110 protein-coding genes, 1 tRNA gene and 1 other RNA gene (2 of these 112 only partly in view) are annotated in these 114,251 nt (G+C 51.4%); 46 read left to right on the top strand and 66 right to left on the bottom strand.

The window, feature by feature from the left end; genetic code table 11:
- The 6 genes from rpsO to mtr form a co-directional block, all read left to right on the top strand.
- Positions 1-252 carry the 3' portion of a 30S ribosomal protein S15 gene (gene rpsO / locus ACJHYW_RS05610; protein WP_000059466.1) on the top strand. Its footprint begins 18 nt before the window's first position, so 252 of the gene's 270 nt are visible here — the last part of the coding sequence; the start codon falls outside the window, past its left edge; it ends in the stop codon at positions 250-252.
- Between the two features lie 246 nt (positions 253-498).
- A complete protein-coding gene (gene pnp, locus ACJHYW_RS05605) occupies positions 499-2,634 on the top strand; it encodes a polyribonucleotide nucleotidyltransferase (protein ID WP_001298330.1) in 2,136 nt (711 codons plus the stop codon).
- Between the two features lie 108 nt (positions 2,635-2,742).
- The gene (gene nlpI, locus ACJHYW_RS05600; protein WP_000802080.1) at positions 2,743-3,627 is read left to right on the top strand and encodes a lipoprotein NlpI; all 885 of its coding nucleotides are present in this window, start codon (positions 2,743-2,745) and stop codon (positions 3,625-3,627) included.
- Positions 3,628-3,733: 106 nt separating this feature from the next.
- Positions 3,734-3,814 (top strand): protein YrbN, encoded by an 81-nt coding sequence (yrbN, locus tag ACJHYW_RS05595; RefSeq protein ID WP_010723222.1) that lies wholly within the window; start codon positions 3,734-3,736, stop codon positions 3,812-3,814.
- On the top strand, positions 3,807-5,696 hold the full coding sequence (gene deaD / locus ACJHYW_RS05590; protein WP_001295553.1) for an ATP-dependent RNA helicase DeaD: 1,890 nt from the start codon (positions 3,807-3,809) through the stop codon (positions 5,694-5,696). Before yrbN ends, deaD begins: the two co-directional genes overlap by 8 nt.
- 153 nt (positions 5,697-5,849) lie before the next feature.
- On the top strand, positions 5,850-7,094 hold the full coding sequence (gene mtr, locus ACJHYW_RS05585; protein WP_061092738.1) for a tryptophan permease: 1,245 nt from the start codon (positions 5,850-5,852) through the stop codon (positions 7,092-7,094).
- Positions 7,095-7,212: 118 nt separating this feature from the next.
- Here mtr and ACJHYW_RS05580 read toward each other — a convergent pair whose 3' ends face one another.
- From ACJHYW_RS05580 to ACJHYW_RS05570, 3 genes are all read right to left on the bottom strand, one after another.
- A complete protein-coding gene (locus ACJHYW_RS05580) occupies positions 7,213-8,220 on the bottom strand; it encodes a luciferase-like monooxygenase (protein ID WP_000130368.1) in 1,008 nt (335 codons plus the stop codon).
- Positions 8,221-8,300: 80 nt separating this feature from the next.
- Positions 8,301-9,179 (bottom strand): U32 family peptidase, encoded by an 879-nt coding sequence (locus ACJHYW_RS05575; protein ID WP_001361201.1) that lies wholly within the window; start codon positions 9,177-9,179, stop codon positions 8,301-8,303.
- Positions 9,180-9,187: 8 nt separating this feature from the next.
- Positions 9,188-10,183 carry a peptidase U32 family protein gene (locus ACJHYW_RS05570; protein ID WP_001298771.1) on the bottom strand — a complete coding sequence of 332 codons (996 nt, stop codon included), beginning with the start codon at positions 10,181-10,183 and terminating at the stop codon, positions 9,188-9,190.
- Positions 10,184-10,391: 208 nt separating this feature from the next.
- Between ACJHYW_RS05570 and ACJHYW_RS05565 the strand changes: the two genes are divergently transcribed.
- Together ACJHYW_RS05565 and ACJHYW_RS05560 are read left to right on the top strand one after the other, a co-directional pair.
- Entirely contained in the window at positions 10,392-10,916 is a 525-nt protein-coding gene (locus ACJHYW_RS05565) for an SCP2 domain-containing protein (protein WP_001361202.1), read from the top strand.
- Positions 10,910-11,413: a GNAT family N-acetyltransferase gene (locus tag ACJHYW_RS05560; RefSeq protein ID WP_000908554.1), complete on the top strand. Its 504-nt coding sequence runs from the start codon at positions 10,910-10,912 to the stop codon at positions 11,411-11,413. Before ACJHYW_RS05565 ends, ACJHYW_RS05560 begins: the two co-directional genes overlap by 7 nt.
- Here ACJHYW_RS05560 and yhbQ read toward each other — a convergent pair.
- A complete protein-coding gene (gene yhbQ / locus ACJHYW_RS05555; RefSeq protein ID WP_000189307.1) occupies positions 11,400-11,702 on the bottom strand; it encodes a DNA damage response exodeoxyribonuclease YhbQ in 303 nt (100 codons plus the stop codon). The two genes, ACJHYW_RS05560 and yhbQ, sit on opposite strands and share 14 nt — an antisense overlap.
- 50 nt (positions 11,703-11,752) lie before the next feature.
- Here yhbQ and ACJHYW_RS05550 point away from each other — a divergent pair, with 50 nt between their 5' ends.
- A complete protein-coding gene (locus tag ACJHYW_RS05550) occupies positions 11,753-12,196 on the top strand; it encodes a YhbP family protein (protein ID WP_000449455.1) in 444 nt (147 codons plus the stop codon).
- On the opposite strand, the gene yhbO is transcribed toward ACJHYW_RS05550, so the two are convergent.
- Positions 12,176-12,694 (bottom strand): protein/nucleic acid deglycase, encoded by a 519-nt coding sequence (gene yhbO / locus ACJHYW_RS05545; protein ID WP_000037593.1) that lies wholly within the window; start codon positions 12,692-12,694, stop codon positions 12,176-12,178. The genes ACJHYW_RS05550 and yhbO overlap by 21 nt on opposite strands.
- A gap of 127 nt (positions 12,695-12,821) precedes the next feature.
- Between yhbO and ACJHYW_RS05540 the strand changes: the two genes are divergently transcribed.
- Positions 12,822-13,457 carry an NAD(P)H-binding protein gene (locus ACJHYW_RS05540; RefSeq protein WP_001361205.1) on the top strand — a complete coding sequence of 212 codons (636 nt, stop codon included), beginning with the start codon at positions 12,822-12,824 and terminating at the stop codon, positions 13,455-13,457.
- A gap of 72 nt (positions 13,458-13,529) precedes the next feature.
- Positions 13,530-14,570: a permease gene (locus tag ACJHYW_RS05535; RefSeq protein WP_000147632.1), complete on the top strand. Its 1,041-nt coding sequence runs from the start codon at positions 13,530-13,532 to the stop codon at positions 14,568-14,570.
- 112 nt (positions 14,571-14,682) lie between these two features.
- On the opposite strand, the gene dolP is transcribed toward ACJHYW_RS05535, so the two are convergent.
- The 4 genes from dolP to lpoA are packed head-to-tail and all read right to left on the bottom strand — an operon-like array spanning position 14,683 to position 18,267.
- Entirely contained in the window at positions 14,683-15,258 is a 576-nt protein-coding gene (gene dolP / locus ACJHYW_RS05530) for a division/outer membrane stress-associated lipid-binding lipoprotein (protein ID WP_000646049.1), read from the bottom strand.
- Between the two features lie 9 nt (positions 15,259-15,267).
- On the bottom strand, positions 15,268-15,858 hold the full coding sequence (gene diaA / locus ACJHYW_RS05525; RefSeq protein WP_001158035.1) for a DnaA initiator-associating protein DiaA: 591 nt from the start codon (positions 15,856-15,858) through the stop codon (positions 15,268-15,270).
- A 19-nt stretch (positions 15,859-15,877) separates the two neighbouring features.
- Positions 15,878-16,273 (bottom strand): YraN family protein, encoded by a 396-nt coding sequence (locus ACJHYW_RS05520; protein ID WP_000246837.1) that lies wholly within the window; start codon positions 16,271-16,273, stop codon positions 15,878-15,880.
- The gene (lpoA, locus tag ACJHYW_RS05515; protein ID WP_000249118.1) at positions 16,231-18,267 is read right to left on the bottom strand and encodes a penicillin-binding protein activator LpoA; all 2,037 of its coding nucleotides are present in this window, start codon (positions 18,265-18,267) and stop codon (positions 16,231-16,233) included. Before lpoA ends, ACJHYW_RS05520 begins: the two co-directional genes overlap by 43 nt.
- Positions 18,268-18,331: 64 nt before the next feature.
- On the opposite strand from lpoA, the gene rsmI reads away from it, so the two are divergent.
- Entirely contained in the window at positions 18,332-19,195 is an 864-nt protein-coding gene (gene rsmI / locus ACJHYW_RS05510) for a 16S rRNA (cytidine(1402)-2'-O)-methyltransferase (protein ID WP_000809263.1), read from the top strand.
- Positions 19,196-19,244: 49 nt separating this feature from the next.
- On the opposite strand, the gene ACJHYW_RS05505 is transcribed toward rsmI, so the two are convergent.
- The 12 genes from ACJHYW_RS05505 to kbaZ all read right to left on the bottom strand — a co-directional run bounded on the left by ACJHYW_RS05505 (position 19,245) and on the right by kbaZ (position 29,672).
- A complete protein-coding gene (locus ACJHYW_RS05505; protein ID WP_012311721.1) occupies positions 19,245-20,012 on the bottom strand; it encodes a galactosamine-6-phosphate isomerase in 768 nt (255 codons plus the stop codon).
- Entirely contained in the window at positions 20,013-20,804 is a 792-nt protein-coding gene (gene agaD, locus ACJHYW_RS05500) for a PTS galactosamine transporter subunit IID (RefSeq protein ID WP_000534354.1), read from the bottom strand.
- Positions 20,794-21,597 carry a PTS galactosamine transporter subunit IIC gene (agaC, locus tag ACJHYW_RS05495; RefSeq protein ID WP_000544474.1) on the bottom strand — a complete coding sequence of 268 codons (804 nt, stop codon included), beginning with the start codon at positions 21,595-21,597 and terminating at the stop codon, positions 20,794-20,796. The genes agaD and agaC overlap by 11 nt, the downstream gene beginning before the upstream one ends.
- Positions 21,598-21,635: 38 nt before the next feature.
- Entirely contained in the window at positions 21,636-22,112 is a 477-nt protein-coding gene (gene agaB / locus ACJHYW_RS05490) for a PTS galactosamine transporter subunit IIB (RefSeq protein WP_000098022.1), read from the bottom strand.
- A 166-nt stretch (positions 22,113-22,278) separates the two neighbouring features.
- The gene (gene kbaY, locus ACJHYW_RS05485; RefSeq protein ID WP_000022766.1) at positions 22,279-23,139 is read right to left on the bottom strand and encodes a tagatose-bisphosphate aldolase subunit KbaY; all 861 of its coding nucleotides are present in this window, start codon (positions 23,137-23,139) and stop codon (positions 22,279-22,281) included.
- 12 nt (positions 23,140-23,151) lie between these two features.
- On the bottom strand, positions 23,152-24,306 hold the full coding sequence (locus ACJHYW_RS05480) for an AgaS family sugar isomerase (protein ID WP_001114878.1): 1,155 nt from the start codon (positions 24,304-24,306) through the stop codon (positions 23,152-23,154).
- A gap of 349 nt (positions 24,307-24,655) precedes the next feature.
- Positions 24,656-25,789 carry an N-acetylglucosamine-6-phosphate deacetylase gene (gene nagA, locus ACJHYW_RS05475; protein ID WP_001361208.1) on the bottom strand — a complete coding sequence of 378 codons (1,134 nt, stop codon included), beginning with the start codon at positions 25,787-25,789 and terminating at the stop codon, positions 24,656-24,658.
- Positions 25,786-26,220: a PTS galactosamine/N-acetylgalactosamine transporter subunit IIA gene (agaF, locus tag ACJHYW_RS05470; protein ID WP_000948834.1), complete on the bottom strand. Its 435-nt coding sequence runs from the start codon at positions 26,218-26,220 to the stop codon at positions 25,786-25,788. The genes nagA and agaF overlap by 4 nt, the downstream gene beginning before the upstream one ends.
- Before the next feature lie 17 nt (positions 26,221-26,237).
- Entirely contained in the window at positions 26,238-27,116 is an 879-nt protein-coding gene (gene agaE / locus ACJHYW_RS05465; protein ID WP_001298314.1) for a PTS N-acetylgalactosamine transporter subunit IID, read from the bottom strand.
- Positions 27,106-27,885 carry a PTS N-acetylgalactosamine transporter subunit IIC gene (gene agaW, locus ACJHYW_RS05460; protein WP_000406214.1) on the bottom strand — a complete coding sequence of 260 codons (780 nt, stop codon included), beginning with the start codon at positions 27,883-27,885 and terminating at the stop codon, positions 27,106-27,108. Before agaW ends, agaE begins: the two co-directional genes overlap by 11 nt.
- Positions 27,886-27,895: 10 nt before the next feature.
- Entirely contained in the window at positions 27,896-28,369 is a 474-nt protein-coding gene (gene agaV / locus ACJHYW_RS05455) for a PTS N-acetylgalactosamine transporter subunit IIB (RefSeq protein ID WP_001295547.1), read from the bottom strand.
- Positions 28,370-28,391: 22 nt separating this feature from the next.
- Positions 28,392-29,672, bottom strand: a complete 1,281-nt coding sequence (kbaZ, locus tag ACJHYW_RS05450; protein ID WP_000681961.1) for a tagatose-bisphosphate aldolase subunit KbaZ — start codon at positions 29,670-29,672, stop codon at positions 28,392-28,394.
- A 248-nt stretch (positions 29,673-29,920) separates the two neighbouring features.
- Between kbaZ and agaR the strand changes: the two genes are divergently transcribed.
- Complete coding sequence (gene agaR / locus ACJHYW_RS05445; RefSeq protein ID WP_000072187.1) at positions 29,921-30,730, top strand: aga operon transcriptional regulator AgaR; 810 nt, start codon at positions 29,921-29,923, stop codon at positions 30,728-30,730.
- 54 nt (positions 30,731-30,784) lie between these two features.
- Here agaR and yhaV read toward each other — a convergent pair whose 3' ends face one another.
- From yhaV to garD, 3 genes are all read right to left on the bottom strand, one after another.
- Positions 30,785-31,249: a type II toxin-antitoxin system ribonuclease toxin YhaV gene (gene yhaV / locus ACJHYW_RS05440; protein ID WP_000347273.1), complete on the bottom strand. Its 465-nt coding sequence runs from the start codon at positions 31,247-31,249 to the stop codon at positions 30,785-30,787.
- Positions 31,249-31,584, bottom strand: a complete 336-nt coding sequence (gene prlF / locus ACJHYW_RS05435; protein ID WP_001308975.1) for a type II toxin-antitoxin system antitoxin PrlF — start codon at positions 31,582-31,584, stop codon at positions 31,249-31,251. Before prlF ends, yhaV begins: the two co-directional genes overlap by 1 nt.
- Positions 31,585-31,732: 148 nt before the next feature.
- Positions 31,733-33,304, bottom strand: a complete 1,572-nt coding sequence (gene garD, locus ACJHYW_RS05430; RefSeq protein ID WP_001273756.1) for a galactarate dehydratase — start codon at positions 33,302-33,304, stop codon at positions 31,733-31,735.
- Positions 33,305-33,678: 374 nt separating this feature from the next.
- Between garD and garP the strand changes: the two genes are divergently transcribed.
- The 5 genes from garP (at position 33,679) to rnpB (ending at position 38,370) form a co-directional block, all read left to right on the top strand.
- Positions 33,679-35,013 (top strand): galactarate/glucarate/glycerate transporter GarP, encoded by a 1,335-nt coding sequence (gene garP, locus ACJHYW_RS05425; protein ID WP_000599651.1) that lies wholly within the window; start codon positions 33,679-33,681, stop codon positions 35,011-35,013.
- A gap of 15 nt (positions 35,014-35,028) precedes the next feature.
- The gene (gene garL / locus ACJHYW_RS05420) at positions 35,029-35,799 is read left to right on the top strand and encodes a 2-dehydro-3-deoxyglucarate aldolase (protein WP_001058227.1); all 771 of its coding nucleotides are present in this window, start codon (positions 35,029-35,031) and stop codon (positions 35,797-35,799) included.
- A gap of 29 nt (positions 35,800-35,828) precedes the next feature.
- The gene (garR, locus tag ACJHYW_RS05415; RefSeq protein WP_001361209.1) at positions 35,829-36,719 is read left to right on the top strand and encodes a 2-hydroxy-3-oxopropionate reductase; all 891 of its coding nucleotides are present in this window, start codon (positions 35,829-35,831) and stop codon (positions 36,717-36,719) included.
- A gap of 96 nt (positions 36,720-36,815) precedes the next feature.
- Positions 36,816-37,961 carry a glycerate 2-kinase gene (garK, locus tag ACJHYW_RS05410; protein ID WP_001361210.1) on the top strand — a complete coding sequence of 382 codons (1,146 nt, stop codon included), beginning with the start codon at positions 36,816-36,818 and terminating at the stop codon, positions 37,959-37,961.
- A 32-nt stretch (positions 37,962-37,993) separates the two neighbouring features.
- Positions 37,994-38,370, top strand: an RNA gene (rnpB, locus tag ACJHYW_RS05405) — RNase P RNA component class A.
- 219 nt (positions 38,371-38,589) lie between these two features.
- Here the strand turns inward: rnpB and ACJHYW_RS05400 are convergent.
- The 3 genes from ACJHYW_RS05400 to tdcR all read right to left on the bottom strand — a co-directional run bounded on the left by ACJHYW_RS05400 (position 38,590) and on the right by tdcR (position 40,812).
- Positions 38,590-39,777 carry a YhaC family protein gene (locus tag ACJHYW_RS05400; RefSeq protein WP_061092737.1) on the bottom strand — a complete coding sequence of 396 codons (1,188 nt, stop codon included), beginning with the start codon at positions 39,775-39,777 and terminating at the stop codon, positions 38,590-38,592.
- Positions 39,778-39,798: 21 nt separating this feature from the next.
- Positions 39,799-40,338 (bottom strand): protein YhaB, encoded by a 540-nt coding sequence (yhaB, locus tag ACJHYW_RS05395; RefSeq protein WP_000675736.1) that lies wholly within the window; start codon positions 40,336-40,338, stop codon positions 39,799-39,801.
- Positions 40,339-40,593: 255 nt separating this feature from the next.
- Positions 40,594-40,812, bottom strand: a complete 219-nt coding sequence (tdcR, locus tag ACJHYW_RS05390; protein ID WP_000033206.1) for a transcriptional activator TdcR — start codon at positions 40,810-40,812, stop codon at positions 40,594-40,596.
- A 314-nt stretch (positions 40,813-41,126) separates the two neighbouring features.
- On the opposite strand from tdcR, the gene tdcA reads away from it, so the two are divergent.
- The 9 genes from tdcA (at position 41,127) to cyuA (ending at position 52,851) form a co-directional block, all read left to right on the top strand.
- Complete coding sequence (tdcA, locus tag ACJHYW_RS05385; protein ID WP_000104211.1) at positions 41,127-42,065, top strand: transcriptional regulator TdcA; 939 nt, start codon at positions 41,127-41,129, stop codon at positions 42,063-42,065.
- A 98-nt stretch (positions 42,066-42,163) separates the two neighbouring features.
- The gene (tdcB, locus tag ACJHYW_RS05380; RefSeq protein ID WP_000548347.1) at positions 42,164-43,153 is read left to right on the top strand and encodes a bifunctional threonine ammonia-lyase/L-serine ammonia-lyase TdcB; all 990 of its coding nucleotides are present in this window, start codon (positions 42,164-42,166) and stop codon (positions 43,151-43,153) included.
- 21 nt (positions 43,154-43,174) lie between these two features.
- A complete protein-coding gene (gene tdcC, locus ACJHYW_RS05375) occupies positions 43,175-44,506 on the top strand; it encodes a threonine/serine transporter TdcC (protein ID WP_000107721.1) in 1,332 nt (443 codons plus the stop codon).
- Between the two features lie 25 nt (positions 44,507-44,531).
- Entirely contained in the window at positions 44,532-45,740 is a 1,209-nt protein-coding gene (tdcD, locus tag ACJHYW_RS05370) for a propionate kinase (RefSeq protein ID WP_001361211.1), read from the top strand.
- A gap of 33 nt (positions 45,741-45,773) precedes the next feature.
- The gene (gene tdcE / locus ACJHYW_RS05365) at positions 45,774-48,068 is read left to right on the top strand and encodes a 2-ketobutyrate formate-lyase/pyruvate formate-lyase (RefSeq protein WP_000861747.1); all 2,295 of its coding nucleotides are present in this window, start codon (positions 45,774-45,776) and stop codon (positions 48,066-48,068) included.
- Positions 48,069-48,081: 13 nt separating this feature from the next.
- The gene (locus ACJHYW_RS05360; protein WP_000719990.1) at positions 48,082-48,471 is read left to right on the top strand and encodes an enamine/imine deaminase; all 390 of its coding nucleotides are present in this window, start codon (positions 48,082-48,084) and stop codon (positions 48,469-48,471) included.
- Between the two features lie 71 nt (positions 48,472-48,542).
- On the top strand, positions 48,543-49,907 hold the full coding sequence (gene tdcG, locus ACJHYW_RS05355; protein ID WP_061092736.1) for an L-serine ammonia-lyase: 1,365 nt from the start codon (positions 48,543-48,545) through the stop codon (positions 49,905-49,907).
- A 274-nt stretch (positions 49,908-50,181) separates the two neighbouring features.
- Positions 50,182-51,513 carry an amino acid permease gene (locus tag ACJHYW_RS05350; RefSeq protein ID WP_000401598.1) on the top strand — a complete coding sequence of 444 codons (1,332 nt, stop codon included), beginning with the start codon at positions 50,182-50,184 and terminating at the stop codon, positions 51,511-51,513.
- A 27-nt stretch (positions 51,514-51,540) separates the two neighbouring features.
- A complete protein-coding gene (cyuA, locus tag ACJHYW_RS05345) occupies positions 51,541-52,851 on the top strand; it encodes a cysteine desulfidase (protein WP_000460500.1) in 1,311 nt (436 codons plus the stop codon).
- 133 nt (positions 52,852-52,984) lie between these two features.
- Here cyuA and yhaL read toward each other — a convergent pair whose 3' ends face one another.
- Entirely contained in the window at positions 52,985-53,149 is a 165-nt protein-coding gene (gene yhaL / locus ACJHYW_RS05340; protein ID WP_001306007.1) for a protein YhaL, read from the bottom strand.
- A gap of 22 nt (positions 53,150-53,171) precedes the next feature.
- The gene (locus tag ACJHYW_RS05335) at positions 53,172-53,873 is read right to left on the bottom strand and encodes a pirin family protein (protein WP_061092735.1); all 702 of its coding nucleotides are present in this window, start codon (positions 53,871-53,873) and stop codon (positions 53,172-53,174) included.
- Between the two features lie 104 nt (positions 53,874-53,977).
- On the opposite strand from ACJHYW_RS05335, the gene yhaJ reads away from it, so the two are divergent.
- Entirely contained in the window at positions 53,978-54,874 is an 897-nt protein-coding gene (gene yhaJ / locus ACJHYW_RS05330) for a DNA-binding transcriptional regulator YhaJ (RefSeq protein WP_001041010.1), read from the top strand.
- 50 nt (positions 54,875-54,924) lie between these two features.
- Here yhaJ and ACJHYW_RS05325 read toward each other — a convergent pair whose 3' ends face one another.
- From ACJHYW_RS05325 to exuR, 12 genes are all read right to left on the bottom strand, one after another.
- Positions 54,925-55,281 (bottom strand): DUF805 domain-containing protein, encoded by a 357-nt coding sequence (locus ACJHYW_RS05325; RefSeq protein ID WP_001198783.1) that lies wholly within the window; start codon positions 55,279-55,281, stop codon positions 54,925-54,927.
- A 241-nt stretch (positions 55,282-55,522) separates the two neighbouring features.
- Positions 55,523-55,888 (bottom strand): DUF805 domain-containing protein, encoded by a 366-nt coding sequence (locus ACJHYW_RS05320; protein WP_000384145.1) that lies wholly within the window; start codon positions 55,886-55,888, stop codon positions 55,523-55,525.
- A gap of 282 nt (positions 55,889-56,170) precedes the next feature.
- Positions 56,171-57,157: a glutathionyl-hydroquinone reductase YqjG gene (yqjG, locus tag ACJHYW_RS05315; protein ID WP_000531189.1), complete on the bottom strand. Its 987-nt coding sequence runs from the start codon at positions 57,155-57,157 to the stop codon at positions 56,171-56,173.
- Positions 57,158-57,404: 247 nt separating this feature from the next.
- A complete protein-coding gene (locus ACJHYW_RS05310) occupies positions 57,405-57,797 on the bottom strand; it encodes a DoxX family protein (RefSeq protein ID WP_000732240.1) in 393 nt (130 codons plus the stop codon).
- A gap of 186 nt (positions 57,798-57,983) precedes the next feature.
- A complete protein-coding gene (locus ACJHYW_RS05305; protein ID WP_000096093.1) occupies positions 57,984-58,283 on the bottom strand; it encodes a YqjK-like family protein in 300 nt (99 codons plus the stop codon).
- Complete coding sequence (locus ACJHYW_RS05300; protein WP_000785722.1) at positions 58,273-58,677, bottom strand: phage holin family protein; 405 nt, start codon at positions 58,675-58,677, stop codon at positions 58,273-58,275. Before ACJHYW_RS05300 ends, ACJHYW_RS05305 begins: the two co-directional genes overlap by 11 nt.
- 2 nt (positions 58,678-58,679) lie before the next feature.
- Positions 58,680-58,985: a YqjD family protein gene (locus ACJHYW_RS05295; protein ID WP_000031415.1), complete on the bottom strand. Its 306-nt coding sequence runs from the start codon at positions 58,983-58,985 to the stop codon at positions 58,680-58,682.
- Between the two features lie 37 nt (positions 58,986-59,022).
- Complete coding sequence (gene yqjC, locus ACJHYW_RS05290; protein ID WP_001295543.1) at positions 59,023-59,391, bottom strand: DUF1090 family protein YqjC; 369 nt, start codon at positions 59,389-59,391, stop codon at positions 59,023-59,025.
- 146 nt (positions 59,392-59,537) lie between these two features.
- On the bottom strand, positions 59,538-59,921 hold the full coding sequence (mzrA, locus tag ACJHYW_RS05285) for an EnvZ/OmpR regulon moderator MzrA (RefSeq protein WP_001166760.1): 384 nt from the start codon (positions 59,919-59,921) through the stop codon (positions 59,538-59,540).
- Between the two features lie 3 nt (positions 59,922-59,924).
- Complete coding sequence (yqjA, locus tag ACJHYW_RS05280; protein ID WP_000422149.1) at positions 59,925-60,587, bottom strand: DedA family general envelope maintenance protein YqjA; 663 nt, start codon at positions 60,585-60,587, stop codon at positions 59,925-59,927.
- 21 nt (positions 60,588-60,608) lie between these two features.
- Positions 60,609-60,692 (bottom strand): hypothetical protein, encoded by an 84-nt coding sequence (locus ACJHYW_RS05275; protein WP_212734101.1) that lies wholly within the window; start codon positions 60,690-60,692, stop codon positions 60,609-60,611.
- Positions 60,693-60,931: 239 nt separating this feature from the next.
- Complete coding sequence (exuR, locus tag ACJHYW_RS05270) at positions 60,932-61,708, bottom strand: transcriptional regulator ExuR (protein ID WP_000406495.1); 777 nt, start codon at positions 61,706-61,708, stop codon at positions 60,932-60,934.
- Positions 61,709-61,999: 291 nt separating this feature from the next.
- Here exuR and ACJHYW_RS05265 point away from each other — a divergent pair, with 291 nt between their 5' ends.
- The 4 genes from ACJHYW_RS05265 to ACJHYW_RS05250 all read left to right on the top strand — a co-directional run bounded on the left by ACJHYW_RS05265 (position 62,000) and on the right by ACJHYW_RS05250 (position 67,097).
- Positions 62,000-62,716 carry a fimbria/pilus periplasmic chaperone gene (locus ACJHYW_RS05265; RefSeq protein WP_001361213.1) on the top strand — a complete coding sequence of 239 codons (717 nt, stop codon included), beginning with the start codon at positions 62,000-62,002 and terminating at the stop codon, positions 62,714-62,716.
- A 29-nt stretch (positions 62,717-62,745) separates the two neighbouring features.
- Positions 62,746-63,246 (top strand): CS1 type fimbrial major subunit, encoded by a 501-nt coding sequence (locus ACJHYW_RS05260; protein WP_000755089.1) that lies wholly within the window; start codon positions 62,746-62,748, stop codon positions 63,244-63,246.
- Between the two features lie 90 nt (positions 63,247-63,336).
- Positions 63,337-66,021 (top strand): TcfC E-set like domain-containing protein, encoded by a 2,685-nt coding sequence (locus ACJHYW_RS05255; protein ID WP_000358693.1) that lies wholly within the window; start codon positions 63,337-63,339, stop codon positions 66,019-66,021.
- Entirely contained in the window at positions 66,018-67,097 is a 1,080-nt protein-coding gene (locus ACJHYW_RS05250; protein ID WP_061092734.1) for a CfaE/CblD family pilus tip adhesin, read from the top strand. Before ACJHYW_RS05255 ends, ACJHYW_RS05250 begins: the two co-directional genes overlap by 4 nt.
- Before the next feature lie 75 nt (positions 67,098-67,172).
- Here ACJHYW_RS05250 and exuT read toward each other — a convergent pair whose 3' ends face one another.
- A complete protein-coding gene (gene exuT, locus ACJHYW_RS05245; RefSeq protein ID WP_001298326.1) occupies positions 67,173-68,471 on the bottom strand; it encodes a hexuronate transporter ExuT in 1,299 nt (432 codons plus the stop codon).
- A gap of 482 nt (positions 68,472-68,953) precedes the next feature.
- Here exuT and uxaC point away from each other — a divergent pair, with 482 nt between their 5' ends.
- From uxaC to ACJHYW_RS05230, 3 genes are all read left to right on the top strand, one after another.
- Complete coding sequence (uxaC, locus tag ACJHYW_RS05240; protein WP_061092733.1) at positions 68,954-70,366, top strand: glucuronate isomerase; 1,413 nt, start codon at positions 68,954-68,956, stop codon at positions 70,364-70,366.
- A 14-nt stretch (positions 70,367-70,380) separates the two neighbouring features.
- Complete coding sequence (gene uxaA, locus ACJHYW_RS05235; RefSeq protein WP_001199369.1) at positions 70,381-71,868, top strand: altronate dehydratase; 1,488 nt, start codon at positions 70,381-70,383, stop codon at positions 71,866-71,868.
- An 82-nt stretch (positions 71,869-71,950) separates the two neighbouring features.
- Complete coding sequence (locus tag ACJHYW_RS05230) at positions 71,951-72,502, top strand: YgjV family protein (RefSeq protein ID WP_000128143.1); 552 nt, start codon at positions 71,951-71,953, stop codon at positions 72,500-72,502.
- Positions 72,503-72,505: 3 nt separating this feature from the next.
- Here ACJHYW_RS05230 and sstT read toward each other — a convergent pair whose 3' ends face one another.
- The 5 genes from sstT to ACJHYW_RS05205 form a co-directional block, all read right to left on the bottom strand.
- Positions 72,506-73,750: a serine/threonine transporter SstT gene (sstT, locus tag ACJHYW_RS05225; RefSeq protein ID WP_000211642.1), complete on the bottom strand. Its 1,245-nt coding sequence runs from the start codon at positions 73,748-73,750 to the stop codon at positions 72,506-72,508.
- A 323-nt stretch (positions 73,751-74,073) separates the two neighbouring features.
- Positions 74,074-75,039 carry a TerC family membrane protein Alx gene (gene alx / locus ACJHYW_RS05220; protein ID WP_001098827.1) on the bottom strand — a complete coding sequence of 322 codons (966 nt, stop codon included), beginning with the start codon at positions 75,037-75,039 and terminating at the stop codon, positions 74,074-74,076.
- Positions 75,040-75,321: 282 nt separating this feature from the next.
- The gene (locus ACJHYW_RS05215) at positions 75,322-76,308 is read right to left on the bottom strand and encodes a Gfo/Idh/MocA family protein (RefSeq protein WP_061092740.1); all 987 of its coding nucleotides are present in this window, start codon (positions 76,306-76,308) and stop codon (positions 75,322-75,324) included.
- 78 nt (positions 76,309-76,386) lie between these two features.
- Complete coding sequence (locus ACJHYW_RS05210; protein WP_061092732.1) at positions 76,387-77,079, bottom strand: vancomycin high temperature exclusion protein; 693 nt, start codon at positions 77,077-77,079, stop codon at positions 76,387-76,389.
- A 76-nt stretch (positions 77,080-77,155) separates the two neighbouring features.
- The gene (locus ACJHYW_RS05205; RefSeq protein WP_001305117.1) at positions 77,156-77,659 is read right to left on the bottom strand and encodes a M48 family metallopeptidase; all 504 of its coding nucleotides are present in this window, start codon (positions 77,657-77,659) and stop codon (positions 77,156-77,158) included.
- 84 nt (positions 77,660-77,743) lie between these two features.
- Between ACJHYW_RS05205 and rlmG the strand changes: the two genes are divergently transcribed.
- Positions 77,744-78,880: a 23S rRNA (guanine(1835)-N(2))-methyltransferase RlmG gene (gene rlmG / locus ACJHYW_RS05200; protein ID WP_000018671.1), complete on the top strand. Its 1,137-nt coding sequence runs from the start codon at positions 77,744-77,746 to the stop codon at positions 78,878-78,880.
- Between the two features lie 117 nt (positions 78,881-78,997).
- Here the strand turns inward: rlmG and fadH are convergent, their stop codons facing one another.
- From fadH to ebgR, 7 genes are all read right to left on the bottom strand, one after another.
- Complete coding sequence (fadH, locus tag ACJHYW_RS05195; protein ID WP_061092731.1) at positions 78,998-81,016, bottom strand: NADPH-dependent 2,4-dienoyl-CoA reductase; 2,019 nt, start codon at positions 81,014-81,016, stop codon at positions 78,998-79,000.
- A 170-nt stretch (positions 81,017-81,186) separates the two neighbouring features.
- Positions 81,187-83,538 (bottom strand): alpha-glucosidase, encoded by a 2,352-nt coding sequence (gene ygjK / locus ACJHYW_RS05190; RefSeq protein ID WP_061092730.1) that lies wholly within the window; start codon positions 83,536-83,538, stop codon positions 81,187-81,189.
- Between the two features lie 16 nt (positions 83,539-83,554).
- Positions 83,555-84,625 (bottom strand): protein YgjJ, encoded by a 1,071-nt coding sequence (gene ygjJ, locus ACJHYW_RS05185; protein ID WP_000767636.1) that lies wholly within the window; start codon positions 84,623-84,625, stop codon positions 83,555-83,557.
- A gap of 133 nt (positions 84,626-84,758) precedes the next feature.
- On the bottom strand, positions 84,759-86,192 hold the full coding sequence (locus ACJHYW_RS05180; protein WP_001285446.1) for an amino acid permease: 1,434 nt from the start codon (positions 86,190-86,192) through the stop codon (positions 84,759-84,761).
- A gap of 62 nt (positions 86,193-86,254) precedes the next feature.
- Positions 86,255-86,704 (bottom strand): beta-galactosidase subunit beta, encoded by a 450-nt coding sequence (locus tag ACJHYW_RS05175; protein WP_001219954.1) that lies wholly within the window; start codon positions 86,702-86,704, stop codon positions 86,255-86,257.
- Positions 86,701-89,793 carry a beta-galactosidase subunit alpha gene (ebgA, locus tag ACJHYW_RS05170; RefSeq protein WP_061092729.1) on the bottom strand — a complete coding sequence of 1,031 codons (3,093 nt, stop codon included), beginning with the start codon at positions 89,791-89,793 and terminating at the stop codon, positions 86,701-86,703. Before ebgA ends, ACJHYW_RS05175 begins: the two co-directional genes overlap by 4 nt.
- Before the next feature lie 183 nt (positions 89,794-89,976).
- The gene (ebgR, locus tag ACJHYW_RS05165) at positions 89,977-90,960 is read right to left on the bottom strand and encodes a transcriptional regulator EbgR (RefSeq protein WP_000212454.1); all 984 of its coding nucleotides are present in this window, start codon (positions 90,958-90,960) and stop codon (positions 89,977-89,979) included.
- 218 nt (positions 90,961-91,178) lie between these two features.
- Here ebgR and ACJHYW_RS05160 point away from each other — a divergent pair, with 218 nt between their 5' ends.
- Positions 91,179-91,511 carry a tRNA-binding protein gene (locus tag ACJHYW_RS05160; RefSeq protein ID WP_000450588.1) on the top strand — a complete coding sequence of 111 codons (333 nt, stop codon included), beginning with the start codon at positions 91,179-91,181 and terminating at the stop codon, positions 91,509-91,511.
- A 41-nt stretch (positions 91,512-91,552) separates the two neighbouring features.
- On the opposite strand, the gene ygjG is transcribed toward ACJHYW_RS05160, so the two are convergent.
- Positions 91,553-92,932, bottom strand: coding sequence for a putrescine aminotransferase (ygjG, locus tag ACJHYW_RS05155; protein ID WP_001297164.1), 1,380 nt, complete (start codon positions 92,930-92,932; stop codon positions 91,553-91,555).
- Positions 92,933-93,349: 417 nt separating this feature from the next.
- On the opposite strand from ygjG, the gene aer reads away from it, so the two are divergent.
- A complete protein-coding gene (gene aer / locus ACJHYW_RS05150) occupies positions 93,350-94,870 on the top strand; it encodes an aerotaxis sensor receptor Aer (RefSeq protein ID WP_000094730.1) in 1,521 nt (506 codons plus the stop codon).
- 105 nt (positions 94,871-94,975) lie between these two features.
- Here aer and nfeR read toward each other — a convergent pair whose 3' ends face one another.
- Entirely contained in the window at positions 94,976-95,599 is a 624-nt protein-coding gene (gene nfeR / locus ACJHYW_RS05145) for a DNA-binding transcriptional regulator NfeR (protein WP_000018006.1), read from the bottom strand.
- Between the two features lie 287 nt (positions 95,600-95,886).
- Between nfeR and nfeF the strand changes: the two genes are divergently transcribed.
- The gene (gene nfeF, locus ACJHYW_RS05140; protein ID WP_001065890.1) at positions 95,887-96,651 is read left to right on the top strand and encodes an NADPH-dependent ferric chelate reductase NfeF; all 765 of its coding nucleotides are present in this window, start codon (positions 95,887-95,889) and stop codon (positions 96,649-96,651) included.
- 53 nt (positions 96,652-96,704) lie between these two features.
- Here nfeF and ACJHYW_RS05135 read toward each other — a convergent pair.
- Positions 96,705-96,780, bottom strand: a tRNA-Ile gene (locus ACJHYW_RS05135).
- 124 nt (positions 96,781-96,904) lie between these two features.
- On the opposite strand from ACJHYW_RS05135, the gene mug reads away from it, so the two are divergent.
- Complete coding sequence (gene mug / locus ACJHYW_RS05130) at positions 96,905-97,411, top strand: G/U mismatch-specific DNA glycosylase (protein WP_000228937.1); 507 nt, start codon at positions 96,905-96,907, stop codon at positions 97,409-97,411.
- Between the two features lie 78 nt (positions 97,412-97,489).
- Here mug and rpoD read toward each other — a convergent pair whose 3' ends face one another.
- The 3 genes from rpoD to rpsU all read right to left on the bottom strand — a co-directional run bounded on the left by rpoD (position 97,490) and on the right by rpsU (position 101,597).
- Positions 97,490-99,331: an RNA polymerase sigma factor RpoD gene (gene rpoD / locus ACJHYW_RS05125; protein ID WP_000437371.1), complete on the bottom strand. Its 1,842-nt coding sequence runs from the start codon at positions 99,329-99,331 to the stop codon at positions 97,490-97,492.
- Between the two features lie 194 nt (positions 99,332-99,525).
- The gene (gene dnaG, locus ACJHYW_RS05120; RefSeq protein ID WP_000918827.1) at positions 99,526-101,271 is read right to left on the bottom strand and encodes a DNA primase; all 1,746 of its coding nucleotides are present in this window, start codon (positions 101,269-101,271) and stop codon (positions 99,526-99,528) included.
- Between the two features lie 110 nt (positions 101,272-101,381).
- Positions 101,382-101,597 (bottom strand): 30S ribosomal protein S21, encoded by a 216-nt coding sequence (rpsU, locus tag ACJHYW_RS05115; RefSeq protein WP_001144069.1) that lies wholly within the window; start codon positions 101,595-101,597, stop codon positions 101,382-101,384.
- A gap of 237 nt (positions 101,598-101,834) precedes the next feature.
- On the opposite strand from rpsU, the gene tsaD reads away from it, so the two are divergent.
- Entirely contained in the window at positions 101,835-102,848 is a 1,014-nt protein-coding gene (gene tsaD, locus ACJHYW_RS05110; RefSeq protein WP_001264356.1) for a tRNA (adenosine(37)-N6)-threonylcarbamoyltransferase complex transferase subunit TsaD, read from the top strand.
- Between the two features lie 42 nt (positions 102,849-102,890).
- Here tsaD and ttdT read toward each other — a convergent pair whose 3' ends face one another.
- The 3 genes from ttdT to ttdA are packed head-to-tail and all read right to left on the bottom strand — an operon-like array spanning position 102,891 to position 105,916.
- Positions 102,891-104,354 (bottom strand): L-tartrate/succinate antiporter, encoded by a 1,464-nt coding sequence (ttdT, locus tag ACJHYW_RS05105; RefSeq protein WP_032329923.1) that lies wholly within the window; start codon positions 104,352-104,354, stop codon positions 102,891-102,893.
- A 48-nt stretch (positions 104,355-104,402) separates the two neighbouring features.
- The gene (gene ttdB, locus ACJHYW_RS05100; protein ID WP_000722957.1) at positions 104,403-105,008 is read right to left on the bottom strand and encodes a L(+)-tartrate dehydratase subunit beta; all 606 of its coding nucleotides are present in this window, start codon (positions 105,006-105,008) and stop codon (positions 104,403-104,405) included.
- Positions 105,005-105,916: a L(+)-tartrate dehydratase subunit alpha gene (gene ttdA / locus ACJHYW_RS05095; protein ID WP_000986797.1), complete on the bottom strand. Its 912-nt coding sequence runs from the start codon at positions 105,914-105,916 to the stop codon at positions 105,005-105,007. Before ttdA ends, ttdB begins: the two co-directional genes overlap by 4 nt.
- Positions 105,917-106,122: 206 nt before the next feature.
- On the opposite strand from ttdA, the gene ttdR reads away from it, so the two are divergent.
- Positions 106,123-107,055 (top strand): L-tartrate utilization transcriptional activator TtdR, encoded by a 933-nt coding sequence (ttdR, locus tag ACJHYW_RS05090; RefSeq protein ID WP_000935209.1) that lies wholly within the window; start codon positions 106,123-106,125, stop codon positions 107,053-107,055.
- Between the two features lie 12 nt (positions 107,056-107,067).
- Here ttdR and plsY read toward each other — a convergent pair whose 3' ends face one another.
- Entirely contained in the window at positions 107,068-107,685 is a 618-nt protein-coding gene (plsY, locus tag ACJHYW_RS05085; protein ID WP_001272796.1) for a glycerol-3-phosphate 1-O-acyltransferase PlsY, read from the bottom strand.
- 104 nt (positions 107,686-107,789) lie between these two features.
- Between plsY and folB the strand changes: the two genes are divergently transcribed.
- Together folB and bacA are read left to right on the top strand one after the other, a co-directional pair.
- Positions 107,790-108,158 carry a bifunctional dihydroneopterin aldolase/7,8-dihydroneopterin epimerase gene (folB, locus tag ACJHYW_RS05080; RefSeq protein WP_001361220.1) on the top strand — a complete coding sequence of 123 codons (369 nt, stop codon included), beginning with the start codon at positions 107,790-107,792 and terminating at the stop codon, positions 108,156-108,158.
- A 90-nt stretch (positions 108,159-108,248) separates the two neighbouring features.
- Positions 108,249-109,070: an undecaprenyl-diphosphate phosphatase gene (gene bacA, locus ACJHYW_RS05075; protein WP_001305111.1), complete on the top strand. Its 822-nt coding sequence runs from the start codon at positions 108,249-108,251 to the stop codon at positions 109,068-109,070.
- Positions 109,071-109,150: 80 nt separating this feature from the next.
- Here the strand turns inward: bacA and cca are convergent, their stop codons facing one another.
- Both cca and ACJHYW_RS05065 read right to left on the bottom strand, forming a co-directional pair.
- Positions 109,151-110,389: a fused tRNA nucleotidyltransferase/2',3'-cyclic phosphodiesterase/2' nucleotidase/phosphatase Cca gene (cca, locus tag ACJHYW_RS05070; RefSeq protein ID WP_000708491.1), complete on the bottom strand. Its 1,239-nt coding sequence runs from the start codon at positions 110,387-110,389 to the stop codon at positions 109,151-109,153.
- A gap of 63 nt (positions 110,390-110,452) precedes the next feature.
- Positions 110,453-111,073, bottom strand: coding sequence for a TIGR04211 family SH3 domain-containing protein (locus ACJHYW_RS05065; RefSeq protein WP_001125331.1), 621 nt, complete (start codon positions 111,071-111,073; stop codon positions 110,453-110,455).
- Between the two features lie 241 nt (positions 111,074-111,314).
- Here ACJHYW_RS05065 and ygiF point away from each other — a divergent pair, with 241 nt between their 5' ends.
- Both ygiF and glnE read left to right on the top strand, forming a co-directional pair.
- Positions 111,315-112,628, top strand: coding sequence for an inorganic triphosphatase (ygiF, locus tag ACJHYW_RS05060; protein WP_000046247.1), 1,314 nt, complete (start codon positions 111,315-111,317; stop codon positions 112,626-112,628).
- Positions 112,629-112,650: 22 nt separating this feature from the next.
- Positions 112,651-114,251: the 5' portion of a bifunctional [glutamate--ammonia ligase]-adenylyl-L-tyrosine phosphorylase/[glutamate--ammonia-ligase] adenylyltransferase gene (gene glnE / locus ACJHYW_RS05055; protein WP_061092728.1), read on the top strand. The gene runs 1,240 nt beyond the window's last position; only the first 1,601 of its 2,841 coding nucleotides appear in the window; its start codon is at positions 112,651-112,653; the stop codon falls past the right edge of the window.

The raw sequence follows: 114,251 nt of genomic DNA, 5'->3' as shown, positions 1-114,251 counted from the left end.
GCAACAGCTAAAATCGTTTCTGAGTTTGGTCGTGACGCAAACGACACCGGTTCTACCGAAGTTCAGGTAGCACTGCTGACTGCACAGATCAACCACCTGCAGGGCCACTTTGCAGAGCACAAAAAAGATCACCACAGCCGTCGTGGTCTGCTGCGCATGGTTTCTCAGCGTCGTAAACTGCTCGACTACCTGAAACGTAAAGACGTAGCACGTTACACCCAGCTCATCGAGCGCCTGGGTCTGCGTCGCTAATTCTTGCGAGTTTCAGAAAAGGGGGCCTGAGTGGCCCCTTTTTTCAAGCTGACGGCAGCAATTCACTGGAAACTAATGTATTGTTGCTATGAATGATCTTCCGTTGCAGAGGTTCGCGCGGCTAATGAGAGGCTTTACCCACATTGGGCTGGGTTAGGGTTGTCATTAGTCGCGAGGATGCGCAGAAGATCGGGTATTAACACCAGTGCCGTAAGGTACTGTCTAAGAAAGAGAAAGGATATTACATTGCTTAATCCGATCGTTCGTAAATTCCAGTACGGCCAACACACCGTGACTCTGGAAACCGGCATGATGGCTCGTCAGGCTACTGCCGCTGTTATGGTTAGCATGGATGACACCGCGGTATTCGTTACCGTTGTTGGCCAGAAAAAAGCCAAACCAGGTCAGGACTTCTTCCCACTGACCGTTAACTATCAGGAGCGTACCTACGCTGCTGGTCGTATCCCGGGTAGCTTCTTCCGTCGTGAAGGCCGCCCAAGCGAAGGCGAAACCCTGATCGCGCGTCTGATTGACCGCCCGATTCGCCCGCTGTTCCCGGAAGGCTTCGTCAACGAAGTTCAGGTTATCGCCACCGTGGTTTCTGTTAACCCGCAAGTTAACCCGGATATCGTCGCGATGATTGGTGCTTCCGCAGCACTGTCTCTGTCTGGTATTCCGTTCAATGGTCCGATTGGTGCTGCCCGCGTAGGTTACATCAATGACCAGTACGTACTGAACCCGACTCAGGACGAGCTGAAAGAGAGCAAACTGGATCTGGTTGTTGCGGGTACTGAAGCCGCTGTACTGATGGTTGAATCTGAAGCTGAACTGCTGAGCGAAGATCAGATGCTGGGCGCAGTAGTGTTCGGTCATGAACAACAGCAGGTTGTCATTCAGAACATCAATGAACTGGTGAAAGAAGCCGGTAAACCGCGTTGGGACTGGCAGCCGGAGCCGGTAAACGAAGCGCTGAACGCGCGCGTTGCTGCACTGGCTGAAGCTCGTCTGAGCGATGCTTACCGCATCACCGACAAACAAGAGCGTTATGCGCAGGTTGATGTCATCAAATCTGAAACCATCGCGACGCTGCTTGCTGAAGATGAAACCCTGGACGAAAACGAACTGGGTGAAATTCTGCACGCTATCGAGAAAAACGTTGTTCGTAGCCGCGTACTGGCAGGCGAACCGCGTATCGACGGTCGTGAAAAAGATATGATTCGTGGTCTGGATGTGCGTACTGGCGTGCTGCCGCGTACTCACGGTTCTGCGCTGTTCACCCGTGGTGAAACTCAGGCGCTGGTTACCGCAACGCTGGGTACTGCACGTGACGCGCAGGTTCTTGATGAACTGATGGGCGAACGTACTGACACCTTCCTGTTCCACTACAACTTCCCTCCGTACTCCGTAGGCGAAACCGGCATGGTCGGTTCTCCGAAGCGTCGTGAAATTGGTCACGGTCGTCTGGCGAAGCGCGGCGTGCTGGCAGTCATGCCGGATATGGACAAATTCCCGTACACCGTACGTGTAGTGTCTGAAATCACCGAATCCAACGGTTCTTCTTCTATGGCTTCCGTGTGCGGCGCGTCTCTGGCGCTGATGGACGCAGGTGTGCCAATCAAAGCTGCCGTTGCGGGTATCGCAATGGGTCTGGTGAAAGAAGGCGACAACTACGTTGTACTGTCTGACATTTTGGGCGACGAAGATCACCTGGGCGATATGGACTTCAAAGTTGCGGGTTCCCGCGACGGTATCTCTGCATTGCAGATGGATATCAAAATTGAAGGTATCACCAAAGAGATCATGCAGGTTGCACTGAACCAGGCTAAAGGTGCGCGTCTGCATATCCTGGGCGTAATGGAACAGGCGATCAACGCGCCGCGCGGCGATATCTCTGAGTTCGCTCCGCGTATCCATACCATCAAGATCAACCCGGACAAGATCAAAGACGTTATCGGTAAAGGCGGTTCTGTTATCCGTGCTCTGACCGAAGAAACTGGCACCACCATCGAAATCGAAGATGACGGTACTGTGAAAATCGCAGCGACCGACGGCGAGAAAGCGAAACATGCTATTCGTCGTATCGAAGAGATCACTGCAGAAATCGAAGTGGGCCGCGTCTACAATGGTAAAGTGACCCGTATCGTTGACTTTGGCGCATTTGTTGCCATCGGCGGCGGTAAAGAAGGTCTGGTACACATCTCTCAGATCGCTGACAAACGCGTTGAGAAAGTGACCGATTACCTGCAGATGGGTCAGGAAGTACCGGTGAAAGTTCTGGAAGTTGATCGCCAGGGCCGTATCCGTCTGAGCATTAAAGAAGCGACTGAGCAGTCTCAACCTGCTGCAGCACCGGAAGCTCCGGCTGCTGAACAGGGCGAGTAAGGTTGCCATTTGCCCTCCGCTGCGGCGGGGGGCTTTTAACCGGGCAGGACGCCTTGTTAGCAACCGGGAACAGGACGTTCATTCAACCGTGGTCTTCGGGAGTGGGAAATGAAGCCTTTTTTGCGCTGGTGTTTCGTTGCGACAGCACTTACGCTTGCAGGATGCAGTAATACTTCCTGGCGTAAAAGTGAAGTCCTCGCGGTACCATTGCAACCGACTTTACAGCAGGAAGTGATTCTGGCACGTATGGAACAAATCCTTGCCAGTCGGGCTTTAACCGATGACGAACGCGCACAGCTTTTATATGAGCGCGGAGTGTTGTATGATAGTCTCGGTCTGAGGGCATTAGCGCGTAACGATTTTTCGCAAGCGCTGGCAATCCGACCGGATATGCCTGAAGTATTCAATTACTTAGGCATATATTTAACGCAGGCAGGCAATTTTGATGCTGCCTATGAAGCGTTTGATTCTGTACTTGAGCTTGATCCAACTTACAACTACGCGCACTTGAATCGCGGGATCGCATTATATTACGGCGGTCGTGACAAGTTAGCGCAAGATGATCTGCTGGCGTTTTATCAAGACGATCCCAATGATCCTTTCCGTAGTCTGTGGCTTTATCTCGCCGAGCAGAAGCTCGATGAGAAGCAGGCTAAAGAAGTGTTGAAACAGCACTTCGAAAAATCGGATAAGGAACAGTGGGGATGGAACATTGTCGAGTTCTACCTGGGCAACATTAGCGAACAAACGTTAATGGAAAGGCTCAAGGCGGACGCAACGGATAACACCTCGCTCGCTGAGCATCTCAGTGAAACCAACTTCTATTTAGGTAAGTACTACCTAAGTCTGGGGGATTTGGACAGCGCCACGGCACTGTTCAAACTGGCGGTTGCCAACAACGTTCATAACTTTGTTGAGCACCGATACGCATTGTTGGAATTATCGCTCCTGGGCCAGGACCAAGATGACCTGGCAGAATCGGACCAGCAATAGCTGACGTACACATCAGCCCGTAATCTTTTTTGATTGCCATCACCTTAACGGGTGAGGGCGTTGTTGTTCGTTAATACACCTACTTTGAGCCGGTTCACACTTTTCAATGAAAATTGCTGATCAATTTCATGATGAGTTATGTAGACTGGCCGCCATTAATTTTGAGGCACACGTACTACATGGCTGAATTCGAAACCACTTTTGCAGATCTGGGCCTGAAGGCTCCTATCCTTGAAGCCCTTAACGATCTGGGTTACGAAAAACCATCTCCAATTCAGGCAGAGTGTATTCCACATCTGCTGAATGGCCGCGACGTTCTGGGTATGGCCCAGACGGGGAGCGGAAAAACTGCAGCATTCTCTTTACCTCTGCTGCAGAATCTTGATCCTGAGCTGAAAGCACCACAGATCCTGGTGCTGGCACCGACCCGCGAACTGGCGGTACAGGTTGCTGAGGCAATGACGGATTTCTCTAAACACATGCGCGGCGTAAATGTGGTTGCCCTGTACGGCGGCCAGCGTTATGACGTGCAATTACGCGCCCTGCGTCAGGGGCCGCAGATCGTTGTCGGTACTCCGGGCCGTCTGCTGGATCACCTGAAACGTGGCACTCTGGACCTTTCTAAACTGAGCGGTCTGGTTCTGGATGAAGCTGACGAAATGCTGCGCATGGGCTTCATCGAAGACGTTGAAACTATTATGGCGCAGATCCCGGAAGGTCATCAGACCGCTCTGTTCTCTGCAACCATGCCGGAAGCGATTCGTCGCATTACCCGCCGCTTTATGAAAGAGCCGCAGGAAGTGCGCATTCAGTCCAGCGTGACGACCCGTCCTGACATCAGCCAGAGCTACTGGACTGTCTGGGGTATGCGTAAAAACGAAGCACTGGTACGTTTCCTGGAAGCGGAAGATTTTGATGCGGCGATTATCTTCGTTCGTACCAAAAACGCGACTCTGGAAGTGGCAGAAGCCCTTGAGCGTAACGGCTACAACAGCGCCGCGCTGAACGGTGACATGAACCAGGCGCTGCGTGAGCAGACACTGGAACGACTGAAAGATGGTCGTCTGGACATCCTGATTGCGACCGACGTTGCGGCCCGTGGCCTGGACGTTGAGCGTATCAGCCTGGTAGTTAACTACGATATCCCGATGGATTCTGAGTCTTACGTTCACCGTATCGGTCGTACTGGTCGTGCGGGCCGTGCTGGCCGCGCGCTGCTGTTCGTTGAGAACCGTGAGCGTCGTCTGCTGCGTAACATTGAACGCACCATGAAGCTGACCATTCCGGAAGTTGAACTGCCGAACGCAGAACTGCTGGGCAAACGTCGTCTGGAAAAATTCGCCGCTAAAGTACAGCAGCAGCTGGAAAGCAGCGATCTGGATCAATACCGTGCACTGCTGAGCAAAATTCAGCCGACGGCAGAAGGTGAAGAGCTGGATCTCGAAACTCTGGCCGCCGCACTGCTGAAAATGGCACAGGGTGAACGTACTCTGATTGTTCCGCCAGATGCGCCGATGCGTCCGAAACGTGAATTCCGTGACCGTGATGACCGTGGTCCGCGCGATCGTAACGACCGTGGCCCGCGTGGTGACCGTGAAGATCGTCCGCGTCGTGAACGTCGTGATGTTGGCGATATGCAGCTGTACCGCATTGAAGTGGGCCGCGATGATGGTGTTGAAGTTCGTCATATCGTTGGTGCGATTGCTAACGAAGGCGACATCAGCAGCCGTTACATCGGTAACATCAAGCTGTTTGCTTCTCACTCCACCATCGAACTGCCGAAAGGTATGCCGGGTGAAGTGCTGCAACACTTTACGCGTACTCGCATTCTCAACAAGCCGATGAATATGCAGTTACTGGGCGATGCACAGCCGCATACTGGCGGTGAGCGTCGTGGCGGTGGTCGTGGTTTCGGTGGCGAACGTCGTGAAGGCGGTCGTAACTTCAGCGGTGAACGCCGTGAAGGTGGCCGTGGTGATGGTCGTCGTTTTAGCGGCGAACGTCGTGAAGGCCGCGCACCGCGTCGTGATGACTCTACCGGTCGTCGTCGTTTCGGTGGCGATGCGTAATCATCGCTGAACAGCGAATACAGTCTGTAAAATAATATATACAGCCCCGATTTTAACAATCGGGGCTTTTTTTCTGTTTTTTGTACTCATGTACTGGTACAGTGCAATGCATAACAACGCAGTCGCACTATTTTTCACTGGAGAGAAGCCCTCATGGCAACACTAATCACCACCCAAACGTCACCGTCGCTGCTTGGCGGCGTGGTGATTATCGGCGGCACCATTATTGGCGCAGGGATGTTTTCTCTGCCTGTGGTCATGTCCGGGGCGTGGTTCTTCTGGTCAATGGCGGCGCTGATCTTTACCTGGTTCTGTATGCTGCATTCCGGCTTGATGATTCTGGAAGCTAACCTGAATTACCGAATCGGTTCTAGCTTTGACACCATCACCAAAGATTTGCTGGGCAAAGGCTGGAACGTGGTCAACGGCATTTCCATTGCCTTTGTGCTCTATATCCTGACCTATGCCTATATTTCTGCCAGCGGTTCGATTCTGCATCATACCTTCGCAGAGATGTCATTGAACGTCCCGGCACGGGCAGCGGGTTTTGGTTTTGCACTGCTGGTGGCGTTTGTGGTGTGGTTGAGCACCAAAGCGGTCAGCCGCATGACGGCGATTGTGCTGGGTGCGAAAGTCATTACCTTCTTCCTCACCTTCGGTAGCCTACTGGGGCATGTACAGCCTGCGACATTGTTCAACGTCGCCGAAAGCAATGCGTCTTATGCACCGTATCTGTTGATGACGCTGCCGTTCTGTCTGGCATCGTTTGGTTATCACGGTAACGTACCGAGCCTGATGAAGTATTACGGCAAAGATCCGAAAACCATCGTGAAATGCCTGGTGTACGGTACGCTGATGGCGCTGGCGCTGTATACCATCTGGTTGCTGGCGACGATGGGTAACATCCCGCGTCCGGAGTTTATCGGCATCGCCGAGAAGGGCGGTAATATTGATGTGCTGGTACAGGCGTTAAGCGGCGTACTGAACAGCCGTAGTCTGGACCTTCTACTGGTCGTGTTCTCAAACTTTGCGGTAGCGAGTTCGTTCCTTGGCGTAACGCTGGGTTTGTTTGACTATCTGGCAGATCTGTTTGGTTTTGACGACTCGGCTATGGGCCGTTTGAAAACAGCGTTGCTGACCTTTGCCCCGCCTGTTGTGGGTGGCCTGCTGTTTCCTAACGGATTCCTGTACGCCATTGGTTATGCTGGCTTAGCAGCTACTATCTGGGCGGCAATTGTACCGGCGCTGTTGGCCCGCGCATCGCGTAAACGCTTTGGCAGCCCGAAATTCCGCGTCTGGGGCGGCAAGCCGATGATTGCGCTGATTCTGGTGTTTGGCGTTGGCAACGCACTGGTGCATATTTTATCGAGCTTTAATTTGCTGCCGGTGTATCAGTAATCAGCGGTGCCTTATCCGACATTTCTGCTGCCTACACAATGCCTGATGCGCTTCGCTTATCAGGCATTGTGTAGGGCAGCGTTGCCATCTCGGATAAGGCTTCCTACGTTAAAACACACTACCCCAATAATTCTTCCTTCACATCCATCGCCAGTTCAAACGAATGCAGGCGCGCCTGGTGGTCGAAAATCTGCCCGTTAACCATAATCTCATCGGCGTCGGTTTCGCGCAGGATCGACTGCAAACCATGACGCACTTTCGCTTTATCACCCACCAGCGACATACTCAGCGCCTGCTGCACGCCATACTGCTCGGACGGTGACCAGAACTGATCCATATTTTGAATCGGCGGCGGCAGTTGCCCGGTTTCGCCACGGCGCAGCTTCACAAAGGCTTGCTGCATCGAGGTAAACAGAAATTCAGCGTCGCGGTTGCTGTCGGCGGCGACAATATTGATGCACACCATCGCGTATGGTTTTTCCAGTCGTGCCGACGGCTTGAAGTTGCTGCGATAAAGATGCAGCGCCTGGAACAACATATCCGGCGCGAAGTGTGAGGCAAACGCAAACGGCAGACCAAGCTGCGCCGCCAGTTGCGCGCTGTAAAGGCTGGAGCCTAACAACCACACGGGGATTTTCTCGCCATAGCCTGGTACCGGGCGCACATGCGGATTGGGATCGCGGGCGTCAAACCAGTCCACCAGCTCCGCGACATCGCGGGGAAAATTATCAATATCGCCGCTCATATGACGACGTAGAGCCATCATGGTTCGCTGGTCACTACCCGGAGCACGACCCAGCCCCAAATCGATTCGCCCCGGATAGAGCGTATTGAGCGTGCCGAATTGTTCGGCGATCACCAACGGTGAGTGGTTAGGCAACATCACGCCGCCAGACCCCAGATGCAGTGTGGTGGTATTCGCTGCCAGATAGCCAATCAAAACTGATGTTGCAGCACTGGCAATACCGGTCATATTGTGGTGTTCTGCCAGCCAGTAGCGATGATAGCCGTGCTTTTCAGCCAGACGGGCGAGATCGAGAGAGTGGGAGAACGCTTCTCGCGCTGAAGAGCCTTCGGGGATGGGGGCCAGATCGAGTAGCGAAAACGCAATGGTTTTATCAGTCATAACAGCTCACTTTGTTACCGATTAATCTTTAATACTGCATTAAAGAGTAGTTAAAGTTGTTAACAAAGTGAGCTATATACTTACGCTTGCAGCTCCAGCCCGGCCAGCCGCCGCCAGTAGCCGTTACAATCGCTGTTTGCCGTCAACGGCAGTGGTGCAGCGCCATTTTCATTGGCGCGGAAGGCGTCGAGCATTGCGAAAGTGTCAGTACCCTGCGGTGACAGGCGGACCACATCGACCAGCCCCTGCATGGATGTCAGCTCGTTACCGAGGTTGTAAACGTAGCCGCTCATGGTCTGAATGCCATTGAGTACAAACACTTGTTGGTTTTCCTGCGATAGCACGTTGCGCCCGTTCGGATACTTAATGCAGCAGGTTTCACACTCATCTTTCGGGCGGTCTTCCGAACGCGCGGTAAAGCAGCGGGCGGAGTAGGCCAGCGGCAGATGACCGTAGCTCAGGACTTCCACTTCAAACTGGTTGCGAATGCCCAGCTCATCGCACTGATTAAGCAGATTCACCAACCAGTCGCGGGAAAGCTCCACCGGCATACACCAGCGCATCATGCCCTGTTTGAGCAATATTTTCAGCGTCACCGCGTTGTAGCAGTTCAGCGCGTGCCCGGCGACGAACGGCAGTTTGCGTTCAGCGCACATATTCACCACGCCGAGATCGCTGGCTTCAATCAGAAACTCACCGTTCTCAACATAGCGTTTCAGTTCGCCCAGTTCGGAGGATGCCTGCACCAGTGCCAGCGTGGAGAGCACAATCTGCTTGCCACTTCCGGCGAGCGATTTTGCCATCTCCAGCCAGTCGCCAACTTTGGTTGCCCGGCGTTTGCTACAGACCGCTTCACCAAGATAAATCACGTCGGCGCTGCTGGCGGCGGCCTGCTGATAAAATTCTTCCAGCGTCTCTTTTGGCCAGTACCACAGCACTGGCCCTAAGGAATATTTCATTGCTTTTCTCACTGCCATTTACGGTGATACGCGCCAAGGGTGGTCTGCGTGCCTTCGGACATCGACCCGAGCGTCTCCATCCACGCGCTTTGCGGTATGAAGTTTTGCGGATCGGCCTTACAACGGTCGATAGCCTGACGCCAGACTTTCGCCACCTGGCTGACATACGCCGGGCTACGCTGGCGGCCTTCAATTTTCACCGAAGCAATATTCGCTGCCATTAACTCCGGCAGCAGTTCCAGGGTATTGAGACTGGTGGGTTCTTCCAGCGCGTGATAGCGCTCGCCGTCCACCAGATAACGCCCTTTACACAGCGTCGGATAACCTGCGTTTTCGCCGTCCTGATAACGGTCGATCAGCACTTCGTTCAGGCGGGATTCCAGCCCCTGCGGCGTTTGTTGCCAGCGCACGAAACGGGCCGGAGAACACGCACCCACAGTGTTGGGCGACTCACCCGTCAGATACGACGACAGATAGCAACGGCCTTCCGACATAATGCACAGGCTGCCGAAAGCAAACACTTCCAGCGGGACAGGTGTGACCCGTGCCAGTTGTTTCACCTGATGAATCGACAACACGCGCGGCAGCACCACGCGGGCAACGTCAAAATGGCGATGATAAAAGTTAATCGCCTCTTCATTGGTCGCCGAAGCCTGCACTGACACATGACGCTCAATATGCGGGTAACGCTCGGCGGCGTACTCCAGCATGGCGAGGTCGGCGAGGATCAGCGCGTCGGCACCCAGCTGCGCCGCCATATCCACGGCGCGCTGCCAGCGGGCGTAACCGTCCGGATGCGCAAAAGTGTTAATCGCGATGTGAAGTTTGCGGCGATGTTGATGGACAAAACTCACCGCTTCCTGCAATTTTTTCTCGGTAAAGTTAAGGCCGGCGAAGTGACGGGCATTGGTATCATCTTTTAGCCCGATATAAACAGCATCTGCGCCGTTTTCGATGGCCGCCTTAAGCGCCGGGAGATTTCCGGCAGGGCAGAGCAGCTCCATAATTTTTCCTGAAGGTTGCGCTATCAAAGCGCAAAAATGTTAACGAACTGGGATTTTAGTTAACCTTGCTGCGACAATTTTTGATTTAAGGCAGTTAAAGTTGTATTGGTGGTAGCAGCAATTTCATATGGAATTGTTGATTTATACCGCTATGTTATTTTTCTGATATGGCAAAATAGGATGATTGTTGAAACAGGGAGTAAAACTCGTGTTGGATAAACTGCGTTCCCGTATTGTGCATTTGGGGCCATCTCTGTTGAGTGTACCGGTAAAACTGACGCCATTTGCGCTAAAACGCCAGGTTCTTGAGCAGGTCTTAAGCTGGCAATTCCGTCAGGCGCTGGATGATGGCGAGCTGGAGTTTCTTGAAGGCCGCTGGTTAAGTATTCATGTGCGTGATATTGACCTGCAATGGTTTACCTCGGTGGTGAATGGCAAACTGGTCGTTAGCCAGAACGCGCAAGCTGATGTGAGTTTTAGTGCCGACGCCAGCGATCTGCTGATGATTGCGGCGCGTAAACAAGATCCGGATACGCTCTTCTTCCAGCGTCGGCTGGTAATTGAAGGCGATACGGAGCTGGGGCTGTATGTGAAAAACCTGATGGACGCCATTGAACTGGAGCAAATGCCGAAAGCCTTACGCGTGATGCTGCTGCAACTGGCGGATTTTGTTGAGGCGGGAATGAAAACCGCGCCTGAAACCAAACAGACATCGGTAGGTGAACCATGCTAATTCGAGTAGAAATTCCCATTGATGCGCCGGGTATTGATGCCCTGCTGCGTCGTTCATTCGAAAGTGATGCGGAAGCGAAGCTGGTTCACGATCTGCGTGAAGATGGCTTTCTGACGCTGGGGCTGGTGGCGACAGATGACGAAGGTCAGGTCATTGGCTATGTGGCATTTAGTCCGGTTGATGTGCAGGGCGAAGACCTGCAATGGGTCGGCATGGCACCGCTGGCGGTAGATGAAAAATACCGTGGACAGGGGCTGGCACGCCAACTGGTCTATGAAGGACTCGATTCGCTTAATGAGTTCGGCTATGCCGCAGTGGTGACGCTGGGCGATCCGGCGCTGTACAGCCGTTTCGGCTTTGAACTGGCGGCACATCACGATCTGCGTTGCCGCTGGCCGGGCACTGAAAGCGCCTTCCAGGTACATCGTTTAGCGGATGACGCGCTGAACGGCGTAACTGGTCTGGTTGAGTATCACGAGCATTTCAATCGCTTTTAATCTTTGGGGTTTGCAGGCTGCTCAACAGTTCTGCAAACCCTGCGCCTTCCGCTACCAGACGCTCTTTTTGCCGTTTGGTCAGTTGTTTAACGCGATATTCCGCCCGTAGTGCCAGCGAACGGTCGCCCACTGGCGCGAAAAATGCCAGCGTCAGTTCACCTTTCCCACGCAGTGCTTTTGCGCCTTTGCCGCTTTGATGTTGCTGATAGCGGCGTTCGACATCCGTGGTGATCCCGGTATAAAGCTTATTGTCGGCGGTACGGATCAAGTAAAGAAACCAGGGTGTCATCGTCTGCGTCGCATGTTAAGGTCAGGCCCACAGTATAAAAGAGAACAGCAATGGAAACACTCACCGCCATCAGCCGTTGGCTGGCAAAACAACATGTTGTCACCTGGTGTGTGCAGCAGGAAGGGGAACTCTGGTGCGCCAATGCCTTTTATCTTTTTGATGCACAGAAAGTCGCCTTCTACATTTTGACGGAAGAAAAAACACGCCACGCGCAGATGAGTGGGCCGCAGGCTGCGGTTGCCGGAACGGTAAACGGTCAGCCGAAAACAGTAGCGTTAATTCGCGGTGTGCAGTTTAAAGGTGAGATCCGCAGGCTGGAAGGTGAGGAAAGCGACCTCGCACGCAAGGCGTACAACCGTCGCTTTCCGGTTGCCAGAATGCTGTGGGCCCCGGTGTGGGAAATCCGGCTTGATGAAATCAAATTCACCGACAACACGCTGGGCTTTGGTAAAAAAATGATCTGGCTACGTAACTCAGGCACCGAGCAGGCGTAATGCCTCGCGGTTAAACGCTGGCAGATCGTCCGGTGTACGGCTGGTAACCAGCTGATCTTTATCGACCACCACTTCCTGATCGTAAAATTCCGCGCCCGCGTTTTTAACATCAATAATGATCGGTTTAACGGCAGTCAGTTTGCGCCCCCGAATCACATCGGCGCTGATCAGCAGCTGCGGACCGTGACAGATGGCGAAAACAGGTTTGCCGCTATTCACAAAATCACGGGTGAAAGTGACAAAACGGTTGTCGCCACGCAGATAATCCGGTGAATGGCCGCCCGGTAGCAGCAGGGCATCAAACTCCGCTGGCGTCACTTCATCGATGGATTTATCGATGGTCACACTGGCTTCTCCTTTTTTGCCTTTTACCGTTTTACCCGCTTGCTTTTCAATGGTAATCACTTCGTGTCCGGCTTTACGGAACTCGTCTGCGGGTGAAGTAAATTCTGAATCCTCAAATTCATCACTGATTAAAACGGCAATTTTCTTACTCATGCTTCCTCCGCGTTGTTGCATTGGATGAGGCGAATTTCCCACAATCGGGGATAATTACCTCATGGTCTATTAAGCCTGGTGCATGAGCCGTGGAGCGCAAGGCAGACAATTCTGTAAAGGAGCGAAGATGAGTCAGGTACTGATTACAGGCGCAACGGGGCTGGTGGGCGGTCACCTGCTGCGGATGTTGATTAACGAACCGAAAGTTAACGCCATAGCCGCGCCGACGCGACGTCCGTTGGGCGATATGCCAGGGGTGTTTAATCCCCATGATCCGCAACTGACCGACGCGCTGGCGCAGGTCACCGATCCCATCGACATTGTGTTTTGTTGTCTCGGCACCACGCGGCGAGAAGCGGGGAGTAAAGAGGCGTTTATTCATGCCGATTACACGCTGGTAGTGGACACCGCCTTAACCGGGCGGCGGCTTGGTGCGCAGCATATGTTGGTAGTCAGTGCGATGGGTGCCAATGCCCACTCGCCGTTTTTCTATAACCGCGTCAAAGGGGAGATGGAAGAAGCATTAATCGCCCAGAACTGGCCGAAATTGACCATTGCTCGCCCGTCGATGTTACTGGGCGATCGTAGCAAACGGCGGATGAATGAAACGCTTTTTGCGCCGCTGTTCCGTTTGTTACCAGGTAACTGGAAATCCATTGATGCGAGAGACGTGGCGCGGGTCATGTTGGCAGAGGCGATGCGGCCTGAGCATGAAGGCGTGACGATTTTAAGCTCTTCAGAATTACGCAAAAGAGCTGAATAATTATTCCCAAGAAATGATAGTGAGCGTAATATTCACGCGCTCAATTATCATATCTTATTCCTGGGGAATGCTATGACTGGTCAGTCTTCATCTCAGGCGGCAACGCCCATTCAGTGGTGGAAACCCGCGCTTTTCTTTCTCGTTGTCATTGCTGGTCTCTGGTATGTGAAATGGCAACCTTACTACGGCAAAGCGTTTACTGCTGCCGAAACCCACAGTATCGGTAAATCTATCCTTGCGCAGGCGGATGCTAATCCGTGGCAGGCGGCGTTGGATTACGCGATGATCTATTTCCTCGCGGTATGGAAAGCGGCGGTGCTGGGCGTACTGCTCGGGTCGTTGATTCAGGTGCTGATCCCGCGTGACTGGTTATTGCGTACGCTTGGGCAATCGCGCTTTCGCGGCACGCTGCTGGGAACGCTGTTTTCGCTGCCGGGCATGATGTGTACCTGCTGTGCGGCTCCGGTCGCGGCGGGAATGCGTCGCCAACAGGTGTCGATGGGCGGTGCGCTGGCATTCTGGATGGGGAATCCGTTGTTAAACCCGGCGACGCTGGTGTTTATGGGGTTCGTCCTCGGCTGGGGTTTTGCGGCGATTCGTCTGGTGGCGGGGCTGGTGATGGTGTTGCTGATTGCGACGCTGGTGCAAAAATGGGTGCGTGAAACACCGCAAACGCAGGCACCGGTCGAAATTGACATACCGGAAGCACAGGGAGGATTTTTTAGCCGCTGGGGCAGGGCGCTATGGACGCTTTTCTGGAGTACAATCCCGGTTTACATCCTTGCAGTACTGGTGTTGGGTGCCGCTCGCGTCTGGCTATTCCCCCATGCCGATGGTGCTGTCGATAACAGCCTGATGTGGGTGGTGGCGATGGCGGTGGCAGGATGCTTGTTTGTCATTCCCACGGCAGCAGAAATTCCGATTGTGCAAACGATGATGCTGGCAGGCATGGGAACCGCTCCGGCGCTGGCATTGTTGATGACGCTCCCGGCGGTGAGTTTGCCGTCACTGATTATGCTGCGCAAAGCGTTCCCGGCGAAAGCCCTATGGCTGACGGGGGCGATGGTGGCAGTGTCTGGTGTGATTGTCGGCGGGTTGGCGCTGTTGGCTTGATTTGAGGGAAAACATGTCGGATGCGGCGTAAACGCCTTATCCGACCTACGGTTTGCATCGTTGTAGGCCTGATAAGACGCTGCAAGCGTCGCATCAGGCATTACAAGGGCTGCTATTTAATAAACGTAAACGCCGTAGTTACCCGCTTCACGCCGCTTACCCGGCTGGCAATATCTGCCGCCGCTTTCGCTTCACGTTCAGTCACCAGCCCCATCAGGAACACTTCACCGTTTTCGGTGGTCACTTTCACGTTAGACGATTTCACCAGGTCGCTGGTTAAGAGCTGCGAACGCACTTTGGTGGTGATCCACGTATCGTTAGACGCTTCGCCCAGACCAATCGGCTGGCCCTGACGAATCTCGTTATACACTTCGTTGGCACCGTCTACGCCCATCGCAATTTGTTTAGCGCGAGCCGAAAGTTCAGCGTTTGGTGACTGCCCAACCAGCAGCACTTTGCCCTGATACGCCGTGACATTAATACGGGTTTCTTTCTTAATCTGTTCGTCTTTCGACAATGCGCTGTTTACGCGCACTTCCAGGGTACCATCGTCCACCTGGGTGCCGACACTGCGTGGGTCAGTTGCGGCTTTGGTACCCACAGCAGCGGTACCCACTACGGCAGCGGCAACACAACCTTGCAACAGCAGCGCGGAAAGAAGGACTGCGATTGGCGATAATGCCTTCATGTATTCTCCTTAAACATCCTGGTGAGGGAAAAGCGTGTTATCGATCAGATCGCACAGGCAATTTACCGTCAGCATATGCATCTCCTGAATGCGAGCACTACGATGCGAAGGAATGCGGATCTCCACATCCTGTGGCCCTAACAAACCTGCAAGTTCACCGCCGTCATAGCCGGTTAATGCCACAATGGTCATATCACGCGTAACGGCAGCTTCTACCGCTTTTACAATATCGCGGCTGTTGCCACGGGTGGAAATGGCTAACAATACATCTCCCGCATGACCCAGCGCCCGCACCTGTTTTGCATACACTTCATCATGTAAGCGATCGTTGGCAATTGCCGTTAAGACAACATTATCAGTATTTAGTGCAATGGCAGGTAAGCTGGGCCGCTCCGTTTCGAAACGGTTGATCATGCTGGCAGCAAAATGCTGTGCATTGGCAGCGGAAGTTCCATTACCACAACAGAGGATTTTGTTGCCATTGAGCAGAGACTGAACCAGCGTCATAGCTGCACGCGAGATGGCATCCGGAAGCGCCTCTGCCGCCGCAATTTGAGTTTGAATGCTTTCAGTGAAGCAAGCTTTAATTCTTTCTTGCACGCTAATCCTTAAACCTTAATTATGAGTGGTCATTAAAGGCATCCTTAATCCACTCAACCTCATTCCCGGTGAAGGCTACCACATCGAACCGGCAATCCACAGTATCAAAACTCCCATTATGACGCGCGAGCCACAAGCGGGCAGTCTGTAATAATTTGTGTTGTTTGCTGCGGGTCACACTGGCTGCCGCGCCGCCATAAAGCGCAGAGCGGCGGTAACGCACCTCGACAAAAACGGTGGTCCGGCCTTCACGCATTATCAGATCGATCTCGCCGCCACGCTCGTTCACGTTAGCGGCGATAAACCGCAGTCCTTTGCCTTCCAGCCAGCGACGCGCTTGTGCTTCCCACGCATCGCCGGTCTGTTTGGTGGTTAACTGGCGGGGACTACCTGACCTTGTTGGTACTGTAGCCATGATAACTTCCTGTTAATCACGCAATCCGGGTTAGCCGTCAGACTTCCGGTATTACCGTTGATTTCAAAACCCTGAACCTGGCGCATTTGTGAGAAATGATTTGCCAACGACCAGGCATCGACGCCCATCGCATACATGCGAGCCAGCGAATAATCGTTGTTCACCGCGCTGAGCGCCTGCTGCATTAATGGCAGATTACCGCCCGCCAGCATCGGGATTTCGCTATATTGCAAACCTTCCATTTCCAGACGGAAATCCGGACCCGCGGTGCCTTGTGCGCTTCGGGAGCTTGCGTACAGCGTTGCACCGCTCTGGCTACCGTTACGCATGGCGATCATCGGTTTGATAAAAGCGATTTCGCCCGGCGTTGCCACAATGTACACCGCATCGACACGGCCGCCATTATTGGTGAACTGGTCATCGGTTGGCGTGGTTTGCAGCGTTGGATTGTTGGTCGTCATGTCGGAGTCGGTTGTCGCTCTGGGAGTAATCGGGCTACCCGTTAAAGCAATACCCGAACCGCCGTTAACACCCGCGCGTAATTCGCTGGTGGAACCAAATTTTTGTTGCAGAACGGTGCCGCCACCCAGTTTCTGCCACTCTTGCGCAAACGCATTGGCTACGCGATCGCCCAATGAACTGCGTGGGATCAGCACCAGCGGCGCTTGTTTACCCTGGTCACGAATATGACGCGCTGCATCGCGCGCTTCGTCTTCCGGTGAAAGCGCGAAGTAACAAATATTGACGCGGTTTTCGATATTCTCCGGCTGGTTCAGTGCCAGCACGTTCAGCGGGGTGTTGCTCTTCAGCAACTCTTCAACGTTATTTTTCAGCAACGGACCGACCACAATACTCGCGCCATCCTGTTGAACCTGGTTGAGGATCTGGCTAAGTGGTTGTGATGATGTATCGTAGATTTTCAGCTCTGCGGATGGATTCGCGGGTGCGCTTACCGCTGCGGTGGTTGCCGCCGGGGCGCTTACAGGCACCGGCTGGGCCGCAGGTTGTTCACCGGTCAGATCGCTAACCGAGGCTTGTGCCGGGCTGGCAACGCCATCCACGGTTTGCGGCTGAGGTTGTTCTGCTACGTCTGCGGCAGGTGCGGCAGCTACCTGGGCCGCCACTGGCTGAGTGCCGATATTTTTCGCCGCTTCAAAGCCTTGCTGAATAGTGCGACCAAATACCGCTGCCTGGCCATTCAGTGGCAACAGCAGGGCGATTTTGTTGGTCGATGCTGGTTTAAACGCTTTTACGTTAACCAACTGCGTTGGCAGCATTTTCGCGCCCGGGTTGTTCGGATAACGTTTCTGCCAGTCGGCGATCCCGGCTTTCATCATGTCGGGATCGTTACGGTTATCAAACCAGATGCGCTGCAGATCCAACCAGCCTTGCAGAATATTTTCGTCGGCATTGATCACCAGCGTATTCGCCTGTTCCTGAGTCATGGAGGAGAGCGCCTGCCAGGTGGCGTCAATATTCTGCTGCTTTTCTTTCGCGCCGAGCAGCGGTTCCTGAGCAATTAACGCGCGCAGTAAATCAATGGAAGGACGCCCCTGGCTGGCATCGATTTTTGCCTGCCAGTAACGCGCTTGCTGGTTTTGTTCTAAATCTGCAGGTGTGATTTTCGCCAGCAAGTTTTGCGCGCCAGCAAAATCTTTCTGCGCCAGTTTAATCTCTGCCGCCAGCAGTGTTTTCTCGCGACGCTGAGAATCGTTCAGTTCTTGCGGTAGTTGGTTAAACAACTCCACCGCCTGTCCGGTTTTACCTTCTTTCACCAGTGCACGAATGGCGAGTAATTGCCAGTTGATCCTGGTATCATCAGAACTTTGCTGCATCTGTTGCAGGTAAAAGGCAGAATCAGCCTGCGCCGTGCCCTGCATATAAGCAGTGGACTGATCGGGAGTATGGGTGCCACAACCGGCGAAAATCAGGGCTGCCAGAACAACAGGCAGACAACGCGCGGCTTTCAAACGAGAAAATGTTGAGGGTACCATAATGTATCCAGTGATATTTTTTTTACGCAATGCTCAATATTAAATCGGCAATACGGACGACACAATGAAACAACACCAATCGGCGGATAATTCTCAGGGCCAGCTTTACATTGTACCGACGCCAATCGGCAATCTGGCGGATATCACCCAGCGTGCGTTGGAGGTATTACAGGCCGTTGATCTGATTGCCGCCGAGGATACGCGTCACACCGGTTTATTGCTGCAACATTTTGGGATTAATGCTCGGTTGTTTGCGCTGCACGACCATAACGAACAACAAAAAGCCGAAACGCTGCTGGCGAAGCTGCAAGAGGGGCAAAACATTGCGCTGGTTTCCGATGCCGGAACGCCGCTAATTAACGATCCTGGCTACCATCTGGTGCGTACCTGCCGTGAAGCGGGGATTCGCGTGGTGCCGCTACCCGGGCCGTGTGCTGCTATCACTGCGTTAAGCGCCGCGGGTTTACCATCCGATCGTTTTTGTTATGAAGGCTTTTTACCTGCCAAATCAAAAGGCCGCCGTGATGCGCTAAAAGCCATTGAAGCGGAGCCGCGCACGCTGATTTTTTATGAATCTACCCACCGTCTGTTAGATAGCCTGGAAGATATCGTTGCGGTATTAGGCGAATCCCGCTACGTCGTTCTGGCGCGTGAGCTGACCAAAACCTGGGAAACCATTCACGGCGCGCCCGTTGGCGAGCTGCTGGCGTGGGTCAAAGAAGATGAAAACCGTCGCAAAGGCGAAATGGTACTGATTGTCGAAGGCCATAAAGCACAGGAAGAAGACTTACCCGCCGATGCCCTGCGCACGCTGGCGCTGTTGCAGGCAGAACTGCCACTGAAAAAAGCGGCGGCGCTGGCAGCAGAAATTCACGGCGTGAAGAAAAATGCGCTGTATAAGTATGCACTGGAGCAGCAGGGAGAGTGATTACAGGCGTTGCAGCAGGAATAGCGCTACAACGCCTTTACCAGGCGAGTTAACGACGACACATTTCATCAATCACGCATGTGAAATGGTTATGCAGCCATAAAAACGAAGCCGGGATAGCGGTAGAGACTTTAGCCGTGAGAAAACGTTCTGTCGCATCCTGCTTTCCTTCGCCAGTCACCAGTAGCAAAACTTCGCGGGTATTGAGAATATCCTTCAGGCCTAAGGTGATCCCACGAGTCACGGGACGGCCCGCGGTTTTTAACATCTCATGTTGCTGTGTTCTGGCATCAAGTTGACTGATATGGCAGGCCGGTTGCAGGCTTTCTCCCGGTTCGTTCAGCCCAAGATGACCGTTTTTCCCCAATCCGAGAACGCATAAATCCAGACCGCCTTTGCGCGCAATCAGGTTCGTTACCCGTTCGCACTCTGTCTCATTTATCTCTTCAGAGCGAAAGCTGATGAGCTGGTCTTCACGCAGCCCCAGCGGCTGCACGATATGCTGTTGTAGGAAAGTTTCGCAGGTGCCAGGCATTGTTAATGGCAGATCCACCCATTCGTCGAGCTTCACGAAGGTGAGCTGGCTGACATCAACCTGCTGCTGGTGGATTTTTTCTACCAGATAATGATACGTCAGTAATGGCGTGGCTCCGGTCGCCAGGCAAATCACGGCATCCGGTTTACTACGGATCACGGCCAATAAATATTCGCTGGCACGTTCACTTAACGCCGTATAGTTTTCAACTTGTTGAAGGGTTTGCACAGGATGAAATTCCTTAAGTAAAGAGGCACCGCCAGACGCAGTGCCTCGTTCCATTTACAAAATGCCGAATGCGGAACAAACAATAGAGAGCACAAAAGTCACGCCGATTAACAGCACCGGATGCGCTTTTTTCACCCGCAGGAAGTAATACATCAGCAGGGTGTAGGCCATCGGTAAAATGTTCGGGAAGACTTTATCGAAGAAATCCTGCTGCAGTGCGACGCTGTGGGTACTGTCGATGGCAAACGATGTCACCACGTTAATATGCACATACGAAGCGATCAGCCCGCCGATTACCGTGATCCCGAGGATGGTTGCCGAACGAGCAATCATCTGCGAGTTCTTTCGCACTTTATCGATCGCCTTCACGCCGACTGAATAACCGACGTGGGTCCAGCCGACGCGCAGGAAGAAGATAAGCAGGTAAACGGCGAAAAACAAAATCGGCCCCAACAGGTTTCCCTGGCTGGCAAATGATGAGCAAATTCCCGCCATAATCGGCAATAAGGTAAACCAGAAAATCGCATCGCCAATCCCGGCGATTGGGCCAAACAGTGCCACTTTGAGGCCTTTAATGGTGTCGCGGTTTTCTCCTTTTTCTTCCATCGAAATTAATAACCCCATCAGGAATCCGACCAGATTCGGGTGGGTATTAATAAATTCGAGGTTATCTTTCATCGCCGCGCTTAGGCCCGGTTTGTCGTCCTTATAAATCTTTTTCAGGATCGGCAACATCGCCCAGGTAAAACCGCCCGCCTGCATCCTTTCGTAGTTAAAGCTCGCTTGCAGCAGTGACGAACGAAAGCCCAGACGGGTGATATCTTTTTTACTGATTTCAGATCCCATTGCTGTAGTCCTCTTCTTCATTTTTACTGGCAACGGGCTGCGGTTGCGCTTGCTGCCGGGATTTCGCATTGAAAAACTCATACACCGCAAAGCCTGCGCCCAGCACGGCAACCGGCAACAGGTTGCTGACCTGGATGTAGCAAACGAACAGGAAACCGGCGATCAGGTAAGGGATATATTGCGCTTTGAACATCACGCGCAGCAGCAAGCCAAAACCAACGGCAGGCAGAATACCGCCAGCCACTTCAAAGCCGTGGGTCAGCCAGGCGGGCATCGCTTTCACCAGCGCCTGCATCGCCCCTTGTGCCAGGTAAGTACAGAGGAAAGCAATCACCGCATACGCTGAAGCGACGATGAGCATCGTTGTCCAGTTAAGTCGGGAAAATGCTGCCGTATCCGCCTCTTTTGCGCATTTATCGGCTTTGGTCATAAATAATGAGAAAGCGGAATAGAAGAACAGAATGACGTACTGCATTAACAAACTAAACGGCAGGCCAAGACCAATTGCCGTTTTGGCATCAACGCCCGTAGACCATGCAATGACAGTGGTCATCAGACCCGCCATAATAGGGTTGGGCGGCTGAACACCACCTGCAGGGGTTAATCCGGCGAAAGCCAACTCTGTCAGGCCACCGGTAATTAAGCCAGTCTGAATATCACCGAGAATAGCACCTGTAAGGGTACAAACGATTATCGGGCGGAATAAAAATAAGGCTTCCAGCCAAAAATCAATCCCCAGAAAGAAAACTAACGCCGCCAGGGATAATCCCTGGAGTAGGGTTATTTCATGCATTTTTATTACCTCAAACCAATATTAAGGCGATTTTAGATTTAGTCAGGGATTTGTTCTTTTTGATCGCCAGGGACGTCCTGAATGAAAACATTCACGCCACGTTGTTTAATAAAACGTAAGTCCGCGAGATCCTGGTCATCGACATAAACTTTACTGCTGATTTGCTTTTTCCCTTCCGAGAAATGCATATTGCCGACGTTGACATCTTTCAGGTCAATACCACCTTCTACCAATTTACGTACCGTTTGTGGCGTACGGCAAATCAGGAAGATCTTCTGATGCGGTGCAGCTTTGCCGATGACGTTAATGGTTTTTTCGATAGTAAAGAAACGAATGCCAAAGCCGTAGGTTTCTGCGGTAATACCCATTAATTTCTGTTGAATATCATCGTTAGCGACAACATCATCCACGACTACCAACAGATTCGCACCGATGGTGGATGTCCAGGTCACGCCAACCTGACCGTGAACCAGACGGTTATCAATACGGGTTAAGAGAATATTTGGACTGCTCATTGTGTAATCCTCACCATAAAGTTGAATAATATAATTTTTTTAAATATATTATTGTTGCGATATTGTACTGATGTATTTATTAAGGTTTAGTCATCTCCTTTTCCATTAAGGCACTCCCCGATATTAATCGGGAAGTACATTGGGATAAATCATAAAAAACTAATGATTATGCTGAAATTCGATTCGCTGAACCACAGACATTAATTTTATTTCTGACAACTTCTTTCATCGCATCCATTCCGACGCGCATATAATAACGAGGATCATTACCCTGCGGATTTTCCGCAAACCAGGCTTTAACCGCGCCAGCGAAGGCTATTTTTAATTCTGTGGCAACGTTCACTTTTGTGACGCCAAGTTCAATAGTGCGACGGACAAATTCATCCGGGACATCGCTGGCACCATGCAGCACCAGAGGAACATCCACCACTTCACGAATTTCCGCCAGCCGCTGGAAATCAATCTTCGGCGTTTTGCTGTATAAGCCGTGCGCCGTACCAATCGCTACCGCCAGGCTGTCGACGCCAGTCAGTTCGACAAAGCGTTTAGCTTCTTGTGGATCGGTCAGGAATGCACTTTCGGCGTCAACGCTCATGTCATCTTCAACACCGCCCAGGCGGCCCAGTTCTGCTTCCACGCTGCAATCCTGTGAGTGGCAGAAGTCGACAACCGATTTCACCAGCTTCACGTTCTCGGCAAACGGGAAGTGGCTGCCGTCGATCATCGCACTGCGCACGCCTGCGTGGACTTTACGGCGAATATCATCCAGCGATTCGTGGTGATCAAGATGCAGTGCCAGCGGCATGTTATAGGTCGTGGAATAGGCGCTACACAGGGCGTAGATCTCTTCCAGCGCGATATGCTTAAAGGTCCCCGGCGTCCCGGCGAGGATCACCGGCGATCGCATTTCACTGCACACTTCGAGGATCGCCTGGATCGTCTCGGCGTTATGAATGTTAAAGGCAGGCACCGCGTAGCCATTGGCCTGGGCGTCCTGTAACAGATATTTGGTGGAGATAATGCTCATAATGCGATCCTCTTATGCCTGCCACGGATGAATGATTACGCCTTGCACCACGCGGTTAACGGTGCCACTGGCTGATGGGGTATCCGGCGTATTACCCATGTGCAGCGACTGCATCAGTGCAAATGTCTGGGCGTACATCAGGAAGCAAAATGCCTGCTCAACGTCGATAAAGTGACGGGACGGCGGCAGGATGATATGTGGACCGGCGGTAATAACGTCGTTGCTTTCCGCGGCGATGGCGATTACGCGCAATGCCTGGTTATCGCGGCGGAGTTCTGCCAGCAGATCAAGATCATACTGACGGGTGTAAGGGTGGCTGGAGACAAACACCACCACCAGCGTTTCGTTATCGACCAGCGATTTCGGGCCATGACGGAATCCGGTCGGGGAATCATAAAAGGCCGCCAGTTTACCCGCCGTCAGTTCCAGTACTTTCAGCGCCGACTCGCGTGCTGCGCCCTGTAAGCCACCGCTGCCGAGATAAACGATCCGTTTCCACGGTGCGTAACCAAACACACCTGCGCTGAAATCGCCCAGTGAGGTCAGGATCGCCTGGCAACGATCCGCCACGTCGCGGAAGCTCTGGCTGTTGATCGTCTCAGGTGCGAAAACCGCGAGGCAGCTGGCCATCATGGTGGTAATGCTGCTGGTCATCGCAAAGCCGCGATCGTGCGTTTCTGCGGGCATCAGCAGGGCAAACGCGTTGTCGCTGTTGATCGCGTTTTGGTAAAGAGCGCCCGCTTCGTTGCAGGTGATCGGCAGGTGATAGCATTCTGGTACAAATTGATTTGCAAGTTCCACGGCGGCGACGCTTTCCGGGCTGTTGCCGGATCGACCGAAGGAGATCAACAGTAGCGGATGAGCTGGATTCAGGTAGTCCATCGGATTAGTGACCAGATCGGTGGTCGGTACGGCGCTGAAGTTTTTACCGGTATGGCTGGCGAGCCACGGCGCGATGATGTCACCGATAAATGCCGAGGTTCCGGCTCCGGTCAGGATTACCCGCAGATTCTCTTTGCGCAGTAACGGTTCAAGGAAGTTATTGAGCGCGGAACGTAGCGCGTCGATGTTGGTGAGTGAACGGATCCATGCGCGAGGCTGATGGCGGATCTCTTCTTCAGTCCATGTACCGGTTGCGGCAGCAGCAGGGGTGTAATTTTCTGGCATAACTCAATCCTTAGTCTGATGAACTTGACGTCGGGCGTTGTCGCTTTCGCTTACCTTTCGTTTCATTTCACTTGGTGATGTCTTTCGTTGATTAAAATCTATAGAAAAGAAACTGAAAGTTCAATGGAGAAAAAAGAAATAAAACGAAATTTGTGATCATTGAAAGAAAAGACAAGGGAAGATTAAAGGATTGCGTGATAACGTCGCTATGTTCACCGATTGCCGGATGCGGCGTACCGTAGGTCGAAGAAGACGCGTCAGCGTCGCATCCGACACCCTGCACAGAGCACAACGAAAGAAAAAGAAAGGCCTTACGGGGGAAGTGAAGGCCCAATAAAGGAGCAAACCATCAAAACGAAGCTAATTGACCCTGAATCCAGATTTGTTGCACATGCAGCCCGCTATCCAGCGCAACGACGCTGGCGCGTTTGCCCGGTTTAAGCGATCCCAGAACACCATCAACACCCAGCATACGCGCCGGATGCAGCGATGCCATATGGATGGCTTCCGCAGGCGTTACGCCCGTCAACTCGACCATGTTGCGCACTGCCGCATCGACAGACAGCGTACTGCCCGCCAGCCCACCGGACGCGGTACGGACAACGCCATCGTGCATCTGCACTTCTTCACCACATAACGTATAGCGACCATCCGGCATCCCGGCTGCCTGCATCGCGTCGGTGATCAGCACGATTCTCTCTTTCGCACAGCAACAACACAGCGACATCGCCGCCGGATGTACATGATGACCATCGGCTATCAGTTCCAGCCAGGCGCGCTTGTCCGTTAATCCCGCGCCAACCATTCCCGGTTCGCGGTGATGTAAACCTGTCATCCCGTTATAGCAATGCACCAGGCCGTCGGCACCAGCGTCAAACGCGGCACGGGTTTGTTGCCAGGTCGCCGCGCTATGCCCCAGCATCACCCGTACGTTTTGCTGTTTAAGATGGCGGATGGCCTGCAATGCCCCTTCTTTTTCTGGTGCCAGCGCTACCACGCGCAAGGTGTGCTGAGAAACGGCAATCAATTGATCCAGCTCGGCAATTTCCAGCTCGCGAAACAGCTCCGGCGGATGCGCGCCTTTATTCTGCGGCGTGAAGTACGGTCCTTCGAGATAACTCCCCAGCACTTGCGCACCAGGTCCGCCACGCTGGCAGCGTAGAGCAATACGTTTCAGCGCCGCATGAATGGTATTAAGCGGCGCGGTTACGGTGGTCGGTAACCAACTGCCGACACCTTCGCGTGCCTTGTGCATTGCCAGCTTGTCGAGCGCATCCGGCGCGTCATCCATTACATCAACGCCCGCACCACCGTGTACATGGGTGTCGATGTAAGCGGGGCAGAGCAGTTCCGCATCGCGTTCAGTCACGCCCACTGGAATCGGTTCGATTGCTGCGATTACACCGTCAGCAATACGCAACTGATGGTCATCGAGCCATCCCTCTTCAGTCAGCAGCCTTCTGGCGCGCAGAACGTGTGTCATATTCCTTCCTCGACCGGACATTCTTCATGGCAGCGGCCTAACTCGTCCACCAGACTGGTCAGCCCACGGTGTCCACACTCCAGCGCCTGCACACGGAACTCTTCACCGCTTAACCCTTCGCGCTCCAGCACCATCTCCAGTAGCAGTTGCAAATTGGTGCCGGTGATCACTTCACAGCCCGGTTTTTGCATCGCCAGCGTTGAAGCTACGCGAAACGGCGTGCCGCCCAGCAAATCCGTCAGAAAAACAATGCCGTCTTCACAATCCAGTTGGACGATGGCCTCTTCAAGCTGCGATGTAAGCAGCGCGGTGCTTGAGGTTTCCGGAAAATCGATGGCGATAAACTGCGATTGCTCACCGAGAATTTGCTTCATTGCTTTTTCCATGCCGCTGGCAAATCCGCCATGCCCTGTCAAAATAATACTTAACATCTAATACCTCATTGTATTTAAAGGAAATGGCAGAATTTACCGACGATGCCGAGAACCACGGTAATCGCAATCAGGCGCAGCGGACTCCAGCCGCGGCGTACCAGCCAGAACATGGTCAGGGTGTAGACCAGTGGTAAGAAGGCAGGCATCAGTTTGTCGATAACATCAGCCTGTAACTTAACCACTGCGTCGCCCGCTGTGATTTCCAGCGTGGTGCTTAAACGAACATAGGTTGCCACCAGCGCGCCGATTACCGTCATCCCAACGATAGATGCCGCATGGCCGACTTTTTTGGTATTTGCTTTAATGAGTGGAATCGCCGCCACGCCCATGCGGTAAGCATAATGTGCAAGACCAAAACGCAAACCGAGATGCACCACGTTGAACAGCACAATAAAGACGACTGCGCCAAGAATAGAGCCTTGTAGCGCGAGGCTTGCGCCTATCCCGCCACAAATCGGCAGTAGCGTTAGCCAGAACATCGCATCGCCAATCCCGCCGAGCGGCGCACCGACGGCAATTTTGGTGCTCTGAATACTGTTAACGTCCTGCTTAGAACGCTCCATCGCAAGGATAATGCCGATAACAAACGTCACCAGAAACGGATGGGTATTGAAGAAACCCATATGCCCCTTCATGGCGCGCGCCAGGTCGCGTTTATTAGTGTGGATCTTTTTCAGAGCAGGCAGCAGACCGTACAACCAGCCGGAAGCCTGCATACGTTCGTAGTTAAAAGACGCTTGTAACAGCATGGAACGCCAGGCGACGCGGTTGATATCTTTTTTCGTCAGCTCCGCGCCAATACTCTGATCTTCATACACGTTTTCATTGACGCCAGTCAGCAGTGTTTCTTCGTTTTCACTGACGTTCGGCAGGGTAGTTTGATTAGATGCCATCTTCAAATTCCTCTTTCTGTGCCGCAGGTTGAGTCGGTTCAGGAGATTTACGCAGCAAGTCGATCAGCGCCATCGCCAGCGCAGCGGCAGCAATAGCCAACACCGGTAACTTGAGCCAGGCTGCGGCAACAAAGCCCAGGATGAAGTAGGGGATGTAGACGTTTTTCATCATGATTTTCAGCAACACGGCAAAACCGATTGCTGGCATGATGCCGCCCGCGACGCCGAGGCCGTCGATTAATCGTTGCGGCAGGACATCAATGATGGTTTTGGCATGTTCTGCGCCGAAGTAGATAGGCAGGAAAGCGCAGAGAAAATAGAAAGTGCCGAGTGCCAGCAGTGCCAGATAGTTCACGCGTTCAATGCCGCGTGTATCGGCGTTCTCCGCCATCCGGTCGCAGCGGGACATTACGCCAGACATCACCGAGAACAGGAAGGTAATCCCCATCTGTACTGCGACAGCGAAAGGTACGGCGACACCGACCGCGACATCGGGTTTCACGCCGGTGGTTATGGCAAACGCCGTGCCGACGATAGTACCGATAATCACGTTAGGCGGCTGTGCGCCCGCCAGCGGAGCCAGCCCCATCCACACCAGTTCCAGCGTACCCCCGGTTAAAATACCGGTATGCAGATCGCCAAGTACCAGCCCGACCAACGGGCCGAGGACCACCGGGCGGTGCATATGGGTTAGGCCGTTAAACATATCCAGGCCGGCGATAAAGGCGATAATGCCCAACGCGAATGCCTGCAACAGACTGATTTCCATGATGAATCCCTCAAAGTAATTTAAAGAGGTCCACTGCAGGCTCTGTCGGGACGCCCTGAACGAAGCATTCCACCCCAGCGGCTTTCAGGTCGTTAAATGCTGCGATATCACCCGCATCCACAGAAACCGTTTTGGCGATTTGTTGCTTGCCATTGGCGTAGTGCATATTGCCAACGTTAATGCGATTCACCGGAACGCCACCTTTTACCAGCGTCAGGAAATCGGCAGGTGTTTTACAAACCAGCAGGATTTTCTGTCGATCGGCGGCGCGATGAATGTTGTCGATGACTTTTTGCAGCGTCCAGAAACGTACGGCGATCCCTTCTGCCAGTACCATTTCCATCAGGTTTTGTTGTACCGGATCTTCGGCAACCTCATCGTTGGCTACCAGCACCAGATTTGCCCCCGCAAATCCGACCCACTGAACGCCGACCTGACCGTGAATCAAACGCTCATCAATCCGGCTTAAAACAATATTTGGCATAGCGTGTTCCTCTTTGTTTTGCTTATTGGCCTTCACAGGCTGTGTGGTACTGCGCCAGGATGTCCTGAATATGGTTGATAATGAGTTCCCGTGGTGTTGGCTGCAGCTCGCCGGAGCGAACTTTCACGTATTGCAGCGGCAAATACTGGCTGATGAGCGGTAGCGGAATTGGTGAATCCGCCAGATTACGAACCAGATGAGCGAAAGCGTCATCAATCTGGCTGTCCGGCCAGTAATAGCGCACGCGATCCGAGTAGCTATAACCACGCGCCAGACGACGCGCGTTGCCGTCACCGTGGTAGTGGCTTTGCCAGTATTCCGGGCGATCGAGCATCACGTTTTCCAGCACCTGACGCAGACCAGAACAGGCATTTGCTGGTACCAGTTCTTCTTCAATCGCCGCCAGAGAGAACAGAGCTTCACGCAGGGCGAAGGTCAGCGCCGGGCCAACTTTCAGAATGGCAAAGTGGTCAATCACCAGCTGGCGCAGCGATTGCGGCGTTTGGTAATCGGTAGAGTGCGCTTCGAAAATCAGCGTTTCGTAGTTTTCGACCATCTGGCTTAAGGCGGTCGCTTTGACGGGCTGATAATCAATAACGTTGGTGTGATCGAATTCGACGCCGGGTTGTACCACCAGAGCAATGATGCGTGGCCAGATGGCACTCAGACCTTGCTTTTCAAAGGCGTGACGATGGGCTTCCAGCGTGGCGCGGGCGGCATCCGGCGTGGTGACCGCCAGCTCGCTTAAGGTTTCATGCGCGCCGCCAGGTACCGGTACTTCGGTACCAATGACATACACCAGATCGGCTTCGCCAAAGTGTTCACGACAGGTTTCTTCCGCCACTTTCGCCAGACGAGCGGCGCGTTCGGCCACGATGTCATCAGTTAAGGGAACCGGATCGTCCTGACAGGACATGCTGCAATCAAGGTGAATTTTTTTGAATCCTGCCGCCACGTAGCTTTTAATCAAATCATCGGCATTGGCCATTGCCTGAGCGGCAGGCAGGTTTTGCCAGCGGTTTGGCCCCAGATGGTCGCCACCCAGAATCAACGCATCCTGTGGGAAATTCAACGAGTCGGCGAGCTGACAAACAAAGCCGCGAAAATCGGCGGGCGTCATTCCGGTATAACCGCCGAACTGGTCCACCTGATTGGAGGTTGCTTCAATCAGTAACGGCGTTTGGTTTGCACTGGCGTAGCGGATTGCAGCTTCCAGCACCAGCGGATGTGCGGAACAAACGGCATAAATCCCATTTGTTTTGCCCTCTTTGTGCTGTCTCACCATTTCTGTCAGATGTTTCACTTTCCTCTCCAGTTCAGATTACTGCGATATTAATCTTTCGTTTTGTTTCAGTTGATACTGCGCTATGGTGAGATAAAAATAAAACGAAAGATAATAGTTTTCTGATCTGATTCACAAAAGAAACATAATGAAAGCCACTGAAACGAGAGTAGCTTGCGCCAATGGGTAAGGTGGGCTTGCATTTGCTTAATAGAAAGGCGTTAATAGGCAAAACGAAATGAAACGAAAGTTTTACGAAAGGACTTACTATGAGTAATACCGACGCTTCAGGCGAGAAGCGAGTGACAGGCACCAGTGAGCGACGAGAGCAGATCATTCAACGCCTGCGCCAGCAAGGAAGTGTGCAAGTTAATGATCTATCGGCGTTGTATGGTGTATCTACTGTGACGATCCGCAACGATCTGGCGTTTCTGGAAAAGCAGGGGATCGCTGTGCGTGCCTATGGTGGCGCGTTGATCTGCGATAGCACAACGCCGTCAGTCGAGCCATCAGTGGAAGATAAAAGCGCACTGAACACCGCGATGAAACGCAGCGTTGCGAAAGCTGCCGTTGAGTTGATTCAGCCTGGTCATCGGGTGATCCTCGACTCCGGGACTACCACTTTTGAGATTGCTCGTCTGATGCGCAAGCACACCGACGTAATTGCGATGACCAACGGTATGAACGTGGCTAATGCGTTGCTGGAAGCGGAAGGCGTTGAGCTGCTGATGACCGGGGGGCATTTGCGCCGTCAGTCGCAATCTTTTTACGGTGATCAGGCTGAGCAATCGCTGCAAAATTACCACTTCGATATGCTGTTTCTTGGTGTAGATGCGATCGATCTGGAGCGCGGCGTCAGCACGCATAATGAAGATGAAGCCCGTTTAAACCGTCGGATGTGCGAAGTTGCGGAACGGATCATCGTGGTCACCGATTCCAGTAAGTTCAACCGTTCCAGTTTACATAAGATCATTGATACTCAACGTATCGACATGATCATTGTTGATGAAGGCATTCCTGCGGATAGTCTGGAAGGACTGCGAAAGGCTGGGGTTGAAGTGATTCTGGTCGGGGAGTGAGAAAGGGTGCCCGCTGGTCAACACGAATGCGTTCGGCGGGCATTGTGAACACCATCAATGGGTTTCTTCTGTCTCTCGGGTGAGGGTTTCCCAGTCGGCAGGAGGATGTCCTCTTTTTAACATTTTGCTGAATACGGTATAGGCATCTGTTTTTTTACCGTAGGTGCGCAGAGTGTTTTCATCGTTCATCCATCCCAGAATGATGACTTTCTCTTTTTCACTATAACGAAAGAAGAGACGATAACGACCAGCACCAAATTTTACCCGTGACCAGTCTTTATTTTTCCCAGAGCCTAACGACTTGCCATGACGGAATGCCGGTGATGATGGATTGACCGTGATATGCTCCTCAATCACTTTATGGACTACCGCCAATAACTTTGTGGCGGCTTTTCTCTGATAATTTTCAGGATCTTTTCCCTTTAATGTCTCGACTTCGGCAACTAAAGCGTCGTAGGTTTCCTGAAAACAGGGATGAGCATATAGCGCCCAACCATTAACCCTTTGTGGAAAATCCATTATTCGTCGTCGCCAATCTCATCATCAATGTTGACGTCCATGCCAGCGACAAGTTTCTTTCCTTGTTGAATGTTGAATGGACGAGTTTTTTGCGGGTTGTTCTGGATATCTGCATCCAGAAAACGCAAAAATGCATTCATAGTATGATCCTCCTGTTCATCTCCCAGTCGGCACATAAATACTTGCCCACCAGGCAGAATTTCGTAATGAATGCTGTCCAGGCCTGGCTTCAGTTTTAAGGCCTCACGCACTGGCGCGGGGATAGTTGTTTGTCCGCGTATCGTGACCTTTGATTCAGTGGTCAGTACAGCGTGAGAGCGAGCATTAGCGGGCATGATTCACTGTCCTTTTACAGCCTGTTTTCTGCTCAAATTATAAGCTTGAACTAAGGTAATGCAAATGCATTATTAATGGGCGTGGGGACTTTAAACAATAAAAACATGGCACTAAGGCCATGTTTTGCGAGGGACGTTCCAAAAGAAATCAGGTCACCGGTGCCGGGTTAAACACCGCCAGCTGGTTATGCAGTCCCCATTGATCTGAGAAGGTTTTCTTCTTCCCGCTGGCGACGTCGAGAATAAAGTGGAACAACTTCCAGCCCACCTCTTCAATAGTTTCTTCGCCGGTAGCGATGGTGCCCGCATTAATATCCATTAAATCAAACCAGCGGTTCGCCAGCTCGGTGCGGGTTGCCATTTTAATGACGGGTACCGCCATCAGGCCGTACGGCGTACCACGACCGGTCGTAAACACTTGCACGGTGATACCCGAAGCCACCTGTTGCGTGCCACAGACAAAATCGCTGGCTGGCGTCGCGGCGTAAATTAATCCGCGTTTAGTCGGGCGTTGACCAGGCGACAGCACTTCAACAATTGCGCTTTTACCCGATTTAGCAATGGAGCCGAGCGCTTTCTCCACCACATTTGCCAGACCGCCTTTCTTGTTCCCCGGCGAAGGGTTGGCGCTGCGGTCGGTTTTTCCCATATTGAGATAGTTATCGTACCACTCCATCTCCTCCAGCAGCCGTTTGCCGACCTCTTCGTTCACTGCGCGTGGTGTCAGCAGATGGATCGCGTCACGCACTTCCGTGACTTCTGAAAACATCACCGTTGCGCCGCAGCGCACCAGTAGATCAGACGCATACCCAACCGCCGGGTTTGCCGTTACGCCAGAAAACGCATCGCTGCCGCCGCACTGCATGCCGACAACCAGTTCTGAAGCCGGACAGGTTTCTCGCTGCCGTTGATTCAGTTTGTGCAAATGGCGTTCGGCGACCTGCAAAATATCCTCGACCATGGACTGAAAGCCGACATGCTTTTCATCCTGCAAACTGACAATGCTGGCGCTTTCTACTGGAATAGCTTGCACATCATCCGTTCCAGTCAGCAGGCGCTCAGGCTGCAACTTTTCACAACCCAGACCAATCACCATTACTTCGCCGCCAAAGTTAGGGTTCAGCGAAATATTGTGGATGGTACGAATAGGCACAACTGCCGCCGGTGCGTTAATCGCCACGCCACAGCCGTACAAATGATTCAGCCCCACCACGCCATCGACGTTCGGGTATTTCGGTAGCAGATCGCGTTCAATGATTTTTACTACATAGTCCACCACGCCTGCTACACAGTGGACGCTGGTGGTGATGCCGAGCAGGTTTTTAGTGCCCACGCTGCCATCGGCATTGCGATAGCCCTCAAAGGTGTATCCTTCCAGCGGCGGTAAGGGTTCCGGGACTTTGGTTGCCAGTGGCAGCGTGTGTAACGGCGGCGCTTCCGGTAGTACAACCATTGATTCGTCGATCCAGCTTCCGCGTGGGATTGCGCGCACGGCGTAACCAATCACTTCGCCATAACGAATAATTTCACCATTAGCTGGAATGTCCAGCAATGCGACTTTATGCCCCTGGGGAATATGTTCAATTAATTCCAGCCCATCCGGAAAACGCGTTCCTGCTTTCAGGCCATTATCATTAACAATAATTGCCACATTATCTGTGTCGTGAACTTTTATATAAAACGCAGTTGGCGTTTCTTGTCTGATTTCGATGTTGGCCATTGTGCAATATTCTCCAGCCAGGGGTTATTAAAATGAGGACCTGGTCTCATTTAAAAATAAATGACTTCATTGGGTGAAATAAGAATGTCAGGAGTTTAAACGCAGAAATGTGATCAATGTCAATCATTTCAGGGATTGCAGTGCCGTCCGGCAAGGTAAAGCGCAAATCTGTGCTTTAGCGCGCAACCTTATGTGCATATGCTCAAAATAATATTTAAATAGTATTAATTAAATTAGCATTTGCACAATGATTATTATTCTCGCGCTGCTTATACTAATTCCCGAGTTCATTGCCGTAACGGCATAAATAAAACTCATAAATAACACCTTCCCCATAATAATAAAAATCAGCATAAGTACCCGAGGTAAATAAAATGATTCTGGACACCGTTGACGTAAAAAAGAAAGGCGTGCATACCCGCTATTTAATATTACTGATTATTTTTATTGTTACCGCCGTTAACTACGCCGATCGTGCAACGCTGTCTATTGCTGGTACCGAAGTGGCAAAAGAGTTGCAGTTAAGTGCGGTTTCGATGGGTTACATCTTCTCCGCTTTTGGCTGGGCCTACCTGCTGATGCAAATTCCCGGCGGCTGGCTGCTTGATAAGTTTGGCTCGAAAAAAGTTTACACCTACAGCCTCTTTTTCTGGTCGCTGTTCACCTTCCTGCAAGGCTTTGTTGATATGTTCCCGCTGGCCTGGGCAGGGATCTCCATGTTCTTTATGCGCTTTATGCTGGGGTTCTCGGAAGCGCCATCATTCCCGGCGAACGCCCGTATTGTCGCCGCCTGGTTCCCAACGAAAGAACGTGGTACTGCCTCCGCCATCTTTAACTCGGCGCAATATTTCTCGCTGGCGCTCTTTTCGCCGCTGCTTGGCTGGCTGACTTTCGCCTGGGGCTGGGAGCACGTCTTCACCGTTATGGGGGTGATTGGTTTTGTGCTGACGGCGCTGTGGATCAAGTTGATTCATAACCCGACAGATCACCCACGTATGTCTGCGGAAGAGCTGAAGTTTATCTCAGAAAATGGCGCGGTGGTCGATATGGACCACAAAAAGCCGGGCAGTGCGGCAGCAAGCGGTCCCAAACTGCATTACATCAAGCAATTGCTCTCTAACCGCATGATGCTGGGCGTATTTTTCGGACAATATTTTATCAACACCATCACTTGGTTCTTCCTCACCTGGTTCCCAATTTATCTGGTGCAGGAAAAAGGCATGTCGATTCTGAAAGTGGGTCTGGTCGCCTCGATTCCGGCACTGTGTGGCTTTGCGGGCGGCGTGCTGGGAGGTGTCTTCTCGGATTATCTGATCAAACGCGGTTTGTCCCTGACCCTGGCACGTAAGCTACCGATTGTGCTGGGAATGTTGCTGGCTTCCACCATCATCTTATGTAACTACACCAACAACACCACGCTGGTGGTCATGCTGATGGCGCTGGCTTTCTTTGGCAAAGGATTTGGTGCGCTGGGCTGGCCAGTGATTTCTGACACCGCGCCGAAAGAGATTGTTGGTCTCTGCGGCGGCGTCTTTAACGTCTTTGGCAATGTTGCCTCCATTGTCACTCCACTGGTGATTGGCTACCTGGTAAGTGAATTGCACTCCTTCAATGCAGCACTGGTTTTCGTGGGATGTTCAGCGCTGATGGCGATGGTCTGCTACCTCTTCGTAGTTGGCGACATTAAACGTATGGAATTGCAGAAATAAGCAAAGGTATAAGCGATGAATAACGATGTTTTCCCGAATAAATTCAAAGCCGCACTGGCTGCGAAACAGGTACAAATTGGTTGCTGGTCAGCACTCTCTAACCCGATTAGCACTGAAGTTCTTGGTTTGGCTGGGTTTGACTGGCTGGTGCTGGATGGCGAACATGCGCCAAACGATATCTCCACGTTTATTCCGCAGTTAATGGCCCTGAAAGGCAGCGCCAGCGCGCCAGTAGTACGAGTGCCGACCAACGAGCCGGTAATTATTAAGCGTCTTCTGGATATCGGTTTCTATAACTTCCTGATTCCTTTTGTAGAAACAAAAGAGGAAGCAGAGCAGGCGGTGGCATCAACCCGTTACCCACCGGAAGGCATTCGCGGCGTCTCCGTTTCTCACCGCGCCAATATGTTTGGCACCGTGGCGGATTATTTCGCTCAGTCGAACAAGAACATCACCATTCTGGTCCAGATAGAAAGTCAGCAGGGCGTAGATAACGTCGATGCCATTGCCGCTACCGAAGGCGTAGACGGTATCTTCGTCGGCCCCAGCGATCTGGCTGCGGCATTAGGCCATCTCGGCAATGCCTCGCACCCGGATGTACAAAAAGCAATTCAGCATATTTTTAACCGTGCCAGTGCGCACGGCAAACCCAGCGGTATCCTCGCACCGGTCGAAGCCGATGCGCGTCGTTATCTGGAATGGGGGGCGACGTTTGTGGCTGTCGGCAGCGATCTCGGCGTCTTCCGCTCTGCCACTCAGAAACTGGCTGATACCTTTAAAAAATAACCACCACCGCAACAAGAGAGATGATTGATATGACTATGAAAGTTGGTTTTATTGGCCTGGGGATTATGGGTAAACCAATGAGTAAAAACCTTCTGAAAGCAGGTTACTCGCTGGTGGTTGCTGACCGTAACCCAGAAGCTATTGCTGACGTGATTGCTGCAGGTGCAGAAACAGCCTCTACGGCTAAAGCGATCGCTGAACAGTGCGACGTCATCATAACCATGCTGCCAAACTCCCCTCATGTGAAAGAGGTGACGCTGGGTGAGAATGGCATTATTGAAGGCGCGAAGCCTGGTACGGTATTGATCGATATGAGTTCTATCGCACCGCTGGCAAGCCGTGAAATCAGCGAAGCGCTGAAAGCGAAAGGCATTGATATGCTGGATGCTCCGGTGAGCGGCGGTGAACCGAAAGCTATCGACGGTACGCTGTCAGTGATGGTGGGCGGCGACAAGGCCATTTTCGACAAATACTATGATTTGATGAAAGCAATGGCGGGTTCCGTGGTGCATACCGGGGAAATTGGTGCAGGTAACGTTACCAAACTGGCGAATCAGGTCATTGTGGCGCTGAATATTGCCGCGATGTCAGAAGCGTTAACGCTGGCAACCAAAGCGGGCGTTAACCCGGATTTGGTGTATCAGGCAATTCGCGGTGGACTGGCGGGCAGTACCGTGCTGGATGCCAAAGCGCCGATGGTGATGGACCGCAACTTCAAGCCGGGCTTCCGTATTGATCTGCATATTAAGGATCTGGCAAATGCGCTGGATACTTCCCACGGCGTCGGCGCGCAACTGCCGCTCACAGCTGCGGTTATGGAGATGATGCAGGCACTGCGAGCAGATGGTTTAGGAACGGCAGATCATAGCGCCCTGGCGTGCTACTACGAAAAACTGGCGAAAGTCGAAGTTACTCGTTAATGACGTCGTGCCCGGATGGCGTATTGCAATCCGGGCCTGGAATCCAGGCCGAATAAGAGAAACGCCCTCCGGCGTCATGTGGTAACAGGCATAGGTATGAAAATCGTAATCGCCCCAGACTCTTATAAAGAAAGTTTATCTGCCAGCGAGGTTGCGCAGGCGATAGAAAAAGGATTTCGGGAAATTTTTCCTGATGCACAGTACGTTTCTGTTCCTGTTGCCGACGGTGGCGAAGGAACGGTGGAAGCGATGATTGCAGCCACCCAGGGTTCCGAACGTCACGCCTGGGTTACAGGGCCGCTGGGCGAGAAGGTGAATGCCAGTTGGGGGATCTCCGGCGATGGCAAAACCGCGTTTATTGAAATGGCGGCGGCCAGTGGGCTGGAGCTGGTACCTGCGGAAAAACGTGATCCACTCGTGACCACTTCACGCGGCACAGGCGAGTTAATTCTGCAGGCGCTGGAGAGCGGCGCGACAAACATTATTATCGGCATTGGCGGTAGCGCTACAAATGATGGCGGTGCAGGCATGGTACAGGCGCTGGGGGCGAAATTATGCGACGCCAACGGCAATGAAATTGGTTTTGGCGGCGGTAGTCTTAATACTCTGAATGATATTGATATTTCCGGCCTCGATCAGCGCTTAAAAGATTGCGTCATTCGCGTCGCTTGTGATGTCACCAATCCGCTGGTGGGCGATAACGGCGCATCGCGCATCTTTGGCCCACAAAAGGGAGCCAGTGAAGCGATGATTGTTGAGCTGGACAATAACCTCTCTCACTATGCCGATGTCATTAAAAAAGCGCTGCATGTTGATGTGAAAGATGTCCCCGGCGCAGGAGCTGCGGGTGGTATGGGCGCGGCGCTAATGGCGTTTCTTGGTGCGGAACTGAAAAGTGGTATTGAAATCGTCACGACGGCGCTGAATCTGGAGGAACATATTCACGATTGTACGCTGGTGATCACCGGTGAAGGGCGTATTGACAGCCAGAGTATACACGGCAAGGTTCCGATTGGCGTCGCAAACGTGGCGAAAAAGTACCATAAACCGGTGATTGGCATTGCGGGTAGCCTGACCAATGATGTTGGCGTTGTACATCAGCATGGCATTGATGCGGTCTTCAGCGTATTGACCAGTATTGGTACGTTGGACGAAGCATTCCGCGGGGCTTATGACAATATTTACCGTGCTTCACGTAATATCGCCGCGACACTGGCGATTGGAATGCGCAACGCGGGGTGACAAGGGCGCGCAAACCCTCTATACTGCGCGCCGAAGCTGACCAGACAGTCGCCGCTTCGTCGTCGTCCTCTTCGGGGGAGACGGGCGGAGGGGAGGAAAGTCCGGGCTCCATAGGGCAGGGTGCCAGGTAACGCCTGGGGGGGAAACCCACGACCAGTGCAACAGAGAGCAAACCGCCGATGGCCCGCGCAAGCGGGATCAGGTAAGGGTGAAAGGGTGCGGTAAGAGCGCACCGCGCGGCTGGTAACAGTCCGTGGCACGGTAAACTCCACCCGGAGCAAGGCCAAATAGGGGTTCATAAGGTACGGCCCGTACTGAACCCGGGTAGGCTGCTTGAGCCAGTGAGCGATTGCTGGCCTAGATGAATGACTGTCCACGACAGAACCCGGCTTATCGGTCAGTTTCACCTGTTTTACGTAAAAACCCGCTTCGGCGGGTTTTTGCTTTTGGAGGAGCGGAAAGATGAATGACTGTCCACGACGCTATACCCAAAAGAAAGCGGCTTATCGGTCAGTTTCACCTGTTTTACGTAAAAACCCGCTTCGGCGGGTTTTTGCTTTTGGAGCATAGTGTAAGATGAATAAATATCTACGGTATTAATAATAGACTTTGTAAGAAATTATTAAGTCTATATTGCATTTAAAAGGTCGTAATCATACGTATAGTCCTCTCTGGTAAAATATTGCTTCTCTGAGTTATAAGCTTCATATGTGTTATATTTTACGACCTCAAAGCAATTGTCAGGAGAATTTTCGTCTTTCTCTAGTGTATTATCTGAAAGGAATTCCTCTGAGCTAGAATCCTCTATGTTTAAATCTGTATTGTAATTAATTTTTGGATCGATAAGATAAGCATTTTCTTTGACGCTTTCATAATCTTTAATGATTATATCGATGTAATAATCTATTTTTTCTGATGAGAATCCTTTCATCTCTGGTAATTTAATTCTGTTCAAGTAATTGTTAATTTTCGATGAGCTTTTATATATTTCTTTTGTTAATTCATTTTCTAATTGATCTGTTAGAGTTGCTCTTGGTATAGATTCTATAATTGCAAGTCTCATGATTTTTAATTGTTCTTCGGTAATATCTCCAAGCGCATTTAAACAACTTTCGACAAGCTTAATTTTTTCTTCAGAATACATATCGTTAATGCTTGTTATAACAGGCGTTATTTTTAGTAAATAATCCCATGAGATTGTGGCGTTTTGTTTTGAACTAACGAAATTTACCTGAAACATGTTGGCATTAGTAAAATCTGTGTCATCCAATTTAAAAGGATTTAAAATTGTATTGGCCATATGTTTATCTGTAAAATCATAAAGTTCTAAATCGACATTCCGTAAGTCCAGAGAGGATAGATCAACTATACCTCCACTCCCACAACTAAAGATTACGTTCAACCTCCTGATTTCATTGTAAATGTCTTTCAATGGGCAATTAACATTGATATTGCCTGTGGATATTTCCTGGTTTTTTAACGGTTCATTAATTGTAAGTTCACAGGTATTGTCTGATCGTTGAATAATTCGGGCGTTATAACCAAAAAAATCCAGACGAAGAGACGAATCATTATAAAGAATTACATTTTGTAAGTACGCTAATTCTTTTTGAAAATCACCAGTGATAATGCATTTCCCACCTGGTTGTAACGCGTTAAGTAAAGTGACCATTTCAATAGAGGTCTGTTTTAGTTTTTCTATACCTGGTGCTAGTGCTTCGAGGTTATTAACTATGGGGCTTTCAGGAAGGTCATTCATTTTTCGACGGGCTAAATCACTACTAATATTATTACCAATTGATGAAACAGGGGACATTATTTTATCCTTTATAAATAATCAATAAAAATCATTATTAAAATGATCGGGTGAAAAAAAGAGAATTTGCCAACAATCTGAAGGAATGGAGGTTTTATTAAAGTACGTAGGGGGGGTTAAGATGGCTTCTTTTCGGGTGAATTTTGCACAATACTTAGAAATCGTCTCCTTAATACATTCCAGCTCTTTTTTATTGACGGCTGAGCAAATACATTGTTCACCAAAAGGTGCAAAAGTGCCTACATCTAATGTTTGTATGATATAATCGTCATGTTCTCCTGTAGAAATATCTATGATGAATGGACTCATATTTTCCGGTTGGATTCGGATCATGACAGAAGGAATATCGCCTTGATAGAAATTCAATGCAGTAATTGCAGATAATACTCTCCGCAGTTCATTACTTATACTGTATATTTTATTAACGTCATTGGTGGAGACAATTTCTGCAAACTTTCTTTTTACCGTCCAATAATCAATATTTCTGTTGTGATTGTTAACCACTGCGTGCATTGGCGGGATTGAAGGGTGAAAAATATGTGCAATTGGGAAGCCTTTCATTGATGCCTGCCTTGTCATCATGACAAACAATAATAGATGCTTATTTTCCTCGCACGGCACTTTCGCACTATCAAAAAACGCTCATTTACCCGGCATTACAGTAAACGAAGCAACATTCTGTGGCCTACGCCGATCAAAAGCTCTGTGAAAATTCCCCTTGTTGTCTTTGGCTGACCTTATCGCGGCGACCAGCAATTATTCGTTTTGTGATCCTCAACACAAAATGCTATTCGTCGCCTATGAGGGGAGAGGAATTTATGGAAAACGATTGCATTCACAAAATGACGTCCTGTCAGAAGAGAAAAAGTTGACGTTAATCAATTGTTCGAGATGATCAATACCTGTATTCGAAATTTTAAAATATTGATAAAATAAATGTTTGTTCTCCAACAAATAGCGTGAAAAAATGTGACGTGCCGCATTATTTATCGCTGAAAATGGTTTATTTATAATAAAATTTGAGAACTTGCTCATTAAATTTAACTCAAATTTTGCCTGGTAATTATCCGGTAATTGCTTGAAATATGGCCTCAACCCCTTTTTTGTATTAACCACATAACGAATGATGTTATCGCCATAAAATATGGTTATCCCCGTCATTTTTTTTGACAAAAATCAGGGTTTATGCTGATTTTTATACTTTAACTTATTGATATATAAAGATATTTAATTGGAATAACGATACCCTGGAAAGTATTGAAAGTTAATTTGTGAGTGGTCGCACATATCCTGTTCATTTCATTTTGATACACTTCATGCCGTCAATGAGGTAATTAACGTAGGTCGTTATGAGCACTATTCTTCTTCCGAAAACGCAGCACCTGGTAGTCTTTCAGGAAGTCATTAGAAGTGGCTCTATCGGCTCGGCTGCAAAAGAATTAGGGTTAACTCAACCGGCCGTCAGTAAAATCATTAACGATATTGAAGATTATTTTGGCGTGGAATTAGTGGTGCGGAAAAATACCGGTGTAACATTAACACCTGCCGGTCAATTGTTACTCTCCCGTTCCGAATCCATTACCCGTGAAATGAAAAATATGGTTAATGAGATAAGCGGTATGTCTTCTGAGGCGGTGGTGGAAGTCTCATTTGGTTTTCCTTCATTGATTGGTTTTACTTTTATGTCAGGGATGATCAACAAGTTCAAAGAGGTGTTCCCGAAAGCGCAGGTTTCTATGTATGAAGCGCAACTGTCTTCGTTCTTACCGGCAATCCGCGACGGTCGACTTGATTTTGCGATTGGTACGTTAAGCGCAGAAATGAAGCTTCAGGATTTACATGTTGAGCCGCTGTTCGAGTCCGAGTTTGTGCTGGTAGCCAGTAAGTCCCGAACATGCACCGGCACCACCACGCTGGAGTCGTTGAAGAACGAACAGTGGGTGTTGCCACAAACCAATATGGGATACTACAGCGAGCTGCTCACCACGTTACAAAGAAATGGCATCAGTATTGAAAACATCGTTAAAACCGACTCAGTCGTGACAATTTATAATCTTGTTCTCAATGCTGATTTCTTAACTGTAATTCCATGTGATATGACATCACCTTTTGGTTCTAATCAATTTATTACTATTCCGGTTGAAGAAACATTACCTGTGGCACAATATGCCGCGGTATGGTCGAAAAATTATCGTATTAAAAAAGCAGCATCGGTTTTGGTGGAATTAGCCAAAGAGTATTCATCTTATAATGGGTGTAGACGAAGGCAATTAATTGAAGTTGGTTAGTTATTTGTTTTTATTTAAACATAAATAATCCACCTGTCTGTTTTGCAGGTGTCGGTTACGGTTACCTACATATTTAATTCAGGCTAAGAGGTTTTATAATGCATATTACATACGATCTCCCGGTTGCTATTGATGACATCATTGAAGCAAAACAACGACTGGCTGGGCGAATTTATAAAACAGGCATGCCTCGCTCCAACTATTTTAGTGAACGTTGCAAAGGTGAAATATTCCTCAAATTCGAAAACATGCAGCGTACGGGTTCATTTAAAATTCGTGGCGCATTTAATAAATTAAGTTCACTGACCGATGCGGAAAAACGCAAAGGCGTGGTGGCCTGTTCTGCGGGCAACCATGCGCAAGGGGTTTCCCTCTCCTGCGCGATGCTGGGCATCGACGGTAAAGTGGTGATGCCAAAAGGTGCGCCAAAATCCAAAGTAGCGGCAACGTGCGACTACTCCGCAGAAGTCGTTCTGCATGGTGATAACTTCAACGACACTATCGCTAAAGTGAGCGAAATTGTCGAAATGGAAGGCCGTATTTTTATCCCACCTTACGATGATCCGAAAGTGATTGCTGGCCAGGGAACGATTGGTCTGGAAATTATGGAAGATCTCTATGATGTCGATAACGTGATTGTGCCAATTGGTGGTGGCGGTTTAATTGCTGGTATTGCGGTGGCAATTAAATCTATTAACCCGACCATTCGTGTTATTGGCGTACAGTCTGAAAACGTTCACGGCATGGCGGCTTCTTTCCACTCCGGAGAAATAACCACGCACCGAACTACCGGCACCCTGGCGGATGGTTGTGATGTCTCCCGCCCGGGTAATTTAACTTACGAAATCGTTCGTGAATTAGTCGATGACATCGTGCTGGTCAGCGAAGACGAAATCAGAAACAGTATGATTGCCTTAATTCAGCGCAATAAAGTCGTCACCGAAGGCGCAGGCGCTCTGGCATGTGCTGCATTATTAAGCGGTAAATTAGACCAATATATTCAAAACAGAAAAACCGTCAGTATTATTTCCGGCGGCAATATCGATCTTTCTCGCGTCTCTCAAATCACCGGTTTCGTTGACGCTTAATTAATTCGTTGAGGATAGGATATGAGTACTTCAGATAGCATTGTATCCAGCCAGACAAAACAATCGTCCTGGCGTAAATCAGATACCACATGGACGTTAGGCTTGTTTGGTACGGCAATCGGCGCCGGGGTGCTGTTCTTCCCTATCCGCGCAGGTTTTGGCGGACTGATCCCGATTCTTCTGATGTTGGTATTGGCATACCCCATCGCGTTTTATTGCCACCGGGCGCTGGCGCGTCTGTGTCTTTCTGGCTCTAACCCTTCCGGCAACATTACGGAAACGGTGGAAGAGCATTTTGGTAAAACTGGCGGCGTGGTTATCACGTTCCTGTACTTCTTCGCGATTTGCCCACTGCTGTGGATTTATGGCGTTACTATTACCAATACCTTTATGACGTTCTGGGAAAACCAGCTCGGCTTTGCACCGCTGAATCGCGGCTTTGTGGCGCTGTTCCTGTTGCTGCTGATGGCTTTCGTCATCTGGTTTGGTAAGGATCTGATGGTTAAAGTGATGAGCTACCTGGTATGGCCGTTTATCGCCAGCCTGGTGCTGATTTCTCTGTCGCTGATCCCTTACTGGAACTCTGCAGTTATCGACCAGGTTGACCTCGGTTCGCTGTCGTTAACTGGTCATGACGGTATCCTGATCACTGTCTGGCTGGGGATTTCCATCATGGTTTTCTCCTTTAACTTCTCGCCAATCGTCTCTTCCTTCGTGGTTTCTAAACGTGAAGAGTATGAGAAAGACTTCGGTCGCGACTTCACCGAACGTAAATGTTCCCAAATCATTTCTCGTGCCAGCATGCTGATGGTTGCAGTGGTGATGTTCTTTGCCTTTAGCTGCCTGTTTACGCTGTCTCCGGCCAACATGGCGGAAGCCAAAGCGCAGAATATTCCAGTGCTTTCTTATCTGGCTAACCACTTTGCGTCCATGACCGGTACCAAAACAACGTTCGCGATTACACTGGAATATGCGGCTTCCATCATCGCACTCGTGGCTATCTTCAAATCTTTCTTCGGTCACTATCTGGGGACGCTGGAAGGCTTGAATGGCCTGATTCTGAAGTTCGGTTATAAAGGTGACAAAACCAAAGTGTCGCTGGGTAAACTGAATACTCTCAGCATGATCTTCATCATGGGCTCCACCTGGGTTGTTGCCTACGCCAACCCGAACATCCTCGACCTGATTGAAGCCATGGGCGCACCGATTATCGCATCCCTGCTGTGCCTGTTGCCGATGTATGCCATCCGTAAAGCGCCGTCTCTGGCGAAATACCGTGGTCGTCTGGATAACGTGTTTGTTACCGTGATTGGTCTGCTGACCATCCTGAACATCGTATACAAACTGTTTTAATCCGTAACTCAGGATGAGAAAAGAGATGAATGAATTTCCGGTTGTTTTGGTTATTAACTGTGGTTCGTCTTCGATTAAGTTTTCCGTACTCGATGCCAGCGACTGTGAAGTATTAATGTCAGGTATTGCCGACGGTATTAACTCGGAAAATGCATTCTTATCCGTAAATGGGGGAGAGCCAGCACCGCTGGCTCACCACAGCTACGAAGGTGCATTGAAGGCAATTGCATTTGAACTGGAAAAACGGAATTTAAATGACAGTGTGGCCTTAATTGGCCACCGCATCGCTCACGGCGGCAGTATTTTTACCGAGTCCGCCATTATTACCGATGAAGTCATTGATAATATCCGTCGCGTTTCTCCACTGGCACCCCTGCATAATTACGCCAATTTAAGCGGTATTGAATCGGCGCAGCAATTATTTCCGGGCGTAACTCAGGTGGCGGTATTTGATACCAGTTTCCACCAGACGATGGCTCCGGAAGCTTATTTATACGGCCTGCCGTGGAAATATTATGAAGAGTTAGGTGTACGCCGTTATGGTTTCCACGGCACGTCGCACCGCTATGTTTCCCAGCGCGCACATTCTTTGCTGAATCTGGCGGAAGATGACTCCGGCCTGGTTGTGGCGCATCTTGGCAATGGCGCGTCAATCTGTGCAGTTCGCAACGGTCAGAGTGTTGATACCTCAATGGGAATGACGCCGCTGGAAGGCTTGATGATGGGTACCCGCAGTGGCGATGTCGACTTTGGTGCGATGTCCTGGGTCGCCAGCCAAACCAACCAGAGCCTGGGTGACCTGGAACGCGTAGTGAATAAAGAGTCGGGATTATTAGGTATTTCCGGTCTTTCTTCGGATTTACGTGTTCTGGAAAAAGCCTGGCATGAAGGTCACGAACGCGCGCAACTGGCAATTAAAACCTTTGTTCACCGAATTGCCCGTCATATTGCCGGACACGCAGCCTCATTACATCGCCTGGATGGAATTATATTCACCGGCGGAATAGGAGAGAATTCAAGTTTAATTCGTCGTCTGGTCATGGAACATTTGGCTGTATTAGGCGTAGAGATTGATACAGAAATGAATAATCGCTCTAACTCCTGTGGAGAGCGAATTGTTTCCAGTGAAAATGCGCGTGTCATTTGCGCCGTTATCCCAACCAACGAAGAAAAAATGATTGCTTTGGATGCCATTCATTTAGGCAAAGTGAACGCGCCCGCAGAATTTGCATAATTTAGTTGAAGTATTGTAGAGAGATTATTTTTCATGAAGGTAGATATTGATACCAGCGATAAGCTGTACGCCGACGCATGGCTTGGCTTTAAAGGTACGGACTGGAAAAACGAAATTAATGTCCGCGATTTTATTCAACATAACTATACACCGTATGAAGGTGATGAATCTTTTCTCGCCGAAGCAACGCCAGCCACCACGGAATTGTGGGAAAAAGTGATGGAAGGCATCCGTATCGAAAACGCAACCCACGCGCCGGTTGATTTCGATACTAATATTGCTACCACCATTACCGCTCATGATGCGGGATATATTAACCAGCCGCTGGAAAAAATAGTGGGCCTGCAAACGGATGCGCCATTAAAGCGTGCGCTGCATCCGTTCGGTGGCATTAATATGATTAAAAGTTCATTCCACGCCTATGGTCGTGAAATGGACAGTGAATTTGAATATCTGTTTACCGATCTGCGTAAAACCCATAACCAGGGCGTATTTGATGTTTACTCACCGGATATGCTGCGCTGCCGTAAATCTGGCGTGCTGACCGGTTTACCAGATGGCTATGGTCGTGGGCGCATTATCGGTGACTATCGCCGCGTGGCGCTATATGGCATCAGTTATCTGGTGCGTGAACGCGAACTGCAATTTGCCGATCTCCAGTCCCGTCTGGAAAAAGGCGAGGATCTGGAAGCCACCATCCGTCTGCGTGAGGAGCTGGCGGAACATCGTCGTGCGCTGTTGCAGATTCAGGAAATGGCGGCGAAATACGGTTTTGATATCTCCCGTCCGGCGCAGAATGCGCAGGAAGCGGTGCAGTGGCTCTACTTCGCTTACCTGGCGGCAGTGAAATCGCAAAATGGCGGCGCGATGTCGCTGGGGCGCACGGCATCGTTCCTCGATATCTACATTGAGCGCGACTTTAAAGCTGGCGTCCTCAATGAGCAGCAGGCACAGGAACTGATCGACCACTTCATTATGAAGATCCGTATGGTGCGCTTCTTGCGTACGCCGGAATTTGATTCGCTGTTCTCCGGCGATCCAATCTGGGCGACGGAAGTGATCGGCGGGATGGGGCTGGACGGTCGTACACTGGTGACCAAAAACTCCTTCCGCTATTTGCACACCCTGCACACTATGGGGCCTGCACCGGAACCTAACCTGACCATTCTTTGGTCGGAAGAATTACCGATTGCCTTCAAAAAATATGCCGCGCAGGTGTCAATCGTCACCTCTTCCTTGCAGTATGAAAACGACGATCTGATGCGTACTGACTTCAACAGCGACGATTACGCGATTGCCTGCTGCGTCAGCCCAATGGTGATTGGTAAGCAAATGCAGTTCTTTGGTGCACGCGCTAACCTGGCGAAAACGCTGCTGTACGCAATTAACGGCGGGGTGGATGAGAAGCTGAAGATTCAGGTCGGTCCGAAAACGGCACCGCTGATGGACGACGTGCTGGATTACGACAAAGTGATGGACAGTCTCGATCACTTCATGGACTGGCTGGCGGTGCAGTACATCAGCGCGCTGAATATCATTCACTACATGCACGACAAGTACAGCTACGAAGCTTCGCTGATGGCGCTGCACGATCGTGATGTTTATCGCACGATGGCTTGCGGCATCGCGGGTCTGTCGGTGGCGACGGACTCCCTGTCTGCCATCAAATATGCCCGCGTGAAACCGATCCGTGACGAAAACGGCCTGGCGGTGGATTTCGAAATCGACGGCGAATATCCGCAGTATGGCAACAACGACGAGCGCGTAGACAGCATTGCCTGCGATCTGGTTGAACGCTTTATGAAGAAAATTAAAGCGCTGCCAACCTATCGCAACGCCGTCCCCACCCAGTCGATTCTGACTATCACTTCTAACGTGGTGTACGGCCAGAAAACCGGTAACACGCCAGACGGTCGTCGCGCGGGTACACCGTTCGCACCGGGCGCTAACCCGATGCACGGTCGTGACCGCAAAGGTGCGGTAGCCTCGCTGACGTCGGTGGCGAAACTGCCGTTCACCTACGCCAAAGACGGGATCTCGTACACCTTCTCAATTGTCCCGGCGGCGCTGGGCAAAGAAGATCCAGTACGTAAAACCAACCTTGTCGGCCTGCTGGATGGGTATTTCCACCACGAAGCGGATGTCGAAGGCGGTCAACACCTCAACGTCAACGTAATGAATAGGGAAATGCTGCTGGATGCCATCGAGCACCCGGAAAAATATCCTAACCTGACAATCCGTGTCTCTGGCTACGCCGTGCGCTTCAACGCACTGACCCGTGAACAGCAACAGGATGTTATTTCACGTACTTTTACCCAGGCGCTCTGACGCCGGAGGATGTATGAAAAAGATTATCGAAACGCAACGTGCCCCAGGTGCAATCGGCCCTTATGTTCAGGGCGTTGATTTAGGCAGCATGGTCTTCACCTCCGGGCAAATTCCGGTTTGCCCACAGACCGGTGAGATCCCGGCTGATGTGCAAGATCAGGCGCGTTTAAGCCTCGAAAACGTCAAAGCGATCGTGGTTGCTGCCGGGCTGAGCGTGGGCGATATCATCAAGATGACCGTGTTCATCACCGATCTGAATGATTTTGCCACCATCAATGAAGTCTATAAGCAGTTCTTCGATGAGCATCAGGCGACCTACCCGACCCGGAGCTGTGTGCAGGTCGCGCGTTTGCCGAAAGATGTGAAGCTGGAAATTGAAGCCATCGCAGTACGTAGTGCGTAAAGCCTCGTGAGCGGGACGGTCGCAAGGTCGTTCCGCTCCACTTCACTGAACGGCAATCCGAGGGTGTGGATATGATTAGTGCATTCGATATTTTCAAAATTGGGATTGGACCCTCCAGTTCGCATACCGTGGGGCCAATGAATGCCGGAAAAAGTTTTATTGATCGGCTGGAAAGTAGCGGCTTATTAACCGCGACGAGCCATATTGTGGTCGATCTGTACGGGTCGTTGTCACTGACGGGCAAAGGCCATGCCACGGATGTCGCCATCATCATGGGACTGGCAGGAAACAGTCCGCAGGATGTTGTCATTGATGAGATCCCTGCATTTATAGAGTTAGTGACGCGCAGCGGGCGGTTGTCGGTGGCTTCTGGGGCGCATGTTGTTGATTTTCCTGTAGCAAAGAACATTGTTTTCCATCCTGAAATGTTGCCTCGTCATGAGAACGGGATGCGGATTACTGCCTGGAATGGGCAGAAAGAGCTATTAAGCAAAACTTACTACTCAGTCGGTGGCGGATTTATCGTTGAAGAAGAACACTTCGGCCTGTCGCACGATGTCGAAACACCCGTACCTTACGATTTCCACTCAGCAGGTGAACTGCTGAAAATGTGTGATTACAACGGCCTGTCTATTTCTGGCCTGATGATGCACAACGAGCTGGCGCTGCGCAGTAAAGCGGAAATTGATGCCGGGTTTGCCCGTATCTGGCAAGTGATGCATGACGGTATTGAACGCGGGATGAACACTGAAGGCGTGCTGCCTGGTCCGCTCAATGTGCCGCGCCGTGCCGTAGCGCTGCGTCGTCAGCTGGTTTCCAGCGATAACATCTCTAACGATCCGATGAATGTCATCGACTGGATCAACATGTACGCGCTGGCGGTTAGTGAAGAAAACGCAGCTGGCGGGCGCGTGGTAACGGCACCGACTAACGGTGCGTGCGGCATTATTCCGGCAGTGCTGGCTTATTACGATAAGTTCCGTCGTCCGGTAAATGAGCGGTCAATTGCCCGCTATTTTCTTGCAGCCGGGGCTATTGGCGCGCTGTATAAAATGAACGCCTCCATCTCTGGCGCGGAAGTCGGCTGTCAGGGGGAGATTGGCGTGGCCTGTTCAATGGCGGCGGCAGGGTTAACTGAACTACTGGGCGGCAGTCCGGCGCAGGTATGCAATGCGGCGGAAATCGCGATGGAGCATAACCTTGGGCTGACCTGCGATCCGGTTGCCGGACAGGTACAAATCCCGTGCATTGAACGTAATGCCATTAATGCCGTGAAAGCAGTAAACGCCGCGCGGATGGCGATGCGCCGCACCTCGGCACCGCGTGTTTCACTCGATAAAGTGATCGAGACGATGTATGAAACCGGCAAAGATATGAACGATAAATACCGCGAAACATCACGCGGAGGACTGGCTATTAAAGTGGTCTGCGGCTGACATTGCTGTCAGCTTTCATCCTTGGGTGCACAAATGTGCACCTTTTTTTTGTGATCTGCCGCAAATAGAGAATGAATATTCTCTTGTGATTAATTTAGTAGAAAATTCTTATCCATCTCCGTTATTTCAAAGCCTTGATTGTGAAGATTTTCTCTGACCTCGCGCGTATCATTTCTTTATTCTAATAACTCGCCTGCAAAAACGTAGACCGCATATCGCCTTGATGCGGCTCGGAAAAAAATAATAAGCCCTACAAAATATTGAGCGAGAAATTATGGAAATTGCATCGAATAAAGGCGTCATTGCAGACGCTTCGACCCCGGCGGGTCGTGCTGGAATGAGTGAGAGCGAGTGGCGAGAAGCGATCAAATTCGACAGTACTGACACCGGCTGGGTGATTATGAGTATCGGGATGGCGATTGGCGCGGGGATTGTTTTTCTCCCGGTGCAGGTCGGTTTGATGGGATTGTGGGTATTTTTGCTCTCATCGGTGATTGGTTACCCGGCAATGTATCTGTTTCAGCGATTGTTTATTAATACGCTGGCAGAATCACCAGAATGTAAAGATTACCCGAGCGTCATTAGCGGTTATTTAGGTAAAAACTGGGGCATCCTGTTAGGTGCGCTCTATTTCGTAATGCTGGTGATTTGGATGTTCGTCTATTCCACCGCCATCACCAACGATAGTGCTTCCTACCTGCATACCTTCGGCGTGACGGAAGGGTTGCTGTCAGACAGTCCCTTTTATGGTCTGGTACTGATTTGCATTCTGGTGGCGATCTCTTCACGCGGCGAGAAATTGTTATTCAAAATTTCGACCGGCATGGTGCTGACCAAGCTGCTGGTGGTCGCGGCGCTGGGCGTATCGATGGTGGGAATGTGGCATCTGTATAACGTCGGTTCGCTGCCGCCGCTGGGGTTGCTGGTGAAAAACGCCATTATCACCCTGCCGTTTACCCTGACGTCGATTCTGTTTATCCAGACGTTAAGCCCGATGGTGATCTCTTATCGCTCGCGGGAAAAATCGATTGAAGTGGCGCGGCATAAAGCATTGCGGGCAATGAATATCGCGTTTGGTATTTTGTTTGTCACCGTCTTTTTCTACGCCGTGTCGTTCACGCTGGCGATGGGACATGACGAAGCGGTAAAAGCCTACGAGCAGAATATTTCCGCGCTGGCAATTGCGGCGCAGTTTATTAGCGGTGACGGCGCAGCGTGGGTGAAAGTGGTCAGCGTCATTCTCAATATCTTTGCTGTAATGACCGCGTTTTTTGGCGTCTATTTAGGCTTTCGCGAAGCAACGCAAGGGATCGTAATGAACATCCTGCGTCGCAAGATGCCTGCCGAGAAGATTAACGAAAATCTCGTTCAGCGCGGCATCATGATTTTCGCCATTTTGCTGGCCTGGAGCGCCATCGTACTGAACGCACCGGTGTTGAGCTTCACCTCTATCTGTAGCCCGATTTTCGGCATGGTAGGGTGCCTGATCCCGGCGTGGCTGGTTTACAAAGTACCGGCATTGCACAAATACAAAGGGATGTCTCTGTACCTGATTATCGTCACTGGTTTGTTGCTTTGTGTTTCTCCGTTCCTGGCATTTTCTTGATTTACCTGAAATTTTAAGGTTTTTAATATGTTTGATTCGACTTTAAATCCGTTATGGCAGCGTTACATCCTCGCCGTTCAGGAGGAAGTAAAACCGGCGCTGGGATGTACTGAACCGATTTCACTGGCGCTGGCGGCGGCGGTTGCTGCGGCAGAACTGGAAGGTCCGGTTGAACGTGTAGAAGCCTGGGTTTCGCCAAATCTGATGAAGAACGGCCTGGGCGTCACCGTTCCCGGCACGGGAATGGTGGGGCTGCCGATTGCGGCGGCGCTGGGAGCGTTAGGTGGAAATGCTAACGCCGGGCTGGAAGTGCTGAAAGATGCAACTGCGCAGGCAATTGCCGATGCCAAAGCACTGCTGGCGGCGGGGAAAGTCTCAGTTAAGATCCAGGAACCTTGCGATGAAATCCTCTTCTCACGCGCCAAAGTCTGGAACGGTGAGAAGTGGGCGTGTGTCACTATCGTCGGCGGGCATACCAACATTGTGCATATTGAGACGCACAATGGTGTGGTGTTTACCCAGCAGGCGTGTGTGGCAGAGGGCGAGCAAGAGTCTCCGCTGACGGTGCTTTCCAGGACGACGCTGGCTGAGATCCTGAAGTTCGTCAATGAAGTCCCGTTTGCGGCGATCCGCTTTATTCTCGATTCCGCGAAGTTAAATTGCGCGTTATCGCAGGAAGGCTTGAGCGGTAACTGGGGGCTGCATATTGGCGCGACGCTGGAAAAACAGTGCGCGCGCGGCTTGCTGGCGAAAGATCTCTCTTCATCCATTGTGATTCGTACCAGCGCGGCATCCGATGCGCGTATGGGCGGCGCTACGCTTCCGGCAATGAGTAACTCCGGCTCGGGTAACCAGGGGATCACTGCAACAATGCCTGTGGTGGTGGTAGCAGAACACTTCGGGGCCGATGATGAACGGCTGGCGCGTGCGCTGATGCTTTCGCATTTGAGCGCGATTTACATCCATAACCAGTTACCGCGTTTGTCTGCGCTTTGTGCCGCAACGACCGCAGCAATGGGGGCCGCCGCCGGGATGGCATGGCTGGTGGATGGGCGTTATGAAACCATCTCGATGGCGATCAGCAGTATGATCGGCGATGTCAGCGGCATGATTTGCGATGGTGCGTCGAACAGCTGCGCGATGAAGGTTTCGACCAGTGCTTCGGCTGCGTGGAAAGCGGTGTTAATGGCGCTGGATGATACCGCAGTGACCGGCAATGAAGGGATCGTGGCGCATGATGTTGAGCAGTCGATTGCCAACCTGTGTGCGTTAGCAAGCCATTCGATGCAGCAAACGGATCGGCAGATTATCGAGATTATGGCGAGCAAGGCCAGATAAACGCCAGGTTTTGGGTATCGTGCCGGATGCGATGCTGGCGCATCTTATCCGGCCTACGAATTGCACAATTTGTTGATGTTGTTGGGTTTTGTAGGCCGGATAAGGCGTTTACGCCGCATCCGGCAACTTGTCTTTACGCGGTAGCTTCATCTTCGGCTAAACGCGTTTCAGCATCCGCGACGATGGCTTCCAGCTCGCTCAACATCTCTTCATAGCCAAAATTATTGGCGGTGCGAGCTGGTTCTTTCGCCACCACGGGCTTCACTGGCTGACGCTTTTTGGCCGATTTTTTACTCATCATCATCTCCCTGTAAAAACAACTAGACAGGCAAATCTATCAGCAAAGCGCGCAGTGGGGAATCGGCAACCAGCGTAATGTTAGCCTCGTCACGAATAAACGCCCCATCACCGCAGGTTAGCGCCGCTTTCTCTTCATGATGCGTAAGCGCATGAAATTTCCCGTGAATCGATTGCAAATACGCGCGTGGCCCATGCAACTGGAAATTCGCACTTTCGCCTTTGTCGAGCATGATATGGTGCAGCCACACTTGCTGGCGCAATTGCAGGCTTCCCATCCCACCTTCTGGCGAGGCGATTAATTGCTGCTTGCTCATATTAAGCGCCAGTTTTTGAATCAGCGGATTCTCTCGTTGTGGGCAGGCATCCAGCCAAAGTTGCATTCGCGTTAACGATTTGTCTTTGCTGAGATTGTGTTCGCTATAGCTGACACCCGGCTGGGTAGAGAGCAGCAACACCTCACCAGCGCTGGCCTGAACATGATTGCCTTCGCTGTCGCGATACTCAGCTTCTCCATCCAGAATCACATTTAAAATATCGACTTTGGGATAGGTTCGTGGCTGAAAGGCGGCACCTGGGGCCAGCACTTCCTGGTTAAGCACGCGCAGGGAGGCATAGCCTAACAATTTCGGGTCGAAGTAGTGTCCAAAGGAAAAAGTATACCGGGCCTGCAACCATCCGTAGTCTGCTTGTCCACACTGCCTGGCAGTTCGGGTAGTAATCATAATTCTTGACCTCTCTTTACTTCCTTTTATGGTAAGGGGCTGGACGCTACATTGTTAGCCAGATATTCTGCCCGGTATGTTCAAATTTCCTGAATGAGAACGAAATGGCCAAAGAAAGGGCATTAACGCTGGAAGCACTACGGGTTATGGATGCGATCGATCGCCGGGGCAGTTTTGCGGCGGCGGCGGATGAGCTGGGACGCGTGCCTTCCGCACTTAGCTACACCATGCAAAAACTGGAAGAAGAGCTGGATGTGGTGCTGTTTGACCGCTCGGGCCATCGCACCAAATTCACCAATGTCGGGAGGATGTTGCTGGAGCGAGGGCGCGTTTTGCTGGAAGCCGCAGATAAACTGACTACCGATGCGGAAGCTCTCGCGCGCGGTTGGGAAACGCATCTCACCATTGTGACCGAGGCGCTGGTACCGACACCTGCCTTTTTCCCGTTAATCGACAAACTGGCGGCAAAAGCCAATACCCAACTGGCAATCATCACCGAAGTGCTGGCGGGGGCGTGGGAACGACTGGAGCAGGGGCGGGCGGATATCGTTATCGCGCCGGATATGCATTTTCGTTCCTCGTCGGAGATCAACTCGCGCAAACTCTATACCTTAATGAACGTCTATGTTGCCGCGCCTGATCACCCGATTCATCAGGAGCCGGAACCGTTATCTGAAGTGACGCGCGTGAAATATCGTGGAATTGCGGTGGCGGATACCGCTCGTGAGCGCCCGGTATTGACCGTACAGCTACTGGACAAACAGCCGCGCTTAACGGTGAGCACGATTGAAGATAAACGTCAGGCATTACTGGCGGGGCTTGGCGTGGCGACGATGCCGTATCCGATGGTCGAAAAAGACATTGCGGAAGGGCGGTTGCGTGTCGTCAGCCCGGAATCGACCAGCGAGATCGATATTATTATGGCCTGGCGTCGTGACAGTATGGGGGAGGCGAAATCCTGGTGTCTGCGGGAAATTCCCAAACTTTTTAGCGGAAAATAATATTTGTTATTTTTAATAAAAAGGGGCGAAATATCGCCCCAATTCTAAGATTAATTTGAACCAAACTTCGGATCGTTTCCGTAACGATTGCTGCCAGAATTGCCTTCTAAACAGGCAAATACAAACAGAACTAACCAGCCAATGACCGGTACCAGATAGAGAAGCGCCCACGCACCTGAACGGTCAGTATCGTGCAGACGACGAACGCACAGAGCAATGACCGGAATGATTGTTGCTGCCAGGTAAATGAGAGAAAGGAATGGAAACTCTAAACCTAAAATCAATTGAATGACATTGATAATAGCGCCGACGATGGCGTTAATCAGAGTAAACATCCAGTACTCTTTACGACGTGCACGACCAGAGAAACCAACATAATTTTTTAATACGGCTAAATACCACTGCATAAAAACATCCCTTTAATTAAAAGTTGCGAAAGTCTATTCCGGGGATGGAGTAAATGCTATTCGTATCTTTCTTTTTCGGATGTTATAAAGGTTTTGATATTTAAGATAAATACATGGTTATTTTTTATAGGTAATTTATATAACGACATTGAAATAATTTAAATAAACATTAGTAGATTATTTATTCATCAACATAATGATAAAAGCCGGATGAGTCAGACATCCGGCGAGGAGATTTGTTTTAAGGTTCCAGTTTCGGATCTGGTCCAAAGCGGTTTTCGCCTGGCGTACCCGCCTGACAGTTAAAGACGATGATAATAAGCCAGCCGATAAACGGGATTAAGAACAACAGTGCCCACCACGCCGAGCGGTCGGTGTCGTGCAGGCGGCGGAACTGAACTGCCCACCATGGTAAAAACACCAGAATACCGTAGATTGTCGTCAGGATGCCTTCGCCACCGGCACGTTGCCAGCCTAACATTTTATCCAGTAGCCCCAGCACGAACGTAAAGATGATGTTGACCAGAATAAACATCCAGTACTCTTTGCGCCGCGCACGACCCCGGAAACCGACATAATTTTTTAGTACTTTCAGATACCAGTCCATTTTTGCCTCAATTTTGCTCAATCACTTGTTTTTAAAGCAGCAAATTAAGAATAGACGTGAATGAAATGGCAGTAAATATTATCTCTATGAATTAATAAGGCGCTGTGAAGGATAGGGGCAAGCGCAAAATTGCCAGATGCGCTACGCTTATCTGGCCTGCGCGGTCATTGCAACATATTGAATATAAATGTTTTGTAGGTTTGATAAGGCGTTTACGCCGCATCCGACATGAACAACACGCACTTAGCTAATTATCAGAGGCACCTCGTAAGGTGCCTTTTTTTAACCGAAGCGAACATCTCGTCCATGCGGTTCATCGAGATCCTGCCACGGACCAATTGAAATAATCCCCGTAGGGTTGATGGTCTTATGGCTGCGGAAGTAATGATTACGGATGTGATCGAAATTGACTGTTTCGGCAATTCCCGGCATCTGGTAGATATCGCGCAGGAAGCCATACAGATTCAGGTAATCGCTGATGCGGTGCTTATCACACTTGAAGTGGGTCACATACACTGGATCAAAACGCACCAGCGTGGTCCACAGGCGAATATCGGCTTCGGTTAGCTGGTTGCCGGTCAGGTAACGGTGCTGACCTAAAATCTGTTCCAGTCGCGCCAGCGATTCAAACACTTTCGCCACCGCTTCGTCGTAGGCTTGCTGGCTGGTGGCAAAACCGGCTTTATACACGCCATTGTTAACGGTGTCGTAAATCCAGCCGTTAAGTTCGTCAATTTTCGGTTGCAGAGCTGGTGGGTAGTAATCTCCCGCTTTCGCACCCAGCGCATCAAACGCGGTATTGAACATGCGGATGATTTCTGCTGATTCGTTGCTGACGATGGTGTGGTTCTTTTTGTCCCACAGTACGGGAACAGTAACTCGTCCGCTGTAGTGTGGATCGGCGTGGAGATAAAGCTGATACAGAAATTCATGTTGATAGAGCGTGTCGCCGGTTGCTCCCGGAAAACTGTCATCAAAGGTCCAGCCGTTTTCCAGCATCAGCGGGTTCACTACGGAAACGGAAATAAACGGTTCCAGTCCTTTGAGTTTACGCATGATCAGCGTGCGGTGCGCCCACGGGCAGGCGAGTGAAACATAGAGATGATAACGATCTTTCTCTGCGATAAAACCGCCTTTGCCAGTGGGGCCTGGTGCGCCATCGGCAGTGAGCCAGTTACGAAATGCGGAAGCTGAACGTTGAAATTTACCGCCGGTAGATTTGGTATCGTACCAGGTGTCATGCCAGACGCCGTCAATCAGTTGACCCATTTTTCTCTCCTCCAATAGCAAAAACGAGGAGCGTTTCTCCTCGTTTGAGACTGATGGCAAACGCAAAACTGCCTGATGCGCTATGCTTATCAGGCCTACGAGGTTTCTGCAATGTATTGAATTTGCATGTTTTTGTAGGCCGGATAAGGCGTTCACGCCGCATCCGGCATGAACAACGCGCACTTTGTCAACAATCTGAAACGAGGAGTGTTCCTCCTCGTTTTTTATCGTTAAGTATAGCGCGTGCTTACCACTTTTTATTCAGCAGGCGGTCGATGCTATACGCGCCCGGACCGGTAATTGCCAGCAGCAGGAATCCGCCAGAAATTGTCAGGTTTTTCATGAACATCAGCGAGTTGACGCCTTCAGCAAAGTTGCTGTGAAATAAAAATGCCGTCAGCAGCGTAAAGCCCGCAGTAAACAGGGCTGTGGTACGTGTCAGGAAACCGAACAGGATTGCCAGACCACCACCAAACTCAAGCAGAATCACCAGCGGCAGCATAAAGCCGGGGACGCCCATTGCTTCCATATATTGTTGGGTACCCGCGTAGCCAGTAATTTTTCCCCAGCCTGCGGTAATAAACAGAATCGGCATTAAAATACGCGCTACCAGTACACCAACATCTTCTAATTTTTTCATCATACTCTCCACTGCGCCGCTCAGGCTGCTGATTGTTTTTTTGTGCAAGGGCGCGGTATTTGCGTCATTGCTGTCGATGGAGAGAATCATAAACGTGGCGAAGCGTGATTGTTAGCAAGGAAAACTGTCAAAAATCTTCAAAAAATTTGAGGGATATGGCCGGAATGGCTCCGGCCAGAGAGGTTATTAACCGCGAAGTTGTTGCTGCTTGAGGGTTGTTTTCACCAGACGCCAGGCGCTCCATACACCAAAACCGCGTCTGGCCCAGCGGACCAGCATATTAGGATGGCGAATCGTCCAGATAGCCATCACGCTACTGCCAACCAGCGCCCAGGAGCGCAGACTCAACAGCATATTCCAGCGACGATCGTAAGCGCCTGTTGCCTCCAGCCATTCACGACGAGTGGCGGAAAGATCCAGCCGTTGTTGCTGGATCTGGCTAAGCAGTTGCGCCTTACGTCGTTCACGTTCGACTTTACTGCTCACGGGACTCCTCCTCGAGCAGCTGCCGATCGTTTGCCAGCTCATGGCGTGTATGGCGCAGCAAGGTGGATTTACGCGATTTACGTAACGTCCAGATACCGCCAATCAGTGCCAGTAGCAGCAACACCACGGTGGTGGCAATCATCGCATTCAGGCGATATTGCGGATCAACCGCCCAAATAATTAGCACCATCAGGCTCATAAGACCAAATGCAGCGAAAAGCATCGTCAGGCCCAGCATCAGTAAAAGTTGAAAGAGATTCGCTTTTTCCTCTTCCAGCTCCACCACCGCCAGCCGCAGACGTGTTTCCACCATTTCAACCATGATGGAAACAATTCGCTGCCCGATGCCCAGAACGCTTTTACCGGGCCCTTGCGCGTGATGAGTGTCCGCCATAATTAACGACGCGACAGCAGAACGCCGAGCACTACACCGATTGCAGCGCCAATGCCCACGCCGGTCCACGGATTTTCACGCACATACTCATCGGCACGCGCCGCCGCGACACGGGTTTGTTTGGCGATGGCATCACCGGTTTCACCCAGGCGATAACGGCTCTGTTTCAGTGCCTGCTCCGCTTTGCTACGAATCTTACTCAACTCTTCTTTCGACTTCTCGCCAGATGAGCTAAGCACCTCTTCCAGCGTATCGGAAAGGGATTTCAACTCAGCACGCAGATGTTCCGTAGTGTGTTCTTTCGACATAGTTTTCTCCAGGTGAGTAAGTAGTGACTATTGTGAGTTAGTAGTCGCGCGCTTCCAGCTTTTTCAGCTCTTCCTGCGCTTCTGCCAGTTTCCGTTCGCGTTTGGCAATCTTATCTGCATCGCCTTTTTGCTTCGCCTCGGCTAAATCTTGCTGGCGTTCCGCCACCTCATCTTTCTGCTTTGCGATTTTCTTCTGATGATCGGCACGCAGTTGGCTATCTGAACAGTTGGCCCGGACTTCACTCAGGGCTTTATTCAGACCGTCAATACGATTCTGGTTTTGGTGTTTTTCGGCATAGCTGATCTCCTTAAGGATATTTTGCTCCTTTTCCTGACACAGGGTAGTGGCATAACTACCGGCACTAAGAGCAAAGAGAGAAACAGCTAAAGCGATGCGGTATTTCATTCTTGAACCTTCCATTGTGATTCGGACCTATTACAAAGGAACGATTGTCCAGACAACGAAGCGGTCGTGTTAACCACCGCCCCATTAATCATAGACAGTTACGGTGAAATCACCAAAGTGAGTGATCTGTTTCGGATAACAGGAAGTTATCCGAAGCGATGAGAGTTATCCCGCAATCGGGTTAGCCACTGCATAGCCTGACTATTATTGTCCTGCTGCGCAATGATGTAGCCATGGGGCAATGTTCTGTCGAGGACCGCTTTTGCGGCGGCGCTCTGGTCGCTGGAGTCAAAGGTAATTAACAGAGTGTCGTTTTTGGGGGTGATACTTTTGAAAGGAATGCCGTGAGCGTCAAGGTGATGCCAGATTGAAAAACCGTCTGGCATCGTTGTCCCTTGATGAACGGCACGAATCGCCAGCGTAGACTCTTGCTGGCGAACCGCGGACCAGGCCAGCAACAGCGTGCCGACCAGAAGTAAAACAGCGCCGGACCAGGCTAGCTGGCGAAGTGACATGCGAGGTATTTGCATCCCTTACCCCCGATTTCCATATTTCTTTTTCCATAACACAACCAGAGAACCTGCCAGGCCAAACACCAGCAGCACCACCGGGAGCAGCATCAGGCATGACATCAGCTGGTCCTCGTACTTTAAAAATACCGGCGTTTTGCCGAGCATGTAACCCAGAGTTGTCAGGATCAATACCCACAGCAGACCACTCATCCAGTTGAAGAACTGAAAGCGCGCGTTATTCAGCCCTGATAACCCGGCAATCGTCGGCAGCAGTGTTCTGACAAACGCAATAAAGCGACCAATTAACAGCGCCGATAAACCGTGTTTATGAAAAAGATGGTGTGCGCGTTGATGATAATGCGCGGGTAAATGAGATAGCCAGTTTTGTACGGTGCGGGTATTGCCCAGCCATCGCCCCTGAATATAGCTGACCCAGCAACCGAGGCTGGCGGCAACGGTCAGCAGCAGAATCGTTTGCGGATAGCCCATCGCGCCTTTCGCAATCAATACGCCGACCAGTACCAGTAAACTGTCGCCCGGTAAAAAGGCCGCCGGAAGCAAGCCGTTTTCAAGGAACAAAATGACAAACAAGACAAAATACAACATGCCAATCATCGACGGATTGGCCAGGGTTTCAAAATCCTGCGCCCACAGGGCTTGCAGCAATTGGGTCAAAAGTTCCATTCATTATTCCTGGTGAATCGGTTAACGCCACGCTGGTTTTAAATGATGCACTACCGCAATGTTATTGCTGTCTTGGTATGTTCTGCGGGTTTGATACATCAACACAGCCTGAACTATTCCCTGTTAAATCGTGAGATAAGAAAGCATTCAAAAGCATAAATTCAAATTGAATCTAATTGTAACAAAGGTCAACGTTGTTCGTTATCAAAATTACATGTCCGTGGAGTCTGATTTTGCTGAATGCAGGGGAGGGAGGCGAGAGGATTTACACAGGCTGACACTTTATACTTTTCGCTTACCGACGAGACAAACAGGCGCACTGTAGCGCCTGTCGGACAGGAATTTCATTTACTGCCGCTGGTGGCTGTATCGAGATGCACCACCGGGTTTTCGGCGAACAGATAGCGGTCGGCATTGAACTCGAAATCGTCGCTGGTTTCGTTAAATAACATGATCTTGGTGTTTTCCAGGTGCTGCCACATTGCCAGCTTAGCAGCATGAGGATCTTTGCGAATCAGCGCTTTGAGGATTTGATCGTGGTCATCACACCAGTTATCGACGGTACGGGCATCAATGTGTTCGTGCAGTTTTTTCCAGTACGGGTTATGACTACGCTGGGTCCACATTTTTTCAACGATAGCCGCCAGGGCGGAGTTCTGCGTCGCCAGGGCTACCTGAATATGGAACTGCAAATCCCACTCGGAATCACGGAAGCATTGTTCGCCGCGTGCCTGCTCCTGGATGGCCATCAATTTCATGATGTCCTGTTTTGTGACCTGAGTTGCCGCGAACTCGGCAATATTACTTTCGATGAGCTGGCGGGCTTGCAGTAGCTCAAACGGACCGTAATTGGCAAACTCCATATTATTGTCAGCCGATTGCTGATGGCGCGGCTGGTTGGAAACCACATGAATACCTGAACCTTTACGCACTTCGACATAGCCTTCAACTTCCAGCATGATGATGGCTTCACGAACCACGGTGCGGCTGACGTTTTTTTCATCGGCAATAAAGCGTTCGGCAGGCAGTTTATCACCCACCAGATAGACGCCCTGTTCGATGCGCTCTTTCAGATCAGCGGCAAGTTGTTGATACAAACGGCGTGGTTCAGTGATTTCCATATGCGTCTCCAGGAGTGGAATGCGGACAAAGTTATCATACCACTTTATGCATGCGTATGCCATTGTTAAAATATAAATTGCATGATTGAAATAATATTATTTATTGATGTTGTGAATATTAATATATTCCTAAAATTGATTATGTTGAATTGTGAAAAAACATATTTTTCAGTAGGTTGTATTTTTTTGAGAATAAATAATTTTATCTAAAGATGCTTTTTTGTGTTGACTTGAAAAATAGTATGATTTCTAATGCGCCAACTTTTTATGAAATAATGTAAAACTGATTAAATGGTGGCGAAAATTAATCGATTATTACGGCTCGGGCCTGTCTTACTTCTGTGCACATCATTTTTCGCACAATCTAATATGACTGTATATCCTATGTCTGTATCTATAAACAGTCAGGGAGAAGGAAGTGTTCGTGTAATATCGAAAACGAATGAAGTCCAATATATAAAGGCAACCGTATTTCGTATCGATAATCCATCAACACCACAAGAAAAAGAAATCGAAGTAACTTCAGGCGATGCAAACCAACTTGTGATAATGCCGCCCAAATTTGCTTTGCCTGGCGGTAGTAGCAAAACCGTGCGTTTTGTGGCAATGGAACCTGAGCAAAAAGAAAAAAACTATCGGGTTAAATTTGAAGCTGTACCCAGCATTGATGATGCAACAGATAATAAAAAAGATCTCTCCATGCAATTAACGGTTAACTTAATTTGGGGGATTGTTGTCAGCGTGCCACCTCAGCAGCCTGTGGCAAAGTTAGATATTAACGCCGATAAAAAGCTAATCAATAATGGCAATCAACGTCTGAAGATATTAACCATTGCCTATTGTAAAAATAGTGGTTCTGCGGAGTGCAGAACACAGACCGTAAATAAAAACATTTTCCCTGGTCAGGAAAGAGTTTTAGAAAGCATATCTGGCTACGATAAAATCGTTGTCAAATATAATAACTGGATCACCAAGGACAATGGCGAGTTTGAGCTGGCGGTCCATTAATTATCATTGTAATAAACCAAGGAATAGTAATGAAAAAGGTATTCGCAAAATCTCTTCTGGTAGCGGCAATGTTTTCCGTTGCAGGTTCTGCATTAGCAGTACAAAAAGATATCACTGTTACTGCTAACGTTGATGCTGCTCTGGATATGACGCAGACCGATAATACTGCACTGCCGAAGGCAGTAGAAATGCAATATCTGCCAGGTCAGGGTCTGCAATCTTACCAGTTAATGACTAAAATCTGGTCAAATGACACGACCAAAGACGTGAAAATGCAGTTAGTTTCGCCTGCGCAACTGGTTCAGAGCCTGGACGCCAGCAAAATTGTTCCGCTGACCGTAACCTGGGGTGGTGAAGAGATTAAAGCTGATGCGGCAACCACTTTTACCGCAACGAAAATCTTTGCTTCCGATGCGTTAACTAACGGTTCGCTGGCTAAACCACTGATGTTTTCCCAGGCTACCAAAGGTGTTCTGGAAACGGGTATCTACCGTGGCGTAGTTAGCATTTATCTGTCCCAGGCTCTCTAATCTGGATAACAGAATTAACATGCAATAAAGGGAGGCAAGTCCTCCCTTCTTTTAACTATTTTAGTATTTATTATGGATTACAGGACAGCCATGGACAAAAAATTACTGGCTCTTTTGATCCTGGCGAGTCTCAGCCCGGCAAAGGCAACATTAACAAAAATTCCCGCTGGTTTTGAGGTTATTGCTCAGGGACAGCAGGAGTATATCGAGGTTTATTTTGCAGGGAAAAGTCTCGGTAAATATTATGCTATGGTTAATCTTGATACCGTAACCTTTCTTGATTCATCAAGTTTATACAGCAAACTTGAATTGAGCACTGACGACCAAAAAATTGCTCATACAGTGAAAGAAAAACTATCGCAACCCTTAGCTCGCCACGGTGAACTGGCTTGTGGTTTTGTACGTACTGATTCAGGATGCGGTTTTCTTAATACTGAGACAGTAGAAATAATCTACAATGATGAAGAAAGTTCAGCAACGCTATTTCTTAATCCGCAATGGAGTTCTGCGTTTAACTCGAAGTCATTGTATTTAAATCCAGACAAAAATACGGTTAACGCTTTTATACATCAGCAAGATATTAATGTGCTGGTACAGGATGATTACCAATCGTTGTCAATTCAGGGTAATGGCGCACTGGGAATAACAGAAAATAGCTATATTGGTGCGCACTGGAATTTCGACGGTTATGATGCAGATGATGTCAGCGACAACAATGTCGATGTCAGCGATCTCTATTACCGCTATGATTTTTTACGCCGTTATTATGTGCAGGCGGGGCGGATGGACAACCGCACATTATTTAATGCGCAAGGTGGAAACTTTACTTTTAACTTCCTGCCACTCGGTGCAATAGACGGAATGCGTATCGGGTCGACTCTCAGTTATTTAAACCAGACGCAAAGCCAGCAGGGAACGCCGGTAATGATCCTGCTTTCGCGCAATTCTCGTGTTGATGCTTATCGTAATGAACAACTGTTGGGATCGTTTTACCTCAATAGTGGTTCGCAATTTATTGATACCAGTTCCTTTCCGCCAGGCAGCTACAGCGTGGCGTTAAAAGTTTATGAAAATAACCAACTCACCCGCACCGAGCTTGTACCGTTTACCAAAACCGGCGGTCTGACAGACGGAAATGCCCAGTGGTTCTTGCAGGCAGGTAAAACCACATCACAGGTTTCTGATGATGAAAGTTCTGCTTATCAGCTAGGCGTACGCCTGCCATTACATCCGCAATATGAGCTCTACGCAGGGCTGGCGAATGCCGATGATGTAAGTGCTTTCGAGTTAGGCAATAACTGGACGGCGGATTTAGGCGGGGCGGGGAATCTGGCTATCAGTGCCAGCGTGTTCCGTAACGATGACGGCGGCAAAGGCGATATGCAACAGGCCAACTGGAGTCATCCGGGATGGCCGACGTTGGGCTTTTATCGGACCAACTCTGACGGTGATGCTTGTACAACCGACAACAGAGAGAGCTACAACGCCTTAAGCTGTTATGAAAGTATTTCCGCGACGGTTTCACAGAATTTTGTCGGCTGGAATATGATGCTGGGTTATACCCGTACACAAAATAACACTGATGATAGTTTGCGCTGGGACAAACAGCAGAGCTTTGAAAATAACTATCTTCGCCAGACTACGGCACAAAGTATTTCCGAAACCGTACAACTTAGCGCTTCTCGCGCTTTTGTGATGCGTGACTGGATTTTGAGTACTTCCCTTGGGGTTTTCCATCGTAATGACAACGGCGGTGGTAGCGATGACAACGGTTTGTATCTGTCGTTTTCGTTATCTGATACGCCGACGATGGACAGCAATAACAACAGCCATTCAACCAATGTTTCTACTGATTATCGTTATAGCGATCAGGATGGCGATCAAACGTCATGGCAGTTATCGCATACCTTTTATAACGACTCATTCAGCCATAAAGAGCTTGGCGTGACCGTCGGCGGTTTGAACACCGATACCATAAACAGCGCGGTTAACGGGCGTTGGGATGGCCAATATGGAAATGTCTACGCTACTGTCTCAGACAGTTATGATCGCCAGAACCATGATCATCTCTCGGCCTTCACCGGGACATACAGCTCCACGCTGGCGGTGAGTCGCTATGGCATCAATTTGGGGGCCAGCGGCTCAGATGATTTGCTGGGAGCGGTGTTGGTGGATGTGAAAGGTTTCTCTGAACAGGATGAACAGAGTCAGGGTCTGCAACTCGAAGCGCGGGTGGCTGGCAGCAGAACATTGCAGCTTGGTCAAAGCGACAGCGTGTTATTCCCCTATCCTGGATTTCAGTCTGGCTTTGTTGAAGTTAACGACAGTAATCAGGGTAACCAGCAAGGAACAACCAACATCATTAACGGCGCGGGAAATCGCGAGTTAATGCTGTTGCCGGGCAAATTACGTTATCGCGAGGTGTCTGCCAGCTTTAATTACAACTATATCGGTCGTTTGTTATTGCCCGCATCGGTAGAGAAGTTCCCGCTGGTGGGTCTGAATAGCGCCATGTTACTGGTGGCTGAAGATGGCGGATTCACACTTGAGATCAGCAGTGGTGAAAAAGAGTTGTATCTGCTTTCCGGGCAGCAGTTCCTGAAATGTCCGCTGAATGTTTTGAAGAAACGCGCCAGCATTCGCTATAGCGGGGATGTGAATTGTAGCGTGGTGAGTTATTCACAATTGCCGGAATCTATTCAGGTTCAGGCACAGTTGAAACAGCCTAAATTACGTGGAAACGTCCAGACGGCGCAAAGGGAGGTTGCACCATGAGAAATCGATTAATTGCCGTGATTTTATGTTTATTTGGCATGGTCGCGGGGGGGCACGCTACGCCAAATGTGACGGCTGAAATTACTTATGATTTGGCGTCGGGAAGAGCCGATTATTATTTATGGAACAAAGAAGAACCACCAGGGAAAGATGTGTACATGTGGTATAAGTGCGCTTATGCCGATTTACAGCAAACCTGTACGACCTCAGGGACAATATCAATTGTGCAAATCTATCTTACTGAACAGCGTAGTGGGATGCGTTGGCCGGTAAAGCTTAAGGGATATCAATCTGTCACTACGACACCGAATGGTAGTCAATGTGATGGTTACTCTAAACAGCGACCTTTGACTGATAGCGATTGGCGTACATGTAATAACCCTGATGGCAGTTCGAGCGAAGCTGACAGGAAACTGCTAACTCTCTACCTTGAGCAGACGGAAATGAAGAACCTGCCAATTGGTGGTGTCTGGAAAGGACAAGTAAAACTGCATTTAAGTAATCCATCCCAAGACTATTTTGCAGATATTACCCTGAACACCCTCGATCCCAACCATATCGACGTGTTCTTTCCGGAGTTCGCCCACGCCACGCCACGCGTACAACTGGATTTGCATCCAACAGGCAGCGTTAACGGCAACAACTACGCGCAAGATCTGACGATGTTGGATATGTGCCTGTACGATGGCTTTAACGGTAACGGTCTTAGCTATGAAATTTTGCTAAAAGATGAGGGAAGAACGGCGGCAGGACGCAGTAATGGTGCGTTTTCGATTTATCGTCAGGGCGCGAGCTCAACGGATGAAGGGGAGCGTATTGATTACCGTGTCAAAATGTATGACCCGGAATCAGGAGGGCAAATTGATGTGCGCAACAATGAGAGCATGGTCTGGACCAACATCAATCTTAAACATGTCCGCCCGGTGGTGCTTCCAGGCATCCGTTACGCTGTGATGTGTGTTCCCACTCCGCTGACGCTGGTGGTCGACAAATTTAACGTGACGGCAAAACAGGCAGGATATTACATGGGTAAATTGTCGGTCATCTTTACCCCGTCATTGCCGACGATCAATTGACCTCGCAGACCAGAAACAACTAAACAACGAAGCCGCCTGAACAGGCGGCTTCGTCATTACAACTTACGTTAAGTCTTAATGTTGCGGTGCGGGATCGTTATGTGATTCCTGCGCCACCTCAATCGCCGGTTTGTTCTGCAACACGGTCCAGATAACCAGCGCACCTAACAGGTCGAACACTGCCAGAACTGCGAACAGCGGGCTGAAGCCGATGGTGTCAGCCAGTGCACCGACTACCAGTGCAAACAGCGTACTTGCCAGCCATGCGGACATCCCGGTTAAACCGTTCGCCGTCGCCACTTCGTTACGACCGAACACGTCAGAAGAGAGCGTAATCAGTGCGCCAGACAGTGCCTGGTGAGCAAAACCACCGATACACAGCAGCATAATCGCGACATACGGGTTGGTGAACAGACCGATCATACCCGGGCCAATCATCAGCACAGCACCCAGCGTTACGACCATCTTACGGGAAACGATCAGGTTCACACCAAACCAACGCTGGAACAGCGGCGGCAGGTAACCACCGAGGATACAACCGAGGTCAGCAAACAGCATCGGCATCCAGGCAAACATCGCGATCTCTTTCAGGTTAAAGCCGTAAACTTTAAACATGAACAGCGGGATCCACGCGTTAAAAGTACCCCATGCCGGTTCTGCCAGGAAGCGCGGCAGCGCGATACCCCAGAACTGACGGTTGCGCAGGATCTGACCAACGGACATTTTCTTCGCTGTGTCAACCTGGTGCTGGGCTTCCTGACCATTAATAATGTAGTCGCGTTCTTCATCGGTCAGATGTTTCTGGTCGCGCGGATGCTTGTAGAAAATCAGCCATGCCATCGCCCAGATAAAGCTCAACGCACCGGAGATGATAAATGCCATCTGCCAGCTGTGCATCACGATTGCCCATACCACCAGCGGCGGCGCAATCATCGCACCAATCGAAGAGCCTACGTTAAAGTAACCTACCGCGATGGAACGCTCTTTCGCCGGGAACCATTCGGAGCTGGCTTTCAGACCCGCCGGAATCATCGCGGCTTCCGCGGCACCGACCGCACCACGAGCAACCGCCAGGCCACCCCAACTACCTGCCAGCGCGGTTGCACCACAGAACACGGCCCACAGTACAGCAAACATTGCATAACCGATTTTCGTACCCAGCACATCCAGTACATAACCCGCTACCGGTTGCATGACCGTATAAGCAGCAGAATACGCTGCGATGATATAGGAATACTGTTGGGTGGAGATGTTTAACTCTTCCATCAGCGTTGGCGCAGCTGCCGCCACAGTGTTACGCGTCAGGTAACCAAGCACGGTGCCGAGCGTCACCAGTGCGATCATATACCAACGTAACCCTTTAATTTTACGCATGTAAAACCTCATCGTTTTGTTATATCCGCAGGAAGCGCGGCCATCATCCCGCCAGAGGCTGAAGATGTTAGTTACGACCGGGTAACCGAAAAAAAACCGGCACGCCCCGAACGTTGCCATGAAAGTTTCGTGCTAATTCGGCTTCCGTACCGGTTAACCCGATTCATCTAACAAATGAATGAATCGGCAATTTGCATTCCGTCGACTTATGATTTGCGACGGCAGAAAGATAACTTGTCATACAACTTTAAAAGGTGAGAGCCATCACAAATGTGCGAATATTTGTAGGGACATTACCTGACGACCACGAGGCCAGTACTGGCGCGGCCTGCAGCGAGATTTACCACTTTGAGAGTAATTTTTTTAACTACGTTTATTGATCTAACTCACGAAAATATCTTCGGACTCTGGAAATTGGTGTGATAACTTTGTCAGCATCGCACCATAAGCAAGCTAGCTCACTCGTTGAGAGGAAGACGAAAATGACTCCGTTTATGACTGAAGATTTCCTGTTAGATACCGAATTTGCCCGCCGTCTGTATCACGACTACGCAAAAGACCAGCCGATTTTCGATTACCATTGCCATTTGCCGCCGCAGCAGATTGCGGAAGACTATCGTTTTAAAAACCTGTATGACATCTGGTTGAAGGGCGATCACTACAAATGGCGCGCTATGCGTACCAACGGTGTGGCCGAGCGTCTGTGCACCGGTGATGCGTCTGACCGTGAAAAATTTGACGCCTGGGCGGCGACTGTTCCGCACACTATCGGCAACCCGTTATACCACTGGACGCACCTCGAACTGCGTCGTCCGTTTGGTATCACTGGCAAATTGCTTTCTCCGTCAACTGCCGATGAAATCTGGAACGAATGTAACGAACTGCTGGCGCAGGATAATTTCTCTGCACGCGGCATCATGCAGCAGATGAACGTGAAAATGGTCGGCACCACCGATGACCCGATCGATTCTCTGGAGCATCACGCAGAGATCGCCAAAGACGGCTCTTTCACCATTAAAGTGCTGCCGAGCTGGCGTCCGGACAAAGCCTTTAACATTGAACAGGCGACCTTTAACGACTACATGGCGAAGCTGGGCGAAGTTTCCGATACCGACATTCGCCGCTTTGCTGACCTGCAAACTGCCCTGACTAAACGTCTGGATCACTTCGCCGCTCACGGCTGTAAAGTGTCTGACCACGCGCTGGATGTGGTGATGTTTGCTGAAGCGAACGAAGCGGAACTGGACAGCATCCTCGCGCGCCGTCTGGCAGGCGAAACCCTGAGCGAGCACGAAGTGGCACAGTTCAAAACTGCGGTGCTGGTGTTCCTTGGTGCCGAATATGCACGTCGCGGCTGGGTACAGCAGTACCACATTGGCGCACTGCGTAATAACAACCTGCGTCAGTTTAAACTGCTGGGGCCGGATGTCGGCTTTGACTCCATCAACGACCGTCCGATGGCGGAAGAGCTGTCTAAGCTGCTGAGCAAGCAGAATGAAGAAAACCTGCTGCCGAAAACCATTCTCTACTGCCTGAACCCGCGCGATAACGAAGTGCTGGGCACCATGATCGGTAACTTCCAGGGCGAAGGTATGCCGGGCAAAATGCAATTCGGTTCCGGCTGGTGGTTTAACGACCAGAAAGACGGTATGGAGCGTCAGATGATCCAACTGGCGCAGCTCGGTCTGCTGAGCCGCTTTGTCGGTATGCTGACTGACAGCCGTAGCTTCCTGTCATACACCCGTCACGAATACTTCCGCCGCATTCTGTGCCAGATGATCGGTCGCTGGGTAGAAGCGGGTGAAGCACCGGCGGACATCAACCTGCTGGGCGAGATGGTGAAAAATATTTGCTTTAACAATGCGCGTGACTACTTCGCCATTGAACTGAACTAAGGTCTGGGGTTGATATGCAATACATCAAGATCCATGCGCTGGATAACGTCGCGGTTGCTTTAGCGGATTTGGCTGAAGGCACAGAAGTCAGTGTCGATAACCAGACTGTTACGCTGCGCCAGGATGTTGCTCGTGGACATAAATTTGCGTTAACGGATATCGCAAAAGGGGCCAACGTCATTAAATATGGCCTGCCGATTGGTTATGCATTGGCGGATATTGCGGCGGGGGAACACGTTCACGCCCACAATACGCGCACGAATCTGAGCGATCTGGATCAGTATCGCTATCAACCTGATTTTCAGGATCTGCCTGCGCAAGCGGCAGATCGTGAAGTGCAGATCTATCGTCGCGCTAACGGCGATGTCGGGGTGCGTAATGAGCTGTGGATCCTGCCAACCGTGGGTTGTGTTAACGGCATCGCGCGGCAGATCCAGAACCGTTTCCTGAAAGAGACCAACAACGCTGAAGGTACCGACGGCGTGTTCCTCTTCAGCCACACCTACGGCTGCTCACAACTGGGCGACGATCACATCAATACTCGCACCATGCTGCAAAACATGGTGCGCCACCCGAACGCGGGCGCAGTGCTGGTGATTGGTCTGGGCTGTGAAAACAACCAGGTTGCCGCATTCCGTGAAACGTTGGGCGATATCGATCCTGAACGCGTTCATTTCATGATCTGCCAACAGCAGGATGATGAAATCGAGGCCGGGATCGCGCATTTGCATCAGTTGTATAACGTGATGCGCAACGACAAGCGCGAGCCGGGCAAACTTAGCGAACTGAAGTTTGGTCTGGAGTGCGGCGGTTCTGACGGTCTTTCCGGTATTACCGCCAACCCAATGCTCGGTCGTTTCTCTGACTACGTGATTGCTAACGGTGGTACTACCGTACTGACCGAAGTGCCGGAGATGTTTGGTGCAGAGCAGTTGCTGATGGACCATTGCCGCGACGAAGCAACGTTTGAAAAACTGGTCACCATGGTCAATGACTTCAAGCAGTACTTTATTGCCCATGACCAGCCGATCTACGAAAACCCATCACCGGGGAACAAAGCAGGCGGTATCACTACGTTGGAAGACAAATCCCTCGGCTGTACCCAGAAAGCGGGTTCCAGTGTCGTGGTTGACGTGCTGCGTTACGGCGAGCGTCTGAAAACGCCGGGGCTGAACTTGTTAAGTGCGCCGGGTAACGATGCCGTAGCGACCAGCGCCCTGGCGGGTGCGGGCTGCCATATGGTGCTGTTCAGTACTGGTCGTGGCACGCCGTATGGTGGATTTGTGCCGACGGTGAAAATCGCCACCAACAGTGAACTGGCGGCGAAGAAAAAACACTGGATCGACTTTGACGCGGGTCAGCTGATCCACGGTAAAGCGATGCCGCAGTTGCTGGAAGAATTTATCGACACCATCGTTGAGTTTGCCAATGGTAAACAAACCTGCAACGAGCGTAACGACTTCCGCGAACTGGCGATCTTCAAAAGCGGCGTAACGCTATAAAGTCGAAATGAGTTGTTAATAAAAAACGGCGTTTCATAATGTGAAGCGCCGTTTGCTTTTCCATACCTGCTAAGGATTTATCATGACCGCGTATTGGCTGGCCCAGGGCGTGGGTGTCATCGCCTTTCTGATTGGTATCACAACATTTTTCAATCGTGACGAACGTCGCTTCAAAAAGCAACTTTCGGTCTATAGCGCCGTTATTGGCGTACATTTTTTTCTTCTGGGCACCTATCCTGCCGGTGCCAGTGCCATCCTTAATGCCATTCGTACATTGATTACCTTACGCACGCGCAGCTTATGGGTAATGGCGATTTTTATTGTGCTGACTGGCGGAATTGGCCTCGCGAAGTTCCATCATCCTGTCGAACTATTGCCGGTAATCGGCACGATTGTCAGTACCTGGGCGCTGTTCCGCTGTAAAGGGCTGACCATGCGCTGTGTAATGTGGTTTTCAACGTGTTGCTGGGTGATTCACAACTTCTGGGCGGGGTCGATAGGCGGCACGATGATTGAGGGGAGTTTTCTGCTAATGAATGGCCTGAATATCATTCGTTTCTGGCGTATGCAGAGAAGGGGAATTGATCCGTTTAAAGTGGAGAAAACCCCTTCCGCCGTAGACGAAAGGGGCTAAGTATTAGTTACGCAGGGCGCTATTTGCCAGACGATCGTCTTCCGCCTGGCAAGCTGCCGCAGTGAACAGCACGTCAGTTGAAGAGTTCAGCGCGGTTTCGCAAGAGTCCTGCAATACGCCGATGATAAAGCCGACGGCAACCACCTGCATGGCGATATCGTTCGAAATACCGAACATATTACAGGCCAGTGGGATCAGCAGCAGAGACCCCCCCGCCACGCCGGATGCGCCACAGGCACACAGAGAAGCCACTACGCTCAACAGCAGCGCTGTGGGCAGATCAACCGGAATACCCAGCGTATTAACCGCAGCCAGCGTCAACACGGTAATGGTGATTGCTGCGCCCGCCATATTGATGGTGGCTCCCAGCGGAATAGAAACGGAATAGGTATCGCGATCCAGATTCAGCTTTTCACACAGCGCCATATTCACCGGAATGTTCGCCGCAGAGCTGCGGGTGAAGAAGGCATACACGCCGCTTTCGCGCAGGCACAGCAGCACCAGCGGGAACGGGTTACGACGAATTTTCCACCACACCAGCAAGGGGTTAACCACCAGCGCCACCAGCAGCATACAGCCAACCAGCACGACCAGCAGTTGCGCGTAGCCCCACAGTGTGGAGAAACCGGTGGTTGCCAGGGTAGAAGAAACCAGACCAAAAATACCGATCGGTGCGAAGCGAATGACCAGTTTCACCATAAAGGTGACGGCATTCGACATATCGTTGACCAGGTTTTTGGTGGTCTCGTTACCGTGACGCAGTGCGAAACCGAGGCCAATTGCCCACACCAGGATCCCGATGTAGTTACCTTTCAGCAGCGCGTCGATGGGGTTGGAAACCATGCTCATTACCAGCCCGCGCATCACTTCTACAATGCCTGACGGCGGCGAAATATCACCCGCGCTACTGGATAAGTGCAGGGTAGAAGGGAAGGCAAAACTGAAGATTACTGCGGCCAGAGCAGCAGAGAAGGTGCCCAGCAGATAGAGGAACAAAATAGGGCGGATATTGGTTTTCTGCCCGTGCTGGTGGTTAGCAATAGATGCCATTACCAGCATCAACACCAGGATGGGGGCAACGGCTTTCAGTGCGCCGACGAACAAAGTACCTAACAGACCAACAGCTTCCGCCGCGGGTTTTGAGATCCATGCCAGAAGAATCCCCAGAACAAGGCCGACCAGGATTTGTTTTACCAGGCTGCCATGAGCCAGACGCCGGAATAGCCCCGGTGAACGTTGCGTAGTCATTTTTCGATCCTTTCATTGTGTTGTCGCACATTCCTGGTGCGTTCTGTCGACGCATCTTTCAGGATGTAACAAAGTGTTTGCAAGGTCGAGTATAAGGAAAGTTACAGCTTCGGGAAGCGAAAAATGCTGGATTTTAAAGAGAGGTCATATTTTGCAACTTAATGGTTACATTTATTTGACATAAAAATAAAGCCCAACGTGCGGCTTCCAGACTGATGACAACGTCAAAAAAGTACTCGGTCAGTCCCCTCGCCCCTTTTGGGGAGAGGGAGAAAACGGTGCTCATGTTGATGACAGGGTACACGGCTTAGGCAGATTAAAAATCATCCAACCCGCTGCTTATCATGCCGATAATTCACCCAGGCGTTGATAATAAACGTCATCACCAGAATGCCAAACACCACGCCCAGCGAGACGGCGATTGGAATATGGTAGAAGTCGACAATCAGCATCTTGATACCGATAAACACCAGAATCACCGCCAGACCATATTTGAGCATCGAGAAACGTTCTGCTACGCCCGCCAGCAGGAAATACATCGCACGCAGGCCGAGGATCGCAAACAGGTTTGAGGTCAGCACAATAAACGGGTCAGTGGTCACGGCGAAGATAGCCGGAATACTATCCACGGCGAAAATCACGTCGCTCAACTCCACCAGAATCAGCACCAGCATCAGCGGCGTGGCATACAACAAACCATTCTTACGCACAAAGAAATGCTCGTTGTCGATGGTGTCGGTCATGCGCAAATGACCGCGTAGCCAGCGCACCAGCGGCTTGTCACCAATACCTGATTCATCTTCATGAGCCAGCGCCATCTTCACGCCAGTAAACAGCAGGAAGGCACCGAAGATATACAGGATCCAGTCGAACTGCGAAATCAGCCAGCTGCCAGTGAAGATCATGATGGTACGCAGAACAATCGCCCCGAGTACGCCATACACGAGCACGCGGCGTTGTAATGCCGCCGGAACAGAGAAATAGCTGAACAACATCAGCCAGACGAAGACGTTATCGACCGCCAGTGATTTCTCAATCAGATAACCCGTGAGGAAGGCCAATGCCTGTGGATCGGCAACGGCGCGACCTTCGGTTTGCACCAGATACCACCAGAAAGCGGCGTTAAACAGTAACGACAGCGTCACCCAGACCAGCGACCAGGCCGCAGCCTGTTTCATGGTCATGGCATGTGCCCCACGACGCCCCTGCAACAACAGGTCGATAGCCAGCATAATGGTGACAACAACAGCGAATCCGCCCCATAGCAACGGCGTGCCGACAGTATTCATAGAAGTTCCTTACACATAAAAAAACGGCCAACGTCGGAAGACGTCAGCCGCTGCTTTTTATGCATAGACCTCGCCTTCCGGCAAGGTCTCACTTACAACAAAAAAGGAATACGTCTGCGTATTCCTTTCGGGTTGCCCGGTGACCGGATGTGGTTTTTCACACATCGTAATGACGATCGACCGGCAATGAAGTTACTCCCCTTTGCAGGTAACAAAGTATGACAGACCATTCAGTCAGTCAATGGTCTGTTACATACCTTTTACACTGTTTTACTTTGGCAATTATAGTTTTACGTTATCTGCCGGAAAAATCACCCCAGTCTGGCGGCGGATCTCGGTCAGCAGTTTGGCGGTGATGCGACTGACCGCCAGCCCTGGATGATCCACCAGATGCTCATCCACCAGTTCAGCAAACAGCTCTGCTTCGTAGAGCATGGTATTAATATGCTGCGGCTGGGTGAGATCCTGCATCTGGCTGCCACGCGGAACAAAGCAAACTTTCTGGCATTCAGACAGTTTTTCAATCACCAGCGATCCCGCTTCGCCCTGAATCTCGCTTGCCAGGACAGAATCGCTCACTTTTGAGTGCTGCAACGTAACGCTGAAATCACCGTAATCCATTACCACCACGCCGTGGGCATCTACACCGCTTGCCAGCAAACTGGCGGTTGCCTGCACGCTTTTCGGTTCACCGAATAATGCCACCGCCGACGCCAGGCAGTAAAAGCCGATATCCATAATTGAACCGTTAGAGAATGCCGGATTAAAGGTGTTGGGATTCTCACCATCCAGGTAACGTTGATACCGCGAGGAATACTGGCAATAGTTGAAAAAGACTTTACGCAGTTTGCCGACTTTCGGCAGCGCCTGGCGCAACAGATGAAAGTTCGGCAGGCTGGCGGTTTTAAATGCCTCAAACAGCACCACCTGATTTTCCCGCGCACAGGCAATGGCGGCATCCACTTCCGCCAGATTCGACGCCAGTGGCTTCTCGCAAATCACATGAATTTTGTGACTAAGGAAAAGTTGTGTCTGGGAAAAGTGCAGGGAATTCGGGCTGGCAATATACACCGCGTCAATGGCATCGCTTTCTGCCATCGCTTCCAGCGACGTAAACAGATGCTCGACAGAAAAATCATTGGCGAAGTGCTGGGCCTGTTCAAGACTGCGGGAATAAACGGCGGTTAACTTGTATTTACCGCTCTCATGGGCGGCCTCGACGAACTGGCGAGTGATCCAGTTCGTACCAATCACAGCGAAACGTATCATAACGCGTGGATACTCCATAAAGGGATTCTCTCGTCACTGTAGCACGCCTTTTTTATCTTCGACGTGCGCAGATACGCATTATTCTTTCGCCGGACAGCCATGCTCACTAAACGGCCCAATCATAACCAACGGCCCGAGATATTTCGGCTGGCGATGGAGGATTTTCGCATCAATCACCGCGCTGACTCTGGCAAGTTTTTCCCGCAGTTGAGTATATAAACCGTGTTTCATATTCAGGTCTGGCGCGTTAAAACCGATAGCATCGATACCATACTGTTTTGCCAGCCAGATGGCGCGTTGGTTATGAAATTCTTGCGAGATAATGGTGATATAGTTTTCACTAAACACCTTGTTGGCACGCACCACCGAATCAAGCGTTGAGAATCCGGCATAGTCGCAGAAGATCACTTTTGCCGGTACGCCTTTAGCGATCAAGGCTTGCTGCATTCCTGACGCTTCATCGTAATTTTTACGTCCATTATCGCCGCTCACCAATAGCCATTTCACTTTTCCGGCGTGGTACAACTCTGCGGCGCTATCAATACGTCGGGTAAAGTAGCGATTACCCGGCCTCGCCCCCAGCAATAAACCCACGTTCCGCGCCGGAACTGCGTTGACATCGCTCCAGGTCAGTTGTTGGCTGGCGTTGACCATAACGCGATCGGCAATAAAAAGGGTTGCTCCTGCTATAAGCAACAATAAACAGCCAATTTTAAGAGTCCGGCGAGAAAAACAAATACGGAGAAGAAGGCGGGCAAATACGCGCAGCATGGTCGTTATCCTTAACGAAAGGGGGGAGGTCGATTTTAGGCGCTATAGGAAGAAAAGATAACGCCTGACATCATTTTCAGATTTTGTCCTGCCCAAGCGACAACTGCGTTAGCCACAGCCGGGTGTCGAACTCAAGCTGGTGGTACTGGGGTTCCATATGGCAGCACAACTGGTAAAACGCTTTGTTATGCTCTTTCTCCTTCAGGTGCGCCAGCTCGTGCACCACGATCATGCGCAAAAACGGTTCCGGCGCGTTGCGAAACACGGTAGCGACGCGGATCTCCGCCTTTGCTTTCAGCTTGCCGCCCTGCACACGCGAAACAGCGGTATGTAACCCGAGCGCGTTTTTCAGCACATGGATCTTGTTGTCATACATCACTTTAGTGATCGGCGGGGCATTGCGCAGAAACTGATTTTTAAGATCCTGAGTATATTGCCAGAGGGCTTTATCGGTGGCGTAGTCGTGTGTTCCCGGATAACGTTTTGCCAGCACATCGCCCAGACGCTGTTCGTTAATCAGCGTTCGCACCTGGGAAAGTAGCTGCTCGGGATAACCCTGAAGATAAGTAAGATTGCTCATAACCGCCCACGAAAAAGAGAAAAAGGGTATACTCACGCACCCTTTTCAGGGGCAACGTCGAAATTTTATCACTCAGGAGGGCCGATGAGCCACTTAGACAACGGTTTCCGTTCACTGACACTACAACGTTTTCCGGCGACGGATGACGTTAACCCGCTACAGGCGTGGGAAGCGGCGGATGAATATTTGCTGCAACAGTTGGACGACACAGAAATCCGCGGCCCGGTGTTGATCCTGAATGATGCCTTTGGTGCGTTAAGTTGTGCGCTGGCGGAACATAAGCCATACAGCATTGGCGACTCATACATCAGCGAACTGGCGACGCGCGAGAATTTACGCCTCAACGGGATTGATGAGTCGAGCGTGAAGTTTCTCGACAGCACCGCCGACTACCCGCAACAGCCGGGCGTGGTACTGATCAAAGTACCGAAAACACTGGCGTTGCTGGAACAACAACTGCGAGCGCTGCGCAAAGTGGTCACGCCGGATACACGTATTATTGCCGGTGCCAAAGCCCGTGACATCCACACTTCCACGCTGGAACTGTTCGAAAAAGTGCTCGGCCCGACCACCACCACGCTGGCATGGAAGAAGGCACGCTTAATTAACTGTACTTTCAACGAGCCGCCGCTGGCCGATGCGCCGCAAACCGTTAGCTGGAAACTGGAAGGTACTGACTGGACTATCCACAACCATGCGAATGTCTTCTCCCGCACCGGGCTGGATATTGGCGCGCGCTTCTTTATGCAGCATCTGCCAGAGAATCTCGAAGGTGAGATTGTCGATCTCGGTTGTGGTAATGGCGTTATTGGTCTGACGCTGCTTGATAAAAACCCGCAGGCGAAAGTGGTGTTTGTCGATGAATCGCCGATGGCGGTTGCTTCCAGCCGTTTGAACGTTGAAACCAACATGCCAGAGGCGTTGGATCGCTGCGAGTTTATGATTAACAACGCGCTCTCCGGCGTGGAGCCTTTCCGCTTTAATGCTGTGCTCTGCAACCCGCCGTTTCATCAGCAACATGCGCTGACCGATAACGTCGCCTGGGAGATGTTCCACCACGCCCGCCGCTGTCTGAAAATCAACGGCGAGCTGTATATCGTTGCCAACCGTCACCTGGATTACTTCCACAAACTGAAGAAAATTTTCGGCAACTGCACCACCATCGCCACGAATAATAAATTTGTGGTGCTGAAAGCAGTGAAGCTGGGGCGTCGTCGGTAAGATTGGCAGCTACCTGCCAGATAAGGCGTAAACGCCTTATCTGGCATACGTTCAGCACATTACCCCCAGGTCGGATAAGACGCGGCAAGCGTCGCATCCGGCACTTCAATGCACAATTTAAATCTCCAGCGCCAGCCGTGTTCCCTGGGCAATTGCCCGTCGTGCGTCCAGCTCCATAGCTACATCGCAGCCGCCAATTAAATGCACAGTTTTCCCGCTATCAATCAGCGGTTGCGCCAATGCGCGGTTTGGCTCTTGCCCTGCGCAGATCACCACATTGTCCACTGCTAATACCTGCGTTTCGCCGTTGATCACCACATGCAGCCCGTCATCGTCAATCTTCTGATAACTTACGCCTGGGATCATTTTCACACCGCGCGAGAGCAGGGTGGTGCGATGGATCCAGCCGGTGGTTTTGCCTAACCCCTGTCCCGGTTTGCTGGCTTTGCGCTGGAGCATCACAATCTGCCGTGGGCTACGCGGGATCTGCATTCCCTGCGGGCTTAAGCCACCAGCCTGTTGCAGGCTGCTGTCGATCCCCCATTCATTACAGAACCCGGCGATATTCTGGCTGGTGGATTCGCCCGGCTGACTTAAATACATCGCCGTATCAAAACCAATCCCGCCACAACCGATGATGGCAACTTTGTTGCCTACCGGCGCTTTGTCGCGCAGTACGTCGAGATAACTCAACACCTTCGGATGATCGATCCCGTCGATGGGCGGAATGCGCGGTACGATCCCACTGGCGAGGATCGTTTCATCGAACGCCTTTAACTGATCTGCGGTCACGGTGTGATTAAGTTTCAGTGTCACGCCAGTCACTTCGATCATCCGGCGGTAGTAGCGCAATGTTTCGTAAAATTCCTCTTTGCCGGGGATCTGTTTGGCGATATTAAACTGCCCGCCGATCTCGCTATGTGCATCAAACAACGTTACCTGATGACCACGCGCCGCCGCATTGATGGCAAACGCCAGCCCCGCCGGACCTGCGCCGACCACCGCCAGATTTTTTTTCTGCACGGCGGGAAGGATCGGCATTTTGGTTTCGTGGCAGGCGCGAGGATTCACCAGGCACGAGGTGACTTTGCCAACGAAGATCTGATCGAGGCAGGCTTGATTGCAGCCAATGCAGGTGTTGATCTCATCGGCTCGCCCTGATTGCGCTTTTGACAGCAGCTCCGCATCAGCAAGAAACGGTCGCGCCATCGATACCATATCGGCATCACCGCGCGCGAGAATATCGTCGGCAACCTGCGGATCGTTAATCCGGTTGGTGGTCACCAGCGGCAGCGAAACGTGGCCTTTCAGTTTGCGTGTGACCCAGCTAAATGCGCCGCGCGGCACTGGCGTGGCGATGGTCGGAATCCGCGCTTCATGCCAGCCTATTCCAGTGTTGATAATGGTTGCGCCCGCCGCTTCAATGGCCTGCGCCAGCCCTACCGTTTCTGCAAAAGTCCCGCCGCCTTCGACCAGGTCGAGCATCGACAGTCGGTAGATAATAATGAAGTCGTTGCCGACGCGCTCGCGCACCGCACGCACTACTTCGACGGCAAACCGCATCCGGTTGCGGTAATCGCCGCCCCACTGGTCGCTACGCTGGTTGGTGCGCAGAGTCAGAAACTCGTTGATCAAATACCCTTCGGAACCCATCACCTCTACGCCATCGTATCCGGCCTCCCGCGCCAGTTGCGCGCAGCGGGCGAAATTGTCGATCAGTTGCAGGATCTCTTCATGGCTTAACTCATGGGGCACGAAACGGTTGATGGGGGCCTGCAATGCGGAGGGGGCGACCAGATGCGGTTGGTAGCTGTAGCGCCCGGTATGCAAAATTTGTAAGGCAATTTTGCCGCCTTCCTGATGTACGGCTTCGGTAATGGTGCGATGGTGTGGGATCTGGCTGGCGTCATTGAGCATTGCGCCGCCTTCCATGCCAACGCCTGTTAAATCTGGTGCAATGCCGCCGCTGACAATCAACGCCACGCCATGACGGGCGCGTTCGGCATAAAACGCTGCCAGCCGTTCAGCACCGTCCGGGTATTCCTCCAGCCCGGTGTGCATTGAACCCATCAACACGCGGTTTTTTAACGTGGTAAAACCTAAATCCAGCGGGGCGAACAGCGACGGGAAGCTCATAAAATTGTCCAGTATGTAAAATAATTGTTATGTGGTCGGATGAGTTCTAATTTAGCCGTCGCCGGAGAAAAGGGAAAAGGGGAGTGCGGGGTTTGTGATGGGATTCAAAAAGAATACGCCCGTTCGTCATGCCGGACGGCGGTAATACAGTCGTCCGGCATCGGGAAAAATTACTGCTTACGGAAAAAATCGTTATACAACATATACAAATGCGCGGCACTCCAGGAGAAATTTGGTGCGCCTTGCTGTGCGCCAGTCAGCGGGTTGTAATTCTCCTGAATTGGGCCATCGGCGGTTAACCCTTTGGCATGCTGGAAGAACGTATCCGCCAGTTTCAGGGCATCATCGCGATAACCGTAACGCTCCATTCCTTTCAGACCAAACCAGAACTGATCCACCCATACGCGCCCGCGCCAGTAAATATCTGCGCCAAAGGCCGGATTGGTTAACGCCGCCGTTCCCAGCGGAACAAAGGTGTTGAACTCTTTAGGATCGAGCATCACCTTCACCACCGCGTCGGCGTTGGCCTGCGTTGCCGCACCGTTAAACAGCGGCGACCAGCCTTCTGGCCCTTTACCGCGCTCAACAATCGGTTTGCCCGCGCAGCCGTTCGCCAGTGGTTTATCTTCAATGCGCACGTCATAGTAGAACTGTGTAGTCGGGTCGAACATACAGGTGTTGATGTAGTCCGCGAGCTGCTGTGCCAACTGGCGATAGCGTTTGGCCTCTTCCGGCTTACCGAGTATGGTTGCCATCTCCGCCAGATAATGGTTATCGCTGTACATATAGCTGGCTTGATCCACCGACTCCTGCAATAGCGAGTAGCCCAGCAACGTTCCGTCCTGACTGCGGTTTTCGGCGAATTTCACCGTCCAGTCGCTACGTTTGCCGCCGTTAGCGACATATTTATCCAGCTGTTCTTTGTCGATAAACCCAAAGACGGCGGCGTCATCACGACCTGATTCCCACGACGCAGCAACTTGTGCCGGGATTTCCAGACTGTCGTACTGGCCTTTCTCCACCACGCGGGCGTAGTTGTTCAGCCCAGACAGCGTCTCTTCTTTATCGCCTTTTTTCACCGTAAACAGCATCTCGCCGCTCTTGGTGTTATGGGCTTTATCGCGGGTCGCGCCATATTCCGGTACGCCGTTGCCGTTGTGATCGCGGTTACGCAGCCACCAGTCGTGATAGGCCACCAGTTTCGGGTACATCTCTGCCAGCCAGGTTTTATCCTGGGTGACGTTGTACACTTCCATCACCGACCAGGCGGCAAGGCTGGGTTTGGTGTTACGTTCGTTCCAGTTGCCGCCATCGCCGCCACGCTCCGGGCTAAGGTTCCACGCTATCAGGTCGGGGACAAAGCCCACATCCTGCGGACGCACGCTGTCGCCTGGCTGGATCTGCCAGGAGAAGACCGCGCGGATATTCTCTTTGGCGATATCCGGATTGAAATGCGCCATCGCAAATGCCTGCTTCCAGGTATCCCACGGCCAGGTCTGATTGCCGGAGAACCAGCGCCCGGTCACCGACGGTGTGACGGTGTTATATTTCACCGCACCGCCCGGCGATCGCCAGTTACCGTTGAGTGTTTCGATGGCTTTCACCGCGACGCGCGTCTGTTCCGGCGTCGCATCCGGATTGGTTAACCCTTTCTTCAGATACTCTTCCCAGCGTTGCTGCGAGGCGGTGAGATAAAACGCCGGACGCGCCAGAATATCGCGGATCTGCATTTCCTCTTTGCTAACTTCCTGGGCGGTCAGCAGATGGGAATAGGTGGTATAGAGCGTGGTCGAACCGTTGATATGCGCCTTACTGGTAAAGCGATTGCCGTTGATTTCAGTCTGCACTGGCAGGGATTTATGCACCTGATATTCTGATTCACCGGAGGTCAGCAGATCCCAGGTGGCGCGCACTTTGCCAAAGGTGACTTTCAGGCCATCACGGGTGGCGCTGATTTTGCGCTGATAGTCAGGGTACTCGCCAGCAATGGTTTTATCGGAAAGCGGTTTCCCTTCTTTCGCTTCCAGTTTTTCCAGCAGTTCACCATCCCACACCAGATCCAGCGGTTTATCGCTGGTGATTTTGGTTTCCAGTAGTGATGTGCGCGGCGTGGCGAAGCGCAGAGTCATTTCGACCTGCACATCTTTTGCTGTCAGTTTTTGCACCAGCGCGCCGGGAATACTGTATGCCTCCAGCGTGAAGTCGACTTTCTTACCGTCCTGCCAGACGGTCAGGCGGTCGAAATTGCTGGCCATAAAGTTGATGTACTCTTCCGTCAGCAGCGCAACGCCCGGAAAGCCGCCCATGGTGTTCGGGCCGTCTGGCAACAGATGACCATGCCAGGCTCCGAGATCGAAAAACGGATTAAAACGCTGGTGATCGTCGTAATCGTAATCCTTCATGTACTGCGGCGCGCCAGTACGGTTAATCACGTTTTTATAATTGTCGGCGTTAGCGGCATGGGCGGAAAAACTTATCAGCAGAGCACAGGCTACTGGCGTTAAAATAGTTTTTATTTTCATGAGATTACTGTCCTTATTACCAGTAAAAATATTGCATCAGGAAGAGTTGGTCGCTGGGATCGTGAGAGGCATTTTTCATGTAGAAGCGGCTATCAAAAGCCGTTGCGAAACGTCCGCCGCCGTATTCGTACCAGATACCAAACTGCATGAAAGAGGTGGTTTCATCGTCAGCGTGGTCAGGGTGATGTTTGGCGTAGGTGTAAGCGGTGGAGAGATAAACGCCCTTTAACGCTTCATACATGGCGCTCACCATCATCCCGCTTTCACTTCCCGGTACGTCCAGCCCGTCGGCGCGTCCGGTATGGTGCCAGGCGCGAGCGGCAAAGTTAGGGGTAAGCAGGCCCGTGAGATAGAGTTGGCCTGTGCCGTCGGTGATTTCCAGACCGTTCATCCAGGTGATACCTTCTGCAAGGTCATACTGGATGTAACCGTTCATCATTGCCGGATAAGTGTATTTGTCGTCGTAGCGATCGTATTTGCCAAAATGTAGCCAGGCTTTGCTTTCGTCATGATGTCCGGCTGGTGTGGCGGTGACGCTATAACGAAAGTTGCCGGTTAAGTTCTGCACCTTCAGCGCGGTCATAATGTCGCGGGTATTGGGAATGACGTAGCCCAGATCGGGGGTGAAGTCGCCCCACCATTGCAGATCATCCAGCGAGGAATCCTGACGCAGACTGAGCATGATTTCGGTGCCATCATTGGTACGATAACCGCCATAGAAACGGTTAATCCCACCTTCGAAACCGCCCCAGCTATGGTCAGGCACCCAGGCATTACCGTCGTGGTCGGCCTGCACGGTCCAGCCTTCGCCGTAAATCAGGCCGAACCAGGAGCCGTACTTCATCTCCAGGCCACCTTCAATATAGGTGCCGTCGCTGTATTTATGTTTATTCTCACCCTCTAAATCCATATACCCACCAACCCCTAATTCGCCGTAAAAACGAAATGAAGGAGAAGATGTCGAGGTAATTGCGGGTGTTTTTGTGTCGTCATGTTCTGCCGGACGTGCTTCTTCAGCGGCCGCAGAAAAGGCGTAGCAAAACGGCAGAGCAAGTAATGCTCTGCATGGTGCAGTGATTAATTTCATTGTGTTAATCCATGAGCTAAAGAAAAAGTACAGCCTTTTATCGTTGTAATTATAAAAATATAAAGGCAGAAACTATTTTCCCTCTCCCCATCCAGGAAGAGGGAAAATGCCTGCTCATTTTTTATTATTCTGCTTAATCAACATTGCTGGCTGGCGTCGCTTCAATATGGCGCTCTTCAGCCGTTAATCCCTTTATATATTTACTGTATTTCCACCACGCAAAGCCGAGGAAGATAACAATACCGCCGACGTTATAAAAAATGATGGTCAGAATATTCGCGCCAGTCGGGAATGTCGAAGCGACAAACCCTACAGCAAATATCGCAATCAGCATTGAAACAACGATAATACCGGTGCGTCGGGAACCCATACGGAAATCGCGTGGCAGGTGATCTAATTTGGCACGTAAATTCAGGTAAGCCAGCATGATGAATAACGGCGGAAGCATGGACGCTGCGGCGGTCATATTAATAATGGTATTCATCAGATCCTGCACGGTATTGGAACCGAGCATCGGGATAATCATCAGCGGGATGACGATCAGGAACTGGATCCACGCTGCGCGCGCCGGAACGCCGTTTTCGTTCAGTTCGACGGTTTTCTTACCAAAGATGCCTTCCGGAATTTCGGAGAAGAAAATTTTCACCGGCGTTGCCGTCCACATCAGCAGGGAACCGAACATCGCGGTAAAGGACACCAGACCGACAAAGCGATTCATCAGTGCTTCCGGTAGACCAAAATACGCCGCCATGCCGTGGAATACCTGTACCGATCCGCCAGTAAATTTCAACTCTTTGCTGCTGACGAAGACGTTAATCAGCACCGAGGAGACGGAATACAGTACGCCGATAAAAATCCCGGCGAGGATGATCACTTTAACGAACGATTTCGAACCGCCTTTGACGTCGTTAACGTACACCGCGACGGACTCCGCGCCACCTGCGGCCATAAAGATCCAGGTGGTCACGCCGAGGAACGCCCAGTTGAAGTTCGGGATCATCGCGTCAACGGTGATCGGATCGGCAGGCTGTACGCCGCCAACCAGTGCCGTACCTGCCAGTAAAATGTAGGAGAGCGTTAACAGCAGCATCAGCGTTGAAGTGACGGAGGTGATTGGCCCCAGCATTTTCGCCCCGTTGGTGGAAACCCAGGTGGAGAAGGCGAACAGCACCATACTGATAATGGTGGTGGCAACCGGCGTCATAATATATTCGTAGCCGAGGAAGGCATACGAAGCATAAGCAATAACGCGCGGCAACAACGAGGTGAAAAAGAACAGGTTTACGAACCAGTAGGTATAGGCAGTAATAAATGCCCAACGTCCGCCCAGCGAACTTTTTACCCACGCGTAGACACCGGCTTCTGAGTTTTTATTTAACGAAACAAATTCTGCGATGATCAGACAGAAGGGAATAAAATAAAAAATCGTCGCGAGGAAAAACATCGGTGCCGAGGCCAGTCCAAGCTCAATATTATTATTGATAACGTTGTTAAAGCTGTAAACGGCGGCAAAAGTCAGCGAGAGCAAGCCGAATTTACCGATTGTATTACGTTTGGTATCAGACATAACACATCTCCGAAAATGAGTAGGGTAGCGGTGGCGGCAAACTCCTTTTGCCGCCGTAGTTGTTATTTGTTATGGAAATAACCATCTTCGATGGTGACTTTGAGAACCACTTTTTTGACCGCGTTATTGCAGATAAACCGATACGCTTCATGGATATCGCAAATAACGATTTGCCCTTCGTGGACCTCTACGGTTTCTCCGCAGCCTTTTAAATATTCACGGTCAGTTTCATCACGATAATATTCCACTACCTGTAATGTCTCTTTCGGCGCATATTCAATTTTTTGCTGCCCTTGCAGGTAGTAATGCACTTCAAAATAGCGTCGATGCCCGGTAAATAGCGCATCGGTCGCGGAGTCCGTCTCCACGCGGTAAGTCAATGAGTCACCGATGGAGTGGGCGACGCCAGGCTGAATGTTGTCGATATTTTCAATCGCTTCAACGCAGCGTTGCCACTTCTTGCCAGAGGCGTAAATCTGGCGGAACTGTTCTAAGTTATCGATGATCCTCATTGCTTATTCTCGCTGTGCAAATTCGTGGAAAAGAACCCTGCGCCGAACTCATACGACGCCAGGCTTTGCGCGGTAGCTTCTCCGCCAGAAACCGGCAGCAACGTAAAGCCGTAGCTGAAGTCACGGAACCAGACGCGCCAGGAGTCCAGCACCTCGCTGCCCCAGGAGTTGGAGCCGAGGCCAAGCAGCTGGTGGTCGAGATTCAGAGTGATGTCATCACTGCGCTGAAGCTCGTTACAGTGCTGGGCAGCGTGGATGTTTTCCTGGGTATAGCGCCAGGCGCTGAAGTTAATGGTGCGCTGCGGAACCACCAGCAGACCGTTGCCGTGGCGATTAGTCAGTGCCGTCCAGCGGACATGCTGACGGTTGCCGTTGTTCTGCGGGAAGGGATAGTTCTCGAACATGGCATCGACGGTACTGCGCCAGATATCAATGATGTTAGCCTGCTGGCTGTCGGCGTAGTTTTCGCCCGGTCCACGACCGTAATACGCCACCTGGTCGTATTCGCCGTTAATTCCCATGGTGAAACCGATGCACGGAATGATGTGCGGATAGTCGCCGTAACGTTCGCCGGAAAGCGCCACATTAACCTGACCATCGGCAGCGATGCGCCAGATGTAGGTACAGCGTATCCCGAAGTCAAACACCGGTGGGGCAATAACCGTGCGGCTGATGATCAACACTTCATCATCACTTTGCTCAACGGCAAAGTCGCGCAGATGTTCCTGCATGATCTGCAAATGATTCGGTTGCCACAGTCCTTCGTACTCCTGCTTGTGGTTGTCGATCATTGGCTTGAAGAAGTTGATCTTTGGCTCGCGGGTCAGCAGCGACTCGCCATTCACCTGCCAGGATGTCGGTTTGCCACTCATTTTTGAGAAGGTGATCGCGAAGTTGTAGCCGCGAACGGTGCAGCTCAAACGATCGTCTTCCAGCGTCAGCGGACGCGCATTATTTGGTGCGAAAGGCACTGGCTGCGCGGTGTTTTCCTTCAGCGGGAACTGATAAGTGGCGATAGAATGCCCGGCTTCGCTGTAGCGGGTGCGGGAATCTTTGGTCACCGTAATGTTGAGGAACGCTTCGCGGGCGTCCAGCTGTGGCAGCGTGATCTGCAAGGGGGCTTCGCTGTTCGGCGCAACGTCGCGCAGTTTAATCTGCTGCGTCGCGAGTGTTTCACCTTCGGCGCGCACCTCTGCGTGCAGGGTGTAGTCATCAAGCGTGGTAAACCATAGTTTATTTTCGACTTTCAACTCGCCGCGAGTCAGATCCAGCGCGTGGATTTTTACCGGCGCAATAACCTGTTTGTACTCTTTCAGGCCTGGTCCCGGCGTCTGATCGGAATAGATCAAACCATCAAGACAGAAGTTATAGTTGTTGGGATAGTCGCCGTAGTCGCCGCCGAATTTATACCAGACGTTGCCATTGTCATCCTGCGCCTGGATCCCGTGGTCGCACCATTCCCAGACATAATGTCCCTGAATGCAATCGTGCTTGTAGAAGACGTTCTGGTACTCCGTCAGCCCACCTGGTCCGTTCCCCATCGCATGAGCATATTCACAGATGATGCGCGGCTTCGGATGCGGGTATTCACCAAACTCATTCATCAGCGGCACGCGGGTGTACATGGTGGAAATAATATCGACCACTTCAGCATCGCGATCTTCTTCGTAATGCACCAGTCGCGTGTCATCCAGCGCCTTCGCCGCATGGTACATCGCGCGGATGTTACAGCCATAGCCGGATTCATTGCCCAGCGACCAGATGATGATCGACGGATGGTTTTTCTGCGCGTGAATATGGCGAACAATGCGCTCGACGTAGACGTTTTCCCACTGCGGATCGTCGGTAATGCGGCTGATATCGCCGACGTTAGCAAAGCCGTGCGATTCGACGTCGGTTTCCGCCATCACAAACAGGCCGTAGATATCACACAGTTCGTAAAAACGAGGATCGTTCGGGTAGTGAGCGGTACGCACGGAATTGATGTTGTGCTGCTTCATCAACTGGAGATCTTTCTCGACGCGATCCATCCCAACGGCGCGGCCTTTGCGATGATCATTGTCGTGGCGGTTGACGCCATGCAGCATCACATAACGGTTATTGATCCAGAACAGACCGTCGCGCACTTTGATATCACGGAAGCCAACGCGTTGTGGCACCACTTCCAGAACGTTGCCGTCGGCGTCTTTCAGCGTCATGACCAGATGGTAAAGATAAGGGGATTCTGCTGACCATTGCTGGGGCTGTTCGACAGTAAAAGCAAAGCTGGCGCTGGTCAGTTTTTCAATTGCCAAATGATCAATGGCGCTGCTGTGCACCAGGCGTTCCCCATCAAACAGGGTATATTCCAGCGTCGTGACGACAGGGGAGGCGGCGAGATTTTCCAGCACCACTTCGCAGGAAAGCGTGGCATCGCAATAGGCTTCGTCAAAGTCGGTACGAACGGTGAAATCGTTAATATGCGTGAGTTGTTTTCCGATCAGATAAACATCGCGGAAAATCCCCGCCGACCACCACATATCCTGGTCTTCCACGTAGGTAGAGTCCGCCCATTGCATCACGCGCACACACAACAGGTTGTCGCCGGTTTTAACCATCGCGCTGATGTCAAACTCTGCGGTCAGGCGACTGCCCTTGCTGAACCCCACATACTGACCGTTAACGTAGACTTCAAAATAGGTTTCGACACCGTCAAATTTGATCAGCGTCTGTTTACCCTGCCAGCCTTCGCTGAGGGTGAAAATACGTTGATAGGCACCGGTTGGGTTATCGCTGGGAACAAACGGCACATCGATGGGGAATGGAAAACCTTCGTCGGTATATTGCAGTTTGCCGTGACCTTCCATTTGCCACATGGCGGGGACGGTAATATGCCCCCAGTCAGCCATTAACTCAGAGGTGAAGGCTTCTGGTACTTGCAGCGGATGGTCAAAAAAGTGGAAATTCCACTGACCGCTTAAGGACAGAAACAGGCTGCTGGTTTCACGGGCAAAAGTACGCGCCTGCGCAACAGAATCATATGAAAAAAAGTACGCACGCGGCGCAAGTCGGTTTTCGTGGGTGAGCTGAATGTTTTCCCAGCGATTCATAGGGCCTCCCGGTAGAGAGAAATCGGAACCATTCATGGTGATGGTAGTTTGTGTAATTGCTGGGGAGTTTAGTAAAAATTTTACTAAAAAGTAGCGAATAAATGCATTTACTTTAACTGGATCACGAAAATAAACGGCAGCACTGTCCGGCAAAAACGATTGCCGGACAGTGTGTAAGGGGATTTAACGGGTCGTGCCGCGCAGTTTTAATTTGCTGGGAACGAAGACCAACAGCGGCAGCGCGCGACCATCGCGGGCTTTTTCATACACCAGGTTAACGCCCTGACTTCCCATCATCTCGGAATGTATGCGCACGGTGGAGAGCGGCGGAAAGGTAAATCGCGCGGTGGGGATATCGTTAACGCTGATAAGCGAAATATCCTGTGGGATGTTCAGGCCACGTTCATGAATTGCCCGCAGTACGCCGATAGCAATGGAATCGGAAGCGACAAAAAGCGCCTTCGGGTAGTCTTCCCGAGCCAGCATCTGTTTTGCCAGTTCATAGCCCGACGAACTGGAAAAACCGCCGCGCCAGATATCCTCTTCGCGTACCACGTGTTTCAGTCGGCCATATTCCACAAAGGCGACTTCACGAATATCCGCCTTGCCAGGCAAGTCTTCACCGCCAATAAAACCAATACGATTAACGCCCTGATTGATATAGAAATCGATGATTTCTTTACTGATACGTGCCAGATCGATATCCACCGCATCGTAACCGCTGCCGGGTTCGTGAAAGTCGATAAAGCAGATATTGTCGGTCAACGCACAGGCGGCGGCGCGCAGGGCGGGCGCGGGTTTGCCGACAATCAAAATGCCGGTGACGTTTTTAATGTCTGGCAAACCGCTGTGTTCATAACAGTTGGTCAGTTCGATCGCCAGCTTTTCGCACTGGGTTTCAATGCCGTGGCGGATCGCCAGATAGTAAGGATCGTTGATCTCCAGCTCTTGTTGGTAGCTGTAGATAGCCAAAATATGGTGCTGGTTGACTGCGCCTGTCTGTAGCTTACGGGCGCTGCTGGTCTTGTACTCCAGCTTTTCGGCGATCTCGAGAATGCGATGTTTCGTCTCTTCTTTCACATTCAATGTTGGATCGTCATTTAAGACCCTGGATACTGTCGCCAGGGATACGCCAGCTTCGATTGCGATGTCTTTTAATGTTGCCATGTTTACCTTTTTTACTTTCCCTGATGTGCGCCCCCATTGTAGAGGAAGTGCTTATCGGGTCACCTGTTTTCAGTAAATAAAGCGCGTTTCTTTGACGCTGTAACGGTAACACAGCGGCTTACAAATGTGATCACGGCTGCATTCTCTATTTTTAGCCTACAGGATTGAGAAAAACTTTTGCTATAGTTTAGTAAAATTTTACTCGAAGGGAGGAAGCAATGGAAACCGTGGCTTACGCTGATTTTGCACGTCTGGAAATGCGCGTCGGAAAGATTGTGGAAGTGAAACGCCATGAAAACGCCGACAAGCTGTACATCGTACAGGTTGATGTGGGTGAAAAAACGCTGCAAACCGTGACCAGTCTGGTGCCGTACTACAGCGAAGAAGAGCTGATGGGGAAAACGGTGGTGGTCTTATGCAATCTGCAAAAAGCGAAAATGCGCGGTGAAACGTCGGAATGCATGCTGTTGTGTGCGGAAACCGATGACGGCAGTGAAAGCGTGCTGTTAACGCCGGAGCGGATGATGCCTGCGGGCGTACGTATCGTATAAAAAGATCGGATGGCGACGTCGAATCGCCATCCGATTTGATATTACGCTTCTTCGACACTGACTCGCATGGCCGCCAGCGCCTTACGCGCCGCTTTGATCACCAGTTCACACTGTTCAATGGTCAGTGTCAGTGGCGGTTCAATGCGGATCGTTTTAGCGTTGTTGAGTGTTCCGGCCACCAGTACGCGCTGGCGGAACATCTCGCTGGCAAAGTTATAGCCGATTTCGTTATCAACAAACTCAATCGCCATCAACATCCCTTTACCACGCGCTTCCTGTACCAGATCGGGATATTCCCGCGCCAGTTGACGAAAACCGTCCAGCAACATATCGCCTTTTTGTTCAGCCTGAGCCGGTAAGTTCTGCTCCAGCAACACATTGATGGTCGCCAGCGCCGCCGCACAGGCCAGCGGGTTGCCGCCAAAGGTGGTGGTATGCAGGAACGGGTTGTCGAACAGAACGGAAAACACCTCTTCAGTGGCGATGGTTGCGCCAATCGGCATCACGCCGCCGCCGAGGGCTTTTGCCAGACACAGGATGTCCGGCTGTACGTTCTCATGCTCGCAGGCGAACATCTTGCCCGTGCGCCCCATGCCCGTTTGTACTTCATCGAGGATCATCAGTGCGCCGAACTCATCGCACAGCTTACGCACGGCGGTGAGATAGCCTGGCGGCGGCAGAATTACGCCACCTTCGCCCTGAATCGGTTCGAGGATCACCGCAGCCACATCATCACCGGTTTTTTTGCACTCGTTAAGAGCCGTGCGCATGGCTTCGATATTGCCAAACGGTACATGACGGAACCCTGGCAGCAGTGGCATAAACGGTTTGCGGAAGGTCGATTTCGCCGTGGCCGACAGCGCGCCAAGTGATTTACCGTGGAACGCGCCGCTGGTGGCAATAAAAGTAAACTTGCCGCGCGGTGACTGATAAGCCTTCGCCAGCTTCAGCGCTGCTTCAACGGACTCGGTGCCGCTATTACAGAAGAAGCTGTATTTCAGTTTACCGGGCGTTAGCGCCGCAAGGGTTTTCGCCAGCATCGCCCGTAACGGATCGAGCAGCTCCTGGCTATGTAACGGTTGTTTCGCAAGTTGATTCTGTACGGCGGAAACCACAACTGGATTACGGTGCCCCACGTTGAAAATTCCAAAACCTCCAAGGCAGTCGATAAACTCCTGTCCCTGGGTGTCGACAAGCGTATTTAAACCTCCCGCTTGCCACTCTACGGCTCCGTAATCCCCGCCGGCGGTAACAGATTTGCGATACTCTAAAAACCCCGGATTGACATGCTCTTTGAAGTATTCAATCACCTCTCGGTTAAGTGCTTTCATCTCCTCATGATCCAGCGTTCGCTTTTCAATGAGATTCAGGGCGTGGGCGCTGCACGCTAAAGCCGATGCGCTCGAAGGTAACCTGTTCAAAATATGCTCCGGAGGCTCGCGTATCACATGATACCGATTTAAGTATTGCAGGGATTGCGCCACTCCGGCTGCGATCGCGAAAATCGGGATAAACACAAATGTGGTTATCATTTGTGCAATATTTAATGCTATTTGTTAACATCTGTTGTTGTTTTGCACGGTTTTTGTCGGGTATGGATTTGGCGATTGCTGCGCAAATGCACACTTTCAGGGCAACAACTGCCTGATTTTTGGGCAAGATAATTAACGTTTTCGTATAGTAACAGAGTGAAAGTATTTTAAATCAAGGGATTAGATTTATGCTTTAATCGCAAATTGCGATCTAAATCAAATTAATCAGTTAAAGATAACCGCAGCGGGGCCGACATAAACTCTGACAAGAAGTTAACAACCATATAACCTGCACAGGACGCGAACATGTCTTCTCATCCGTATGTCACCCAGCAAAATACCCCGCTGGCGGACGATACCACTCTGATGTCCACTACCGATCTGCAAAGCTATATCACTCATGCTAATGACACTTTTGTGCAGGTGAGCGGCTATACCTTGCAAGAGTTACAGGGGCAGCCGCACAACATGGTGCGTCACCCGGATATGCCAAAAGCGGCGTTTGCGGATATGTGGTTCACCCTGAAAAAAGGGGAGCCCTGGAGCGGCATCGTGAAAAATCGCCGCAAAAATGGCGACCATTATTGGGTGCGGGCCAATGCGGTACCGATGGTGCGCGAGGGAAAAATCAGTGGCTATATGTCGATTCGTACCCGGGCGACGGATGAAGAGATCGCGGCGGTGGAGCCGCTGTACAAAGCGTTGAACGCCGGACGGACCAGTAAGCGTATTCATAAAGGCCTGGTGGTGCGTAAAGGCTGGCTGGGAAAACTGCCTTCATTACCGCTTCGCTGGCGGGCGCGTGGCGTGATGACCCTGATGTTTATCTTGCTGGCGGTCATGCTTTGGTTTGTTGCTGCCCCGGTGGTGACGTATATCCTCTGTGCGTTAGTGGTATTGTTGGCAAGCGCCTGTTTTGAATGGCAGATTGTCCGCCCGATAGAAAATGTCGCCCGTCAGGCACTGAAGGTGGCGACCGGAGAGCGTAATAGTGTTGAGCATCTGAATCGCAGCGATGAGCTGGGGCTGACATTACGCGCGGTAGGGCAGCTTGGCCTGATGTGCCGTTGGCTAATTAACGATGTCTCAAGCCAGGTGTCCAGTGTCAGAAATGGCAGTGAGACGCTGGCGAAAGGCACCGATGAACTGAACGAACATACCCAGCAGACAGTTGATAACGTTCAGCAAACGGTGGCGACCATGAACCAAATGGCGGCGTCGGTGAAACAGAACTCTGCCACGGCGTCGGCTGCCGATAAACTTTCTATCACCGCCAGTAATGCGGCAGTGCAGGGCGGGGAGGCGATGACTACGGTGATCAAGACAATGGACGATATCGCCGACAGTACCCAGCGCATTGGCACCATTACTTCGCTGATTAACGATATTGCGTTTCAGACCAATATCCTGGCCCTGAATGCGGCGGTGGAAGCGGCGCGAGCCGGCGAACAAGGCAAAGGTTTTGCAGTGGTGGCAGGGGAAGTGCGTCATTTAGCCAGCCGCAGCGCCAATGCCGCCAACGATATTCGCAAGCTGATTGATGCCAGTGCTGATAAAGTGCAATCTGGTTCGCAGCAGGTACACGCCGCCGGACGGACGATGGAAGATATTGTGGCACAGGTAAAAAACGTCACCCAGTTGATAGCTCAGATTAGCCATTCAACGCTGGAACAGGCCGATGGGCTTTCCAGCCTGACCCGTGCAGTGGATGAGCTTAATCTCATCACCCAGAAAAACGCCGAGTTAGTGGAAGAGAGTGCGCAGGTGTCGGCGATGGTGAAACACCGCGCCAGCCGACTGGAAGACGCGGTGACGGTGCTGCATTAATCGGTATGCCGGATCCGGCAGTTGGCGCACAATGCCTGATGCGATGCTGGCGCAGCTTATCAGGCCTACGGGGGGGTAGGGCACGCCACATCCGGCAATCGGTGATTAATCCAGTTGCGTAATATCAAAAGCGGCGCGGTCGATCACCGCAATGATCTTTTTTACTTGTGCATCAGTGATATCGCTCTGGTTGACGCGTAAATCCAGCACCGCTTTAAAATTATCCAGCGCCCGCTTCATTTGCGGGTTCTGGCGCAGCGCAGCGCCAACGCAACGCGCTTTGATGCGTTCTTCAATCATCTCTACCTGTTCGCGGTTTTCTTCCAGCCACTGCGCGCCTTGTTCGGTCAGTGCAATCTGCTTCTTACCACCTTCCTCTTCGCGGATGGTAATCAGCGACTGCTCCTGCAGAAAATCCAGCGTTGGGTAGATGACGCCCGGGCTTGGGGTGTAATTCCCCTGGGTTAGATTCTCAATCGCTTTAATCAACTCGTAACCGTGGCTGTCATCGCGCGAGAGAATATCCAGAATCACCAGACGTAATTCACCGTGACCAAAGAAACGTTGCCGACGACCGCCGCCGCGACCGTGGCGACCACCGCAGCATTGACCGTGTTCATGCTGGTGACCGTGTCCGCAGTGCTCGTGTTCTGACTTCTCACCTTTGCAGCAGCCCTCATGGCGTGGCTGGCCTTCATGTTTACAACACCCTTCGTGATGATGGCTCATATCAGCCTCCTTTTGCTTAATTAGATATATCTAATTTATATCTGATATGAGCACTCTTGCAAGAATAAAAATGATTTTTAAATGTGGACTCATCTCACACGTAGGCCGGATAAGGCGTTCACGCCGCATCCGACATTGAGCAATAATGCTTGATAAGAGGTTGCGCGTCTTATCAGACTACAGATATATCAGTTCTACAAATCGCTTGCATTTATCATGATTAACAATCATTATCATTTACGAAAATTATTTAGATATATCTGATTACCATCACGAAGGCGATAACAATGAATAACTCCCCCCGCTACCCGCAGCGCGTTCGCAATGATCTGCGCTTCCGTGAACTGACTGTGTTACGCGTTGAGCGCATCAGCGCCGGTTTTCAGCGCATTGTCCTCGGCGGCGAGGCGCTGGACGGTTTTACGTCGCGCGGCTTTGACGATCACAGCAAACTCTTCTTTCCTCAACCTGACGCTCACTTTGTGCCGCCAACGGTAACGGAAGAGGGCATCGTCTGGCCGGAAGGACCACGCCCACCGTCGCGTGACTATACGCCGCTGTATGACGAACTACGCCATGAACTGGCGATCGATTTCTTTATTCACGACGGTGGGGTCGCCAGCGGCTGGGCGATGCAGGCGAAACCGGGCGATAAACTTACGGTGGCAGGTCCGCGCGGTTCGCTGGTGGTGCCGGAAGATTACGCGTATCAGCTGTATGTCTGCGATGAATCCGGAATGCCGGCACTGCGCCGCCGCCTGGAAACGTTGAGCAAACTTGCCGTTAAACCGCAAGTTAGTGCGCTGGTTAGCGTGCGGGATAACGCCTGTCAGGATTATCTCGCGCACCTTGATGGTTTTAATATCGAATGGCTGGCACATGATGAGCAGGCGGTAGATGCGCGTCTGGCGCAGATGCAAATCCCTGCCGATGATTACTTCATCTGGATAACCGGCGAAGGCAAAGTCGTTAAGAATTTAAGCCGCCGCTTTGAAGCGGAACAGTATGACCCACAGCGGGTACGTGCAGCGGCTTACTGGCACGCAAAGTAACTGATATATAAAAAGAAAAAGGCTGACGATTTCTCGTCAGCCTTTGCTATGTCTGGTGGCCCCTGCTGGACTTGAACCAGCGACCAAGCGATTATGAGTCGCCTGCTCTAACCACTGAGCTAAGGGGCCATGGTAGAGGATTATAAAGTAACTCCGTGTCGCAATCCAGCCATTACCGCGCGCCTGCTGTTTTTATAAACAATGTATTTTCAATCCGTTATACTTTTCCTGGTGATGTTAGAAAGGAGTAAATATGGTTGAGGATATTTTGGCTCCAGGGTTACGGGTCGTGTTTTGCGGTATCAACCCTGGGCTTTCATCCGCCGGAACGGGTTTTCCCTTTGCTCATCCGGCAAATCGCTTCTGGAAGGTGATATATCAGGCCGGGTTTACCGACCGTCAGTTGAAGCCGCAGGAGGCACAGCATCTGCTGGATTATCGTTGTGGCGTCACCAAACTGGTAGACCGTCCAACGGTGCAAGCCAATGAAGTGTCAAAGCAGGAGCTGCACGCAGGCGGGCGTAAGCTAATTGAAAAAATAGAAGATTATCAGCCGCAGGCGTTGGCGATTCTGGGCAAACAAGCATATGAACAGGGATTCAGCCAGCGCGGTGCACAGTGGGGGAAACAAACGCTCACCATTGGTTCGACGCAGATTTGGGTGCTGCCAAATCCCAGTGGTTTAAGTCGCGTTTCACTGGAGAAACTGGTTGAAGCGTATCGCGAGCTGGACCAGGCGCTGGTAGTGCGTGGGCGATAAAAAACGCCACCGAAAAGGTGGCGTTTGTGCAGAGGGACTAGTGCCGGGTGCGGCGTAACGCCTGATCCGGCCTACCGATTAATCGTCCAGGAAGCTACGCAGCACTTCAGAACGGCTCGGGTGACGCAGTTTGCGCAGCGCCTTCGCTTCGATCTGACGGATACGTTCGCGGGTAACGTCGAACTGTTTACCCACTTCTTCCAGCGTGTGGTCGGTGTTCATATCGATACCGAAACGCATACGAAGAACTTTTGCTTCACGCGCGGTCAGGCCAGCCAGCACGTCGTGCGTTGCCGCACGCAGGCTTTCGGTGGTCGCAGAATCCAGCGGCAGCTCGAGGGTGGTATCCTCGATGAAATCCCCCAGATGCGAATCTTCATCATCACCGATCGGCGTTTCCATGGAGATTGGCTCTTTGGCGATCTTCAGCACTTTGCGGATCTTGTCTTCCGGCATCAGCATACGTTCAGCCAGTTCTTCCGGCGTCGGTTCACGGCCCATCTCTTGCAGCATCTGGCGAGAAATACGGTTGAGTTTGTTGATAGTCTCAATCATATGCACCGGAATACGGATGGTGCGCGCCTGATCCGCGATAGAACGGGTGATCGCCTGACGGATCCACCAGGTTGCGTAGGTGGAGAACTTGTAACCACGGCGGTATTCGAATTTATCAACCGCTTTCATCAGGCCGATGTTACCTTCCTGAATCAGGTCAAGGAACTGCAAGCCACGGTTGGTGTATTTCTTGGCGATAGAAATAACCAGACGTAAGTTCGCTTCAACCATCTCTTTCTTCGCACGGCGGGCTTTCGCTTCACCGATGGACATACGACGGTTGATATCTTTAACCTGCTCGATGGTCAGGCCGGTTTCTTCTTCAATCTGCTGCAGTTTCTGCAGGGCGCGATGCACTTCTTCAGAGACATCGTGCAGTTTTTCCGACCACGGCTTGTTCATCGCAATTGCCGCGTTGAACCAGGTATCGCTGGTTTCGTTGCCGGTAAACAGGGTAATGAAGTTTTTCTTCGGCATTTTGCACTGCTCAACGCAGAGCTTCATGATCAGACGTTCTTGCGTACGAACGCGGTCCATCATGACGCGCATGCTGTTGACCAGGTAGTCAAACTGCTTTGGCACCAGGCGGAACTGTTTGAATACTTCAGACAGTTTCAGGATCTCTTCCTGAGCGGCAGCGTGACTGCGACCTTTCGCTTTGATGGTGTCACGCGTTACAACGTACTGAGCGCGCAGTTCCGCAAATTTTTCGCGAGCCAGTTCCGGGTCGATGCTGTTGTCATCATCGGCGCTGTCGTCATCGCCATCTTCTTCGTCTTCATCTTCGTCATCGTCCAGATCTTCCTGGGAAAGCTCAGAACCGACGTGAGTGGCGGTAGGTGCCAGATCTTCTTCTGCGTTCGGGTCAACAAAGCCGGTGATCAGATCGGACAGACGCGCTTCTTCTGCTTCAACACGATCGTACTGTTCCAGCAGATAGGTGATCGCTTCCGGATATTCAGCAACGGAGCATTGAACCTGGTTGATCCCGTCTTCAATACGCTTAGCGATGTCAATTTCGCCTTCGCGGGTCAACAGTTCAACGGTGCCCATTTCACGCATGTACATGCGTACCGGGTCAGTCGTGCGCCCGATTTCAGATTCCACGCTGGAAAGCACCTGCGCGGCGGCTTCGGCAGCATCTTCGTCCGCGGTGTTTTCAGCCAGCATCAGATCATCGGCATCCGGTGCTTCTTCCATCACCTGAATGCCCATGTCGTTGATCATTTGGATGATGTCTTCGATCTGATCTGAATCGACGATATCTTCCGGCAGATGGTCATTGACCTCGGCATAGGTCAGATAGCCTTGCTCCTTACCACGGGTGACAAGAAGTTTCAGCTGTGACTGCGGGTTTTGCTCCATAAGACGGTATCCACACTTATTTCATGAGGTTGGTGTTGGGCGATTGACCCGATGTCCTTCAGCCGTTAACGCTGAAATCCAACGGTTGTTTACCGCCAACGATAATTACGAGGGCGTACTTATATATTTGCCGCTGCCTCTCAGTGCGGCTGTCGGGGGCTTCCCGATCGCTCTTCGGCACTTAAGCCGTTAAATCACTTTTTCGCCAGCTCCTGGTTTAATGTCCAGAGCTCCAGGCGTTCTTCGTTGCTTAAACCATGCGTGCGCTCACGAGCGATTAACTCTTCCTGGCGCAGTTCAAGCAGCGAATCAAACATATGGTTGAGTGAGTCGGTGAAGGTTTGCTCAGCAATATTCTTATCTGCTATATCGTCCCACATCGACAGTTTTTCAAGGGTGGCAGCATTATTTGTACCACGATAGTGCTCTAAAAGTTGCCCGGTGGTCAGACCTGGCTGGGAGAGACAAGTGTTGACCAGTTCTCTGAATAAGCCAAGTCCAGGGAGCTTATTTTCATCCAGATTCTCAAGCGGCGGGACCAACGTCGCTAATTCTGGATTTTGCACCAGCAACCCTATAAGTATACGCATGGTCGTGCGTTTTAGCTGCGGAACAGGGCGAGAAACGCCGCTCTCTGCCGCTTTTGGCATTAATCGTTCAAGCTGGCTGTCATCAAGTATGCCTAATTTGTTGCCTAATTCCTGACGAAGATATATTCGCAGCGTTTCGCCCGGCACTTGCGATATCAATGGCAGTGCCAGCGTACTCAAACGTGCGCGCCCGTCAGGGGTACTCAGATCAACTTGCGGCATCAGACTGTTAAACAGAAATGCGGAGAGTGGCATCGCCTGCTCCATCCGCGCTTCAAACGCTTCTTTACCTTCTTTTCGTACCAGCGTGTCAGGGTCTTCGCCATCAGGCAAAAACATAAAGCGTAGCTGACGACCGTCTGTCATGTAAGGCAGCGCCGTTTCCAGCGCTCGCCAGGCGGCATCGCGGCCTGCACGGTCGCCGTCATAACAGCAAATGACATTGTTGGTCGCGCGGAACAACAGTTGTATGTGATCGGCAGTGGTTGACGTACCTAACGACGCAACGGCGTAATTAATGCCGTATTGCGCCAGCGCCACCACGTCCATATAGCCTTCGACCACAAGCAGACGATTGGGTTCAGCGTTATCCTGCTGCGCTTCATAAAGACCGTAAAGCTGGCGGCCTTTATGGAAAATGTCCGTTTCCGGCGAGTTCAGGTATTTGGGGGTATCGTTGCCCAGCACGCGTCCGCCAAAACCAATCACCCGACCGCGTTTATCACGAATGGGGAACATCACCCGCTCGCGGAAACGGTCGTAACTGCGCCCCTGATCGTTAGTGACCAACATGCCCGCATCAATCAATGACTGGCGATTTTCTGGATTGCCACCAAACCGCTTCAGGACGTTGTCCCAGCCAGGGGGGGCAAAACCAATCGCAAAGCGGGCGATAACCTCGTGGCTTAATCCGCGTTTTTCCAGATACTGGCGCGCAGACGTGGCAACAGGTTGCTGTAAAGATTGTTGGTAAAACGTATTCAGACCGTCCATCAACTGATAAAGCGTTTGTCGTTGATGGCGCTCGATCTGGCTGGGGCCGCTACCTGCTTCAAATGGCACTTCAAGATTGTGCATTGCTGCCAGCTCTTCGACCGTTTCGACGAACTCAAGCTTGTCGTAGTTCATCAGGAAGTCGATCGCGTTGCCGTGCGCGCCACATCCAAAGCAGTGGTAAAACTGTTTCTCACCGTTAACGGTGAATGATGGGGTTTTCTCGTTGTGGAATGGACAACACGCGTGGAAATTCTTGCCCTGCTTTTTCAGCTTCACACGGGCATCGATCAGATCGACGATGTCAGTGCGTGCCAGCAGATCATTAATGAATACGCGTGGGATTCGTCCAGCCATAGGCCCCGATTTTTAGCAATTCATAAACGAAAATAAGCCGCGCATTCCTTTCGGAAGCACGGCCTTACAACTACAACTCGGTCTGATCGGAGAGCAACGCTCTCGGGGAATTAGTACAGACGAGTGCGGCGTGCGTTTTCGCGAGCCAGTTTCTTCGCGTGACGTTTCACTGCAGAAGCTTTAGCGCGCTTACGTTCGGTAGTCGGTTTTTCATAGAACTCACGACGACGAACTTCCGCCAGAACACCTGCTTTTTCGCAGGAACGCTTGAAGCGACGCAGAGCTACGTCGAACGGCTCGTTTTCACGTACTTTAATTACCGGCATGTGCCTCTCACCTTTGATTAATTCGGTTTGCCGCTGGCATCAACGCCAGCTTATTTCAAAATGGTGCGGAATTTTACTGCAATTGCTGCTGCTTTGTAAAGCACCGCGGCCTTTTTTGAAAGGGACTTTTATAAGGGTGAGGAGTATACACGAGGCTTTCTCCAGGGGCGAACAAAGTTTTACATCAACCCGCATTGGTCCTACACTGCGCGGTAATAAAGCGAGGTAAAACAAGTCATGCGTGTACTGGGTATTGAAACTTCCTGCGATGAAACCGGCATCGCCATTTACGACGATGAAAAAGGTTTGTTAGCCAACCAATTGTATAGTCAGGTGAAATTGCACGCTGACTACGGCGGCGTCGTGCCTGAACTGGCCTCCCGCGATCACGTGCGTAAAACCGTACCGTTGATCCAGGCGGCGCTGAAAGAGTCCGGTTTAACGGCAAAAGACATTGACGCCGTGGCCTATACTGCAGGCCCTGGATTAGTCGGTGCGCTGTTGGTTGGCGCAACGGTCGGGCGTTCGCTGGCATTTGCCTGGGGCGTTCCGGCGATCCCGGTACACCATATGGAAGGGCATCTGTTAGCGCCGATGCTGGAAGATAACCCACCGGAATTTCCGTTTGTCGCGCTGCTGGTTTCCGGCGGTCATACGCAGTTAATCAGCGTGACTGGCATTGGTCAGTACGAGCTGCTCGGTGAGTCTATTGATGATGCCGCCGGTGAAGCGTTTGATAAAACCGCGAAGCTGCTGGGGCTGGATTATCCTGGCGGGCCATTACTGTCGAAAATGGCGGCTCAGGGTACTGCCGGGCGCTTTGTCTTCCCGCGCCCGATGACCGACCGTCCGGGGCTGGATTTCAGCTTTTCTGGTCTGAAAACCTTCGCGGCAAATACCATTCGTGATAACGGCACCGACGACCAGACGCGTGCTGATATCGCCCGCGCCTTTGAAGATGCGGTGGTCGATACGTTGATGATTAAGTGTAAGCGAGCGCTGGATCAGACAGGCTTTAAGCGACTGGTAATGGCAGGCGGCGTGAGTGCTAACCGCACGTTACGGGCGAAGCTGGCTGAAATGATGAAAAAACGCCGTGGCGAAGTGTTCTACGCGCGTCCGGAATTTTGTACTGATAACGGCGCGATGATCGCCTATGCCGGAATGGTGCGGTTTAAAGCAGGCGCGACGGCGGATCTCGGCGTTAGCGTGCGTCCGCGCTGGCCGCTGGCAGAGTTACCGGCCGCGTAAAACTATTAGGTGCCGGAGAGTCACTTCCGGCACCGTCCTCACTTAAAGCAACACCACGGGCATCCACAGTAAGCCGGTAATCACCAGCAACACGAGGAATATCAGCCCAAAAATCGCCCCCAGTCGCCAGTAATCCACCGTTGGCAGATAACCACTGCCGTAGTAAATCGGACTGGGTCCGGTGGCGTATGGTGTAAGAATGCTCCCCAGACCAATTGCCGCGCCAACCATCAGGCAGAATACCGGCAGCGGGATTTCCGGCATCGCCAGCGCGGCGGCAATCATCATCGGCGCGAGAGCGGAGGTATACGCCGTGGCGCTGGCGAAAAAGTAGCGCAGCAGATAAAAGACCACAATCAACGCCACCATCACTATCGTTGGCGAATAACCGCTTAAGCTGCCTGCTAACAGTTTGCCAAACCAGCTAATAAAACCGGTGTTGTTGAGTCCGGTAGCGAGGGTGATAAGCGAGGCCAGCCAGAAGAAAACGTTCCACGCGGCTTTATTACTGACAATGTCGTCCCAACTGATAATGCGCAGAAGCAGCATCAGCGCCACCACGCTGTAACCGACCATCGCGGCATCGATATAATCACCGCCGAAAATCCACAGCACCAGCGCGCCTACCATCAGCCCCAGCATCCGTTTTTCACGCGAACAGAGCGGGCCCATTGCCTGCAGTTCCGTCTCTGCCCAGCGCGGCACCTGATCACCAGACTTCAGTACCGGCGGGTACAGCACGTAAGCCAGCCAGGGAACCAGCAGAACCAGTAAAATGCTGAGCGGCAACATCCCGAGGAACCAGTCGCCCCAGCTCAGCGTGGCGTGAGATGCGCTTTTCATCAGTCCAATTAACAGCAAATTTGGAGCCATCGCCGTCAGGAAAATGGCGCTGGTCACGCAGTCGGCAACAATCCCCATCCACATGATGTACGAGCCAATGCTGCGCGAACTGCTGTCGTTTGGTTGTGATTGATAGAGCGGTGGCAGGTTACGGATGATGGGATAGATAATCCCCGCACCACGCGCCGAGTTGGACGGTGTTACAGGCGCGAGTATCAGCTCGGAGAACATCACTGCATAGCCGAGAAACAGCGTGCGATGCCCCATTTTTTTCACCAGAATCAGCGCGATACGTCGCCCCAGCCCGGTTTTTTCATAGCCTGTGCCAAACATAAAGGCGGCGAAAATCAGCCAGATAACCGAATTAGAAAAACCAGAAACCGCCCAGGAGAGGGATTTGGCGGTGAACTTAAAACCTGGCTGGGCGAGCTGCTCCGGGCTGAACAGCAGCCAGGGAGAGAGAATGGCGATAATGGAGATACCCACCATCGCCACCACGGCACCCGGCACGGGTTCGAGGATCAGTCCAACGATCACGCCAGTAAAAACAGCAAAGTAGAGCCAGGTATGACTCTCCAGCCCTGCGGGAAGCGGAAGTAGAGCAATAATGGCGATGACCGCCAGCGGCGCAAGGTATCGCCACCATTCAGTGGAAGGTTTCATCGTGTTATGCCTGCGAAAAAGGAGAGGGGGTGAGCCTCTCCGGGAGGGTTATTTGATGTAGTGGACGTGCTCGCAAATCTCTTCCACGATGGGATCGCGGCGTTCGGCGAACAGCTTTTTGTTTTCGGCTATCAGGTTGTTGCCGTGGGTATCAATAGAGACAATCAGCGGGCCGAACTCTTTGACCCGGCAGACCCACAGTGACTCCGGCATCCCGAGTTCTGTCCAGTGCACCTCTTCAATCTCTTCCACCTGGGTTGCCGCCAGTACTGCGCAGCCTGCCGGGAAAATCACATGCAGCGCCTTGAATTTCTGGCAGCCTTCTTCGGTCAGCGGCCCCATTCCGCCTTTGCCGACCACCAGTTTCACGCCGGTCTGTTCGATAAATTCACGTTCAAAACTTTCCATACGCATACTGGTTGTCGGGCCGACGGATACCATCTCCCATTTGTCGCCGTTTTTGCGCACGATGGGGCCAGCGTGGAAAATCGCTTTGCCGTTGAGATCGTAAGGGATCGGACGTTTGAGTTCGATCAAACGACGGTGACAAACGTCACGGCAGGTCACCAGCGTACCGGTCAGGTAGATCACATCGCCGACGCGAATATCTTGCAGATCTTCAGCTTTGATCGGGGTTGTCAGGATCTTTTTCATAACGCGCTCCGGGTGTGAGACAGATTTTCAAAGGTGAGATCGGCATGAACCAGCAGTGTGCCGCGACGATGCGCCCAGCAGCCTGTAGAAACAGCAACGCCGATGGTTGACGGATGGCGGGCGGCAGATTCGATATGTACGCCCATCACTGAACTGTTGCCAGTCAGCCCTTGTGGACCAATCCCCAGACGGTTGAGTCCTTCTTCCAGGCGTAGCTCCAGCTCTGCCGCTTTTGGATTGGGATGGCGGCTGCCAATCGGGCGCAAAATGGCTTTTCGCGAGAGCACGGCGGCGGTTTCCACCGAGGTGGCGATGCCCACGCCCACCAGTACCGGTGGACAGGCGTTTACGGCGAGGGTGGAGATATTTTCGAAGACGAATTTCACTACGCCTTCGTAGCCTTCTGACGGCATTAACACTTTCGAGCGGCCTGGTAGCGTGCAGCCGCCGCCTGCCATGTAAACTTCGATTTCCGCATCGTCATTGTCGGGGATGATGTCCCAGGTGACCCACGGTACGCCGCTGCCGGTATTTTTGCCGGTGTTTACTTCGTCAAAAATTTCTACCGCATTGTGACGCAGTGGCGCTTTGACGGTTGCCTCTTCCACGGCTTGTTTGAGTATGCTTTGCAGCTCGCCAAGCAGTGGGAAACGGGAACCGACCTTAACAAAAAACATGATTTCGCCGGTGTCCTGACAGGCAGGACGATTCAGGTCGATCGCTTTTTGCATGTTATCGAACATCGTGTGGTAGATGATTTTTCCCATCGACGATGTTTCGGCATCCTTTAGCTGTTTTAGTTTGTCCACCACGTCATCGGGCATTCGGGTAGAAATCATGGCGGTAAAGTTAGCGACAATCTCCGTCAACTTATTCACTGCCTGTTGCTTATTACTTTCGCTCATCATGGCAACTCCAGTTTATGTATTTGTCTGGAAAAATTCACCGCCACAAACTACCACTAAAAATGTGGTTTTATATTTTTTGCCGCCGTGAATATGTAATTCACAGTTCGTGAATCAACGCGAAAATAAGAATGAATATTGCGCCAGAGCAGGGAATGGCAATGTTTTGCGAAATACACTGCGCTTATCACAACTGCGGATAATTAACGATGCTGAATAGCTGGCCTTTAGCCAAAGATTTGCAGGTACTGGTAGAAATCGTCCACAGCGGGAGTTTTAGTGCTGCAGCGGCGACGCTTGGGCAGACGCCTGCATTTGTCACCAAGCGGATCCAAATCCTTGAAAATACGCTGGCAACAACGCTGCTGAACCGCTCCGCTCGCGGTGTGGCGCTGACTGAAAGTGGCCAACGTTGTTACGAGCATGCGCTGGAAATCCTCACCCAATATCAGCGACTGGTCGATGACGTCACGCAAATCAAAACGCGCCCGGAGGGGATGATTCGTATTGGTTGCAGTTTTGGTTTTGGGCGCAGCCATATTGCGCCAGCCATTACCGAACTGATGCGCAATTATCCTGAGTTACAGGTGCATTTTGAATTGTTCGATCGGCAAATTGATTTAGTGCAGGATAATATTGATCTGGATATTCGTATTAATGACGAAATTCCTGATTATTATATTGCGCATCTGTTAACGAAAAATAAAAGAATATTATGCGCAGCACCTGAGTATCTGCAAAAATATCCGCAGCCACAATCCTTACAGGAATTAAGTCGTCATGATTGTCTGGTGACCAAAGAGCGCGATATGACCCACGGAATATGGGAGTTGGGGAACGGTCAGGAGAAAAAATCGGTGAAGGTAAGCGGGCATCTTTCCTCCAATAGCGGCGAGATAGTGTTGCAATGGGCGCTGGAGGGCAAAGGGATTATGTTGCGTTCCGAGTGGGATGTGTTGCCGTTTCTGGAGAGTGGCAAACTGGTGCGAGTATTGCCGGAGTATGCACAAAGCGCCAATATCTGGGCTGTTTACCGGGAGCCGCTCTATCGCAGCATGAAATTACGTGTCTGCGTGGAATTTCTGGCGGCATGGTGCCAGCAACGGCTGGGCAAGCCCGACGAAGGCTATCAGGTCATGTAAATCCACCAGAAATCACTCGGGATCCTTTTCGCGCTTTCTTTTGAATTTCGTCCAGATTTTTGTCTCCTGACGACGCCACAGACGCTGGATGTTGTCATGATGACGCAGCAGGATCAGGCAAGAGAGCATCGAAACCGGGAAGGTGAATTGTGGCTTAAACCACCAGACATAAAACGGAGCAATCAGTGCACTGACAATCGCTCCCAGCGACGAGTAACCACTCAATAGCACGGTCAGTAACCAGGTTCCCGCCATTACTCCAGTGAGATCCCAGCCAATTGGTGCGATGGCACCAAAAGCGGTAGCAACGCCTTTTCCTCCTTTAAAACCGAAGAAAACGGGCCAGATGTGTCCAAGACAGGCGGCGATGGCAATTAAGCCTAGCCAGAAGGGGCTGACACCTAATTCATACGCGCCCCAGACGGGCAACATTCCTTTCAGAACGTCGAAAATCAGTACTGCTACGGCTGCTCCCTTGCCACCGATACGTAACACATTGGTTGCGCCTGGATTGCCGGAGCCGCTGGTTCGCGGATCGGGCAGCCCACACAAGCGGCAAACCAGAATGGCACTGGAAATGGAGCCGCAGAGGTACGCGATGAGGATCATTCCAGGCGCGATTGCACTCATAAGCTGTTCCGTTTTGAAAATTCGTGTTCAACGATGAATCTGTGGATAATACGCACATTTCGCCGGAAGTGGTATCCGGTTAGCCAAAAAGCAGGCAGGACGTGATGGATATTGTATTTATAGAGCAACTTTCGGTAATCACCACTATTGGTGTTTACGACTGGGAACAGACCATCGAACAGAAGTTAGTGTTCGATATCGAAATGGCGTGGGATAACCGTAAAGCGGCGAAAAGTGATGATGTGGCGGATTGCCTCAGTTACGCTGGCATTGCAGAAACGGTGGTCAGCCACGTCGAGGGGGCGCGTTTTGCGCTGGTGGAACGCGTGGCTGAAGAGGTGGCGGAGCTGCTGTTAGCACGCTTCAACTCGCCGTGGGTGCGTATCAAACTCAGCAAGCCAGGCGCAGTGGCGCGGGCGGCGAATGTTGGTGTCATCATTGAGCGTGGCAATAATCTGAAAGAAAATAATTAATTTTACAGCTGTTAAACCAAACGGTTATAACCTGGTCATACTGCAGTAGTTCGGACAAGCGTTACATTTTTATAATTTAGGGGTTTATTGATGAGCGATATGCACTCGCTGCTGATAGCGGCAATATTGGGTGTGGTCGAAGGATTGACAGAATTTCTGCCGGTATCCAGCACGGGCCATATGATTATTGTCGGTCACTTGTTGGGATTTGAGGGCGACACGGCGAAAACCTTTGAAGTCGTGATCCAGTTAGGATCAATTCTGGCGGTAGTAGTGATGTTCTGGCGGCGTCTGTTTGGCCTGATTGGCATTCACTTTGGTCGTCCGCTGCAACACGAAGGAGAAAGCAAAGGCCGTTTAACGCTGATCCACATTCTGCTTGGCATGATCCCAGCGGTAGTATTGGGGCTGTTGTTCCACGACACGATTAAGTCGTTGTTTAATCCAATAAATGTGATGTATGCGCTGGTCGTTGGCGGTCTGTTGCTGATTGCCGCTGAATGCCTGAAGCCGAAAGAGCCGCGTGCGCCGGGTCTCGATGATATGACCTATCGTCAGGCGTTTATGATTGGCTGCTTCCAGTGTCTGGCGCTGTGGCCAGGTTTCTCCCGTTCCGGGGCGACCATTTCAGGTGGGATGCTGATGGGCGTGAGCCGTTACGCTGCTTCCGAGTTCTCGTTCCTGCTGGCGGTGCCGATGATGATGGGCGCAACGGCGCTCGATCTCTACAAAAGCTGGGGCTTCCTGACAACCGGCGATATCCCGATGTTTGCCGTTGGGTTTATCACCGCTTTTGTGGTGGCGCTGATAGCGATTAAAACCTTCCTGCAATTGATTAAGCGCATTTCGTTTATCCCTTTCGCCATTTATCGCTTTATTGTGGCGGCTGCGGTGTATGTCGTGTTCTTTTGATTGAGGAATAGTGTCGGATATGACGCTTGTGCGTCTTATCCGACCTGGCCGGTGTTTGCAATAAATTGAAATTCAAGTGCTTAATCAGGCTTTGGACAACGTTGTTCCTTCCAGCTGGCTACCGCCGCAATCCGCCGTCGGGTCAGCTCCTCGCGAATCTCCACACCTTTAAATCCCGCTTCAACGACGGCTTTTGTCGGCACTGACTGTGCCACTTCCCAGGCTTCGCGCAACCAGCGGCCTTGCGGGTAGTCGGCTGATTCAAAACCGGTTCTGCCGCGCACATCAGCCTCGCTGGTCAGCGCCAGTTGCTCGACACGCTGCGGTTTACGCCAGGCGTCGATGGAATCAAATAGTTTGACGATGGTTTTTGGGTTCAGCATTGGGAAGGTGTGGATGAGATCGTGAAACTCAGCCACCAGTCTGGCTAAATCGCGAATTTCATTTGGCACGCGCAGACGCTGACAGAGTTGTTCCACTAACTTCACACCCGCCGGGCCATGACCATGATGACGCGGCCAAAGTTCTGGTGGCGTCAGTCCTTTACCGAGATCGTGGCATAACGTTGCGAAACGGACATCGACCTGCGGACTCAGCATCGCCGCCATTGAGAGCGTCATTAAGGTATGAATACCCGTGTCGATTTCCGGATGCCACCTGGCAGGGGCCGGAACGCCAAACAGGGCGTCAATTTCCGGGAATAAAACGCGCAGTGCGCCGCAATCGCGCAGTACCTGGAAGAACACCTGGGGATTGCGGGTAGTGAGGGCGCTTTCCGTCTCTTTCCATACCCGTTCAGGCGTCAGGTGTTCCAGTTCACCCGCGTGGGTCATCTCGCGCATCAGCGCCAGAGTTTCATCGGCAATACGAAAACCGAGGTGGGCATAACGCGCAGCAAAACGCGCTACGCGCAACACGCGTAACGGATCTTCGCCAAAAGCGGGGGAAACATGGCGCAACAGACGATTTTGCAGATCGCCCAGACCGTTGTACGGGTCGATAATCTCGCCGTTATCGTCCTGGGCCAGCGCATTAATGGTCAGATCGCGACGCTTAAGATCATCTTCCAGCGTGACATCCGGTGCGGCATAGCAGGTAAAACCGGTGTAACCGGAACCGGATTTCCGTTCGGTACGTGCCAGTGCATACTCTTCATGCGTTTGCGGATGCAGAAACACAGGAAAATCGCGGCCTACCTGCTGGTAGCCCGCGTCGAGCATCTCCTGTGGCGTACTGCCGACCACCACCCAATCTCTGTCTTTGACCGGTAGCCCTAACAATGCATCCCGAACAGCACCACCGACCAGATAAATCTTCACGCCATCATCCCTTCGTCAAATACACAATTCCTAATAATAAGACAGTGCAACGAAGAAGGCGATTTAGTTCATCCAGCGATCTTTGCGTTTGCGGCTTGGGATCAGGTGCGGCAGTACCAGACCGAGCAGCAAGCCAAGCCCCAGCACGCCGCCGCCATACATAAACCATTGCATGATGATGGTGCGCTGTTTGTCATCCAGCTGTACGCTGGCGGCATCGACCTTTTTCTGCGCGACAATCAGCTCGTTTTTCAGTTTCTGATTTTCTTCTTTTAACCCGTTGATCACGCTGTCGCTCTGCGCCACTTTTTGCTGCATTTCTGCGGTGCGCTGATTCCAGGTGTTATCGATATTGGTGAGTTTATCGGTCAGGGTTTTGACCTGATTTTCCAGATCTGGCACACGGGAGCGCAGGCTTGGCTCAGTGCTAAGTTGTTTCAACGGGATCCAGGCGGTACGGCCAGAGCTGTCTTTCACCTGGGCATAATTGGTGTTGGCGTCAGTTTGTAATAAGGTCACTTCCTCGCCGGCGTTAACCGTGCCTACGAGGCGATAATGATCTCCCGGACCGCTACGGACCCAGGTATTCAGTTCATCAGAAACATAGCGCGTTTCTTCAGCGTGTGAGACGGCAGTGGCGCTAAGTGCGAGTAAAGTTAATCCGATCAGGCGTAATTTTGGCATCAGGCTGTCGTTATTGTCATGGAAAGTGGAACGATAGTAGTGGCATCAGTGTCGCTACGCAAAGCATTCGACATCAATCGGAATCCTCTGTGTCAGGTCTTGCCACTGCTTCAAACTTTTACGCCCGTCAAATTGCCCGTTGCATGGCAATTTGGCGCAAAATACTATCTACTGACAAAAAAGATCGCATTAAGTTCGCCGTTCATCGTCACTTATGTGACATAACCGATAAGTAAAGGCTATGGCTCAGGAAATCGAATTAAAGTTTATTGTTAATCACAGTGCCGTTGAGGCGTTGCGTGACCATCTCAATACGCTGGGCGGCGAGCACCATGACCCCGTGCAGTTGCTGAATATTTACTACGAAACGCTGGATAACTGGCTGCGTGGGCACGACATGGGCTTGCGTATTCGTGGCGAAAACGGTCGCTATGAGATGACCATGAAAGTTGCAGGAAGAGTGACAGGCGGCTTACACCAGCGCCCGGAATATAACGTGGCTTTGAGCGAACCGACGCTCGACCTGGCGCAGTTACCGACGGAAGTCTGGCCGAACGGCGAATTGCCTGCCGATCTCGCTTCCCGCGTGCAGCCGCTGTTTAGCACCGATTTTTATCGCGAAAAGTGGCTGGTAGAGGTTGATGGTAGCCAAATTGAAATCGCCCTCGACCAGGGGGAAGTGAAAGCGGGTGAATTTGCTGAACCTATCTGCGAGCTGGAACTGGAACTGCTTAGCGGCGACACGCGCGCGGTGCTGAAACTGGCGAACCAACTGGCGAACCAACTGGTATCGCAAACCGGATTACGCCAGGGCAGCCTGAGCAAAGCGGCGCGTGGCTATCATCTGGCGCAGGGCAATCCGGCGCGTGAAATCAAACCGACCACCATTTTACATGTTGCGGCAAAAGCTGATGTCGAGCAGGGGCTGGAAGCGGCGCTCGAGCTGGCGTTAGCGCAATGGCAGTATCATGAAGAGCTGTGGGTACGCGGCAACGATGCGGCGAAAGAGCAGGTGCTGGCAGCCATTGGCCTGGTCCGTCATACGCTGATGCTGTTCGGTGGCATTGTGCCGCGTAAAGCGAGCACTCACTTACGTGATTTGCTGACCCAATGCGAAGCGACCATCGCTTCAGCGGTTTCTGCCGTGACGGCGGTCTATTCTACCGAAACGGCAATGGCGAAGCTGGCGTTGACCGAATGGCTGGTAAGCAAAGCCTGGCAGCCGTTTTTAGATGCCAAAGCGCAGAGTAAAATGAGCGATTCCTTCAAACGCTTTGCCGATATCCATCTTTCCCGCCATGCCGCTGAACTGAAAAGCGTTTTCTGCCAGCCGTTGGGCGATCGCTACCGTGACCAGTTGCCACGCCTGACGCGTGATATTGACTCAATCCTGTTGCTGGCGGGTTACTACGATCCTGTCGTCGCGCAAGCCTGGCTGGAGAACTGGCAGGGGCTGCGTCACGCTATTGCGACCGGACAACGCATTGAAATTGAACATTTCCGTAATGAGGCAAACAATCAGGAACCGTTCTGGTTGCACAGCGGAAAACGTTAATCAGGCAAGGATAAAATCGCTTATGAAGCCGCTCTCTTCACCGTTACAGCAGTACTGGCAGACCGTTGTTGAGCGGCTGCCAGAGCCTTTAGTCGAGGAATCACTTAGCGCACAGGCGAAGTCAGTACTTACTTTCAGTGATTTTGTGCAGGACAGCGTGATTGCGCATCCAGAGTGGCTGACGGAACTGGAAAGCCAACCGCCGCAGGCCGACGAATGGCAGCATTACTCTGCATGGTGGCAGGAGGCGCTCAGTAATGTGAGTGACGAAGCCGGGTTAATGCGCGAGCTGCGGCTATTCCGGCGGCGCATTATGGTGCGCATCGCCTGGGCGCAAACGCTGGCATTGGTTACTGAAGAGAGCATTTTGCAGCAGCTCAGCCATCTGGCGGAGACGCTGATTGTTGCGGCGCGTGACTGGCTGTATGACGCCTGCTGCCGCGAATGGGGAACGCCGTGCAATGCGCAGGGCGAAGCGCAACCGCTGCTGATTTTAGGCATGGGTAAGCTGGGCGGTGGGGAGCTGAATTTCTCCTCAGATATCGATCTGATTTTTGCCTGGCCGGAACATGGTTGTACCCAGGGCGGACGCCGGGAACTGGATAACGCGCAGTTTTTTACCCGCATGGGGCAGCGGCTGATTAAAGTGCTGGATCAACCAACGCAGGATGGCTTCGTCTATCGCGTGGATATGCGACTGCGTCCGTTTGGCGAAAGTGGCCCGCTGGTGCTGAGCTTTGCGGCACTGGAAGATTATTACCAGGAGCAGGGGCGCGACTGGGAGCGTTACGCGATGGTCAAGGCGCGGATTATGGGCGATAGCGAAGGCGTCTATGCTAACGAGTTGCGTGCGATGCTGCGCCCGTTTGTTTTCCGTCGTTACATCGATTTCAGCGTGATTCAGTCGCTGCGCAACATGAAAGGGATGATTGCCCGTGAAGTGCGTCGGCGCGGTTTGACCGACAACATCAAACTTGGCGCGGGTGGCATTCGTGAAATTGAATTTATCGTCCAGGTATTCCAGCTTATTCGCGGCGGGCGCGAGCCGTCGCTGCAATCGCGCTCTTTACTGCCAACGCTCAGCGCTATTGCCGAGCTGCATCTGCTTTCTGAAAACGATGCTGAACAATTGCGAGTGGCGTATCTGTTCCTGCGGCGTCTGGAAAACCTGCTGCAAAGCATTAACGACGAACAAACCCAGACGCTTCCTTCTGATGAGCTTAACCGTGCGCGGCTGGCGTGGGCGATGGACTTTGCTGACTGGCAGCAACTGACTGGGGCGCTGACCGGACATATGACCAATGTGCGCCGGGTGTTTAATGAATTGATTGGCGACGACGAAAGTGAAACTCAGGAAGAGTCGCTGTCGGAACAGTGGCGTGAGCTGTGGCAGGACGCGTTGCAGGAAGATGACACTACACCAGTGCTGGCGCATCTTAGCGAGGACGATCGCAAACAGGTGCTGACGCTGATTGCCGATTTCCGCAAAGAGCTGGATAAGCGCACCATCGGGCCACGCGGACGTCAGGTGCTCGACCATCTGATGCCACATCTGCTAAGAGATGTCTGTACACGTGAAGACGCTGCTGTCACGCTGTCGCGCATTACGGCCTTGCTGGTGGG

The sequence above is a fragment of the Escherichia sp. WS3063 genome, from assembly GCF_046486595.1.
Classification (GTDB): Bacteria; Pseudomonadota; Gammaproteobacteria; order Enterobacterales; family Enterobacteriaceae; genus Escherichia; species Escherichia coli.
Note: the sequence above shows the minus strand (reverse complement) of the source record. Positions and strands in the feature narration are given on the sequence as shown.

Excerpts from the sequence above, each read along its gene's own strand:
- nlpI (WP_000802080.1), top strand. The coding sequence starts at position 2,743 with ATGAAGCCTTTTTTGCGCTGGTGTTTCGTTGCGACAGCACTTACGCTT.
- yrbN (WP_010723222.1), top strand. The coding sequence starts at position 3,734 with ATGAAAATTGCTGATCAATTTCATGATGAGTTATGTAGACTGGCCGCC.
- deaD (WP_001295553.1), top strand. The coding sequence starts at position 3,807 with ATGGCTGAATTCGAAACCACTTTTGCAGATCTGGGCCTGAAGGCTCCT.
- mtr (WP_061092738.1), top strand. The coding sequence starts at position 5,850 with ATGGCAACACTAATCACCACCCAAACGTCACCGTCGCTGCTTGGCGGC.
- ACJHYW_RS05580 (WP_000130368.1), bottom strand. The coding sequence starts at position 8,220 with ATGACTGATAAAACCATTGCGTTTTCGCTACTCGATCTGGCCCCCATC.
- ACJHYW_RS05575 (WP_001361201.1), bottom strand. The coding sequence starts at position 9,179 with ATGAAATATTCCTTAGGGCCAGTGCTGTGGTACTGGCCAAAAGAGACG.
- ACJHYW_RS05570 (WP_001298771.1), bottom strand. The coding sequence starts at position 10,183 with ATGGAGCTGCTCTGCCCTGCCGGAAATCTCCCGGCGCTTAAGGCGGCC.
- ACJHYW_RS05560 (WP_000908554.1), top strand. The coding sequence starts at position 10,910 with ATGCTAATTCGAGTAGAAATTCCCATTGATGCGCCGGGTATTGATGCC.
- yhbQ (WP_000189307.1), bottom strand. The coding sequence starts at position 11,702 with ATGACACCCTGGTTTCTTTACTTGATCCGTACCGCCGACAATAAGCTT.
- ACJHYW_RS05550 (WP_000449455.1), top strand. The coding sequence starts at position 11,753 with ATGGAAACACTCACCGCCATCAGCCGTTGGCTGGCAAAACAACATGTT.
- yhbO (WP_000037593.1), bottom strand. The coding sequence starts at position 12,694 with ATGAGTAAGAAAATTGCCGTTTTAATCAGTGATGAATTTGAGGATTCA.
- ACJHYW_RS05540 (WP_001361205.1), top strand. The coding sequence starts at position 12,822 with ATGAGTCAGGTACTGATTACAGGCGCAACGGGGCTGGTGGGCGGTCAC.
- ACJHYW_RS05535 (WP_000147632.1), top strand. The coding sequence starts at position 13,530 with ATGACTGGTCAGTCTTCATCTCAGGCGGCAACGCCCATTCAGTGGTGG.
- dolP (WP_000646049.1), bottom strand. The coding sequence starts at position 15,258 with ATGAAGGCATTATCGCCAATCGCAGTCCTTCTTTCCGCGCTGCTGTTG.
- ACJHYW_RS05520 (WP_000246837.1), bottom strand. The coding sequence starts at position 16,273 with ATGGCTACAGTACCAACAAGGTCAGGTAGTCCCCGCCAGTTAACCACC.
- lpoA (WP_000249118.1), bottom strand. The coding sequence starts at position 18,267 with ATGGTACCCTCAACATTTTCTCGTTTGAAAGCCGCGCGTTGTCTGCCT.
- rsmI (WP_000809263.1), top strand. The coding sequence starts at position 18,332 with ATGAAACAACACCAATCGGCGGATAATTCTCAGGGCCAGCTTTACATT.
- ACJHYW_RS05505 (WP_012311721.1), bottom strand. The coding sequence starts at position 20,012 with ATGGAACGAGGCACTGCGTCTGGCGGTGCCTCTTTACTTAAGGAATTT.
- agaD (WP_000534354.1), bottom strand. The coding sequence starts at position 20,804 with ATGGGATCTGAAATCAGTAAAAAAGATATCACCCGTCTGGGCTTTCGT.
- agaC (WP_000544474.1), bottom strand. The coding sequence starts at position 21,597 with ATGCATGAAATAACCCTACTCCAGGGATTATCCCTGGCGGCGTTAGTT.
- agaB (WP_000098022.1), bottom strand. The coding sequence starts at position 22,112 with ATGAGCAGTCCAAATATTCTCTTAACCCGTATTGATAACCGTCTGGTT.
- kbaY (WP_000022766.1), bottom strand. The coding sequence starts at position 23,139 with ATGAGCATTATCTCCACCAAATATCTGTTACAGGACGCCCAGGCCAAT.
- ACJHYW_RS05480 (WP_001114878.1), bottom strand. The coding sequence starts at position 24,306 with ATGCCAGAAAATTACACCCCTGCTGCTGCCGCAACCGGTACATGGACT.
- nagA (WP_001361208.1), bottom strand. The coding sequence starts at position 25,789 with ATGACACACGTTCTGCGCGCCAGAAGGCTGCTGACTGAAGAGGGATGG.
- agaF (WP_000948834.1), bottom strand. The coding sequence starts at position 26,220 with ATGTTAAGTATTATTTTGACAGGGCATGGCGGATTTGCCAGCGGCATG.
- agaE (WP_001298314.1), bottom strand. The coding sequence starts at position 27,116 with ATGGCATCTAATCAAACTACCCTGCCGAACGTCAGTGAAAACGAAGAA.
- agaW (WP_000406214.1), bottom strand. The coding sequence starts at position 27,885 with ATGGAAATCAGTCTGTTGCAGGCATTCGCGTTGGGCATTATCGCCTTT.
- agaV (WP_001295547.1), bottom strand. The coding sequence starts at position 28,369 with ATGCCAAATATTGTTTTAAGCCGGATTGATGAGCGTTTGATTCACGGT.
- agaR (WP_000072187.1), top strand. The coding sequence starts at position 29,921 with ATGAGTAATACCGACGCTTCAGGCGAGAAGCGAGTGACAGGCACCAGT.
- yhaV (WP_000347273.1), bottom strand. The coding sequence starts at position 31,249 with ATGGATTTTCCACAAAGGGTTAATGGTTGGGCGCTATATGCTCATCCC.
- prlF (WP_001308975.1), bottom strand. The coding sequence starts at position 31,584 with ATGCCCGCTAATGCTCGCTCTCACGCTGTACTGACCACTGAATCAAAG.
- garD (WP_001273756.1), bottom strand. The coding sequence starts at position 33,304 with ATGGCCAACATCGAAATCAGACAAGAAACGCCAACTGCGTTTTATATA.
- garP (WP_000599651.1), top strand. The coding sequence starts at position 33,679 with ATGATTCTGGACACCGTTGACGTAAAAAAGAAAGGCGTGCATACCCGC.
- garL (WP_001058227.1), top strand. The coding sequence starts at position 35,029 with ATGAATAACGATGTTTTCCCGAATAAATTCAAAGCCGCACTGGCTGCG.
- garR (WP_001361209.1), top strand. The coding sequence starts at position 35,829 with ATGACTATGAAAGTTGGTTTTATTGGCCTGGGGATTATGGGTAAACCA.
- garK (WP_001361210.1), top strand. The coding sequence starts at position 36,816 with ATGAAAATCGTAATCGCCCCAGACTCTTATAAAGAAAGTTTATCTGCC.
- ACJHYW_RS05400 (WP_061092737.1), bottom strand. The coding sequence starts at position 39,777 with ATGTCCCCTGTTTCATCAATTGGTAATAATATTAGTAGTGATTTAGCC.
- yhaB (WP_000675736.1), bottom strand. The coding sequence starts at position 40,338 with ATGAAAGGCTTCCCAATTGCACATATTTTTCACCCTTCAATCCCGCCA.
- tdcR (WP_000033206.1), bottom strand. The coding sequence starts at position 40,812 with ATGAGCAAGTTCTCAAATTTTATTATAAATAAACCATTTTCAGCGATA.
- tdcA (WP_000104211.1), top strand. The coding sequence starts at position 41,127 with ATGAGCACTATTCTTCTTCCGAAAACGCAGCACCTGGTAGTCTTTCAG.
- tdcB (WP_000548347.1), top strand. The coding sequence starts at position 42,164 with ATGCATATTACATACGATCTCCCGGTTGCTATTGATGACATCATTGAA.
- tdcC (WP_000107721.1), top strand. The coding sequence starts at position 43,175 with ATGAGTACTTCAGATAGCATTGTATCCAGCCAGACAAAACAATCGTCC.
- tdcD (WP_001361211.1), top strand. The coding sequence starts at position 44,532 with ATGAATGAATTTCCGGTTGTTTTGGTTATTAACTGTGGTTCGTCTTCG.
- tdcE (WP_000861747.1), top strand. The coding sequence starts at position 45,774 with ATGAAGGTAGATATTGATACCAGCGATAAGCTGTACGCCGACGCATGG.
- ACJHYW_RS05360 (WP_000719990.1), top strand. The coding sequence starts at position 48,082 with ATGAAAAAGATTATCGAAACGCAACGTGCCCCAGGTGCAATCGGCCCT.
- tdcG (WP_061092736.1), top strand. The coding sequence starts at position 48,543 with ATGATTAGTGCATTCGATATTTTCAAAATTGGGATTGGACCCTCCAGT.
- ACJHYW_RS05350 (WP_000401598.1), top strand. The coding sequence starts at position 50,182 with ATGGAAATTGCATCGAATAAAGGCGTCATTGCAGACGCTTCGACCCCG.
- cyuA (WP_000460500.1), top strand. The coding sequence starts at position 51,541 with ATGTTTGATTCGACTTTAAATCCGTTATGGCAGCGTTACATCCTCGCC.
- yhaL (WP_001306007.1), bottom strand. The coding sequence starts at position 53,149 with ATGAGTAAAAAATCGGCCAAAAAGCGTCAGCCAGTGAAGCCCGTGGTG.
- ACJHYW_RS05335 (WP_061092735.1), bottom strand. The coding sequence starts at position 53,873 with ATGATTACTACCCGAACTGCCAGGCAGTGTGGACAAGCAGACTACGGA.
- yhaJ (WP_001041010.1), top strand. The coding sequence starts at position 53,978 with ATGGCCAAAGAAAGGGCATTAACGCTGGAAGCACTACGGGTTATGGAT.
- ACJHYW_RS05325 (WP_001198783.1), bottom strand. The coding sequence starts at position 55,281 with ATGCAGTGGTATTTAGCCGTATTAAAAAATTATGTTGGTTTCTCTGGT.
- ACJHYW_RS05320 (WP_000384145.1), bottom strand. The coding sequence starts at position 55,888 with ATGGACTGGTATCTGAAAGTACTAAAAAATTATGTCGGTTTCCGGGGT.
- yqjG (WP_000531189.1), bottom strand. The coding sequence starts at position 57,157 with ATGGGTCAACTGATTGACGGCGTCTGGCATGACACCTGGTACGATACC.
- ACJHYW_RS05310 (WP_000732240.1), bottom strand. The coding sequence starts at position 57,797 with ATGAAAAAATTAGAAGATGTTGGTGTACTGGTAGCGCGTATTTTAATG.
- ACJHYW_RS05300 (WP_000785722.1), bottom strand. The coding sequence starts at position 58,677 with ATGGCGGACACTCATCACGCGCAAGGGCCCGGTAAAAGCGTTCTGGGC.
- ACJHYW_RS05295 (WP_000031415.1), bottom strand. The coding sequence starts at position 58,985 with ATGTCGAAAGAACACACTACGGAACATCTGCGTGCTGAGTTGAAATCC.
- yqjC (WP_001295543.1), bottom strand. The coding sequence starts at position 59,391 with ATGAAATACCGCATCGCTTTAGCTGTTTCTCTCTTTGCTCTTAGTGCC.
- mzrA (WP_001166760.1), bottom strand. The coding sequence starts at position 59,921 with ATGCAAATACCTCGCATGTCACTTCGCCAGCTAGCCTGGTCCGGCGCT.
- yqjA (WP_000422149.1), bottom strand. The coding sequence starts at position 60,587 with ATGGAACTTTTGACCCAATTGCTGCAAGCCCTGTGGGCGCAGGATTTT.
- exuR (WP_000406495.1), bottom strand. The coding sequence starts at position 61,708 with ATGGAAATCACTGAACCACGCCGTTTGTATCAACAACTTGCCGCTGAT.
- ACJHYW_RS05265 (WP_001361213.1), top strand. The coding sequence starts at position 62,000 with ATGGTGGCGAAAATTAATCGATTATTACGGCTCGGGCCTGTCTTACTT.
- ACJHYW_RS05260 (WP_000755089.1), top strand. The coding sequence starts at position 62,746 with ATGAAAAAGGTATTCGCAAAATCTCTTCTGGTAGCGGCAATGTTTTCC.
- ACJHYW_RS05255 (WP_000358693.1), top strand. The coding sequence starts at position 63,337 with ATGGACAAAAAATTACTGGCTCTTTTGATCCTGGCGAGTCTCAGCCCG.
- ACJHYW_RS05250 (WP_061092734.1), top strand. The coding sequence starts at position 66,018 with ATGAGAAATCGATTAATTGCCGTGATTTTATGTTTATTTGGCATGGTC.
- exuT (WP_001298326.1), bottom strand. The coding sequence starts at position 68,471 with ATGCGTAAAATTAAAGGGTTACGTTGGTATATGATCGCACTGGTGACG.
- uxaC (WP_061092733.1), top strand. The coding sequence starts at position 68,954 with ATGACTCCGTTTATGACTGAAGATTTCCTGTTAGATACCGAATTTGCC.
- uxaA (WP_001199369.1), top strand. The coding sequence starts at position 70,381 with ATGCAATACATCAAGATCCATGCGCTGGATAACGTCGCGGTTGCTTTA.
- ACJHYW_RS05230 (WP_000128143.1), top strand. The coding sequence starts at position 71,951 with ATGACCGCGTATTGGCTGGCCCAGGGCGTGGGTGTCATCGCCTTTCTG.
- sstT (WP_000211642.1), bottom strand. The coding sequence starts at position 73,750 with ATGACTACGCAACGTTCACCGGGGCTATTCCGGCGTCTGGCTCATGGC.
- alx (WP_001098827.1), bottom strand. The coding sequence starts at position 75,039 with ATGAATACTGTCGGCACGCCGTTGCTATGGGGCGGATTCGCTGTTGTT.
- ACJHYW_RS05215 (WP_061092740.1), bottom strand. The coding sequence starts at position 76,308 with ATGATACGTTTCGCTGTGATTGGTACGAACTGGATCACTCGCCAGTTC.
- ACJHYW_RS05210 (WP_061092732.1), bottom strand. The coding sequence starts at position 77,079 with ATGCTGCGCGTATTTGCCCGCCTTCTTCTCCGTATTTGTTTTTCTCGC.
- ACJHYW_RS05205 (WP_001305117.1), bottom strand. The coding sequence starts at position 77,659 with ATGAGCAATCTTACTTATCTTCAGGGTTATCCCGAGCAGCTACTTTCC.
- rlmG (WP_000018671.1), top strand. The coding sequence starts at position 77,744 with ATGAGCCACTTAGACAACGGTTTCCGTTCACTGACACTACAACGTTTT.
- fadH (WP_061092731.1), bottom strand. The coding sequence starts at position 81,016 with ATGAGCTTCCCGTCGCTGTTCGCCCCGCTGGATTTAGGTTTTACCACG.
- ygjK (WP_061092730.1), bottom strand. The coding sequence starts at position 83,538 with ATGAAAATAAAAACTATTTTAACGCCAGTAGCCTGTGCTCTGCTGATA.
- ygjJ (WP_000767636.1), bottom strand. The coding sequence starts at position 84,625 with ATGAAATTAATCACTGCACCATGCAGAGCATTACTTGCTCTGCCGTTT.
- ACJHYW_RS05180 (WP_001285446.1), bottom strand. The coding sequence starts at position 86,192 with ATGTCTGATACCAAACGTAATACAATCGGTAAATTCGGCTTGCTCTCG.
- ACJHYW_RS05175 (WP_001219954.1), bottom strand. The coding sequence starts at position 86,704 with ATGAGGATCATCGATAACTTAGAACAGTTCCGCCAGATTTACGCCTCT.
- ebgA (WP_061092729.1), bottom strand. The coding sequence starts at position 89,793 with ATGAATCGCTGGGAAAACATTCAGCTCACCCACGAAAACCGACTTGCG.
- ebgR (WP_000212454.1), bottom strand. The coding sequence starts at position 90,960 with ATGGCAACATTAAAAGACATCGCAATCGAAGCTGGCGTATCCCTGGCG.
- ACJHYW_RS05160 (WP_000450588.1), top strand. The coding sequence starts at position 91,179 with ATGGAAACCGTGGCTTACGCTGATTTTGCACGTCTGGAAATGCGCGTC.
- aer (WP_000094730.1), top strand. The coding sequence starts at position 93,350 with ATGTCTTCTCATCCGTATGTCACCCAGCAAAATACCCCGCTGGCGGAC.
- nfeR (WP_000018006.1), bottom strand. The coding sequence starts at position 95,599 with ATGAGCCATCATCACGAAGGGTGTTGTAAACATGAAGGCCAGCCACGC.
- nfeF (WP_001065890.1), top strand. The coding sequence starts at position 95,887 with ATGAATAACTCCCCCCGCTACCCGCAGCGCGTTCGCAATGATCTGCGC.
- mug (WP_000228937.1), top strand. The coding sequence starts at position 96,905 with ATGGTTGAGGATATTTTGGCTCCAGGGTTACGGGTCGTGTTTTGCGGT.
- rpoD (WP_000437371.1), bottom strand. The coding sequence starts at position 99,331 with ATGGAGCAAAACCCGCAGTCACAGCTGAAACTTCTTGTCACCCGTGGT.
- dnaG (WP_000918827.1), bottom strand. The coding sequence starts at position 101,271 with ATGGCTGGACGAATCCCACGCGTATTCATTAATGATCTGCTGGCACGC.
- rpsU (WP_001144069.1), bottom strand. The coding sequence starts at position 101,597 with ATGCCGGTAATTAAAGTACGTGAAAACGAGCCGTTCGACGTAGCTCTG.
- tsaD (WP_001264356.1), top strand. The coding sequence starts at position 101,835 with ATGCGTGTACTGGGTATTGAAACTTCCTGCGATGAAACCGGCATCGCC.
- ttdT (WP_032329923.1), bottom strand. The coding sequence starts at position 104,354 with ATGAAACCTTCCACTGAATGGTGGCGATACCTTGCGCCGCTGGCGGTC.
- ttdB (WP_000722957.1), bottom strand. The coding sequence starts at position 105,008 with ATGAAAAAGATCCTGACAACCCCGATCAAAGCTGAAGATCTGCAAGAT.
- ttdA (WP_000986797.1), bottom strand. The coding sequence starts at position 105,916 with ATGATGAGCGAAAGTAATAAGCAACAGGCAGTGAATAAGTTGACGGAG.
- ttdR (WP_000935209.1), top strand. The coding sequence starts at position 106,123 with ATGCTGAATAGCTGGCCTTTAGCCAAAGATTTGCAGGTACTGGTAGAA.
- plsY (WP_001272796.1), bottom strand. The coding sequence starts at position 107,685 with ATGAGTGCAATCGCGCCTGGAATGATCCTCATCGCGTACCTCTGCGGC.
- folB (WP_001361220.1), top strand. The coding sequence starts at position 107,790 with ATGGATATTGTATTTATAGAGCAACTTTCGGTAATCACCACTATTGGT.
- bacA (WP_001305111.1), top strand. The coding sequence starts at position 108,249 with ATGAGCGATATGCACTCGCTGCTGATAGCGGCAATATTGGGTGTGGTC.
- ACJHYW_RS05065 (WP_001125331.1), bottom strand. The coding sequence starts at position 111,073 with ATGCCAAAATTACGCCTGATCGGATTAACTTTACTCGCACTTAGCGCC.
- ygiF (WP_000046247.1), top strand. The coding sequence starts at position 111,315 with ATGGCTCAGGAAATCGAATTAAAGTTTATTGTTAATCACAGTGCCGTT.